The 115,343-nt window shown below is 73.2% G+C and carries 88 protein-coding genes (2 of these 88 running past the window's edge); 38 read left to right on the top strand and 50 right to left on the bottom strand.

Going from position 1 to position 115,343, the window contains the following annotated elements:
* The 3 genes in view from CRV15_RS01330 to CRV15_RS01320 are tightly spaced (at most 3 nt apart) and all read left to right on the top strand, a layout consistent with a single transcriptional unit that may run on beyond the window.
* On the top strand, window positions 1-694 hold the final stretch of the coding sequence (locus CRV15_RS01330; protein ID WP_003962654.1) for an HAL/PAL/TAL family ammonia-lyase. It extends 986 nt beyond the left edge of the window; only the last 694 of its 1,680 coding nucleotides appear in the window; its start codon lies beyond the left edge, outside the window; the stop codon is at window positions 692-694.
* Complete coding sequence (locus CRV15_RS01325) at window positions 691-1,458, top strand: SDR family NAD(P)-dependent oxidoreductase (RefSeq protein WP_003956310.1); 768 nt, start codon at window positions 691-693, stop codon at window positions 1,456-1,458. The genes CRV15_RS01330 and CRV15_RS01325 overlap by 4 nt, the downstream gene beginning before the upstream one ends.
* A 3-nt stretch (window positions 1,459-1,461) precedes the next feature.
* Window positions 1,462-2,598 (top strand): 3-oxoacyl-[acyl-carrier-protein] synthase III C-terminal domain-containing protein, encoded by a 1,137-nt coding sequence (locus CRV15_RS01320; protein WP_003956311.1) that lies wholly within the window; start codon window positions 1,462-1,464, stop codon window positions 2,596-2,598.
* 12 nt (window positions 2,599-2,610) lie between these two features.
* Here the strand turns inward: CRV15_RS01320 and CRV15_RS01315 are convergent, their stop codons facing one another.
* Window positions 2,611-3,780, bottom strand: coding sequence for an FAD-dependent oxidoreductase (locus tag CRV15_RS01315; protein WP_003956312.1), 1,170 nt, complete (start codon window positions 3,778-3,780; stop codon window positions 2,611-2,613).
* Window positions 3,781-3,818: 38 nt separating this feature from the next.
* Complete coding sequence (locus CRV15_RS01310; RefSeq protein WP_003962655.1) at window positions 3,819-5,039, bottom strand: cytochrome P450; 1,221 nt, start codon at window positions 5,037-5,039, stop codon at window positions 3,819-3,821.
* Between the two features lie 187 nt (window positions 5,040-5,226).
* Here CRV15_RS01310 and CRV15_RS01305 point away from each other — a divergent pair, with 187 nt between their 5' ends.
* The gene (locus CRV15_RS01305; protein ID WP_003956314.1) at window positions 5,227-6,792 is read left to right on the top strand and encodes an acyl-CoA synthetase; all 1,566 of its coding nucleotides are present in this window, start codon (window positions 5,227-5,229) and stop codon (window positions 6,790-6,792) included.
* Between the two features lie 86 nt (window positions 6,793-6,878).
* Here the strand turns inward: CRV15_RS01305 and CRV15_RS01300 are convergent, their stop codons facing one another.
* From CRV15_RS01300 to CRV15_RS01245, 12 genes are all read right to left on the bottom strand, one after another.
* Window positions 6,879-7,832: an acyltransferase domain-containing protein gene (locus CRV15_RS01300; protein WP_009998105.1), complete on the bottom strand. Its 954-nt coding sequence runs from the start codon at window positions 7,830-7,832 to the stop codon at window positions 6,879-6,881.
* A 139-nt stretch (window positions 7,833-7,971) separates the two neighbouring features.
* Window positions 7,972-8,721, bottom strand: a complete 750-nt coding sequence (locus tag CRV15_RS01295) for an ATP-binding cassette domain-containing protein (RefSeq protein ID WP_003956316.1) — start codon at window positions 8,719-8,721, stop codon at window positions 7,972-7,974.
* Window positions 8,718-9,305, bottom strand: coding sequence for a hypothetical protein (locus CRV15_RS01290; RefSeq protein ID WP_003956317.1), 588 nt, complete (start codon window positions 9,303-9,305; stop codon window positions 8,718-8,720). The genes CRV15_RS01295 and CRV15_RS01290 overlap by 4 nt, the downstream gene beginning before the upstream one ends.
* A gap of 1 nt (window position 9,306) precedes the next feature.
* Window positions 9,307-10,590 carry a DUF7224 domain-containing protein gene (locus CRV15_RS01285; protein ID WP_003956318.1) on the bottom strand — a complete coding sequence of 428 codons (1,284 nt, stop codon included), beginning with the start codon at window positions 10,588-10,590 and terminating at the stop codon, window positions 9,307-9,309.
* A 60-nt stretch (window positions 10,591-10,650) separates the two neighbouring features.
* Window positions 10,651-11,079, bottom strand: coding sequence for a hypothetical protein (locus CRV15_RS01280; protein WP_003956319.1), 429 nt, complete (start codon window positions 11,077-11,079; stop codon window positions 10,651-10,653).
* Between the two features lie 351 nt (window positions 11,080-11,430).
* Window positions 11,431-11,607 carry a hypothetical protein gene (locus tag CRV15_RS35790; protein ID WP_157849188.1) on the bottom strand — a complete coding sequence of 59 codons (177 nt, stop codon included), beginning with the start codon at window positions 11,605-11,607 and terminating at the stop codon, window positions 11,431-11,433.
* Between the two features lie 269 nt (window positions 11,608-11,876).
* Window positions 11,877-12,740, bottom strand: a complete 864-nt coding sequence (locus CRV15_RS01275; protein ID WP_003962659.1) for a universal stress protein — start codon at window positions 12,738-12,740, stop codon at window positions 11,877-11,879.
* Window positions 12,741-12,971: 231 nt separating this feature from the next.
* The gene (locus CRV15_RS01270; RefSeq protein ID WP_003962660.1) at window positions 12,972-14,663 is read right to left on the bottom strand and encodes an NHL repeat-containing protein; all 1,692 of its coding nucleotides are present in this window, start codon (window positions 14,661-14,663) and stop codon (window positions 12,972-12,974) included.
* 36 nt (window positions 14,664-14,699) lie between these two features.
* Window positions 14,700-14,951 (bottom strand): hypothetical protein, encoded by a 252-nt coding sequence (locus CRV15_RS01265; protein ID WP_003962661.1) that lies wholly within the window; start codon window positions 14,949-14,951, stop codon window positions 14,700-14,702.
* A complete protein-coding gene (locus CRV15_RS01260; RefSeq protein WP_003962662.1) occupies window positions 14,948-16,144 on the bottom strand; it encodes a glycosyltransferase family 2 protein in 1,197 nt (398 codons plus the stop codon). Before CRV15_RS01260 ends, CRV15_RS01265 begins: the two co-directional genes overlap by 4 nt.
* 150 nt (window positions 16,145-16,294) lie before the next feature.
* Window positions 16,295-17,638, bottom strand: coding sequence for a hypothetical protein (locus CRV15_RS01255; RefSeq protein ID WP_003962663.1), 1,344 nt, complete (start codon window positions 17,636-17,638; stop codon window positions 16,295-16,297).
* A gap of 927 nt (window positions 17,639-18,565) precedes the next feature.
* A complete protein-coding gene (locus CRV15_RS01245) occupies window positions 18,566-18,778 on the bottom strand; it encodes a hypothetical protein (protein WP_009998111.1) in 213 nt (70 codons plus the stop codon).
* Window positions 18,779-19,074: 296 nt separating this feature from the next.
* Between CRV15_RS01245 and CRV15_RS01240 the strand changes: the two genes are divergently transcribed.
* Window positions 19,075-21,786 (top strand): AfsR/SARP family transcriptional regulator, encoded by a 2,712-nt coding sequence (locus CRV15_RS01240; RefSeq protein ID WP_230864191.1) that lies wholly within the window; start codon window positions 19,075-19,077, stop codon window positions 21,784-21,786.
* A 42-nt stretch (window positions 21,787-21,828) separates the two neighbouring features.
* Here the strand turns inward: CRV15_RS01240 and CRV15_RS01235 are convergent, their stop codons facing one another.
* The 4 genes from CRV15_RS01235 to CRV15_RS01220 are packed head-to-tail and all read right to left on the bottom strand — an operon-like array spanning window position 21,829 to window position 31,677.
* On the bottom strand, window positions 21,829-24,903 hold the full coding sequence (locus CRV15_RS01235; RefSeq protein WP_003956326.1) for a pPIWI_RE module domain-containing protein: 3,075 nt from the start codon (window positions 24,901-24,903) through the stop codon (window positions 21,829-21,831).
* 60 nt (window positions 24,904-24,963) lie between these two features.
* Complete coding sequence (locus CRV15_RS01230) at window positions 24,964-28,725, bottom strand: pPIWI_RE_Z domain-containing protein (RefSeq protein WP_003962666.1); 3,762 nt, start codon at window positions 28,723-28,725, stop codon at window positions 24,964-24,966.
* A complete protein-coding gene (locus tag CRV15_RS01225) occupies window positions 28,718-29,890 on the bottom strand; it encodes a pPIWI_RE_Y domain-containing protein (RefSeq protein WP_003956328.1) in 1,173 nt (390 codons plus the stop codon). Before CRV15_RS01225 ends, CRV15_RS01230 begins: the two co-directional genes overlap by 8 nt.
* Window positions 29,887-31,677, bottom strand: coding sequence for a PD-(D/E)XK nuclease family protein (locus tag CRV15_RS01220; protein ID WP_003956329.1), 1,791 nt, complete (start codon window positions 31,675-31,677; stop codon window positions 29,887-29,889). The genes CRV15_RS01225 and CRV15_RS01220 overlap by 4 nt, the downstream gene beginning before the upstream one ends.
* Before the next feature lie 219 nt (window positions 31,678-31,896).
* Between CRV15_RS01220 and CRV15_RS01215 the strand changes: the two genes are divergently transcribed.
* Entirely contained in the window at window positions 31,897-33,414 is a 1,518-nt protein-coding gene (locus tag CRV15_RS01215) for a serine/threonine-protein kinase (RefSeq protein WP_003956330.1), read from the top strand.
* Window positions 33,415-33,436: 22 nt separating this feature from the next.
* Here the strand turns inward: CRV15_RS01215 and CRV15_RS01210 are convergent, their stop codons facing one another.
* On the bottom strand, window positions 33,437-35,437 hold the full coding sequence (locus tag CRV15_RS01210) for an N-6 DNA methylase (RefSeq protein WP_003956331.1): 2,001 nt from the start codon (window positions 35,435-35,437) through the stop codon (window positions 33,437-33,439).
* A gap of 181 nt (window positions 35,438-35,618) precedes the next feature.
* Here CRV15_RS01210 and CRV15_RS01205 point away from each other — a divergent pair, with 181 nt between their 5' ends.
* The 4 genes from CRV15_RS01205 to CRV15_RS01190 all read left to right on the top strand — a co-directional run bounded on the left by CRV15_RS01205 (window position 35,619) and on the right by CRV15_RS01190 (window position 40,591).
* Complete coding sequence (locus CRV15_RS01205) at window positions 35,619-36,581, top strand: D-2-hydroxyacid dehydrogenase family protein (RefSeq protein WP_003956332.1); 963 nt, start codon at window positions 35,619-35,621, stop codon at window positions 36,579-36,581.
* 291 nt (window positions 36,582-36,872) lie between these two features.
* A complete protein-coding gene (locus CRV15_RS01200) occupies window positions 36,873-38,729 on the top strand; it encodes an HAD-IIIC family phosphatase (protein WP_003956333.1) in 1,857 nt (618 codons plus the stop codon).
* Window positions 38,729-40,168, top strand: a complete 1,440-nt coding sequence (locus tag CRV15_RS37330) for an FkbM family methyltransferase (RefSeq protein ID WP_003962668.1) — start codon at window positions 38,729-38,731, stop codon at window positions 40,166-40,168. The genes CRV15_RS01200 and CRV15_RS37330 overlap by 1 nt, the downstream gene beginning before the upstream one ends.
* A 39-nt stretch (window positions 40,169-40,207) precedes the next feature.
* Window positions 40,208-40,591, top strand: a complete 384-nt coding sequence (locus CRV15_RS01190; protein WP_003956335.1) for a cupin domain-containing protein — start codon at window positions 40,208-40,210, stop codon at window positions 40,589-40,591.
* Here the strand turns inward: CRV15_RS01190 and CRV15_RS01185 are convergent.
* Entirely contained in the window at window positions 40,563-41,324 is a 762-nt protein-coding gene (locus CRV15_RS01185; protein ID WP_230864193.1) for a thioesterase II family protein, read from the bottom strand. The genes CRV15_RS01190 and CRV15_RS01185 overlap by 29 nt on opposite strands.
* A gap of 266 nt (window positions 41,325-41,590) precedes the next feature.
* Between CRV15_RS01185 and mmsB the strand changes: the two genes are divergently transcribed.
* Window positions 41,591-42,502, top strand: coding sequence for a 3-hydroxyisobutyrate dehydrogenase (gene mmsB, locus CRV15_RS01180; protein ID WP_003962670.1), 912 nt, complete (start codon window positions 41,591-41,593; stop codon window positions 42,500-42,502).
* A gap of 25 nt (window positions 42,503-42,527) precedes the next feature.
* Here the strand turns inward: mmsB and CRV15_RS01175 are convergent, their stop codons facing one another.
* A complete protein-coding gene (locus CRV15_RS01175; RefSeq protein ID WP_009998115.1) occupies window positions 42,528-42,782 on the bottom strand; it encodes a DUF6086 family protein in 255 nt (84 codons plus the stop codon).
* 555 nt (window positions 42,783-43,337) lie between these two features.
* On the opposite strand from CRV15_RS01175, the gene CRV15_RS01170 reads away from it, so the two are divergent.
* The 3 genes from CRV15_RS01170 (at window position 43,338) to CRV15_RS01160 (ending at window position 47,970) form a co-directional block, all read left to right on the top strand.
* A complete protein-coding gene (locus tag CRV15_RS01170) occupies window positions 43,338-45,182 on the top strand; it encodes a transketolase (protein WP_003962672.1) in 1,845 nt (614 codons plus the stop codon).
* A 245-nt stretch (window positions 45,183-45,427) separates the two neighbouring features.
* Window positions 45,428-46,630, top strand: coding sequence for a cytochrome P450 (locus CRV15_RS01165; protein ID WP_003956341.1), 1,203 nt, complete (start codon window positions 45,428-45,430; stop codon window positions 46,628-46,630).
* A gap of 284 nt (window positions 46,631-46,914) precedes the next feature.
* On the top strand, window positions 46,915-47,970 hold the full coding sequence (locus CRV15_RS01160) for a type III polyketide synthase (protein WP_003962674.1): 1,056 nt from the start codon (window positions 46,915-46,917) through the stop codon (window positions 47,968-47,970).
* Between the two features lie 10 nt (window positions 47,971-47,980).
* On the opposite strand, the gene CRV15_RS01155 is transcribed toward CRV15_RS01160, so the two are convergent.
* Complete coding sequence (locus tag CRV15_RS01155) at window positions 47,981-48,475, bottom strand: transglycosylase SLT domain-containing protein (protein WP_009998116.1); 495 nt, start codon at window positions 48,473-48,475, stop codon at window positions 47,981-47,983.
* A gap of 677 nt (window positions 48,476-49,152) precedes the next feature.
* Between CRV15_RS01155 and stsA the strand changes: the two genes are divergently transcribed.
* The 5 genes from stsA (at window position 49,153) to CRV15_RS01135 (ending at window position 52,988) form a co-directional block, all read left to right on the top strand.
* On the top strand, window positions 49,153-49,266 hold the full coding sequence (gene stsA, locus CRV15_RS37660) for a StsA family sactipeptide RiPP (RefSeq protein WP_009998118.1): 114 nt from the start codon (window positions 49,153-49,155) through the stop codon (window positions 49,264-49,266).
* Between the two features lie 107 nt (window positions 49,267-49,373).
* The gene (stsB, locus tag CRV15_RS01150) at window positions 49,374-50,852 is read left to right on the top strand and encodes a StsB family radical SAM/SPASM domain sactipeptide maturase (protein WP_003962676.1); all 1,479 of its coding nucleotides are present in this window, start codon (window positions 49,374-49,376) and stop codon (window positions 50,850-50,852) included.
* A gap of 27 nt (window positions 50,853-50,879) precedes the next feature.
* On the top strand, window positions 50,880-51,221 hold the full coding sequence (locus CRV15_RS01145; RefSeq protein WP_003956343.1) for an HPr-rel-A system PqqD family peptide chaperone: 342 nt from the start codon (window positions 50,880-50,882) through the stop codon (window positions 51,219-51,221).
* Window positions 51,214-52,182, top strand: a complete 969-nt coding sequence (locus CRV15_RS01140) for an ABC transporter ATP-binding protein (protein ID WP_003956344.1) — start codon at window positions 51,214-51,216, stop codon at window positions 52,180-52,182. The genes CRV15_RS01145 and CRV15_RS01140 overlap by 8 nt, the downstream gene beginning before the upstream one ends.
* Window positions 52,179-52,988, top strand: a complete 810-nt coding sequence (locus CRV15_RS01135) for an ABC transporter permease (protein ID WP_003956345.1) — start codon at window positions 52,179-52,181, stop codon at window positions 52,986-52,988. The genes CRV15_RS01140 and CRV15_RS01135 overlap by 4 nt, the downstream gene beginning before the upstream one ends.
* A 7-nt stretch (window positions 52,989-52,995) precedes the next feature.
* Here the strand turns inward: CRV15_RS01135 and CRV15_RS01130 are convergent, their stop codons facing one another.
* Window positions 52,996-54,261, bottom strand: a complete 1,266-nt coding sequence (locus CRV15_RS01130) for a L,D-transpeptidase (protein WP_003956346.1) — start codon at window positions 54,259-54,261, stop codon at window positions 52,996-52,998.
* 128 nt (window positions 54,262-54,389) lie between these two features.
* A complete protein-coding gene (locus CRV15_RS01125; protein ID WP_003962677.1) occupies window positions 54,390-56,564 on the bottom strand; it encodes a transglycosylase domain-containing protein in 2,175 nt (724 codons plus the stop codon).
* A 629-nt stretch (window positions 56,565-57,193) separates the two neighbouring features.
* Here CRV15_RS01125 and CRV15_RS01115 point away from each other — a divergent pair.
* Window positions 57,194-58,642, top strand: a complete 1,449-nt coding sequence (locus CRV15_RS01115; protein WP_003956349.1) for a WGR domain-containing protein — start codon at window positions 57,194-57,196, stop codon at window positions 58,640-58,642.
* Between the two features lie 93 nt (window positions 58,643-58,735).
* Here CRV15_RS01115 and CRV15_RS01110 read toward each other — a convergent pair whose 3' ends face one another.
* Window positions 58,736-59,458 (bottom strand): DUF2690 domain-containing protein, encoded by a 723-nt coding sequence (locus CRV15_RS01110; protein WP_003956350.1) that lies wholly within the window; start codon window positions 59,456-59,458, stop codon window positions 58,736-58,738.
* Window positions 59,459-59,915: 457 nt separating this feature from the next.
* Between CRV15_RS01110 and CRV15_RS01105 the strand changes: the two genes are divergently transcribed.
* Window positions 59,916-60,245 carry a hypothetical protein gene (locus tag CRV15_RS01105; RefSeq protein ID WP_129555048.1) on the top strand — a complete coding sequence of 110 codons (330 nt, stop codon included), beginning with the start codon at window positions 59,916-59,918 and terminating at the stop codon, window positions 60,243-60,245.
* A gap of 224 nt (window positions 60,246-60,469) precedes the next feature.
* Here CRV15_RS01105 and CRV15_RS01100 read toward each other — a convergent pair whose 3' ends face one another.
* Entirely contained in the window at window positions 60,470-61,654 is a 1,185-nt protein-coding gene (locus CRV15_RS01100; protein ID WP_003962680.1) for a thiolase family protein, read from the bottom strand.
* Between the two features lie 152 nt (window positions 61,655-61,806).
* On the opposite strand from CRV15_RS01100, the gene paaK reads away from it, so the two are divergent.
* Window positions 61,807-63,147 (top strand): phenylacetate--CoA ligase PaaK, encoded by a 1,341-nt coding sequence (paaK, locus tag CRV15_RS01095; protein WP_003962681.1) that lies wholly within the window; start codon window positions 61,807-61,809, stop codon window positions 63,145-63,147.
* Window positions 63,148-63,191: 44 nt separating this feature from the next.
* On the opposite strand, the gene CRV15_RS01090 is transcribed toward paaK, so the two are convergent.
* Together CRV15_RS01090 and CRV15_RS01085 are read right to left on the bottom strand one after the other, a co-directional pair.
* On the bottom strand, window positions 63,192-66,032 hold the full coding sequence (locus CRV15_RS01090; protein ID WP_003962682.1) for a hypothetical protein: 2,841 nt from the start codon (window positions 66,030-66,032) through the stop codon (window positions 63,192-63,194).
* 252 nt (window positions 66,033-66,284) lie between these two features.
* On the bottom strand, window positions 66,285-66,866 hold the full coding sequence (locus CRV15_RS01085; protein ID WP_230864195.1) for a hypothetical protein: 582 nt from the start codon (window positions 66,864-66,866) through the stop codon (window positions 66,285-66,287).
* A 286-nt stretch (window positions 66,867-67,152) separates the two neighbouring features.
* Here CRV15_RS01085 and CRV15_RS01080 point away from each other — a divergent pair, with 286 nt between their 5' ends.
* The 4 genes from CRV15_RS01080 to CRV15_RS01065 all read left to right on the top strand — a co-directional run bounded on the left by CRV15_RS01080 (window position 67,153) and on the right by CRV15_RS01065 (window position 72,383).
* The gene (locus CRV15_RS01080; RefSeq protein WP_003956354.1) at window positions 67,153-67,599 is read left to right on the top strand and encodes a hypothetical protein; all 447 of its coding nucleotides are present in this window, start codon (window positions 67,153-67,155) and stop codon (window positions 67,597-67,599) included.
* Between the two features lie 470 nt (window positions 67,600-68,069).
* Window positions 68,070-69,515, top strand: a complete 1,446-nt coding sequence (locus CRV15_RS01075) for a glyceraldehyde-3-phosphate dehydrogenase (protein WP_003956355.1) — start codon at window positions 68,070-68,072, stop codon at window positions 69,513-69,515.
* Between the two features lie 154 nt (window positions 69,516-69,669).
* Window positions 69,670-71,265, top strand: a complete 1,596-nt coding sequence (locus tag CRV15_RS37655; protein WP_009998125.1) for a sigma-70 family RNA polymerase sigma factor — start codon at window positions 69,670-69,672, stop codon at window positions 71,263-71,265.
* Window positions 71,262-72,383: a CU044_5270 family protein gene (locus CRV15_RS01065; RefSeq protein ID WP_003962685.1), complete on the top strand. Its 1,122-nt coding sequence runs from the start codon at window positions 71,262-71,264 to the stop codon at window positions 72,381-72,383. The genes CRV15_RS37655 and CRV15_RS01065 overlap by 4 nt, the downstream gene beginning before the upstream one ends.
* Here CRV15_RS01065 and CRV15_RS01060 read toward each other — a convergent pair.
* Entirely contained in the window at window positions 72,372-73,973 is a 1,602-nt protein-coding gene (locus CRV15_RS01060; protein WP_003962686.1) for a N,N-dimethylformamidase beta subunit family domain-containing protein, read from the bottom strand. The two genes, CRV15_RS01065 and CRV15_RS01060, sit on opposite strands and share 12 nt — an antisense overlap.
* Before the next feature lie 363 nt (window positions 73,974-74,336).
* On the opposite strand from CRV15_RS01060, the gene CRV15_RS01055 reads away from it, so the two are divergent.
* Complete coding sequence (locus CRV15_RS01055; RefSeq protein ID WP_003962687.1) at window positions 74,337-74,966, top strand: GNAT family N-acetyltransferase; 630 nt, start codon at window positions 74,337-74,339, stop codon at window positions 74,964-74,966.
* 37 nt (window positions 74,967-75,003) lie between these two features.
* Here the strand turns inward: CRV15_RS01055 and kdpC are convergent, their stop codons facing one another.
* The 6 genes from kdpC to CRV15_RS01025 form a co-directional block, all read right to left on the bottom strand.
* Window positions 75,004-75,624 carry a potassium-transporting ATPase subunit KdpC gene (kdpC, locus tag CRV15_RS01050; RefSeq protein WP_003962688.1) on the bottom strand — a complete coding sequence of 207 codons (621 nt, stop codon included), beginning with the start codon at window positions 75,622-75,624 and terminating at the stop codon, window positions 75,004-75,006.
* Window positions 75,625-75,651: 27 nt separating this feature from the next.
* A complete protein-coding gene (gene kdpB, locus CRV15_RS01045) occupies window positions 75,652-77,754 on the bottom strand; it encodes a potassium-transporting ATPase subunit KdpB (protein WP_003962689.1) in 2,103 nt (700 codons plus the stop codon).
* Complete coding sequence (gene kdpA / locus CRV15_RS01040) at window positions 77,754-79,418, bottom strand: potassium-transporting ATPase subunit KdpA (RefSeq protein WP_003962690.1); 1,665 nt, start codon at window positions 79,416-79,418, stop codon at window positions 77,754-77,756. Before kdpA ends, kdpB begins: the two co-directional genes overlap by 1 nt.
* Before the next feature lie 16 nt (window positions 79,419-79,434).
* Complete coding sequence (locus CRV15_RS01035; RefSeq protein ID WP_044972277.1) at window positions 79,435-79,524, bottom strand: potassium-transporting ATPase subunit F; 90 nt, start codon at window positions 79,522-79,524, stop codon at window positions 79,435-79,437.
* The gene (locus CRV15_RS01030) at window positions 79,521-79,703 is read right to left on the bottom strand and encodes a hypothetical protein (RefSeq protein WP_129555047.1); all 183 of its coding nucleotides are present in this window, start codon (window positions 79,701-79,703) and stop codon (window positions 79,521-79,523) included. The genes CRV15_RS01035 and CRV15_RS01030 overlap by 4 nt, the downstream gene beginning before the upstream one ends.
* A gap of 63 nt (window positions 79,704-79,766) precedes the next feature.
* Window positions 79,767-82,304, bottom strand: a complete 2,538-nt coding sequence (locus CRV15_RS01025) for a sensor histidine kinase (protein ID WP_003962691.1) — start codon at window positions 82,302-82,304, stop codon at window positions 79,767-79,769.
* Window positions 82,305-82,909: 605 nt separating this feature from the next.
* Between CRV15_RS01025 and CRV15_RS01020 the strand changes: the two genes are divergently transcribed.
* Both CRV15_RS01020 and CRV15_RS01015 read left to right on the top strand, forming a co-directional pair.
* Window positions 82,910-83,128: a hypothetical protein gene (locus tag CRV15_RS01020; RefSeq protein WP_003962692.1), complete on the top strand. Its 219-nt coding sequence runs from the start codon at window positions 82,910-82,912 to the stop codon at window positions 83,126-83,128.
* Window positions 83,129-83,227: 99 nt separating this feature from the next.
* Window positions 83,228-84,214 carry a sporulation protein gene (locus CRV15_RS01015; protein WP_078564521.1) on the top strand — a complete coding sequence of 329 codons (987 nt, stop codon included), beginning with the start codon at window positions 83,228-83,230 and terminating at the stop codon, window positions 84,212-84,214.
* Window positions 84,215-84,361: 147 nt separating this feature from the next.
* Here the strand turns inward: CRV15_RS01015 and CRV15_RS01010 are convergent, their stop codons facing one another.
* Both CRV15_RS01010 and CRV15_RS01005 read right to left on the bottom strand, forming a co-directional pair.
* On the bottom strand, window positions 84,362-85,294 hold the full coding sequence (locus CRV15_RS01010; RefSeq protein WP_003962694.1) for a M56 family metallopeptidase: 933 nt from the start codon (window positions 85,292-85,294) through the stop codon (window positions 84,362-84,364).
* Between the two features lie 7 nt (window positions 85,295-85,301).
* A complete protein-coding gene (locus CRV15_RS01005; RefSeq protein WP_174391393.1) occupies window positions 85,302-85,733 on the bottom strand; it encodes a BlaI/MecI/CopY family transcriptional regulator in 432 nt (143 codons plus the stop codon).
* 501 nt (window positions 85,734-86,234) lie between these two features.
* Between CRV15_RS01005 and CRV15_RS01000 the strand changes: the two genes are divergently transcribed.
* Entirely contained in the window at window positions 86,235-86,975 is a 741-nt protein-coding gene (locus CRV15_RS01000; RefSeq protein WP_003962696.1) for a hypothetical protein, read from the top strand.
* A 119-nt stretch (window positions 86,976-87,094) separates the two neighbouring features.
* Here CRV15_RS01000 and CRV15_RS00995 read toward each other — a convergent pair whose 3' ends face one another.
* The 3 genes from CRV15_RS00995 to CRV15_RS00985 form a co-directional block, all read right to left on the bottom strand.
* Window positions 87,095-87,349: a hypothetical protein gene (locus CRV15_RS00995; protein ID WP_174391448.1), complete on the bottom strand. Its 255-nt coding sequence runs from the start codon at window positions 87,347-87,349 to the stop codon at window positions 87,095-87,097.
* Window positions 87,350-87,515: 166 nt separating this feature from the next.
* Window positions 87,516-90,281: a cation-translocating P-type ATPase gene (locus CRV15_RS00990; RefSeq protein WP_009998128.1), complete on the bottom strand. Its 2,766-nt coding sequence runs from the start codon at window positions 90,279-90,281 to the stop codon at window positions 87,516-87,518.
* 2 nt (window positions 90,282-90,283) lie between these two features.
* Window positions 90,284-91,252, bottom strand: a complete 969-nt coding sequence (locus tag CRV15_RS00985) for a polyphosphate kinase 2 family protein (RefSeq protein WP_009998130.1) — start codon at window positions 91,250-91,252, stop codon at window positions 90,284-90,286.
* Window positions 91,253-91,599: 347 nt separating this feature from the next.
* Here CRV15_RS00985 and CRV15_RS00980 point away from each other — a divergent pair, with 347 nt between their 5' ends.
* The gene (locus CRV15_RS00980; protein WP_003959136.1) at window positions 91,600-92,016 is read left to right on the top strand and encodes a LysR substrate-binding domain-containing protein; all 417 of its coding nucleotides are present in this window, start codon (window positions 91,600-91,602) and stop codon (window positions 92,014-92,016) included.
* Between the two features lie 6 nt (window positions 92,017-92,022).
* Here the strand turns inward: CRV15_RS00980 and CRV15_RS00975 are convergent, their stop codons facing one another.
* Together CRV15_RS00975 and CRV15_RS00970 are read right to left on the bottom strand one after the other, a co-directional pair.
* Window positions 92,023-92,268 (bottom strand): hypothetical protein, encoded by a 246-nt coding sequence (locus tag CRV15_RS00975; RefSeq protein WP_009998131.1) that lies wholly within the window; start codon window positions 92,266-92,268, stop codon window positions 92,023-92,025.
* A complete protein-coding gene (locus CRV15_RS00970; RefSeq protein ID WP_029183140.1) occupies window positions 92,252-92,503 on the bottom strand; it encodes a DUF6400 family protein in 252 nt (83 codons plus the stop codon). Before CRV15_RS00970 ends, CRV15_RS00975 begins: the two co-directional genes overlap by 17 nt.
* A 429-nt stretch (window positions 92,504-92,932) precedes the next feature.
* On the opposite strand from CRV15_RS00970, the gene CRV15_RS00965 reads away from it, so the two are divergent.
* Entirely contained in the window at window positions 92,933-94,726 is a 1,794-nt protein-coding gene (locus CRV15_RS00965) for a VanW family protein (protein ID WP_003962702.1), read from the top strand.
* Window positions 94,727-94,749: 23 nt separating this feature from the next.
* Here the strand turns inward: CRV15_RS00965 and CRV15_RS00960 are convergent, their stop codons facing one another.
* Window positions 94,750-95,790, bottom strand: a complete 1,041-nt coding sequence (locus CRV15_RS00960; protein ID WP_003962703.1) for a hypothetical protein — start codon at window positions 95,788-95,790, stop codon at window positions 94,750-94,752.
* Between the two features lie 277 nt (window positions 95,791-96,067).
* Between CRV15_RS00960 and CRV15_RS00955 the strand changes: the two genes are divergently transcribed.
* From CRV15_RS00955 to CRV15_RS00940, 4 genes are all read left to right on the top strand, one after another.
* Window positions 96,068-96,865, top strand: a complete 798-nt coding sequence (locus CRV15_RS00955) for a 3-hydroxybutyrate dehydrogenase (protein ID WP_003962704.1) — start codon at window positions 96,068-96,070, stop codon at window positions 96,863-96,865.
* 218 nt (window positions 96,866-97,083) lie between these two features.
* Window positions 97,084-98,523, top strand: coding sequence for an MFS transporter (locus CRV15_RS00950; protein ID WP_003962705.1), 1,440 nt, complete (start codon window positions 97,084-97,086; stop codon window positions 98,521-98,523).
* 117 nt (window positions 98,524-98,640) lie between these two features.
* Window positions 98,641-100,644 carry a helix-turn-helix domain-containing protein gene (locus CRV15_RS00945; protein WP_003962706.1) on the top strand — a complete coding sequence of 668 codons (2,004 nt, stop codon included), beginning with the start codon at window positions 98,641-98,643 and terminating at the stop codon, window positions 100,642-100,644.
* A 64-nt stretch (window positions 100,645-100,708) separates the two neighbouring features.
* On the top strand, window positions 100,709-101,743 hold the full coding sequence (locus tag CRV15_RS00940) for an aminotransferase class V-fold PLP-dependent enzyme (protein WP_009998134.1): 1,035 nt from the start codon (window positions 100,709-100,711) through the stop codon (window positions 101,741-101,743).
* Between the two features lie 202 nt (window positions 101,744-101,945).
* Here CRV15_RS00940 and CRV15_RS37325 read toward each other — a convergent pair whose 3' ends face one another.
* The 3 genes from CRV15_RS37325 to CRV15_RS00925 form a co-directional block, all read right to left on the bottom strand.
* A complete protein-coding gene (locus CRV15_RS37325; RefSeq protein WP_003962709.1) occupies window positions 101,946-103,895 on the bottom strand; it encodes a HEAT repeat domain-containing protein in 1,950 nt (649 codons plus the stop codon).
* Window positions 103,896-104,546, bottom strand: a complete 651-nt coding sequence (locus CRV15_RS00930) for a DUF7019 family protein (RefSeq protein WP_003962710.1) — start codon at window positions 104,544-104,546, stop codon at window positions 103,896-103,898. It abuts the gene before it with no gap.
* A gap of 885 nt (window positions 104,547-105,431) precedes the next feature.
* Window positions 105,432-106,238 carry a LysR family substrate-binding domain-containing protein gene (locus CRV15_RS00925; protein ID WP_003962711.1) on the bottom strand — a complete coding sequence of 269 codons (807 nt, stop codon included), beginning with the start codon at window positions 106,236-106,238 and terminating at the stop codon, window positions 105,432-105,434.
* A 58-nt stretch (window positions 106,239-106,296) separates the two neighbouring features.
* Here CRV15_RS00925 and CRV15_RS00920 point away from each other — a divergent pair, with 58 nt between their 5' ends.
* Entirely contained in the window at window positions 106,297-106,698 is a 402-nt protein-coding gene (locus CRV15_RS00920) for a DUF5997 family protein (RefSeq protein WP_003962712.1), read from the top strand.
* A 141-nt stretch (window positions 106,699-106,839) separates the two neighbouring features.
* Here CRV15_RS00920 and CRV15_RS00915 read toward each other — a convergent pair whose 3' ends face one another.
* Window positions 106,840-108,030, bottom strand: coding sequence for an amidohydrolase (locus CRV15_RS00915; RefSeq protein ID WP_009998137.1), 1,191 nt, complete (start codon window positions 108,028-108,030; stop codon window positions 106,840-106,842).
* A 463-nt stretch (window positions 108,031-108,493) separates the two neighbouring features.
* Between CRV15_RS00915 and CRV15_RS00910 the strand changes: the two genes are divergently transcribed.
* The gene (locus tag CRV15_RS00910; protein WP_003962714.1) at window positions 108,494-111,322 is read left to right on the top strand and encodes an ABC transporter substrate-binding protein; all 2,829 of its coding nucleotides are present in this window, start codon (window positions 108,494-108,496) and stop codon (window positions 111,320-111,322) included.
* Between the two features lie 147 nt (window positions 111,323-111,469).
* Here the strand turns inward: CRV15_RS00910 and CRV15_RS00905 are convergent, their stop codons facing one another.
* From CRV15_RS00905 to CRV15_RS00895, 3 genes are all read right to left on the bottom strand, one after another.
* Entirely contained in the window at window positions 111,470-113,860 is a 2,391-nt protein-coding gene (locus CRV15_RS00905; protein WP_003962715.1) for a galactose oxidase early set domain-containing protein, read from the bottom strand.
* 130 nt (window positions 113,861-113,990) lie between these two features.
* Window positions 113,991-115,226 (bottom strand): glycosyltransferase, encoded by a 1,236-nt coding sequence (locus CRV15_RS00900; protein ID WP_003962716.1) that lies wholly within the window; start codon window positions 115,224-115,226, stop codon window positions 113,991-113,993.
* A protein-coding gene (locus CRV15_RS00895) for an ArnT family glycosyltransferase (RefSeq protein ID WP_003962717.1) crosses the window boundary here: on the bottom strand, window positions 115,223-115,343 show its 3' portion. 1,766 nt of this gene lie beyond the right edge of the window; 121 of the gene's 1,887 nt are visible here — the last part of the coding sequence; its start codon lies beyond the right edge, outside the window; it ends in the stop codon at window positions 115,223-115,225. The genes CRV15_RS00900 and CRV15_RS00895 overlap by 4 nt, the downstream gene beginning before the upstream one ends.

The raw sequence follows: 115,343 nt of genomic DNA, 5'->3' as shown, positions 1-115,343 counted from the left end.
CCTCCTGGACACGGTGGACTGGGTCGAGCGCTGGCTCACGGTGGAGATCAACTCGACCAACGACAACCCCCTGTTCGACCCGGAGTCCGCCGAGGTCCACAGCGGCGGCAACTTCTACGGCGGGCACGTCGGCCACGCCATGGACTCGCTCAAGCTCGCGGTCGCCAGTACCGGCGACATCCTCGACCGCCAGGTGGCACTGCTGGTGGACGACAAGACCAACCACGGCCTGCCGCCGAACCTCGCGGCGCCGACCGCGACCGGACTCAACCACGGCTTCAAGGGGATGCAGATCGCCGCCTCCGCGCTCGCCGCCGAGGCGCTGAAGCTGACGAATCCCGCGACCGCCTTCTCCCGGTCCACCGAGGCGCACAACCAGGACAAGGTCAGCATGGGCACGATCGCCGCGCGGGACGCCCGGACGGTGACCGAACTCGTCGTGGAGATCGCGGCCATCACCCTGCTCGCGGCCTGCCAGGCGGTCGAGTACCGGGGAACGGACCGGCTGAGCGACCGGACGCGCACGGTCCATGAGCTGGTCCGGACCCAGGTGCCGAGGCTGGACGGCGACCGGCGGCTCGACCGTGACCTCGAAGCCGTCGTGGACATGATCACGAGTGGTGCGATCGGTGAGCTGGTGCACGGGATGCACCTGGCCGACCTGCCCGAGGAGTCCAAGGGGAGCGCGCGGTGACCGGTCGCCTCGAAGGCAAGGTCGCGTTCATCAGCGGAACCGGACGCTACGGGATCGGACAGGTCGCCGCGCGGCACTTCGCCGCGGAGGGCGCCCGGGTCTTCGGCTGCGCCCGGCACCGGGAGACCTCCGACAAGACGCTGGAGATGGTGCGCGCCGCCGGAGGCACCATGTCGGCGCTGGCCCCGATCGACCTCTCCCGACCCGAGGGCGCACAGGCGTGGATCGACGCGGGCATCCAGGAGTTCGGGAGGATCGACATCCTCTTCAACAACGCGTCCAGTCTGCGCAACGGCCCGTTCGACGAACAGCCGCTCGAAGACTGGTACTTCACCATCGACCATGAGCTGCATCTGCCCTACCTGTGCACGCGTGCGGCGTGGCCGCACCTCAAGCGCAACGGCGGCGTGGTCATCAACATGGGTTCGGTGGCGGGAATCCGCGGCGTCATGTTCCAGCCGATGGTCCCGCACGGAGTCACGAAGGCCGCCACCATCTCGTTCACCAGGCACCTCACAGCGGCCGGTATCGACCACGGCATCCGGGCCGTCGCCATCAGCCCGGGTCTGGTGCGCAGCGAGGCCACCGGGCACCACCTCGGCTCGCCGGTCTTCGCCGAGCTGATGAGCAGGACGCCGTCCCGGCGTATCGCCGAGCCGGAGGAGATCGCCAACCTCGCGGTGTTCCTGGCGTCGGACGAGGCCACCTACATCAACGGCGCGAACATCGTCATCGACGGCGGTGTCTCCGCCATGGGAGGGTGATCCATGGGAGCCCGGGGCACGGTCGACCCGCGGATCGTCTCGGTCGTCGCCGAGCTCCCGGGCCCGCGGTGGACGACCGGCGAACTGCTCGCGGCCTCCGGTGACCGGCTCTCCGGCCCGCTGCGGGAGATGCTGTCGTCCCTCGGTGTCGACAGCAGGCATTCCGTGCTCGCCAACTTCCCGGAGGTGCTGTTCGCCGGGGCCACCCCCGAACTCGCCACACCGGCCGGTGAACTGGCCGCCGCCGCGGTACGGCGCTGTATGGACAGGGCGGGGGCCGACTTCGGCTCCGTCGGCCTGGTCCTCGGGGTGACCAGCAGCCCCGGCCGGCTGCTGCCGAGCCTGGTGTGCGATCTGTTCGCCCTGATCCCCGAGATCCCCCGGGACGCCTCCAGCCTCAGCATCAGCTATATGGGCTGCTCGGCGATCGCGAAGGTGGTGGAGACCGCTCGGTGGTACCTCACCTGCCATCCGGACAAGCATGTCCTGGTGAGCTTCATGGACGCCATCACCCCGCTCTCCCCACCACTTCCCGGCCGCTATCTGCACTTCAACGAGATAGCGCCGGAGCGCCGCCAGGAGACCGTGGACGCCATGCACGGCTTCCTCTTCGGCGACGCCTCGGTGGGCATGCTGCTCGGCGCGGACGGCCCCGGCCCGGTCCTCGGCCCGGTCGCGGGAGTGACCAACGAGCGGCCCGAGGACGCTGAACTGGGCACCGTGCCCGACGGGGGGTCGGACATCCCGGAGGTGTACGGGCGCAGGCTCTACACCCTGAGCCCGGATGTCTCGGCCCGTGGAAGGGCCTACGCGAGCGCCACCGTGAGATCGTTGATCGCCACGGGGGAGTGCGGCCTGGACCGCCCCGCGGACGCGTCGCTGATGCTGATGCACACGGGAAGCAAGCGCATACTGGACAGCTTGTGCGCGGAATTCGGCGTGCCCACCGACAGTCCGGTGGTCGCGTCCTCCTATCGTGTGCTGCGGCGGTACGGGAACACGATCGGCTGCTCGGTCCCGCTGATGCTGGCCGAACCGGTCCTCCGCACCGCGGGCGAGGGGATCGTCATGGCCTTTGGACTGAGTTTCTCCTGTGGCGCGTTCTCGCTGACGGTGCCGGAAGGGGGCTGGCGGCCGTGAGCCCCCGTCCGGTCACGGGGGAGCGGTGTCCAGCTCCGCGATCGCCTTCTCCAGCAGGGGAAAGGTCCTGGCGCGCATGGCTTCCTCGTACCGGGCCAGCGACTCAGGCAGGGGCGCGTCCGCCGTCAGCGCGGACACCAGGTCGGCGGCGTCGCGCAGCGTGCTGTTGGCGCCGTGCCCGTACTTCGGGGGCATGGCGTGGATCGCGTCACCGAGCAGGGTGACGTTGCCCGTGGGCCACAGGGGGGCCGGGGAGAGCATCCGGATGGTCCGTGGAGTGATGGACGGCGGGGAGACGCAGTCGACAAGGCCACGCAGTCCGGGATGCCAGTCCCGGACCGCCTCGCGCATCAAGGAGTGCAGGAATTCCCTGGGCGCGCGGAAGAAATCCGCTTCACCGAGTCCGGGGCCGGTCAGCTCGAGATTGACCGCGACATAGTCATCGACCGGGTCCAGCCGTACGTCCGGCGCGATCGCCGCCGTCGCCCGCTCCGGTGAACTGCGGGGCTGGAAGAGGCCCGCGGCCAGATGCGTTCCCGCGGCGTCCCGGACCATGACGAAGCTGTCCTCGAACGCGGGGAGCAGCACGGCGGACAGCGCGTCGGTGAGCGGAGCCTGCGTCAACAGGGCGTGCTGGACCAGGGGGACGACGTCCACCGCGGGCAGCAGTCGGCGCCGCACCGTCGAATTGATCCCGTCGGCACCCACCAGCAAGGTGCCCCGCGCGCTGCCGCCGTCGGCGAGTTCCAGGACGATATCGCCGCCGTCCCGCCGGTACCCGGTCGCCTCCGTCCCGAAGTGGACCGTGCCGGTGAGACCGGCGAGCAGGATCTGGCACAGCGTTCTGCGGTGCACGGACGTGTGCGGCGTGACCGGGTCGTTGGCAGGCCCGACATGGGGGAGCGTGCCGATCTCCCTGCCGAGATGATCGACCAGGACGACCAGGTCACGACGGGGTGTGCGACACGATGTGGCCACATACAACTCGTAGAGACGGCTGGGCAGGCAGCGGCGCAGCGCATCGCCGCCCTCCCGGTTCAGGTGCAGGAGATTGCCTTCCCCGGGCAGGCCGGGTGAGCGTTCGTACACCGAGCAGCCGACTCCCGCGCGCCGCAGCCCTTGCGCCAGACAGAGGCCGCCGACCCCCGCTCCGACGATGAGCACATGCTGATCGCGGTTCATCGTTCTCCCCTCGCCGTCGTGCCGTGCGGTGCCGTGCGTCAACCGTTCAACTCGTAGGTGACAGGAAGGTGTCTGAGTCCTCCGACGAACGTGCCGGCCGTCAGAACCGGTGGACCGGCGAGCTCGATACGGCGCAGCCGGGGGAGGAGTTCCGCGAAGAACGCGCCGATCTCCATCCTGGCCAGAGCGGCACCGAGACAGTGGTGCGGGCCGAAGCCGAAGGACAGATGGCGATTCGGACTGCGGGTCACATCGAATCTGAACGGATCGTCCGTGTACACGCTCTCGTCGCGATTGGCGGACGCGTAGCTCAGCAGCACCGCGTCCCCCGCGCGGATGGTGACTTCGCGCAGGTCGTAGTCCTCGGTGGCGGTCCGCATGAACGACTTGGTGGGAGTCACCCAGCGGATCATCTCGTTGACGGCGGACGGCATGACCGATGGATCGTCCCGTAACCGGTCGAGCTGCTCAGGATGGTCGATCAGCGCGTGGAGACCGCCGGACACCACGCTCGCCACGGTGTCGTGTCCGGCGGTCGCGATCGTGACGAGAAAGGAAGCCGCCTCCCCGCTGGACAGCCGTTCGCCGTCGATCCGCGCATGGGCCGTGTACGACGCCAGATCCTCCGTCGGACGCGACACCCGATCCGTGGCCACCGCCTGGAAGTGGCGGAACAAGCCGGCCTGGGCCGCGAGGAACGCGTCGGGGTCGCTGCCCCGCAGACGCCGGGTCAGCTCCAGAATCCTCCGGTAGTCCGAGTCCGGCAGGCCCAGGAGCGACAGGATGGAGTACAGCGAGAACGGATGCGCCACATCGACGGCGATATCGCACGCTCCGCGCAGCTCTGCCATTCTGTCGACCCGCCGTCTCGCGATATCGGCGATGCGGCCGCGTACCTCGTCACCCAGGGCCCGGGTCCTGAACCAGTCGGCGCCGACGGCCCGGAGCGGGCCATGGTCCGGATCATCCAGATGGATGAGGGTGCGGAGCCCCGGCTCCGCTGCGGCTGCTCTCCGCTCCATCGCCGCGGGCATGAGGACCGGCCGCGGCCCGTTGCGGAACCGGCGGTTCGCCCGCCCGATCTCCATGATGTCGGCATGCCGGGTGACGGCCCAGAACGGCCGGTACCCGGGCGCGTCGACCCAGTGCACGGGCGCCTGCCGCCGGAGCAGACCCAGCGCCTGGTGCAACCGTTCCTCGTCCGCGTACACCGAAGGGGTGGCCAGCGCCTGACCGGCGGCGCGAATCCGTGGGTCCACCAGCTGACCTCGTTCCTGCTCGGATGCCGGGAGACGGCCACAACGGTCGGTCGCTTCGGTGGCATTCCTCTGACGGGCCGCTGCGTCTGCTGGATACGCTAGTGGGAAGCGGACGGCCTCCGCCTTCCGCTTGACATCCAAGGACACCGTCTCGACGCTCAAGGGCCCGATGGGGAGGAGAGTCCGCGTGCGTGACCAAGGCATCGGCTCCTGGATTCGACGGCGTGCCCGCAAGACCCCTCACCGCTGTGCCGTCGTCCACCGGGACCTCCGGTACACCTACGCGCAGTGGGACGAGCGGACCACCCGTCTCGCCCACCATCTGCGCGGCCTCGGGGTCCGCCGCGGCGACCGCGTCGGATTCCTCGGCGCGAACCATCCCGCGCTGCTGGAGACCCTGTTCGCGGCGGGGCAACTCGGCGCGGTCCTCGTCCCGTTGAACACCCGGCTCGCCGCCCCCGAGCTGCGGCACTGCCTCACCGACTCCGGTACCTCCCTGCTGGTGCACGCCCCCGCGTTCGACGCGTTCGCCCGCGACTGCCCCGTCGGCCGGACCGTCCCCGTCGACGACACCTACGAGGACGCGCTGGCCCGGGCCGACGGCACTCCTCTCGACGAGAGCGTCTCCCGCGACGACAACGCCGTCATCATGTACACCTCGGGGACGACGGGCCGGGCCAAGGGGGTCGTCCTCAGCCACGGCAACATCACCTGGAACAGCGTCAACGTCCTCGTGGACGCCGACCTCGCCTCCGACGAGGTGACACTGCTGTCGGCACCGCTGTTCCACACCGCGGCGCTCAACATGACGTGCCTGCCGGTGCTGCTCAAGGGCGGCACGCTCGTTCTGGAGGAGTCGTTCTCCCCGACACGTACGCTCGACCTGATCGAGGAGCACGGTGTCACGCTGATGTTCGGCGTCCCGGCGATGTTCCAGCAGATCGCCGCCGCGGAGCGGTTCGACGCGGCCGACCTGTCGTCGGTGCGGACGATGCTCTGCGGCGGAGCGCCGGTGCCGCCCGCGCTCATCCGGCTGTACAAGGATCGAGGGCTGCGCTTTCTCCAGGGCTACGGCCTGACCGAGGCGTCCCCCGGCGTGTGTCTGCTGGACGCGGAGAACGCCCTGACCAAGGCGGGCAGCGCCGGTCTGCCGCACTTCTTCAACGACATCCGGATCGTGGACCGCGCCGGGGACGACGTCGAACGCGGTGAGCGCGGTGAGCTGCTCGTCGAGGGCCCCACCGTCACCTCCGGCTACTGGGGCCCGTCCGAGGAGAACGAGGCCGCCTTCGCCGACGGCTGGCTCCACTCGGGCGACGTGGTGACGCAGGACGAGGACGGGTACGTCACCGTCGTCGACCGTGCCAAGGACATGATCATCTCGGGTGGGGAGAACATCTCCCCCGTGGAGGTGGAGAAGGCGCTGTTCGAGCATCCGGCCGTCGCCGACTGCGCCGTGATCGGCGTACCCGACGCGACCTGGGGCGAGGTGGGTTGTGCCGTGATCGTCCGGACGCCGGGCGCCGGGGCCACCGGCGAGGAGATCCTCGCCTTCCTCGACGGGCGGCTCGCCCGCTACAAGATTCCCCACGCTGTCGTCCTCACGGACGCACTGCCGCGCAACAGCACCGGCAAGGTGGCCAAGCACCGTCTGCGCGAGATCTGTGCGACGACCGCCCCTCCTCGCCCCGGAGCCGCCCCGAACACGGGCCGGGCCGTGGAACCCGACGACCCCGGCGGACCCGCTCGCTGAAGGGCAGGAGCCCGCCCGGGACAGCGAAGGGGACAGATCCACGGCCAGGGCGCGCTTCCGTCCGGGAGGCCCGGGAAGTCCCGGGGTCACGGGGCGAGGGCCGCCGCGACCTCCAAGGGGGTGGCGGGCCCGGGGAGGGGTGCCGCGCAGCGGGCTCCGGGGTCGTCCTGCCCGATCCACCGGGCGAGCGTGTCGCCGGGGCCGCAGGCGACGAAGGACCCGATGCCCGTGTCGCGCAGGGCGCCCGGGACGGAGTACCAGGACAGCGGGGCGATGAGATCCGCGGCGAGCCAGTCGGCGAGGTCGTCCCGCCCCGGCCGCAGGAACCGCAGCTCCACCGCCGAGTACACGGGACAGCGGGAGGGCCGGGCGTCCAGGCCGCGCAGCCGCTCACGCAGCCGTTCGGCCACCGGAGCCAGCGCCGGGTGGTGGAAGGCGTACGGCACCGGAAGCCGGGCACCCGCCACCCCCGCCTCCTCGGCCGCCCGCCGGACCCGGGAGAGGGCGAACAGCGGCCCGGACACCACGAACCGCCGTGCCGTGTCCCGCCCCGCCCGCACCACCTCGGGCTCGCCGACATCGTCCAGCAGCGCCTCGACCCGTTCCCGCGAAGCCTCCAGCGCCAGCATCCCCCCGGGCAGCAGCCGCTGGGACCGCAGCACCGCGATCCGCTCGCAGAGCGCGGCGGCGGCGTCATGGACCGACAGCACCCCGGCGGCGGCCAACGCGGCGAAACCCCCCGAACCATGACCGCACACCGCCCCGGGCGCCACGCGGTGCACCGACCCCAGATAACCCGCCAGCGCCAGCGACGCGGCGAGGACCGCGAGCTGCCGCTGCTCCCACCCGGGCGGTCCGCCGTCGGTCCGCTCCCTGTTCACGAGCAGCGGGATGACGGGCGGACAACCGTGACCGGCCGCGACGGCCTCGACGGTACGGATCGCCTCGTCGGCGGCGGGACTGCCGCCCCGCAGATACCGCCATACCCCGGGCAGGTAGGACTCCTGCCCTGGGAAGAGAAACGCGGGATCTGGACTCATGTGTGTCTCCGCCGCATCTCCCCCGGTGAGTGCGGGATCTGCCCCGGTAGGTACGCGCTGCCATTGTAGAACGCGGCGGGGGATCGTTCCCGGGGAGCCGGCTGCTCGGCGCATCGGGGCCCGGGGCGAGCGGGTCCGATCAGCCGCTGTCCTTGAGCTTCATGAGGACGGCGTACGCGGACTCGGCCTGACGGGCGGGAGCGGCGTCGGGGCGGGCGTGGTCCAGGAAGCTCTGGGTGCCACCGTGGTGGAGGATGCGGCCGCGGTCCATGAGGGAGACTGTGTTCGCCTCGTCGGCCAGGTCGGCGATGTCATGGGTGGACATCAGTACCGGGATGCGGGCGGCGACCGTCCGCAGCACGTCCCGGAAGACCGTGCGCTGGTGCGGGTCGAGACCGGCCGTGGGCTCGTCGAGGAGGATCACCCGCGCGTCGTGGGCGAGGGCGCAGGCGATGCCGACGCGGCGGAGCTGGCCGCCGGAGAGCTTGGCCGTCTTCCGGCCACTCTGCTCGGCGAGCCCCACCTGGTCGAGGACGGCTCCCGCGCGCTCCCACGCGCCGGTGCGGCTCTCGCCCTTCAGCCAGGCCATGTACGCCACATACTCACGGGCGGTCAACTGCCGCGATGTCGGCACCCGCTGGGGCAGCCATGCCACATGGCGGCGGTACTCACGACGGGTGGAGGTGAGGGCCGAACCCTTGAGCAGGACCCGCCCGGCCCGGGGTGCCGCCGTGCCGGCCAGCAGGGACATCGTCGTCGACTTTCCCGCTCCATTGGGGCCGAGCAGGATCGTCAGGCCCTCGTCGGGGACTTCGTAGCTGAAGTCGGAGAGAACGGGGCGCTCCCAGCGACGGTAGCGGAACGTGACGCGGTCGAGCAGCAGAGTCATCGGTCGGTCCTTGATGTGAAGCAGCGGAGGGAGAGAAGCCCGGCCAGGAAGACAGCGGCGGCCCCCACGGCGGCATGGGCGACCTGAGGCGCCTCGGTGACGATCACCCAGGGGTGGGGATCGTCGCGGCTCCGGCCGCCGAGGAACATGGCCTGGATCATCCAGAAGACGGGGACCAGGGGCGCGCGATGGCCGATCAGGGGCCAGGCGCCCAGGGCGAGTCCACAGAAGAGCAGGTTGTTCCGCGCGGCTGCCAAGGTGGCGTCCGGCCCCAGGAGGGACATTCCCGCAGCCGCCGCCGTCGCGAGCAGTGCGAAGCCGGACACCAGCAGGATGTCCCTCGCGTCGACGCGGCGGACCGCGGAGCGTTCCACCGAAGGCATCCGCCGCTCAAGACAGGCGATCACGGCGACGCCGGGGATGAGGGCGACGAAGTTGCTCAGCTCCGTCACCGTGGCGTAGTGCCCCAGGAACGAGGGGAGGACGACCACCACCCCGCTGGTCATGGCGGTGCCCAGGACGAAGGCGAGCAGCGCGGCGGGCAGCAGCCCGAGGGCGCCTCGCTGACGTATCCACCAGATCATGTCAGCGGCCTGTCGGGCAGGCGGATCGGAGCTGCTGGGCGTACCAGGTCTTCTGGTCCGGCAGGGGGAGTCCGCTCACTCTGGCCGTCTCGGCGAGAAGCTGCTCCTTGGTCTGGCCCTGGCTGAACTCCTGGGTCTCCCGGGAGAGCCACTCCAGATAGTCCTCTCCGACCCCTATGGTCTGGGCCGCCCAGAGGGTGTTGTAGTGCAGCACGTTCCAGTCCGGGTTCTCGCACGGCATGCCGACGACGGAGATGGCGATGTCCTCCCGGAGGGCCTGACGCGCGTCGCCTCCCGTGAGGGCCAGTGTCCAGCTCTCCCCTGCGGTGTCGATCCGCCGGTCGTCCGCCACGATGGCATCGGTGACGAGCCGGGGTACCCGGGGGATGACGCCCTTGGCCGCCAGCCGGTCCGTCATGTTCGCGAGGGTGGACCGGACGTCAGCGATGTGGTCGGAGCCGGCCTCGGGCAGACAGACCCGGGGCCGCTCCCCCGCGCAGACGACCGGGGCCAGGCCCTTGGCGGTCGGCGGGATCGAACGCCAGTCCTTGGTGATGCCATAGGCGCCGACCAGGCCGCCGATCGCGAGGACGAGGGAGAGGGAGATATGACGGATGGGGTCGCGGCGCGCCCCGGCCAGGGTGACACAGGCGAGAGCCAGGCACACGGTGGGAAGCAGCGCGGCCACCGTCATGGCGGGCGAGTACGCCTCGCCGAACCCCACCCAGTTGACCGACCCGGTGATGTGGTGCGCCCAGAAGCTGTCCGTGCCCAGCGGAAAGCTGATGCCCATGAAGGCCAGCACCGAGACCAGCGGTGCGGAGTAGAGCGCGTGCAGACGGCGGCCGACGACGAATCCGATGACGGCGTGGGCGGTGAGCAGGACCACCACGATGGCCATGAGGTGCAGTGCGTACAGATCGGGAAGGACCCCGACCACCCACAGTCCGCCCGCCATGACTCCGGCGACCAGCGTCGACAGGGACACCACGGTGATGAGGACCGGCTGTACCGCGATGCGCCATGTGGGCCTGACCGTGCCCGAGTCCCAGGTGCCCAGGGCCCTGAGCCGGGTGGCTTCCACGGCGGTCAGTCCCGCCGCTGCCGCCGCGGCCATCGGGACGGGGGCGTGCAGTGCGTACGACGCCGCCTGCGCCGCCCACGGCAGGGTTATCAGATGTTCGATACGCCGGGTGCTCGTGAGGAAGACATAGCCGAAGAAGAGGCCGATGAAGGGCGCGGCCAGCACGGCAGGGTGCGTGCGAAGGGACGTGGGGAATCGCATGAGGGCTCACATCGGGGCAAAGCCGGGCCTCCGCGCTGGTCACGCGGAGGCCCGGCGGGATCAGTCGGCCTTGGTGGTGTCCACGTTGACCTTGGTGACAGCGACGGCGCAGGAGATGCACCCCGAGCCGATCTTGTCGATCTCGAAGTAGTAGCTGTCGCGGGGCAGCCCCGTCTGGGTGGCGGTGCTCTTCTGGCTCGCGCCCTTGAAGCAGTTGGTGAATGTGGAGGTGTCGTGCTTCTTGTCGCTCCCCCAGTCGATCTGCTGCCAGAGCGCCACATCCACGCTCGTCCGGCCGTACACCTCGTCACAACCGGTGAAGTTGATCTCATTGTACGACTCGTCGACCCACTGCTGGGAGAGCTTCCCCTGGTTCCCGACCCAGTTGTTGGCGGTCCAGTTGGCCCAAGCGGACGTGCTGGTGGCGAAGGTGAGCACCGCGGCGGCTCCGGCGATGAGGCCGGCCTTGCGCAAACGGCTGCCTGTCATGAAAAACCCTCCCTTGGGCTTGTCGACCCTTCGAGGCTCCCCGCCTCGAACTGAAGATCGAAAGCTGGGCGACTGTAACAGTGATCAGCCAGTGGCGGAAAACGCTTAACTACCGCTCCCACCTGCGAAGATTTCTGCTGAGTACGGGGTGTTCGGCTCGGTGCGGGCGCCCGCCCCGGGTCCAACTCCCCTTCCCTGAAGGGGCGGTGCGCACGGTCGCCGGTCTCCCTTCCGCACGAAGACGGGACGCCCTCCACCGCCGTCCGGCGGCAGATGTCCGTCGAACGGCGGTGGAGTCGCCCACCGGGTGACGGGTACGCGGCTGCGGTTTCCGGCCCGTCGGTACCGCCGCTACGGGAAGAGCATGATTCCGAGGGCGACCACCACGATGATCGCGATGATGAGCAGGACCGTCACGGCGAGGGTGGGACGCCGCAGGGGTGCTCCGCCCTGGCCGCCGCGTGGCCGGTCCTCCGGCAGGCTGGCGTTCTCGGGCCGGTCCCGTCGGTAGAAGTCGTCGTCCGTCATGGTCATCACCTGTTCCCGGCGCGGGACGGGCCCCGGACACGTCCGTCTCCCCGCGGACCGGAACAGGTCCGCCTCCACGGGTCGGCGGGGCATGCTCGCCCGCCGTCCGGGGTGCCCCGGCGGCGGGCGACCGGTATCCCGCGCCCATCTCCACTGTAGGTTCCCGGGCACGGGCACCCCAAGGTCACCGCCGCAGTGCGCCGCATTTCTTCGTCTCCGCAGGTCAGTGGGGTGGACATGGCCGACTCACACCGTTGGACACGCCCGATTCAGCGGTGCGGCACCACGGCGACCGGCACGGGGACGTGGTGCAGCACCCCATAGGTCACCGACCCGGCGCGGGCTCCCAGCGGGAAGTGCCGGGACCGGTGTCCCACCACGAGCAGGGACGCTCCCTGTGCCGCGTCCGTCAGCAGATCGACGGGGCGGCCGGGGGCGGAGTCCTCGACCACCTCCACCGTCCGGTACCGCTCGCGCCACGGCCGCAGCGCCTCGGTCAGGGCGGCGGCCTCGCGCTGCGCGTGGTCACCGGTCAGGGAGTCGCCGGCGACCAGACCGAAGCCGAAGTAGCCGGGCGAGCGCCAGACGTGGACGGCCCGCAGCGGGCAGTCGTGGCGGGCCGCGGCCTCGAAGGCGAACTCCAGCGGTTCATCGGCCCCCTTCGCGACGCCCACCACGACGGGACCGTCCGGGGCGGGCGCCCGCTGCCCCTTCCCCGGGGAGCGGACGAAGACCAGGGGAGGCTCCTTCAGCTCCCCCAGGAGCAGATGTCCCGTGGAGCCCACCAGATATCCGGCGGTACCGCTCAGCCCCTGGGACCCCAGCACCAGAAGCGTGGACTCCTTCGCGGCGGCCGACAGCACCGGCTCGGGTTCCCCGTCGATCTGTTCGACGGTGAGCTCCAGCGCGGGGTGGCCGCTCCGGAGACGGGCCTCGGTCTCCCTCGGAACGCGCTGCCCCCAGTGCTCCAAGGCCTGCCGCGCCTCCGGCGCCTCGGGCAGGGGGAAGGGCTTCGGCCAGACGTTGATGACGCGCAGGGGCAGACCGCGCAGCTCCGCCTCCTGGGCGCCCCAGTCGGCGGCGGCGAGACTCTGCGGAGATCCGTCGACACCGACGGTGACAGGGAACGGCACGGCGAACCACCTCCGGGGCGCGGAACCGTACGCGGCCTTGCTTCCAGCATGGGGCGGCGGGCCGAGAACCGCGAGGCACGCCGCCTCCGGTGCCGGGGACCCGGCGCCGGAGGAACCCGGCCGGCGCGGCCTGCCCCGCCGCCGTCCGCGTCCGGCTGTCCGACGCCGCGTCCCCGCCGCCGGGGGAGGCGACGGGGACGCGGGGTACGGGGGCGGGACTCTGCGCGGGTGTCAGCCGGTGACCGTGACGCCGACCTGGCCCCGGACGATCACGGGGCCGCCGATCGCGAACTCCACCGGCAGGACGCCGGGCTCCGCGTCCGGGTCGATCTCCATGGCGGGGTAGATCAGGACCCAGGCGCCGGGTGCGGTGTCGAACGGGACGTCCCACAGGGTCAGGGTGCGCAGATCGGTGCCGCGTTCGCCGGTGGCGAGGTGCTCGGCGGGTTCGTCGGCCTGGCGGGTGAAGGCCACCGAGTCCTCCAGGAAGCGCAGCCCGGGCGGGGCCGTGATCACCAGCGGCTCGGTGCCGAGGGGGTGCCGGTCGACATTGCGGAGCCGGAGCGCGGGATAGATCCACTGCGTGCCGGGCCGGGCGGCGGCCGGGTGGCCCTGACCGACGGTGACATCGGTGGGCAGGGACGCCTCCCGGACGGTGAGCAGGAAGGTCACCGAGCTGCCACCGGCGGTGGCCCGTACCCGGACCATGCCCGGTCGGGTGCCCGCCACCAGCGCCGGACCGGTGGTCGCCTTGCCGTACGCGTCCGAGGTCAGCACGGCGGGGGAGCCACCGGCGAAGTCCGTGCCGGTGCCGTCGGTGTCGACGATCTCGAAGGTCACCCGCCGCCCGGCCGCCGCCTCCCCGCCCCGGGTCACCTGGACGGAGAGCGCGCCGAACTCCCCGCCGGTGTGCTGCCGCTGCCCGTCGCCGCCGACGAGGACGATGGCGTCGGGCTCGGGCAGGGCGAGCCGGTTGAGCCGCAGCACCCGGCCGCCGTTGTCCGTGTCGGTGACATACACGTCGTGTCCCGAGACATGGATGTCGTGCAGGTTGCCGATCCCGGAGACGACCTTCGCCCTGCGTCCGGTGGCGAGGTCGATCCGCCAGATACCGCCCGAGGCGGTCTTCTCCACGACGAACGCCTCGTTCCCCGGTGTGCAGCAGAGCCCGCCGGTGGAGCCGAGGCCGTCGGCGACGGTGGTGACCGCGCCGGAGGACACGCTGACGCGCAACAGACGTCCGCTGTTGTCCTCATCGGTCACATACAGCTCGTCGGTCCCGTAGCTGACGCAGGAGACGTCCTGCGGCCTGCCGAGGCCGCCCGCGATCCGGGTGGCGGCACCCTCCCTGGTGACCTTCCACAGGACGCCCCCGCCGTCCTCCTGGACGACGGCGTAGGTGCTGCGGGCGATGATGATCGAGCCCTGGGCGGCGCCCAGGGACGCGGCGGGGACCCGGTAGGCGCTCCCGGTCTCGGCCGTCACCTCGTACAGGGTTCCACTGGTGTACACGGCCGTGAACAGCGCGTCCTTGCCGCTGTCGAGGAAGACGCCCCGGTCCAGGTACTCCACGCCCCCGAGGTTCTGCGCCAGCCGGGTCCTGCTCCCCGTCGCCTCGTCGACCCGGTAGAGGTTGCCGCCGTTGCCGTACTCGGCGACCCAGAGCGCCTCCTGCCGCCGGTAGACGCCCGTGGGCACGTTGAAGCCGGTGGCGATCACGGTCATGTCGACCGCCCGGGGGGCGGCGGCGAGACTCAGGGTGAGGCTGAAGGAGTCCTGCGGCTGCTCCGGCGCGGCGGCGACGACGCCCCCGCCGGGCGCGCCCTCGCCGGGCAGGTCCCCGCCGGGTACGCCCGCGTTCGGCAGGTCCGCGTTCCGTACGTCCTGGTTCTCCTGGTTCTCCTGGATCACTGCGTCGCTCATGGGAGTGTTCTCCGATCCGTCGTGGTGCGGGGAGGGTTACGGGACCGCCACCCAGGCGGTCCGCTCGGGGACGGCATGGTGGGGACGGGGCTGCCGCCAGGCGACGTCCGGACCGCGCCCGCGGCGCGGCGGGAGGAGTTTGGCGACCGAGGTGCCCGCCATGATCAAGGTGGTGACGGCGACGACCCCCGCGAGGGCCTGGAAGCCGGAGTCCGACCTCCTGGACAGCAGGACCCCGGCGCCGCCCGCGCCGAACGCGCCGATGGCCGGGAGCGCTCCGTACATCATGTGGCGCACCAGCGTTCCTCGCGGCGCCGTGCCATGTCCCACAGGGAACGGACATAGACGGCGTGCTGGAACAGGTCGTAGGCCAGCTCCACGGCGAGGGTGCCCGCGAGGAGCTGCGCCCGCCAGCCCGCGCCCCGGGCGGTGACGACCTTCTCGGCGACGAAGACCAGACCCACGGCCGTCCAGAAGGGCCGGAACTCCGGGCGCCCCCGGGCCAGCATCCAGCCGGTGAAGACGAAGTAGAGGGCGAGGAAGAGAACGGACATGCCCATGAAGCCCTGCCGGATGATGTACGGCGCGGTGACCGGGGTCCAGCCGTAGTCCCGCAGGTTCTCCAGCGCGCCGCGCTGCCAGCGCAGCCGCTGGTGCCAGAGCTTGGGCAGGCTCGTCATCACCTCGGTCACCACCGCGCAGCCCGGCGGCGAGACGGTGCGGTAGCCGAGGGTGCGCACCGCCTTGGTGATCTCGTCGTCCTCGGTGAGGGAGGCGAGCGAGTAGTACGAGGAGCCGCCGCCGATCCGGCCCGCGTTCCGGGCGGCCTTGACCTCCCGCAGGGTGCGGGCCCGGAAGAGGGTCGCGGTGCCGGTGAGGACGTCGGCGCGGTGGCCGCGGCGGGTGATCTCCCGGGCGTAGCGCTGGAACTCCATCCGCTGGAGGACTCCGAGCAGCCCGCCGCCGCGCTCCCCGTAGAAGATGCCGCCGACGGCCCCGACCGTGCGGTCCATCGCGCCGATGGCACTGGCGACGAAGGAGGGCGCGAGGACGGTGTCGGCGTCCTGGACGAGGACGAGGTCGTCGGCCGCCAGTTCGTGCAGCACGGCGTCGAGGGCCTGGTTGAGGGCGCCCGCCTTCTTGTGCCGGTTGGCCCGGGAGGCGAAGACGGCGGCGCCGTTCGCGCGGGCGATCCCGGGGGTGTCGTCGGTGCAGTTGTCGGCGACGACGACCACGCGGTGCGGCGGGCACTGCTGGCGGCGCAGGGCCGCGAGGGAGGCGGCGATGCGTTCGGCCTCGTTGTGGGCGGGGATCAGCGCCACGATCCGGGGCGCGGTCCCGTGGCGGTCGGTGTCGGTGTCGGGGCTGGTGCCGGTCTCGGGGCCGGGGCCGGGGCCGGTGCCGGTCTCGGCGTCGGTGGTGTCCGGCCGTTCGGGGAGCGGGGGCCGGTGGTCCCGGCGGATGATGCGCGGCCATCGCATGAGAGTGCACTCCTGGAACCGTTGTCGCGGTGGTGGATGCGTGTGCTGAGTGCCTGCGGCGGGTGCCCGTGGCGGGGCGGGGGTGTGGCACCGGGGTGTCACCGGGGTGCCACACCCCCTGTCACCCGGAGCGTCCGGGGCCGGGGCCCGTCAGCCCGCGGGCGTCACGACGATCGTGGCGTGGGCCGTGGCGAAGGCGGGCTCACCGATCGCGATACCGACCTGCAAGCTGCCCGTGGCCGTCTGCTCGACCCCCACGGCCGGGTAGACCGACACCCAGGGGTCCTTGCCGGTGGCCAGGTTCAGCGGAACGGCGGGGCAGGTCAGGGTGCGCCTGTCGGCCGAGAGCGAGCCCGCGGCCTTGATCTCGGTGTCCGGGGCCGACCAGCGGGTGAAGGTGACCGACTCCTCCAGGAAGTGCAGCCCCTCGGGGGCGGTGAAGACGATCGGCACCGTGCCGATGGTGGACTGACCGGTGTTGCTGACGACGAACGCCGGGTAGACCCACTTCGTCTGTCCCGCGACCGCGGTCCTGTCCTCGGCCCAGATATAGGCGCTCTGCCCGGTGCCCCCGTCCTGCCCCGCGTGGTAGCGGTAGTAGACACTGCCGATCTGGAAGGCGTCCTCGGGCTTGGCCGGGTCCCAGCCGAGGGCGCTCGCCGTTCCGCCGGGCTCGGTGGTGGACCCGGGCCAGACCAGGAAGCGGTAGTAGCCCGTCCGGTCACCGAGCTGCCGCAGATTGAGCGGGGGCAGGGTCACCTTGCGGCCGGTACCGCTGTCCTGGTGCCCCGGGACGGACAGTTTCTGCGGGGCCGGGGTGGCGCGCGAGGGCGTGCCGTCCTCGCGAACGAGCTGGTAGTACACATGGTCGCTGTGGTTGCTCGCCACCCCCTGCACGCCCTGACGCAGATTGACCAGGTCGACGATGAACTTGTCACCGGGGATGAGTCCGTTGTCGGACACATAGCCGAAGCCCGCCTGGCTGTTGGGCGAGCCGCCCCAGTTGTTGTCCCAGGGCAGCCGGACGAACGGGCGGCCCACCATCTGCGGGTCCGCCTGGGTCCAGGCCCCGGCCAGCACCTCGACCTCCGGGGACGCGGAGCGGACGGTGCCGTCGTCGAGAACGGCCTCGACGAGTATCCGGTACGTACGGCTGTACGCCGGGCGCGGGTCGGCGTCGACGTTGAGATCGCCGCGCAGGGTGAAGGTGATGAGGTCGGAGTCGTCGAGGAAGGCGAGATCGATGACCTCGTACTGCTGGTCGATACCGCTCTGGCCGCGCTTGCACTCGACCGTGTCCATGGTCGCCTGGCCGTTGCCGTAGTAGGAGTAGCGGATCGCCTTGATCTTCACGCCCATCGGCACCCGGATGCGGCCGTCGTAGCGGAACTCACTGTCCCAGGTGGCGAAGCGGTTGGCGTGCCCGAGGGTCCGGATGCCGGTCCACTCGGGGTCCTGCGCCACGGGCACGGAGGACATGTCCGACGCGTTCATGGGGAACTCTCCTCTTGGGTTTCCTGCGGTGCTTTCTTCGTGGGGACAGCGCGTCGGACCGGGCTCTCCGGCCGGGCCGGGCCCCCTGGTCCGCCGCGCTTCACTGCCGCGCTCACTCCTTCGAACGGCCGATGGCTCGCCGTTCTCTTGCGCAAAGGCACCCCTGGTCTGCCGACCCTCCAGAGCTTCAGCCGTCTCGTCCGGCACAGCGGTCATCACCTTCCTCGGGGGAATCTCCGATGACCGCGATGTTCCGGCGGGACGGCCGACGCGGAGCAGGTCGTCGACCGGGCAGCAGAAGTATTGACCGGCCTCGGAGCCCGGCTGATTTCTTTGAGTCAGTACGGGGAGGAGGGCCCGGTATGGCTGTTTCATGCGACTCCTCCACCGGCGGGGCCAATCGCCCTCTTGACGCCCGGACGGCCCCTCTGGCCGGAGGGAAGAACCGCTGGTGGCAACGGAACTTCCGGCATGCGGACAGCGGGGCCCGGCGAGGCGGGACGTGTCACCGGGGCAGGGGAAGCGTTTATCGATGCCCGTACCCGGGGACGCGCCAGGGCCGGGTGACCTCGGCCACCCCGTGAGAACGGCCACACGGCGCACCCTCGAACCCCGGGGATTGTCCCGGTATCCCCCTCGGCCGACTTCCCCGGTGACCGGCCTCGTCCTCCGTGGCCGGCCACGGACGCCGACCGAATTTTTCTGACACGGCGAGTGTTTTTCAAACGTTTATTGTTCGCGATTGTGATGTCTTCTGTGAAACATGGGGCGAACGGGAGAGTGTGTGCCTGAGGTGCCGGGGGAGGAGCAGGGCGCGGGGGAGGGACGTCTGGTCATCCGAAACGCCACGGGCGGGCCGGGATCTCTCCCGGCCCGCCCGTGCTCGGCTTCCCTTGGTGCGGTGCCCTGTCGCCGCCCCCTGCCCTGCTACTCGAACTCGGCCAGCAGCGCGGCCTCGTGGATTCGCTGGGCCGTCGGCCGGACCGGCTTCCAGGTGCGGTTGTGGGGCTGGTCCGTTGCCGGCCGCGGCGTCGGCCGGAGCGTGCGCCGCCGACGGGGCGGCATGGTCGCCTCGGGCCGGGGCCCCGTCGCCGACCGGCGGGGGGCCTGCTGGGTGCGCTGATGCTGTGTGGTCGCCATGGACCGCTCCTTATGAGTGGGTGAATCCTTGATGCCCGCCCCGATGTCCGGCCGTGCGATCCGCTGTCGCCGGGATCGCTTCCCGCCGGTCCGGGAGGATGCCTCGGCGGGTCCGGCGGCCGGCTGGATCAGTGGGGGAGGTGTTGGAAGATTGGCAGATCGCCCGTGAATTGCCAAACAGGAAACGTTAGTTGAACGTTATTGGCTCTCCGCCACTCTCTGGCATGGTCTGTCGTTGTCATCGACATCGAGGGCCGCGGCGTACCGCCGCAATGAACGGCAAGGAGCTGATCGGCATGGAATTTCGTGTGCTGGGTCCGGTGGCGGTACTTCAATCGGGCCTTCCGGTTCCGGTGGCCTCCAAGCCCCTTCACCTGCTGGCCGTGCTGCTCCTGGCGCCCGGTCATCGTGCTCCGCATTCCATCGTCGCGCACTGCCTGTGGCCCGGCGAGGAATCGAACTCCAATCGAATTCGTCAATGCTTCCACCAATTAAGGCAGTCTGTGCCCGGGATCTTCCAGCGCAACGAACGCGGCTACTGCCAGATCCAGGTGGTTCCGCAGAGCGTGGACTGCATCCGCTTCCAGGAATCCCTGCGCGCGGCGGACGCTGCGAAGAGTGCGGCGGAACGGCTCAAGGCCCTCCGGTCCGCCCTCGGAGAAGTACGGGGAACACCCCTGGAGGGTCTGCCCGGCGAGGGCTTTCAACGGAAAAGGGAAGAAATCAGCGAGACGCTGCGGGAAGCCACGGCCGCCTGTGTGCTCGCCGAACTCGACTGCGGGGAGACAGAGCGAGCGTACGAGCGCGCTGCCCAGGCACTGGAGCAGTGGCCGGAGAGCGAGCCGCTGCTCGCGCTCAACGTACGTGCCCTGCGCGGACTCGGCCGGGACGACCGGATCGGTCCGCTGCTCACCCGCTGGGAACGCGGGACCGGCCGGTCCGCCACTCATCTGCTCCTCTCCCGGACGACGGCCGAGGGCCCGGACCGGGTCACGGTCAGCTCCGCACCTGCTCCGTTTCCTGCGAAGCACCGTCAACTCCCCGCACAGCCAGGGGTGCTGATCGGCCGCCGGGCCGAACTCGAACAGCTCAGGGAGATCGTCCTGGGGCTGACCCGTGAGACCAGGGTGGCCGCGGTCGGAGGAATGCCGGGGGTGGGCAAGACCTTTCTCGCCGTGCGGACGGCCGAACTGGTCATGCGGCACTTCCCGGACGGCGTCCTCTATGTCGATCTCCATGGGTACTCCCCGGGGGAACCGGAGCCCCATGCGCGCATTCTGGTCAGAATCCTGAACGACCTGGGCGTCTCCCCGGCGACACCCACGGATGACGGCATGGCCTCCGCGTACCGGAACGCGCTCGCGAACCGCGCGGTGCTGCTGGTCCTGGACAACGCCCGGGACGAGGACCATGTACGTCCCCTGCTCCCCGCGCCCGGGGCCAGTGCGGCGATCATCACCAGCCGTCGGAAACTGCACGGGCTGGGTGTCCGGGAATCGGCAGGTCTGGTCGACCTTCTTCCGCTGGACGACGGGGAGTCCGCCGAACTGCTGCGGATCAGACTCGGCGAGGACCGTACCCGTACGGCTCTGCCGTTCCTCCCCGACCTGGTCGACCACTGCGGCGGTCTGCCCCTCGCCCTGTGCGTCGTGGCCGCGCGGATCGCGCACCACCCGGCCCGGGACGTCGCGGGCATCGTGCGCGAGCTGCGGCAGGAGAACACCCGGCTGCGCTCCCTGGATCTCGCCTCGCAGAGCGAGAGCGTCAGACTCTCCCTCGAACTCTCCCACCGGCAGTTGCCGGCGCCCGCCGCACGGCTTCTCTGGCAGCTCGCGGTCCACCCGGGGCCGACATTCAGCTGGCAGGCCGTGCGATCACTCGAACCGGACAACAGGAGCGGGCTCAGTGAGGCACTCGACAGCCTGACCGGGATGAACCTGGTGGCCGAGATGGAGGAGGACCGCTACTTCCTGCACGACGTGATCCGTCTCTACGCGGGCGGGCTGGCGAACCGGCGGAGCGAGGCCGAGCGCGCCGCGGTCGTGGAACGGGTGCTGTACTTCCTGCTGCACAACGCCCGGGCCTGCGACCGCGTCCTCGACCCGGACCGGAGGCTCCCCATCGGCGAACCGCAGGGGGTCGAGGTGGTCACGCCGGGCAGCGCGCCGAACGCGATGCGCTGGTTCGAGACCGAGTACCCCACACTCGTGGCCGCGGTGGGACTGGCGCGGGAGCACGGACTCGACCGCTACACCTGGCTGCTCCCGATGACACTGGTGACCTTCCAGTGGCGCACCCACCGTTATCTGGACGCACTCGACCTGCTGACACCCGCCTTGACGGCCGCGGAGCGGGTGGCCGACACCGCGGACGTGGGCATGATCTACCGGATGCTCGCCGGAACCCATCAGGGACTGCAGAATCCGGCACTGGCCGTCCGCGCGCTGCGGAGCGCGGTGCGGGTGAGCGAGGAGGACGGCGACACCTCCGGCGCGGCGCTGGGCCGGCACGCCCTCGGCGTCGTGCTGCGGGGGAGCGGTGCGACCGTCGAGGCCCACCAGAACTTCGCCGGAGCGCTGGCCGCCTTCGAGCAGTTGGGCGACCCGTTGGGGCGGGGAGCCGCCCTGAACGGGGTCGGTAACGTCCACTACGACCTCGGGCGTTATGACGAGGCTCTTGAGTACTGCCTCCGTTCGCTCGCGGTGCTGGACCGCACGGATGATCTCAACGGCCGGGCGTACGCGCTGTTCAGCCTGGGGCGGATCAGGGTGGCCCGGGAGGAGTACGAGGCCGCAGTCGAGGACTTCCGGCACTCCCACGGCCTCTACCGGACACTGGCTTACCGGAGCCGGGAGGTGCGGGCGCTGGTCTGGCTCGGTGAGGCGCTGAACGGGGCGAACCGGCCCCACGAAGCATCGGCGGCGGTGGAGAAGGCCCGTTTCCTGTTGAGGGGGCTGGGCGAGCACGACCCCGATGCGGCGGTGGAACGGGAGCGGCACAGGCCGTGACGGATCCGGGGCCGGAGCTGCCCGGCCCCGGCCCCGGCCATGTCAAGCGCTCCCGGTGCTGTCGGCGGTGTCCGGCCCGGACCGGGGCGGCAGAGGCAGAACGTACTCCTCGGCCCTCTCCGCGAGATGGAGGGGGAGCGGCTTGGCGAGCGCGTCCTGGTAGTCCGCCGCCTGCCGCAGCTGGTGCGCGAGCAGAGCGTAGGCGGCGGGCTCGTCGCCGTCCTCACGATGGCACCCGAGCACAGTGATCTCGGACAGATGAGGATTCCAGGCGGGCACCCCGGTGTCGAGGGTCAGCTCGCCCTTCCGCGGCCCCTGGGAGAGGGGGCGCGGAGCGAGCTTGTCCGCCTGGACGGCGCTCCCCGTGAACTGCGAAGCCTTCTCCGTGGTGCTGTAGAAGACCCGTGCGTCACCGTCCTCGGGGACCGCCACCGGGTCGGGACCCCACAGACCGGCCCCGAGCCCGTTGACCCCGTTGGGGTTCTCGATCCCCCACCACGAAGGGGTCTCCCGCGCGTCGCCGCCCTCGTCACGGATGCGTACCAGCCGCAGATCGGGGTCGAGCCCCGAGGCCGGGGCCTGACCGGACCTGAGCAGATCACGGCGGACCCGGCCGTCCTGGAGCCAGGTCCACAGCGAACGCAGATTCTGGGCATGGGCGAACAGCACCGTCGGAGCGGAGCACAGCGTCGGGAGCACGTGCTGGAGAAAGCCCTCCACCGCTCTGCGCTGCTCCTCGCGGAGCCAGGCCCCGCGGGGTCCGCCGCCGTTCTCCCTCGGCCCTGGGGCGTCCGTACCGCTGTCCGGGGCGTGGACGTCGGCCTCCGCCGCGGCGGCTTCCTCCCCGGGCCCCGTCCCCCCGGGCCCCGTCTCCCGCCCGGCCCCGGGGACGGACCGGGCGAGCTCCCGCAGACAGTCCAGCGCCGCGCTGCGGGTGAGCCGGGCCAGCATGGCCGGATAGGGCACCCAGTCGGCCTTCTCCAGGTCCCAGCCGTGCACCCGCGCCCGTCCGCTGCCGTCTCCCTCGGGAGTCATGAGCAGCGCCACCGGCAGCGGATGGGTCAGACCGGTACGGGTCGGTCCGTCACGGCGGCGCTTCACCGCCCAGACGGCGGCGTACCGCAGTCCCGGCGGCAGCCGCTCGCCGAGCGAATGCTCGGGCAACACCCGCACTCCGAGCTGCCGGAACCCGTCGAGCCAGCCCATGCGGGCACGGTGCGCCGCGTCCTTCTCGGTGTTGTACGCCGCGCCGCTCTTCTCACGGCCCTTGCGGGGGACCCGCACGAACTGGGTCACCACCCCGGCGTCCGCGCCGCCGAGTCGCAGGGCGTACTTGGGGTCGGCGTGCTCCGGAGTGAAGACGCCCTGGTCGACCTCGACGAGGGCGAGAGACGGACGGTCCGGCAGGGCCCCGTCGTCCGCGAGCCACCGTGCGACGGCGCGCCTGCGGTCGAGGACGCCGTTGACGAAGGATTCCGCCGCGGTACGGCCGCTGTCCAGGGTGAGACCGTCCCCCAGCCCTCCCGACGGGAGACAGCGCAGCCGGACCGTCAGTTCCGGTGTCTGCCACTCCAGGACGGTGGCGTTGCCCGGGACGGCGGTGTCGTATCCGGCCTCGGCGTCGCGGTCGGCGGTGACGGCCGGCGGTTCGGAGCCGGAGCGGTCGGCGGCGCCCGGGGCCCCACCGCCCCCCTTGAGGCCGAGCAGGACGGTCAGCGCGTCGACGGCCTCCTGCCGCATCCGGGCAGTCGTCCACACCAGCCGCGCCGTGAACACCGGAGGCCCCGCGCTGTCCGCCGGGTCGTCCCCGTAGCCCTCATCGGCCAGGAAGCGCAGTGCGGAGGCGAGCGCGAGCCGCCGCTCCTCCACCACGCGTGCCTCACCGGGGCTCTTCGGCTTGGGCCGGGGGTTGAGCGGAAGGTGATCGCCGATGGTGCTCCGGTCCAGCGCGGGCAGGGGGCGGAGCTGCGGCGGGAGCGCCTGGCACGCCCAGGCGAAGAGCTGGGAGCGCTGATGGGACATGAAGCCGCGTTCCACCCCGTGGGTCCCCATGGCGGCACGGTGCACGACAGCGGCGCGCACCCCCGCTCCCTCACCCAGATACGCGAGCGGGTCGGTGAGCAGCTCCTCCGGCGTGGGCAGCGGCGACTGCTGGTTCAGCGCGAGCGGCCGGAGCAGTCCGGCGGGGTCGTTCTCGTGCCAGACGTGGGTGCCCCTGCTCCTGGACCACTCCAGCCGGGCGACCGTGTGGCGGCCGGTGTGCGGGGCACCCGGGAGCCAGGGCACGGGGCAGCGGAGATAGACGGAGGTGCGCTGCCCGGGCGGAAGGTACAGCCTGCCCGTCTTCCGCGACGGATGGGTCACCCAGCGCCGTACCCCGAAGGAGAGATGGACCCGGGGCAGCGGGTCGAAGGGAACGGTGTGCAGCGCCAGCCGGATCACCACCGACCACCACCACACCTTTCCCTTGTCCTCGTGCCGCAGGGGCTGTGACATCAGTTCCGCCCCCCGGTCGGCACGGCCCCGGGGCACGGCGTGGAAGTGCAGCGGCCCCGTGCCCGATTCGTACGGCGGCAGTTGCTCGATCTGCCGCGCGAGCCAGTCCGTGGTCAGCCGGTACTGGTACGGCCGGGGGAGGGCGGTGCCCCCCTCGCCGACGGGACAGCCGAGCAGGTCGACCTCTGTCCGGTGCCAGACGGGCGGGTCCTTCCGCAGCTCCCGCAAGGTGTCGGCGACCCGTTGCGGGGCGGGTGCCCTCGGGAGGGTCGCCGTCCACAGATGGAGCATGCCCGCCAGGGCCGCGGGCGGCAGGGGGTCGGGAATGTCCTGGGGGACGAGGAACCAGTAGTCGTGCTCCAGTCCGGTGGGCTCCTTGCCGGTGGGCCGGGGCAGCGTGCAGAGCTCCGGGCAGAGAGCGTCGAGGGAGCCCTCCAGCCGCCAGGTGGGGACGGTACGCCACGGGGTCGCCCCGTCGGCGAGTCCGGCGTTCACCAGGTCGAGCAGGGCCCCGTGCCAGCGCTCGGGCCGTTCCATGGCACGGTAACGGACCGTCAGCGGGCCCGCCTCCGGCACGGGACGGACGGCGGAGCGTTCTATGCGGGCGTACTGGAAACCCATGGCGTCTCCTCGGGACGGGTCCGCACGGCCGGTGGTTTCGGCCGTGGGCGGGTACGGGGGTCAGGGGCGGGGCGGCGGATCGGTCCGGATCGAGGCCAGGGCCTCGTACAGGGGCTCGTACAAGGTGCGCACCAGCTCCGCCTCGGTGCCGGTGCGCTCGGTGAAGTACGGCTCCAGCACCAGGCGCAGCCGTGGCAGCAACCCTGGTTCACCCGGTTTGCGCCGGGCTCGCCGGGGCGCGGGCTCGTTCTGCCCGGTGGCGGACCGGTTCTGCCGAGCGGTGCGTTCGGCCTGCTCGTCGGCGAGGGCGGGAGCGAAGGCCGCGTCGACGAAGACCACGCGTGCGGGCACCCCGCCCCGGACCAGACGACCGATCACCTGCCACAGGGTCACCAACTGGTCCCAGGCGAAGGAGACCTTCTCGTGCTCCTCCAGCCGGGAGTAGACATAGCGGCGGGAGACCAGGCGGCGCCACTCGGCCCGGGCCCTGCGCCGGAACTCCTGCCCGGCCTCGTCCAGCCCTGCGGCTTCCGCCACGAGCCGGGTGAAGGTGCCGCCGTGGACATCGGGGCGGTCCCGGACGAAGCGGCAGGCCCAGTCGTTGATCGCGTACACCGACAGATACAGGTCGTCCGCGCGGGGGTGCGGGCGGGCCAGGAAGAACACGGTTCCGAAGGCGGCCTTGCCCGCCCTGTTCAGGATGTTGTGACCGCGCTCCACCGCCAGCAGGGGGGCCACCAGCAACTGTGCCTCCGGGTCCTGCGCGAAGGAGGCGAGATCACCGCGGCGCACGGAGGTGACCGTGGTGCCGTCCTCGGCAGCCGCCGGGGGTGGCTCGTCCAGCTCGGCGTCGTCGGCGGTCAGCACCCGCACCCGGCCGCGCCACCGCTTCATGGCGTGGAGCTGCTCGGCCACCGCCGCCGCGTCCCGGTAGCTGCCGACCAGCAGCAGCGCCCGGTTCCGCTGCGGGTCGGTGATCTGCTTCAGTTCTTCCTCCAGCGGGCTGACCAGCCCGGGTCTGCCGCTGTCCGCGAGCCTCCGGACCATCTGGGCCAGTGCCGCGGGCCGGTCCTCCAGCCGCTTGCCGGAGAGGCTGAGCGCCTTCCCGGAGCTTTCCGGTTCGTAGAGGAAGCCGGTCCGGAAGACCGTCCGCCGGATGGCGGCCTGGGCCTCCTTGTTCGGTTTGAGGATCGCGCCGACCGGGGCGAGCACATGGGCCCGGGTGGAGGTTCCGGCCCAGCTGGTGCCGGACATCAGCAGAACGCGCGGTCCGTCCGGGCGCGGCGGTCCACCGCCGTTGCCGAGCCGGGGGAGCCCCAGCAGGAGTTCGCGTCCGATGCCCGCGCAGCGGAAGAACCGCAGCGTCCCGCTGAGCGGTTCGTCCTTGTCGGGGGCATGGTCGAACGTGTCCACGAGGTACTGGAAGCCCAGCACATTGCCCATGGGCGACTCGGGGATGAGGGGCGCGTAGTCCAGCGGGGGCTTGCGGGAGAGCTCGTTTCCCGTGGCGTCCAGGTGCAGTGCCGCCTCGACCTGGGGCCACAGCCGGGTCAGCCGGTCCAGCCGGCGCTCCAGCGCGTAGAGGAGCAGCGTGAACGACAGCCTGCGCGCCGCACGCCGGTGCCACTCCGCCGAGCCCGGGAGGTCGGCGGGCTTCGGCGGGTCGGCGGGGGCACGGGGCCGCGGGGGCGGGACCCGCCCGTCGAGACAGGGCGACCCCTGGAGCAGCCGGTCCAGCAGCTCCAGGACCCGCTCGTGCACCTGCTTGTCGTTCAGACCGTGCAGCAGGTCGTTCACACACTCCAGCAGCAGCCGGGCATCGCCCCCGTAGCTGCCGTCGTTCCCCAGCGGGTCGTCCCGTACCCGGTCGAGGAGGGACCGCACCTCGTCGCGCCGCTCCGCCCAGGGCTCCTCGCCGGGCAGGAAACGCGGGAACGCCTCGTCGTCCTCCCCGTCGTCCGCCGGAGCGTCGTCCTCGTACAGCAGCCGCTCGTCGGGGGTGCCGTCCGGATCGTCGGCGGCCCGCGCGGTCGGAAACCACTCGGACAGCAGTTTCTCCTGGAGGGTCCAGGTGTTGAAGTAGTCGATGTCCACCCAGGCGCGCAGGCCGGGGTCCGCGATCAGAAGGGCGTAGATCCGGTTGGTGGTGTCGACGACGGTGCTCAGGGCGGCGTCCCAGCCCGCGATGTCGCGATCGGTGAGCTGAAGCCTCCCCTGCTGGGCCAGTTCGTCGATCTTCTTCGTCTGGACCTGGTCCAGCCAGGAGTCCGACAGGCCCTGGGTGACCAGGGTCGCCGACGGGGCGAAGATCCGGTCGAAGGTCATCTGGACCTGGTCCGCCTCGTCCACGACGACGATGTCGGAGCGCAGACAGGCGAGTTCGAGCTGCCGCAGCCGCTCCGTGTTGAGATGGGCGGACACGGAGGTCGAGACCAGACTCCAGGGGTTGGCGATCCAGATCTCGGCCTCCACCTGCTCCCGGGCGGCGCCGTGCCGGGGACAGGCGCTCCACAGCGGGCAGCCGTGTGCCTCCCTCCGGAGCGCGCTTTCGGGCCGCTGTCCCTCCGCGGCAGTGGCACGGCGCTCGTTCCGGGCCTTCCTGCGGTACGAGGGAGGGGCGTCCTCCTGCGGTCCGGTCCTCCCGTCGGCCCCGCCTGCACCGTGCCCGTCGCCCTGCTCGGCCTCCGGGCCCAGGGGATGGAGCCCGGAGCACGGTCCCTCCGCGTAGCGCAGGGGTTCCGCCGACCCGTCGCGGAGGGCGTCCACGACACACACGGTGCTCAGGTCGTCGAAGCCGGTGGCGTCGTGCCGCAGGAGGTGGTGTTCCCCCTGGGAGGCGAGCCTGCGGTGCAGCCGCTGCACATGCGTCTCCCGGGTGGTCGGACCGAGCACCGGTACGGCCCGCAGCCCGAGGGACCGGAAGGTGTCGAGCAGCCGGAGCTGTTCCGCGACATCACCGACCACCAGAGTGGTCCTGAGGGCCTGTGAACCCTCCGGCTCCCCCCGGGTGGCGGCCCAGACCGCGATGAGGATCATCAGGGTGGACTTGCCCGCGCCCACCATGCCGACCAGATGGAGCAGACTGTCCAGCCGCAGATCGGCCCCCTCGCGGAAACCGTCCTTGTCGCGGACGGCCAGCTCCAGGTTGTCCCACCGTTCCAGCCAGTTCCCGTCGATGCGTTCGTCCATCCAGCGGGCGGTGGCGGCGAGCTGCTCCCGGGGAATGGTCAGGGGGCCCCGATACCGTCCCGTGGCGTCGGTCAGGGCATGACCGGGGGCCCGCTCTCCGATCAGCTCGGCGGGGATGGTCACCGTTGTCGCGCTGCCGCGGTCGACGAGAACGCTGCGCCCGGCCGGGGCGAGTGTCAGCCTGTGCACCGAGAAGCCGGGAATCTCCTCCAGCGCGGCGTCGTATTTCTCGAAGCGCCACGGCGCGACGGCCGGTACGACCTGTCGGAAGGCACCGGTCCCCTCCTCGATCCGGTAGCCCCGCAGCCGCTTCGGCAGCTGTCGGTAGATCTCCAGATACTGCTCCCACACCCGGTGGCGGCGCAGCCTCCACAGCCGGTGCCGGGCCGCCGCGAGCATGGTCTCCTCCCGCGGCCCGATCGTGATCCCGCCCGCACGGGCGAAGGGATAGCCGCCGAGCAGCACCCAGGCGTCACGGGCCGGGCGCCGGGGGTCGAGCCGTTGCAGCAGCCGCAGGGCGAGCTCGATCTGGGCCAGTTGGACGGGTTTGACATGGGGCTGGTCGATCAGCACCTCGTCCCAGCCGATGAGGTTGCGGGTGATGTCCTTGTGCCAGGTGTCGTGGTCACGCATCGGCGGTGCCCTCTCCGCTGTCGTCCGCCCCCTCCGGGAGCCCGTTCGCCGCCCGCAGACGCAGTTCGGCGCGGCGCAGCACCTCGTCCTCCGGCAGCAGGGTCAGTCCGCCGGCCCCGGGGGGCCGGTGGCGATGGAAGACCGCGAGATAGTCCGGCCGGGCCGTGACGCGGTATCCGGGCACCACCCAGAACGCCTCGTCGTACGGTGGGTCCGCGCGGACCGTGGCGGCGGTGCGGCCCAGGAGACCGGGGTGTGCCCAGTCCTTGATGTCGAGGGCCCAGACATGGCCGTCGGGGAAACCGACCCACATCGGGTACGCGTCGGTGAGGGGCCACATCCTCACGGTGGCCCCCAGCCGGGTGAGTCCCGCCTCCAGATCCAGCGCGGTCCGGCCGGGCCGGCTGACGAACTGCCGCAGCGGACGGTCGAGCTGGACGAGACCGTTGCACTGCTCCGGCCCGATGATCCGGCCGATCTCCGGCTCCGGGCCCAGGCTGCGGCAGGAGTCGCGTTCGCACCACCAGTCGGCCTCGCCCACCGGCGTCAGCAGCATGCCGCAGTGCAGGCACTCGGCGCAGCCCCGGCCCGGTCGCACAAGACCGGGGGGCACCTCCTGATAGATGCTGCCGAGCAGTTCCCGCACATCCGTCAGGAGCGGATCGGTGATCACGGAGAACCACTCGGTGTGGGTGAGCACCGGTTGCCTGACCAGGAGCCTGCGGAAGGCGGCGTAGGGCTCGGGCCCGTGCTGCCGACAGGTGCGCAGCGCCCAGCGCACGACATCCCGGTGGTGCAGCCGGGCCGGGGTGTCGCCGGGCTGCACCCACCACTCGCGGGTCAGCTCCGTGGGCAGCCCGGACTCCTCGTCCAGGAACCGGTCCTCGGGGGCGACCGCATCGGCTGGCAGGTCCACCGGCCAGTCCGTCAGCGGGCGGTTGCGGCACCATTCGAGCAGCTCGGGAATGGAGCGCGGAGGTTCGGCGCGCCGCCGCAGACAGGCGAGCGCCGTGTGGTCCAAAGCCCGCTGGGCGTCGGAGGGGTAGGGGAGCCGGAAGGAGTCGAGACCGGTGACATCCTCCAGGGCGACGACGGCACCGGCCAGCATCCGGAGCAGGGCCACGCCCTGACAGGTCTCCCAGTCGTCGGGGTCCTCCATGGTCATGGGCGCGCCTCCTGGGAAGCCTGCGGGGTCGCGGCGGTCTCCGCCGCCAGGTGGGCGCGTCCCTCACGGCACCAGTCGAGGGCCTCGCAGCCGTGGCAGTGTCGTGTCGGGGCCGTCCGGTACACCGTGTCCCGCGACCACGGTTCGGCCATCGCGCGGACGACCGCCAGAGCTTCGGTGTACACCTCGGGCTGCCAGGGGTCGATTTCCAGCCGATTACTTGTCTCCGTGCGGAGAAGCTCCAGCTCGATGCGGGAGCGGCGCCGATCGCCGTCGGCCAGTTCTCCGGTGCGCATGAGCAGAACGGCCAGCGCGAGCTGGGGTTCGGCCTTCAGCACCGAGCCGCCCTCGTACAGCCGTCCTCCCCGGGTCTTCGTCTCCCGCCAGACCCATCCACCGCGACGGGTGTGGAGCAGATCCGGCCGCGCGATGAGGACGATGTCGAGCAGGGGATCGTAGGCGGTGACCTGCGGCTGCACCCGGACCCTCTCCTCGGGGCCGAGCCGGTCCAGCGGGCAGAGGGTCGCGTGCTGCTCCACCATGGCCCCGGCCGCGCGGGCGGCGTCCTCCGGGAGCCCTGCCCAGACCGCGGCGTCGGGTGCGGGAAGACCGCGGCAGCCGCGCGGCCGCCGGAGTTCGTGCCGGATGTTGAGGAGTGAGTCCACCGCCCGTCCGCGGCGGATGGCCTCGTTCTCCGGCCGGAGGGAACGCAGCTTGAGTTCCCTGGTCAGATGGTATTTGGCCGGGCAGTCGGCGTAGGCCCGCAGATCGCTGGCGGACAGGCTGCGCCGTTTGCGGACGGGACCGGAGCGCGGCAGACCGATCAGACCCGCGGGTACCGGTGCCGCCTTTTGCTGGTCGTTCCCTCCGTGCGCCGTCCCGCTTGCGGGGCCGGGCAGCGCGGAGCAGCGGCCCGCTCCCGGGCACTCGGCGCAGCTACGGCCCGGCCGGCGCTCGGCCCCGTCGACCACCCGCCCCAGCACGGGGGCCGTGTCCCGGTCGAACGCGCGCCGGGCTTCCGCGGGGGTGCAGTCCATCGTTATTTCGGCCCCACCGTCACCACAGCCGAAGTCGACGACGCGTATCCGCTCCGGCTCGGGCATCGCCTCGAACGGAACGACCGGGGTGTAGGGCTCGGTGCGACCACGTGCCCGGTCATAGCCGGAACGGCAGGGCTCCCCGAACGCCGTGACGAGGGCGGCGGCCCCCACCTCGGAAACGGGTCGATCTTTTTTCGCCGTTCCGAAGGAGAGCAGCCATAACTCACGTACCGAGCCGTCGGCGGAGGCGTACCGTCGCCCCCAGGCAGTGCGCTCGTAGATCCATGCCCCGCGTGCGTCGCATCCGGCGTGCCGGGGCAGCGGATTGCGCACCACCCACTCCTCTGCCACCGGTCGCATGGGGGGCTGGTGCGCGCCACGTGTGCGCTGCCGTGCCTCCCAGCGGTCCAGATAACGGGTGAGGGCCTGCGCCGTCCACTCGATCAGGCCGTCGTGCGCGGGGCGGCCCTTCCCGAAGGCCCCCCGGGTGCGGCGCAGTTGGGCCACGGCCTCCTGGGCAGTGCACCCGTCGAACTCGATGCGGTCGAGCGCGGTCATCAGGGGCTTGAGCGCGAAGGTGAGGAAGGGCTCGTAGGACGGCATCGAGTACGCCGCGGTCAACCAGGGCCGGGCCCTGACCGCCAGATGGGCCGGACAGTCGTCGGGGTCCTCCCGGGTGAGGGGAAGGCCGGTGCGGATCAGGCTCAGCTCATCCGAAGTGGCCAGAGTGCGAGGCCAATTGGACATGGGTGGGCAGACCCCCTCGGACCGGGACGGACGGCGGTGTCCTGTGCCGAGCCAGAAAATCATGCGCCTGTGTACAGAGTCAACGAAGGAAGTGTTTCTGAGACAGCGCTGTCTGTAGAGTGGTGAAGCCGCACGGGTGGAACCGGTGTTCGCGGATCGCCGGTCCCGTGTGCGGAAGGGACGTGTCGGAGGAGCGGGAAAGGCGCGGAACGCAAAGTCATGACAGAACAGTTGGTGCTGGACGGGCGTTACCGCCTGGAGCATTTCTTCAAGGGCGGGTTCGGCCTGCTGTGGAAGGCATACGACACGGACGAAGGCCGGTGGGTCGCCGTCAAAGTCCTCCGTGAGTCGGCGGAGTTGGTCGAGAGGCACGACACGGCGGACGAGAAGAGCCTCGAAGCCGAGTTGATCGCTCGCTTCCGGCGTGAGTGCGACATTTTGCGAGGCATCAAGCATCCCGCCATCCCCGCCTGGGTGAACCAGGGCTTCCACGAGGGGCGGCCCTATCTGGTCATGGAGTGGGTCGAGGGGGTGACGCTCCGCGACCTTCTGGAGAGGTACGGCGCGCTCAAGCCGTCCGTGGTGGCCTCTGTCGTGGTGCAGGTGGCGGACGCGCTCGCCTGCGCACACCGCCATGGCTTCATCCACCGTGATCTCAACCCGAAGAATGTGATGATCACCAAGGAGGGTGTCGTCCATCTGATCGATTTCGGCATCGCCCTCCCGATGGACCCGCGAGCGACCCGCTACACCGGGTACGGCATGCTGAGCCCCAACACCCCCGGTTACACCTCACCCGAGCAGCACCGGGGCGGCTTCGTCCGCCCCGCGTCCGACATCTATTCCCTCGGCTGTGTCGCGTTCGAACTGCACACGGGGCTCTGGCCGTTCCACGCCGACGCGGAAGGGGATCTGGCGTACCACCACATGTCCGACAGGCCGGCCCCTCCCGTCGCCCTGCATGCCCCTGCGCTCCCGGCGGAGCTGGCGCTCGCCGTGGACCGGATGCTGATCAAGCCCATCGAGGGCAGGCTCAGCGGGGCTGAGGACGTCCTGGCGGCGTACCGCCCCTTCCTGCCCGCCGAGGGCGACCCCGAGCCGAGCCCCCGGATGACCCACGATCCGACTCTTCCCTTCCGGGTGCCCGGTCGTGCGGCCGCCGTGCGCCCCGTGCGGCAGCGCGAGCCGATGCGGTCCCGTGCGGTCCGCCGCAACGGCCCCCGGCTCCAGACGGCCGATGCCGAGGCCGCGCTCCGGGCCGCCCGGAGGGAGCTGACGGAGGGTCAGGGCCCTGGTCCGCATTGCAGGGCGCTGGAGCGGATGCGGCAGGACGCGGTGCGGGCGTGGGGCGTCCGGAAGGAACTCACCGCGCAGATCCTGCTGACCTGCGCGGACGCAAGGCTCTGCGGGGCGGAGTCCTCGGCCGACACGGACCGCGCGTTCGCGCTCTACCAGGAGCTGGTCACCGACCTCGACGAGCATGCAGCGCCCGGTATCCGGGAGGTTTTCCTCAGTGCCCGGGTCGGGGCGGCCCACTGCAGATGGGGCCTGGGCGCCGGGCCGGACGCCGCGTTCGACGGCTGGGCGGCGGTCGCCGCGGAGACGGCGGGCCTCGCGGAACCCCCGGCGGACACCGTACGCCGCTGCCATGAGCTGGGGGAGGTGTTCATCGAGGCCCGTGTCCGCGTCGCGCGGGCACGGGCCCTTCTCGCCCGGCTCCCCGGCGCCGACGGCTGAGATCGGCGGGGAAGGCTGCCGGCTAGAGCAGCCTTCCCCCCGCGAGGACGTCGCTCAGGGCGGAGGACAGCTCCTTGCCCAGCTCCCCCGCCCGTCCGAGCATCCGCTCAAGCTCGATGATCCGGCGGAACGCCTCCCCGTACCGCCGCTGCTCGTCCAGGGGCAGCCGGGGCACCTTGAGCCGGCGCACATCCACCCGTGACGCGTGGGTGGAGTGGGAACCCGCCTGCCGGGTGTTGCCCGGGGAGCGCAGACAGCCGGCGAGGAACCAGGGATCGAGCAGGTCCCGATCCGGCCGCAGGGCCAGAATCTGCGGGACGAGCACCATGGGCGCGGCCTCCTCCACCCAGGCGTCGAACAGCTGCGAGGTCCCGGCCACCACGACATCATGGGGAGCCGTGAGCGTGAGGTGTTCCCCGAACGCCGTGACCTGGTGCGGGCCGAGCCAGCCCGTGGGCTCCGTGCCGTGCAGCAGATCGGCGACCGTGAGCACGGGAACGGCCCCCCGGGGCCGCGGGCCGTGGTGCACCGCCTCCCGGGGGAGTGTCTGTCCCCCGTGCAGATGCAGCGCCTCCGCCCGCAGCAGTTCGTCGACGCTGGTCATGGAGGGCTGAGGCCCGTCGTCCGTCAACTGCCGCAGTGGAGCCAGCGCCGTCGAGATCTCCTCCAGCCGGCCGAGGACCGAGGTGAACTCCCCCCAGGAGCGCCGGGCCCGCCGGGCCGCCGACCCGCTGTCGGCGGGCACATGCCGGGCCGGAGTGAGGTCCACCTGCTCGTCGAGGAGGCCGACGACCGGTACGACGGTGCTCCGGACCGCCGTGCGGGCGGGGGTCGCGCCCGCCTCATATGCCTGGACCAGCCCGGGGACGGAGCGGAGCAGGGCGTCCCAGTCCACCGGCGGGCGGGGGTCGCGTCCCGTGCGTTCGCCGTCCTCCGCGTCGACGAGCAGCAGAGTCGTCGGCGGCGGGGCGTCCTCCGCCGGTTTCCGCAGGAGCCACAGATGCAGTCCGACGCTGTGCGGAGGGGCCGATCCCACCGGCAGCGCGATCAGGGCGCGCAGGGCGCCCGTGCGCAGGAGCCCCGCCCTGATCCTGCGTCCGGCACGTCTCTTGGCGACCCCCGGCGGAAGCAGCAGCACGGCGGTTCCGCCGTCGGCCAGCCGGGACAGCGCGTGCTGCACCCAGGCCAGCTCCGGTTCCGTACGCGGTGGATGGGCGAAGACCCAGCGGGGGTCGGTGGCGAGTTCCTCGTGTCCCCAGTCCCGGGTGTTGTACGGCGGGTTGCACAGCACCACGTCGGCACGTTCCTCCGGCCAGACGTCCGACCGGAGGGTGTCGCCCGTACGGATCTGGGTGCGGACCGATCGCGGCAGGCCCGCCGTCGCGACCCGCCCGCGCGCGAGCCGGGTCAGCACCGGGCTGATATCCGCGCCCAGCAGATCCAGCCTCCGCCGGGAGGACCAGTGGTGCCCGGCGGTCAGCAGCAGTCCGCCCGTCCCGCAGGCGGGGTCCAGCACGGTACGGGGTCGGTCGCCGGACGGAGCCGCCAGGGCGACCATCAGCTCGGCGAGCTGCCCGGGGGTCGTGGTGACCTGCCGTACATGCGCCCCCAACCAGCGCTCCAGCAGAAACTCATACGTGGGACCCACCCCGCGGGTCCGGGCGACGGCCAGCGCCTCCCGCACGGCGGCCCGCTGGGCGTCCCCGAGGCCGTCAGGTGCTCCGTCCGCCGAAGCGGCCCCGGCCACGGCGGCGATGGCCTCGCCGGCCGCGGTCCGGCCGTCGAGCGCGTCGAACTGGGGCCAGAGCCATCGGAGAAGATCTTCCTCGCGCCGCAGTTTGCCTTCGGCGCGCAGCCACGACTCCACCTCGGCCAGGTCGAATTGGGGGCTGGTGTCCGTTCCCCCGGCCGGTTCCGGGAACGTGTGGTAACGCCGCCGCCAGTTGCTCACGGCCGCTCGCCCCACACCTGCCAGACGGGCGATCTCTGCCAGGGTCACGGTGACGGGCGGGGGGGAGGGCATGACGTGCTCCGATTACTGGCAGGTGGGACCGCGATAACGTACAACCTGCTGAAGTCGAACACCATGATCTTATGCCGTTCTTGCTTGACTCAGTACACACCATGAGCCGCTGCCCGTGGAAGCGTTACGAAGCCCCGCGACGGAGCCGCCCCGGGCGGGGGAGACGAGGGAGAGCCGTGTCATGACCGTCCACCGCTGTGCCGTACTCGACGACTTCCAGTCCGTGGCGACCACCGCCGCCGACTGGTCACCGCTGGCCGGGCGGGTCGAGGTGGTGTCCTTCCCGGAGCACTTCGGGAGCGAGGACGAACTGGCCGCCGCGCTCGCCGATGCCGACATCGTGGTCACCCTGCGCGAGCGGGTGGCCTTTCCGGCCTCGCTGTTCGCGCGGCTGCCCCGGCTGCGGCTGCTGGTCGCCTCCGGGATGCGAAACTCGGTGATCGACTTCGCGGCGGCCCGGCGCCATGGGGTCGTCGTGTGCGGCACCGCCAGTTCGTCCACGCCGCCCGTGGAGCTGACCTGGGCGCTGCTGCTGGGGCTGGCCCGCGGGATCGTGACCGAGGCGAACGCGCTGCGGGAGGGCGGGCCGTGGCAGTCCACGGTCGGTGCCGATCTGCACGGGAGCAGGCTCGGGCTGCTCGGTCTGGGGAAGGTCGGGAGCCGGGTCGCCCGGGTCGGTCTGGCCTTCGGGATGGAGGTGGTGGCCTGGAGCGGCAACCTCACCCGGGAGCGTGCCGAGGAGGTCGGGGCGGTGCGCGCGGACTCGCTGGAGGAGCTGCTCGGCTCCAGTGACTTCGTCTCGGTCCACCTGGTGCTCGGCGAGCGGACCCGGGGGCTGATCGGCGCCCGGGAGCTGGCGCTGATGCGGCCGACCGCCCATCTGGTCAACACCTCGCGGTCGGCGATCGTCGACCAGGACGCCCTGCTGGCCGCCGTGCGGGACGGCACGATCGCGGGGGCGGCAGTCGACGTGTTCGACAGCGAACCGCTTCCCGCCGGCCATCCGATGCGGACCGCTCCGGGCCTGCTGGCGACCCCGCACCTCGGCTATGTCTCACGTGCCAACTACGCGACCTACTACGGGCAGGCGGTCGAGAACATCCGGGCGTTCCTGGCGGGGGACCCGGTGCGGCGGCTGGACTGAGCGCGGCGGACGTCGCAGGGAACGCCCCGGGTGCGCGCCCTGCCGAGGACCGGCGCAGGGGCGCCGCCGCCGTGCGGGGCGCGGCGGCCCGGGCCCCTGCCACGGCAGCGGCGCCGGGGCACCCCCGGATTCCGCCCCGGGCCGTCCAGCGGGCCGCCGGCCGCCCGGTTCGTCCAGCGGGCCGCCGGTGGCGGGGGCGGGTCCACGGGCCTGCCGACGGCACGACCCCGGCTCACCAATTCGGCGAAGGTTCCGCTGAACGGGGCCCCCTGATCACTCGTACTTCGGGGTATGACCCGTGACCTCATCACTGTGGCCGCGACCTTCACCGCTGACCCCCTGCTCCCGTTGCTGCGGGACGCACTGGAACACATCGAGGCGCCCCATCACGTCGAGTCCGCGCCCTACGGCCAACTCGTCGAGCAACTGCTCTCCCCGTCCAGCCGTTTCGCACGCAACACCCGAGGAGTCAACGCCGGGCTGATCCGCGTCGCGGACTGGGCAGGAGCCCCGGACCGGGTGGACGCCTTCGTCGGGGCGGCGCGGGAGTTCGCCGCCGCGCGCGGCACACCGACGCTGTTCGTCGTCTGCCCCGACCCCCCGGCGGCCGGGGCGGTACGGCCCACCGCCGTGTCCGTGTCCGGCGGGGAGCGGCCACCTCCCCCCGCGCCGGAGGAGGGACCGGGCACCGGGACCGGCTCCGCCGTCGCCCGGCTGTCCGCCGGGCTGCGGGACGTCCCCGGGGTGGCCCTGGTCGACGCAGCGGAGTGGTTCGCCGCCTACGGGTGCCGTGACATCCACGACCCCGAAGCCGCCGACATCGCCCATATCCCTTACACCGAGGAGGCGTTCGCCGTCCTGGCGGTGGGTGTCGCCCGCGTGGCGCGGACCACCTGTGAACGCCCGCGCAAGGTGATCGCCGTCGACTGCGACGAGACCCTGTGGGGCGGGGCGTGCGGCGACCGCGCACCGGCCGACCTGGACCTGGGCGGCCACTTCCGGGAGGTGCGGCGGTTTCTCGCACGCAAGCACGAGGAGGGCTTCGTCCTCGTGCTGACGAGCCGGAACGACCCCGAGAGCGTCGAGCGGGTGTTCGCGGAGCGCGCCGCCGATCTCGTCCTGACCCGTGAGCACTTCGCCGCCGCCCGGGTCAACTGGAAGCCCAAGTCGCGGAACATCCTCTCCCTGGCCGAGGAGTTGCGCCTCGGCGTGGACTCCTTCGTCCTCGTCGACGACGACCCGTATGTGTGCGCCGAGGTCGGCGAGGCCCTGCCCGAGGTGGCCGTGGTCCATGTCGGCACCGACAGCGACCCGCCGCAGGTCCTGCGGCACTGCTGGGAACTGGACCGCTTCTTCGCCACGGCCGAGGACCGCACCCGCAACGACGGCTACCGGGCCGACGCCCTGCGCCGGGAGGCGGCGGCCGGGGCCGGTGACACCGCCTCCCTCAACGAACGGCTGGGCACCGCGGTCACGGTCGGGCGCGCCACCCCCGCGGACCTGCCGCGCATCACCCAGCTCCTCGCCCGGACCAACCAGTTCACCTCGGCGACGGCGACCGCCGCCGACCTGCCCGGACTGCTCGAACGACCGGACACCACCGCCTGGACGGCCCGGCTGCGGGACCGGTTCGGCGACTACGGCGTCATCGCGGCGGCCGTCGCCACCCCCGGACCGGGGGACGACGATCCCGGGTCCGGCACGGGGACCACCCCCGGCGCCGTGGACCTCCTCTGCTTCGCGATGAGCTGCCGCGCCCTGGACCGGGGCGTCACCGAGGCCCTGTTCCGGGCCGTCGCCGAGGACGGCCGGGCCCCCGGCCTCCAGGTGCGCTTCCGCCGTACGGGGCGCAACGGCCCCGCCCTGGACTTCCTCCGCCGGCACGGCGCGCGGCTGCCCGCCCCCGGGGCGGGATCGGCCCCCGGCACCGCAGCCCCGGGCGGCGACCTGCCGGCGGACCTGGTCTTCGCCGTACCCGTGCCCGTACCCGCGTCCGACCCCGTACCCGTAGCTGTACCTGTGTCCGATCCCGAGCCCGAGCCCGTACCCGTGGCTGTACCTGCGTCCGAGCCCGTACCCGCGCCTGCGGCGGTGCCCGTCCCCGAGCCCCGTCCGGCCCCGTCCCCCGTCGAAGGAACCCCGTCCTGATGGCCGACCGTCCCCTCTCCCTCACCCCCGAGTCCCTGGTCCGGCGCACCCGCACCAGGAGCCTCGCCACCGCCCGCGCCGCCGAACGGATACGTGACTTCCTGCGCCTCCAGAACGGGGTCACCGCCGCCCAGGCGGCCCCCGCGCCCGGCGGCGACCGCGTCAGGGCCACCGTGTGGGTCGAGGACACCCCGTACGGCCTGCCGCGCCGCGCCCTCCCGGACGGCACCCCGTTCCATGAGCTGAACGGCTACGAGACCGACTATCTGTACCAGGAGATCTTCGAGGACCGCGTCTACGCCCCGGCCGGGCTGCGGCTGCCGCCCCGGCCGCTGATCCTCGACATCGGTGCCAACACCGGACTCTGCTCGCTCTATCTGACCCGGGCCCACCCGGGAGCGACGGTCTACGCCTTCGAGCCGTCCCCGGACGCCTTCACCGCGCTCGCCGCCAATGTCTCCGCGCTCGGCCTGCCGGTGGTGACCCTGCCCTGGGCGGTGGGCGGCGGCAGCGGTTCCGCCACGATGACCGTGTACCCGGGCGCTACCGTCTACTCCGGTCTGTATGCCGACGGCGCGGATGATCACGCCGCGATGGCCGCGGCCATCGACACCGCCGTGGACGCGGGGACCGGGGCCGGTGCCCAGGTCGCCGGTGAGCTGGCCCGTGACCGGATGCGGGGCGCCCGGACCGCCCGGGTCACGGTGATCGGGCTGCGCGATGTGCTGGCCCGGCTCGGCGGCGCCGATGTGGACCTGCTCAAGCTGGACGCCGAGGGAGCCGAGGCGGACATCCTCGGCCCGCTGGAGGCGCGGGACTGGCGGCGCGTGCGGCGGATCATCATGGAGGTGCACCGCGAGGCCGATGTGCCGGACCTCGTCGCCCTGCTGACGGGGGCCGGTTACGACTGCACCGTGGAGACGGTGTCCGCGCTGCGCGACACCGGCTACCACAATGTCCTCGCCGTCCGGCGGGAACCCGAGGGGCCCGAGGAATCCGGGGCGGCGGAGCCGGCGGGGTCCGGAACGGCGGGGGAGGGTTCCGGGGCCCCGCCCCTGGTGTCCCTGCCGCCCACCGGCCCCCACGACCGGCTGGTCCAGGCGCTGGACGGATTCCTGGGCGCCGGGGACCCGCCGGTGGACCTGGAGGTACGGCGCGGAACCCCGGCCGGTGCCGCCCGCGCCCCCGGCACACCCCCGCCCGGCGCCGACCCCGATGTCCTCGCCGCCGTCCTCGCGGTCTGCGCCGAGGTCCTGGGGGTGCCGCTGGCCGCCGGTGACGACTTCTTCGCCGCCGGAGGCACCTCGCTGACCGCCGTACGGGCGCTCGCCCGCATCCGGGAACGGGTCGGCGGCGAGCTGGGCCTCGCGGACCTGATGGAGGACCCGACCCCCGTGGGCCTCGCCGCCCGCATCGGCACCGCGTCCCCCCACCACTGACCGGCGACCGCCGGAAGACAGGAAGGAACCACCCACGCCATGATCGTCAACAATCCCACCGAGTACGGTGCGGCCCTGGAGCCGCTGCCGGAGAAGTACACCAGGGTCTTCTCGGGCGAGGCCCAGCTGACCGACCTGTTCCCCTCCGAGGAGGAGCACACCTCCAGCGTGCTGCTGGTCCGCTTCGAGGCGGGGTCCCGCAACCACTGGCACTGGCACACCGGGGGCCAGCTCCTCTACATCACCGAGGGCGAGGGCTACGTCCAGGTGCGCGGCGAGGAACCCACCGTGGTGCGGGCCGGTGACATCGTCGCCTGCCCGCCCGGCGAACAGCACTGGCACGGCGCCACCGAGAACAGCGCGATGACCCATCTCGCCGTCACCCTCGGCGAGATCATCTGGCTGGAACCGTCCGGCGGATGACGCCGTCCAGCACCGCGGCCAGCTCCGGCAGACACTCCTCCACGAGGAAGTGACCGCCGTGCAGCGTCTCCCGCCGGTACCCGCCCCGGGTCAGCCAGGCCCACCCGGAGACCGTTCGGGGCGGCGCCTCCGGGTCGCGGTCCCCGGCGACCGCGGTGACCGGGCAGTCCAGCGGCGGGCCGGGCTCGGGAGCCCAGCGTTCGGCCGCCCGCAGGTCGGCCCGGAGCACCGGGAGCGCCAGTGCCCTGATGTCGGGGTCGGCGAACGGCTCACGGGCGGCTCCGAGCCGGACCATCCCGGCCACCAGTTCCTCGTCGGACCGGGTGTGCCACGGTCCCGCGGGCCTCGGTGCGCCGGGCGGGCAGCAGCCGGAGACGGCCAGATGCGCGGGCCGCACCGCGCGGGCCACCGCGTACGCCAGCAGGGCGCCCATGCTGTGGCCGTACAGCACGACGGGGCCGGGCTCGGCCGCCACGACCGCCGCCAGGGAGTCCGCGAGAGCGGTGAGGGAGGACTCCAGCGGTTCGCGTACCCGCCGCCCCCGCCCCGGGAGTTGGGCGACGAGCACCCGTACACCCGGCGCGGCGCCCGCGAGGGCCCGTCCCAGCGGCAGGAACGCCGTCGGGGCGGCCCCGGCGTACGGGCAGCACACCAGCGTCACCCGGCCCACGGCGCTCGGGCCGGGACCGCCGTCGGCCAGGGGCATCAGCCAGGAGTCGGGGGAAGCAGCCACACGGCCGACTCTAACCCGCCCCGCTGGGGCAACGGGCCCGGCTCCAGCGGTCCTTGGGGAATTCCGCGCGTTCGGCGCACCCCGTGCCCGCCGCGCACCCCGTGCCCGCCGCGCACCCCGTGCCCGCCGCGCCCGCCGGGCCCGCCGTGCCGCCCCGGTCGGCCGGGGCGGCGGAACCAGCGACACCAATCGAATCAGTGGCACCAGCAGCACTAGCCGCACCAGCAGCACCAGCACTGTGGGCCTCACCGATCGACCCGTACCGCATGGAGGAAAGAAAGATGCCGGACACCACCGTCGCGTTCATCGGCCTGGGAACCATGGGCCGCCCGATGGCCGAGCGGCTGCTCGCCGCGGGCCACCGCCTCACCGTCCACGACCGCCTGACCGGGGCCACCGCCGCGCTCGCCGCCGCCGGGGCGGCGACGGCCCCGTCCGCCCGGGAGGCGGCATCCGGCGCGGCCGTGGTGATCACCATGCTGCCGAACGGTCCGCACGTCCGCGAGGCGCTCACCGGTCCCGACGGAGCGCTCGCGGCCATGCGGCCGGGCGCCGTCCTCGTCGACATGAGCACCATCGACCCGTCGACCAGCAAGGAGATGGCCGCGCTGGCCGAGCGTCACGGTGTGCGGATGCTCGACGCGCCCGTCAGCGGCTCCAGCGCCGGAGCCGTCGAGGGCACCCTCACGGTGATGGTGGGCGGCGACCCCGGCACGCTCGACGAACTCCGGCCGCTCCTCGGGGAACTGGGCCGCACCGTCGTGCACTGCGGGCCGAACGGCGCGGGCGTCTCGGTGAAGCTCGCCAACCAGATCATCGCCGGTGCCTCGATGGCGGCGGTCGCCGAGAGCTATGCCCTGGCCCAGCGCCTCGGCGTGGACCCCCGGCTGCTCTTCGACGTGGTCTCGGCCAGCTCGGGCGACTGCTGGGCCCTGCGGACCCGTCCGCCGGTCCCGGGCGTCCTGCCGACCAGCCCCGCCGACGACGGCTTCCGCCCCGGCTTCAAGGGCGCCCTGATGTGCAAGGACCTGGATCTCGCCCTGGCCACCGCCGCCGACTGGTCGGTGGATCTGCCGGTGACCATGCACGCCCGTGACCTGTACGCCCGGATGAGCGAGGAGGGGCTGGGGGAGCGGGACTTCTCGGCGGTCTTCGCGCTGCTGTCGAAGCAGGGGTGAGCCCCGGACCGCCGCGCCCCGCGGCTCAGCGCGGCAGGGAGCGGCTCAGCTCCCGCGCCCTGAGCCGGAGGGCGGTGGTCCGCTCCCCGCCGCCGGAGGGGCCCGCGGCCTGTCCCGGGCCCGCCGCGGCACCCGCCCGCTCCGCGAGCACCAGGACCGTCGCGGTGAACCCCTCCGAGGGCGCGGCCGGGATCGCGTGGCCCCTGGCGCGGTGCCGCTCCGGCAGCGCGTCGGCGAAGAGACGGAAGGCGTCGGGGACGGAAGGCGTCGGGGTCGGCACGGCACTCGTCCGCCCCATCGGCCCGGCTCACCCGTGCGCCGACGGGCGTCGCCATCGGTCCGCCGGGCTCGCGCGCGGTCCTCGCCCGGCAGGGGCACGCCCTGGCCGCCGCCCTCGCCCTGGTGCTGACCACGCTCTTCGCCCGGGGCCCGCCACCGGTCGACCGGCTGTCCTCCCTGCTGTCGACGGAGTCCGACGCCACCCGGCCGCCGGCCCCGCCGGTGGCATGCTCGCGCTCGCCGCCGCGCTCCCGGCCCTGTCCACCGCCGTCACCCACGCCATCGCCTCCCGGCAGGAGCGGGGCAGTCGCACCCACCGGGCCCGGACCGGGTTTCGACCGTGTGTGCCGGGGCACCCGGAGCGCGCCGGGAGCGGTGGCGCGGACAGCGCGCCCCGCTGCCCGGGACGCGGCTGTCCTCCCCGCTCGGGGACGGCGGCCCACGCGGGTGCGCCGACCGTCCGGGCACAGGGCGTGCCCCGTCGGCGGCGCTCGGTGACCGCCCCCGGGACGGCGCCGCCCCACGGCCCCGAAGGCCCCGACGGAGGAGCGGAACGATGCGCGACGAGGAACTGGCGGAACTGGGACAGCAGTTGCGGGTGGACGCGGTCCGCGCGGCAGCGGCGGCGGGATCGGGACATCCGACGTCCTCGATGTCGGCCGCCGACCTCGCCGCCGTCCTCCTCGCCCGCCATCTGCGCTACGACTTCGACCGGCCCGACCACCCCGGCAACGACCGGCTGATCCTCTCCAAGGGACACGCCTCCCCGCTGCTGTACGCGCTCTACCGGGCGGCGGGCGTCATCGACGACGCGGAACTGCTCACCTTCCGCCGCGACGGCAGCCCGCTGGAGGGCCACCCCACCCCGCGCCTGCCCTGGGTGGACGTGGCCACCGGCTCGCTCGGCCAGGGGCTGCCCGTCGGGGTCGGCATGGCGCTCGCGGGCAAGCGCGTCGAACAGGTCCCCTACCGGATCTGGGTGCTCTGCGGCGACAGCGAGATGGCCGAGGGCTCCGTATGGGAGGCCGCCGAGCACGCCGCGTTCGAACGGCTCGACAACCTCGTCCTGATCGTCGACGTCAACCGGCTCGGCCAGCGCGGCCCCACCCGCGAGGGCTGGGACCTCGACGCGTACGAACGGCGGCTGCGGGCCTTCGGCTGGCTCACCACCGAGGTCGACGGGCATGACATCGCGGCCGTCGACGCCGCCCTCGGGGAGGCCGCCGCCAACGCGGGGAAGCCCACGGCGGTGCTCGCCCGCACCCACAAGGGCCGGGGCGTCGCCGAGGTCGAGGACCAGGAGGGCTTCCACGGGAAACCCCTGCCCCACCCCGAGGAGGCCATCCGTGAGCTGGGCGGTATCCGGAACATCCATGTCGATGTCGCCCCGCCGCCGCCCGTCCCCGCCCGCCCCGCCCCCGGGATCCGGTCCGTCGACCCGCCCCGCTACCGCGTCGGTGACGAGGTGGCCACCCGCGACGCCTTCGGCGCGGCCCTGGCCGCCCTCGGTTCGGTACGGGCCGATGTCGTCGTCCTCGACGGCGAGGTCGGCGACTCCACCCGCGCCCAGGTGTTCGGCCGGGCCCACCCGGACCGCTACTTCGAGTGCTACATCGCCGAACAGCAGCTCGTGGCCGCGGCGGTCGGCATGCGGGCCCGCGGCCATCTGCCGTTCGCCGCGACCTTCGCCGCGTTCCTCACCCGGGCCCACGACTTCATCCGGATGGCCGCCGTCAGCGAGGCCGGGATTCAGCTCTGCGGCTCCCACTCCGGGGTCTCGATCGGCCAGGACGGCCCCTCCCAGATGGGTCTCGAAGACCTGGCGATGATGCGCACGGTCCACGGCTCCACCGTTCTCTGCCCCTGCGACGCCAACCAGACCGCCTGTCTGGTCCGGCACATGGCCCAGCTCCCCGGCATCGGCTATCTGCGCACCACCCGGGGCGCCGGGACGGTGCTCTACGGGCCCGACGAGGACTTCCCCGTCGGCGGCTCGCGGGTCCTGCGCTCCGGGGACGCCGACCGGGTCACCGTCGTCGCCGCCGGGGTCACCGTCCACGAGGCGCTGCGCGCCGCCGACGCCCTGGCCGCGGCGGGCACCGGGGTCCGGGTGATCGACCTCTACTCCGTCAAACCCGTCGACACCGCCACCCTGCAACAGGCCGCCGACGACACCGGCTGCCTGCTGACCGTGGAGGACCACCGGCCCGAGGGCGGCGTCGGGGACGCCGTCGCCGAGGTCTTCGCCGACGGCCGTCCGCAGCCGCGGCTGGTCCGTCTCGCCGTCCGCACCATGCCCGGCTCGGCCACCCCCGAGGAGCAGCTCCGGCACGCCGGGATCGACGCCGCCTCGATCACCGCCGCCGTCGAGCTGCTGGTGGGCGAGGCCGTCGCGCTCTGAACCCCGGCACCGGGCCGGGTGCGGCGACGGGCCCCTTCTCCCGCCGTGCGCCCCGGGGCCGCCCCGTTGCGCAGCACGGATGAATGAGGGGCGGCCATCCGGACCCTTCGGTGTGTGGCGGCGGGACCGTGCGGGTACGGCTGTCGCGTCCCACCCGGCCGCCCGGCGCCGCGTGCCCCGGGCGCCGCACCGCGACCACAGCACCGCGACCACCGCACCGTGAACCCGACCCGGAGAGACCCGTCATGTCCACCGGCTCCAGCGCGCACTACTGCCCCTTCGACTATGCCGAGGCCCTGGAATTCGACCCGACACTGCGGCGGTTCATGCGGGAGGAGCCCGTCGCGCGGATCCGGCTCCCCCACGGAGCGGGTGAGGCGTGGCTGGTCACCGGCTACGACGATGTGCGGACCGTGACCACCGACCGCCGGTTCAGCCGCCATGCCGTGGTCGGCCGCGACTTCCCGCGCATGACACCGGAGCCCATCGTCCAGGACGAGGCCATCAACGTCATGGACCCGCCCGCGAGCAGCAGGCTGCGCAGCCTCGTGTCCAAGGGGTTCGCCCCGGAGCAGATCGAGCGCATGCGGCCGTACATCCAGCGGGCCGTGGACGACCTGCTGGACCGGATGGCGGAGGACTCCTCCGCCGACCTCATGCGGCATCTCGCGGGCCCCCTGCCCCTCATCACCATCTGCGAGGTCCTGGAGATCCCCCCGGCCGACCAGGAGACCCTGCGCGGCCACGCCCGGACGATGATGAACATCAGCGTGGACAACAAGGCCGCCGCCGTACGGGCCAAGGCCGATCTGCGGGCCTACTTCGCGGACCTGACGGCCCGGCGGCGCGCGGACCCCGGCGAGGACCTGATCAGCGTGCTGGCCACGGCCCGCGACGGCGACGAGCTGCTGGACGACCAGGAGCTGACCGTCATGGCGATGGTCCTGCTGATCACCGGTCAGGACACCACCACCTATGAGTTGGGCAATCTCTCCTACACCCTGCTGACCAGGCCGGACGTCCGCGATCTACTGCGGGACCGGCCGGAGCGGCTGGCGCAGACGATCAACGAGCTGCTGCGCTTCATCCCGTTCCGCAAGGGCGTCGGCATCCCCCGGGTGGCCACCGAGGACGTGGAGCTGAGCGGGGTGACGATCCCCGCCGGGGACATCGTCCATGTCTCCTATCTGACCGCCAACCGCGACGGCCGCAAGTTCGACCGCCCCGACGAACTCGACTTCGACCGCACCGCCCCCTCCCATATGACCTTCGGCTGGGGAGCGCACCACTGTCTGGGCGCCCCGCTCGCACAGGCCGAGATGGAGACCGCCTTCAGGACGCTGCTGGAGCGTTTCCCCGGGATCGCGCTGGCGAAGCCCGCCGAGGACGTGGAGTGGAACACCACCTCGATCTGGCGCTATCCGCTGGCGCTGCCCGTCACCTGGTGACGGCCGGGCGGGCCCGGCGGCCCCGCCGTGCCCGCCCGGGACCGACATGCGGGGGTAACCCGCCCGGCGTACAGTGAGTGAGCGGTCCGAAGTCCGCCGCACGACCGGCCCCCCGGTCCCGAGGTGGAACATCCCTTCCGGGCGGCCGGGCCGCGCGCCGTCAGCCGGGTCTCGACCCGGCTTCCGTATGCGCCGCGGCCGCCGCCGGGAGGGCGGACTTCCGACCCGGTCAGGGCCCCTGAGGGCTCGTCAGAGGGGCCATCCTGCGCTAGAAGAAGACTCCCATGGCAGTACTGTGCAAACCGGCCATAGCCGTACCCGACCACATCATCACCAACGAGGAGACCCTCGAACTGGCTCGGAGACTGCACAGCGACCACCCACAACTCGCTCTGGCATGCAGGCTGATCGAGCACACGGGGGTACGCAAGCGGCATCTGATCCAGCCGATCGACGAGGTGCTGAAGCACCCGGGGCTCGACGCGCGGAGCGCCACCTACGAGACCGAGTCCAAGGCACGCGTGCCCTCGGTGGTGCGCCGCGCGCTGGACCAGGCGGAGCTGGAACCCGATCAGATCGACCTGATCATCTACGTCTCCTGCACCGGCTTCATGATGCCGTCCCTGGCCTCCTGGCTCGTCAACACCATGGGCTTCAGGGCGGACACCCGCCAGCTCCCGATCGCCCAGCTCGGCTGCGCGGCGGGCGGCGCGGCCGTCAACCGGGCCCATGACTTCTGCACCGCCTACCCCGGCACCAACGTCCTCATCGTGGCCTGCGAGTTCTGTTCGCTGTGCTACCAGCCCACCGATCTCGGCATCGGATCGCTGCTGTCCAACGGCCTCTTCGGGGACGGGATAGCCGCCGCGGTGGTCCGGGGCGAGGAAGGCACCGGTATGCGGCTGGAGCGCAACGGCACCTACCTCATCCCGCACACCGAGGAGTGGATCTCCTACGCGGTGCGCTCCACCGGCTTCCACTTCCAGCTCGACAAGCGGGTCCCCGGCACCATGGAACCGCTGAGCCCGGCGCTGCGCGCCCTGGCCGAGCAGCACCAGTGGAACGCCGGCAAGCTGGACTTCTACATCATCCACGCGGGCGGACCGCGCATCCTGGACGATCTGAGCCGCTTCCTGGACGTGCCGCCCGGGGCCTTCCGCCACAGCCGGGCCACGCTCACCGAGTACGGCAACATCGCCAGCGCCGTCGTGCTCGACGCCCTGGGACGGCTCTTCGACGAGCAGTCCGCCCTCGACGGCCACCACGGCATGCTGGCGGGCTTCGGCCCCGGCATCATCGCCGAGATGTCCCTGGGCACCTGGGTGTCACCGGAGTCCTGAGCCCGGTCGGTCAGTAGGCGCCGAAGACGTTGTCGATGGAGCCGTAGCGGTCGGCCGCGTAGTTGGCGGCGGCGACGATGTTGGCCACGGGGTCGAACGGGTCGGCGGAGGTTCCGTCGACCCGGTAGGCGGCGAACGTGGGGTCGATGACCTGGAGCAGCCCCTTGGACGGGGTGCCGTTGACCGCGTTGATGTCCCAGTCGTTGATGGCCAGGGGGTTGCCGCTGGACTCCCGCATGATGTTGCGGTGCAGTCCCTCGTAGCTCCCCGGGATGCCGTTGAGCCGCATGATGTCGAGCGCCTCCAGGATCCAGCCGTCCAGGTTGTCCGGGTAGACCGTGGCGACCCCGACGGCGGGAGCGGCGGGGGCCGGGACGGCGGTGGCCGACGCGCCGGTGGGTATCAGGGCGAGGGCGAGGGCCGCGGCACCCGTGACCACGAGACCTCCGGTGACGGATCTGCGGGCGGCGGACCGGCGCCCCGTGCGCATGCTGAGGACGGACATGGCGGAACCCTTCGGGTGGGGAGAGCCGCACACGGAAGGGAGCCTCACTGCGCTCCGGTGGCGGCGGTGCGCAGATTCTTAGCGGTGCGGGGAAGCGGTGACAACGCCCCGAGTGCTAGGCGGAATAGTGGATCTCCGTCCCGGCGGGGCCCGTCCACCGGGGGGCCGTGCCGTTCCCGGGTCCCGCGGGGCACTAAACACCTTCGTATGTGATGTGCGTCCCACAGCGGATATGAGACGGACATATCTACCCATTGATGGGAAATTCGGTCGATGGATTCCTGAGTGGTCTCCAGGGAAACCCCGGTGTTGCGGGAGCGGATTTCCCCGCCCTCTCCCCGCCCCCTCCCTGTCCTCTCCCCGCCCTCTCCGGTTCTCTCCGAGATCCCATGAGTGCCCCGGAACGGTAAGGAGCCTTCCGGAAAGGGTGAATCCGGACTGCTGTCTTCCTGGTTGACTTGCGTCACCACTGCTTCAAAACTGTCTTCCCCCGGGCCACGGAAATCAGCCGGGAACGCAGAAGCCCGCCTGCCGTCCGTCAACGGTCAACGATCGAATACGCGCGTTTCTCTCTTCCGTACCTGTCGGCCCGCCCGAATCCTGACCTTCCTGTCGGGATATTTCTGTGCCCGGAACGGCAAGGGCCACCGTCATCGAGGGAAAGGACACACATCACCGTGAAACCTGTCTGGATCAAGCCCGAGGTGCTGCCCATCGAGTTCGGCGCCGTCCAGTCGTGTTCCTGTTCGTGCGGCGGCAGCTCCGGAGCGGGCGCCGGAGAGGCCGCCTGACCCGGACCGTCAGGGCGGGGGCGGCGGTGCCACCGTCCGCCCCCGCCCGTCCGGGGACCGCTCCCGAACGCCCCGCCCGCCCCGACCGCCCAGGACAAAGGTGACGGATGAAGCTGCTGGAACAGTGGGACGCGCTGGTCGTACCCGAGGACCTCGTCTATTTCCTGGACCGGACGTCCGGCGTGCGGCTGGTCGCCAACCCCGAGCTGGCGGCCTGGTGCACCCTGGACGAGCGGGAGGCCGTGCTGCTGCGGGCCCTCGCCGGGCGCGACCGGCCGGACGGGCCGCCCCCGCCCCCTGCCGATCCGATGTGGACGGAGCGCACCCTCGCGAAACTGGTGCTGAAATGGCTCGTCTATCTGCCCGGCCGCCGACCGGAGGTACGGGTCCCCGACCCCCCGCTCAAGCTCGTCTACTACGCCATCACCGACGGCTGCAATCTGCGCTGCCCCTACTGCTATGCCTCGTCCGAGAAGTGTCTGCCCGGTGAGCTGAGTCCCGCGGAGTCACTCGCCCTCGTGGACCAGATCGCGGACATGGGGGCGCGGACCCTCATTCTCACCGGCGGCGAACCCATGCTCCGCAAGGACCTCTTCGACGTCGCCGAGCACGCCCGCGAACGCGGTCTCTCCGTCAATATGATCACCAATGGCACCATGATCAGAAAGCCGGAGACCGCCCGGCGGATCGCCGACCTCTTCGCCCTGGTGACCGTGAGCATCGACGGCGGTACCGCCGAGCTGCACGAGCGGACCCGGGGCAAGGGCACCTTCGCCCGCACGGCACGGGGTCTCTCCCTGCTCAACGACGCCGGTGTGGTCCCCGTGATCAACCATGTGGTGACCCCCGACAACGTCGACGCCCTCGACGAGGTCTGCCGCTTCGTCTCCGGCCTCAAGGTCCGGCGGGTGCGGCTGATGCACCACTCCGACCTCGGCCGCGCCGCCGACGACGGCTATGACTTCGGCTGGAGCGACTTCCAGAAGGTGCAGCAGTTCCTCTGGACGGACCCCCGCGCCGACAATCTGCTGCCCGACGGCCCCCGCGCCGCCAAGCCCTGCTCCATCACGGGCAACTGCGGCATGGGCGGCAACGAGATCTACCTCGACTCCCTGGGCGACGTCTACCCCTGCAAACTCGTCACCCGGGAGGTCCACCGCGCGGGAAACATCCGGGAGAAACCCCTCACGGAGCTGTTCCACTCCCCGCTCTTCGCCTCGCTGCGCGGCAACAGCGTCTTCCACGGCGAGAACCTGAGCGACTGCCGCCGCTGCTACATCCGCGGGGCCTGCGGCGGCGGATGCCGCGGCTACCACATGGCGGAGACGGGCGACATCCACCGCAACGGCCGCCACCTCTGCCGCATCCTGCGCCGGTCCATGGTCGCCAACTGGTGGCAGGCCGTGGGCACCCCGTCCGGGCGGCTCGCCGAGGACCCCGACGGGCTGATGCTCCCGAGGCTCGTCCGCGACGACACCGTCCACCCCGTCCACGAGGACTGGAGGACCCCGGGCCGCAGACTGCTGCCCGTCCTGTCGGCCTCCGGCACCCCCGGCGCCGGCTGCCGGACGACCACCGCCCCCTGACGCGGGCGCCGAGCGAAGGGAAGCGCGATGCCGCACCGGATCGCCGCCGACGTCGTCTGGATGTCCGACGACGGAGAAGTCCGCCTGTACGACCCCGCGTCGGGCGAGTTCCAGACCCTCAACAGCACCGCGACCGAACTGTGGCTGCTGATCGCCGAAGGCCGGGACACCGAGGACATCGCCGCCGAACTCGGACGGCGCTACGGCGCCGAGGACCCCGGACAGCTCGACGAGATCACCCGGGACGTCACCGAGTTCCTGACCCGGCTCACCCGCCAGGGGCTGCTCACCACCGACGAGCAGGAACCACCGGGCGCCGACGGCGGCGGTCGGCCCCCGCACGGCGCGCAAGCGGTGGCCGATGTCTGAACCCCGTCCGGGCCCGCCCGCCGTCCACGTGCACGACCTCGTCAAACGCTACAAGGGCATGGACCGCGACGCCGTCCACCACCTCTCCTTCGACATCGAACAGGGCGCCGTCATCGGCCTCCTCGGCGCCAACGGCGCGGGCAAGACCACCCTCACCAAACTCCTCTGCGGCGTCACCACCCCCGACCGGGGAAGCGTCCGCATCTTCGGCGCCGACCCCGCCGCCCGCGGCGGCCGGGCCAAACGCGCCATCGGGGTCGTCCACCAGACCGGCCCGTTCGACATGATGCTCAGCGCGCTCGACAATCTGCGGATCGCCGCCCGGTTCAAGGGACTGCGATGGCGCGACACCCAGGAGTCCGCGACCGGCGCCCTGCACGCCTTCGGCCTGGAGAAGAAGGCGGACCAGCTCGTCTTCACCCTCTCCGGCGGCGAACTGCGCCGCCTCCAGATGATCCGGGCGCTCCTCGGCACCCCGCCGCTGCTGATCCTCGACGAACCCTCCGCCGGACTCGACGTCACGGGCCGCCGCCAGGTGTGGAAGCTGCTGGCCGACCTCCGCCGACAGCACGGCACCACCGTCCTGTGGACCAGCCACTACGTGGAGGAACTGGAACGCAACTGCCGACGGGTCCTCATCATCCACGAGGGCCGCCTGGTCGAGTACGCGCCCCCGCGCACCCTCGCCGAACGCTTCGGCGGACAGATCGCGCTCGTCCGCCCGCTCAGCGCCCACGACACCGAACGGCTCGCGGGCGCGCTCGGCACCCGCCCCGACGGACACCCCCTGCGGGTGGCGGTCAGCGACGGACGGGTCGAGATCGCGGGCCGGGACATGCGCACCCGGCTGCCCTCCCTGCTCACTCGGGTGACCGACCTGGGTATCGGCATCGACACCGTCGAGTACCGCACCCCCTCCCTGGAGGACGCTTTCCTCGCCCTCGTGGGGGCCGACCGATGACCACCGACCTCGCCGGACCGCCCACCACCCGGCCCTCCCCGCTCCGCGGCGGACTGGCCGCGACCATGTACCGCGAGTACTGCCTGCTGACCCGCAACCGCACCAATCTGCTGCTCGCCGTCGTCCCCAGCGCGGTCTATCTGCTGCTCTTCGCCACCTCGCTGGCCAACCTCGTCGGCGAGGTCCACCACGAGGGCAGGACCGTCGGCTACGCCGAGTTCACGGTGCCCGCCCTGCTGCTCTCCTCGATGCTCGCGGCGGCCACCACCGCGGGGACCTCGCTCTTCCAGGAACGCATGGGCCGGATGGACGTCGAGCTGTGGTCCCACCCCCTCGGACACGGCGGCTACGTCCTCGGCAAACTGCTCGTCAGCACCCTGCTGATCCTGGCGCAGAGCCTCGCCGCGCTCCTGGTCTCCCTCGCCGTCTTCGACTTCCGCTGGCCGGCCGCGCACTGGGCGGCCGTGCTCTGCGCGACCGCCCTCGCCTCCCTCGCCTTCAACGGGCTCTATCTGCTGCTCGCCACCCGCTTCTCGGACTTCCGCCGCTTCAGCGTCACCATCAACGTGGTCGCCCCGGTGCTGCTCTTCTCCAGCCCGTCGTTCTATCCGCTGGACCGGATGGCCCCCGTCCTCCAGTGGCTGTCCTGGGCCAACCCGGTGACCTACGGGATCAGGGCCGTCCGGGACGGGGCCCTCCTCGGCTTCGGCGGTGCCTGGCCCTGGCTGCTGGTCCTCGCCGGGATCGCCGCCGTCACCGGTCCCCTGCTGGGCCGCTCCCTGGTGGTGCGGGCGCGCGAGCTGTGAGCCCCGTTCAGCTCAGGGCGCTGCGCTTCTTCCACTCCTCGTAGGACACGTTCCAGTTGCTGAAGCCGTTGCCCTGGTCGGGGATGCCCTTGGTGTCCTTTCCGGTGACCGTGACCGGGTCGCCCTGCCGGATCTGCGCGTAGAAGGTGGACGCGTTCTCGGTGCTCATGCCGATGCAACCGGAGCTCGCGTTCTCGTTGCCGAAGTAGCGGGCGTTCCACGGAGCGGCGTGCACGAACAGCCCGGACCAGGTCAGCCGCGCGGAGTACTTGACCATCTTGTCGTAGGCGTCGCCGAGGCCGACGGTCTCGGAGCGCATGTTGACGGTGCCCTCCTTGACCATGACGGGCATGATGCCCTTCCAGGTGCGCGTGTCACCGTTCGGGTCGCCACCGGAGATGGGGATGGTCCGGACCGTCTTGCCGTCCCGCTCCAGGGTGAGCTTGTAGGAGTCGAGGTCGACCTTGATCTCCTGGCGGGCGCCCACGGTGAAGCTGTTGTCGTAGTCCCGGACGAACCAGCGGCCGTTCCCGGAGTCGATGCCGCTGAGCGGGGCCTTCAGGGTGACCTTGGTGCCGGGCTTCCAGTACTCCTTGGGCCGCCAGTCGATCCGGTCCCGGCCGGAGTTCCACTCCTTCACCCAGCCCCAGGAGCCCTCGGTGTCGTTCGAGGTGACGACCTTGAGCTGCTTCTCCACCTCGGCCTTGTTGGTGACGGGGTGGTCGAAGGCGAGCGAGATCGGCTGGGCGACGCCGACCGTGCCGTCGGTGCCCCTGGTGCCGGGCCACCAGTCCACCGTGTTCGTCCGCTCCGCCTTGGCGGTGGAGAAGGATGCCTGCTCCGTGCCCTTCGTGCCGCCCTCGGTCGTGGTCCCGGCCGTCACCCGGTAGGTCGCGCCGGGAGCGGCCCTGCGCTCCGAGGTCCACACCGTGTTCCCCTCCGACAGCGTGCCGCCGACGGACTTCCCCTTGCCGTCCGTCACCGCCACCGAGGTGAGGGTGCCGCCCCGGGCGGTGACCCGTATCGGCTCGCCCGCCCGCGCCGTCTGCCCGGCGGGGGTCACGGTGACGGCGGCGGGCTTGCCGCCCGCCTTCGCCCCGCCCGCCTTGTCGTCCGATGCCGCGCCGGAGCTGTCCGCCGTGCAGGCGGTGAGCGCGAGCGGGGCGAGCACGGCGGCTGCCACCGCGAGACGCGCGGAGGGGTGACGGACAGGGCGCGCGGATATCGGACGCAAGGGAACCTCCGTGGGGAGCCGGTGGTCTGCGGAGCGCACCGGGTGTGGATGTGCGGATGTGCGGGGAGCGGATGCGTGCGGTTGACGCGGGAAGGGCGCGGACGGCGGGTCCGGCGGGCGGGTCGCCGCCGGACCCCGGGCCGTCGGCGCGGGCGGGCCGCCGGGGCTCAGCCGCCGACGAGGGCGGAACCGTCCGTACCGGTGGGCCCGCCGCCACCAGGGGTCCCGGCGGTCCCGGGGCCACCGGCGTCGTCGGTGGCGTCGGGCTTCGGGACATCGGGGATGTCCACCCGGTTGAAGGACTGCGGCGACCCGCCCGCGAGCGTGCCGGTCATGGCCTCGCGCCAGATCGAGCCGGGAACGTCACCGCCGAAGACCTTGGCCTTGAGCTGGCCGCCGATGGAGATGTTGTACATCTTCACCTGCTGGCTGGGGCTGCCGACCCAGACGGCGCCCGAGAGGTCGGGGGTGTAGCCGACGAACCAGGCGTTGCGCCGCTCGTCGGTGGTCCCGGTCTTGCCCGCGCTGTCGCGGCCCTCCAGACCGGCCCGGTCGCCGGTGCCCCGGTCGGACATCACCCCGCGCAGCAGCGAGTTGATGGTGTCCGCGGTGCGCTCGCTCATCGCCCGCTCGCACGTGGCCTTCGGTATCTTCAGCTTCTTGCCCTCCGCCGTCCGTGCCGAGGTGATGGCGACGGGCGTGCAGTAGGTGCCGCGGGCGGCGAACGCCGCGTACGCGCTCGCCATGGTCAGCGGGGACATGCCCTCGGAGCCCAGGGTCATCCCGGAGGGGGTGAAGGAGAGCTTCTGGCCGTTGCCCACGACCAGGCCCAGCTTGTCGGTCAGCTCCTTGACCGGGCAGAGGCCGATGTCCTCGACCATCTGCACGAAGTAGGTGTTGACCGACAGCTCCATGGCCTCCTTGAGGCCGTACGGGCCCTTCTCGCTCAGCAGCTCGTTCTGCACGGTGAAGCCGCCGTCGTTCTTCCACGGCTTGCCGCTGGTGCAGGTGTCGACCCGGTCGGGGTAGCGCATCGAGTATGGCGAGGAGTACGTCCGCGTCAGCGGCACCCCCTGGTCGATGGCCGCTGCGGCGGTGAAGGGCTTGAAGGTGGAGCCGATCGGGAAGCCGAAGTTCGACCCGTCCATCTTCTTGTCGACGGAGTAGTTGATCTGGGTCTCGTGCTTGCCGAAGCCGTACGCCCGCGACTGGCCCATGGCGAGGATCTTGCCGGTGCCCGGCTCGACCAGGGTCACGGCGGAGGCCACCGTGTCGGAGGCGTTGACGTAGGTCTCCATCGAGTCCTGGGCGGACTTCTGCGCCTTCGGGTCGAGGGTGGTCCTGATCGTCAGACCGCCCTGGTTCCACAGCTTCGCCCGGTCCTCGCGGGTCTTGCCGAAGGCCGGGTCCGTCAGGAAGACGTTCCGCACGTAGTCGCAGAAGAAGCCCGCGCCCTGGTCGGCGGTGATGCAGCCGTTCTTGGGCCTGCTGATCCTGAGCCCCAGCGGGCTCGCCTTGGCCCGCTGCGCCTCGGCCCGGGTGATGTCGCCGACGTCGGCCATCCGCTGGAGGACGATGTTCCGGCGCTTCCGGGCCTCCTCCGGGGCGTTGACGGGGTCGTAGCGGCTGGGGGACTGGACGAGGCCGGCGAGCAGGGCCGCCTCCTCCAGGGTGAGGTCCTTGGCGCGCTTGGAGAAGTAGCGCTTGGAGGCGGCCTCGACGCCGTAGGCCTGCTGGCCGAAGAAGGTGATGTTGAGGTAGTTCTCCAGGATCTTCTTCTTGCCCAGCTCCTCCTCGACCTGGATCGCGTACTTCAGCTCGCGGATCTTGCGGCCCGGGGTCTGCTGGGTGGCCTCGGCGAACTTGACGGGGTCGTCGCCCGCCTCCTCGACGAAGACGTTCTTCACATACTGCTGGGTCAGCGTGGACGCGCCCTCGGCGACACCGCCCGAGCGGGCGTTCTTGTTGAGCGCGCGCAGCACACCCTTGAGGTCGATCGCGCCGTGCTGGTAGAAGCGGGCGTCCTCGACCGCGATGATCGCCTGCTGCATGTACGGGGAGATGTCCTTGAGGGGCTTCTCCGTGCGGTCCCGCGAGTAGACCGACGCGATGAGGTCGCCCCGGGCGTCCAGGATGCGGGTGCGCTGGCTGAGCGGCGGAGCCACCAGATTCGCCGGGATGTCGTCGAACTTCTTGACCGCGCCCTTGGCCGCGACCCCCACCAGCCCCGCGCCCGGCAGGGCCATCCCGGCCAGCACCACTCCGGAGAGAGCGCTGACGGCGAGGAACTTCGCGGCCTGCCGGGCCCCCGAAGGACCGTCGCCCGGGCGTGTCTTCTGCATCAACCAACCTCATCCGTTGTCGGGGGTCCGGTGGGCGGGCGCCGTGTGCGCACCGGCCCGGCGCTCTCCGGTGCTTCCCCGGTGTTCTTCGATGTCCGTGTGCGTCCTGCTGCGGGGGACGGGGGGTCCAACGGCCTCGGGGACATGTCCCCCGGCTGGTCAACCCCCTGGCACCCCTGCTCGGTTGCCTCCGTGGCCCGGGCCGTCGCCCGGTCGGCCGCCGGACCCGGCACAAGGCTGCCGGGAGGCGCCGTTCAGGGCACGGGGCCGCCGATGACCGCTCCGATCAACCGAGGAGCGTAATCCGATAATTCATCATATCTCTCATAAAATATGCGCTGGTCATCGCATCCGTGCCGAGTGGGGTGCCGTCCGGCGGCGCCACCGGACGCCGGGGCGGCCGGTGGCCCGACCGGGCGCCGACGGCGGCGCGCGAACGGGTGCGACGACTCCTACGATCAACCAGACGGTCGAGGCCCCCTGTCCGGTTGCCCTGATCCGGCGGAAATCTCAGAAGGTGTTCCCGCCCCTGGTCGGGGGCGGTTGTCAGTGGTGCCTCCTACTCTTCTGGGCAGTGGGAACGAGCGGCCAGAGAGTGCCCGTTCCGCCTATTGGGGAGGGGTATGTCTGTGTCCGGTTCGACGACGTATCTGGAGCTGTCGCAGGAAGGTGGCGGCGCCCACAAGTTCTACGAGGTGACCGTCGAGGGCACGGTGGTGTCCGTGCGCTACGGCCGGATCGGGGCCGCCGGGTCGACCCAGGTGTCGTCCTTCCCCACGGTGGAGAAGGCACGGGCGGCAGCGGCGAGGAAGGTCGGGGAGAAGGTCCGCAAGGGCTACGCCCCGGCGGTGCAGGGGGCGCGGGCGGCCCGTCCGGTCACCCGCAGGCAGGTCAGCTCGGCGCCCTCGACGGCGCGCTCGACGGCGCCGGTGCTGTGGCGCTTCCGCACCGGATCGGCGGCCTTCGGCATCCATGTCTCCGAGGACAGCTGCTGGGTCGGCAACCAGGCGGGCGATGTGTACACGCTCAGCCACGGGGGCGAGGTGCTGGCCCGCTACTCCCTGCCGGACGGCGTGAAGTGCCTCGTCGCGGACGACTTCTGGATCTACGCGGGGTGCGACGACGGCACGGTCTACGACCTCTCGTCCAAGCTGCCGTTCGGCGCCTACACCATCGCCCCGGACGTGGACATCTTCTGGCTGGACATCCACGAGGGCGTGCTCGACGTCTCCGACGCCCAGGGCAAGCTGACGGTCATCGACCACGAGGACGAGCACCAGTGGTCCCGCAAGTCCGGCGGGCCGTACGGCTGGATGGTCCGCGCCGACGGGCGGGCCGTCTACCACGGCCACGCGGCGGGCGTCACCGCCTACAGCCCGGACGGCTCGGGCGAGCTGTGGCACACCAAGACGCGCGGCGGGGTGCTGTTCGGCTGGCAGGAGGCCGACGCGGTGTACGCGGCCACCTCCAACAAGGTGGTCCAGCGGCTGTCGAAGGAGAGCGGGGCGGTGCTCGCCACCTACGGCTGCGACGCCTCCGTGTACTCCTGCGCCACGGCTCCCGGCGGTGCCTATGTCTTCGCGGGTGACTCGTCCTCCTCCGTCTACTGCTTCGACGCCGAGGGGAACCGGCTGTGGAAGCTCGGCACGGGCAGTGGCTCGGCGCTGTCCATGCAGTATCTGGACGAGCGGCTCTACATGGTCACCACGGACGGCTCCCTGGTCTGTGTCGACGCCACGGACGCCGCGATCGCCGCCGCGCAGCAGGGCACGGTCCCCGTCGCCCGGGACGTCAAGTCCGCCGCGGCGCTGCCGACCTACACCCCCGCCGCCTCCCCGATGTCGCTGGCCACGGTGACGGCCGCGCCCGCGGACGGGATCGTCGTGCAGTGCGTCCAGGAGGGCTCCCGGGTCCGGGTCCATGTCGTGGCAGGCGCGGGCCAGGGCTACGACACCGGGTGGAACGTCCAGTTCCCGCGCGGGATACGGGAGCCGGGCGCGCGCTATGTGGTCGACGCGCTGCACCCCGCGGCAGGAGGGTTCTACCGGGTCCGCGGTGAGATACGGCGGCTGATCTGACCGGGCCACCGGCCGGACGCCGGGCCTCCGCCCCGGAGGGCGGGGCCGGTCCGTCCGGCCGGGTACCGGGTTTCCGGGGCGGAGGGGCGGCCGTCAGGGGCGGAGGTCCCCGGGGCCCGCGCTGATCCGCAGTTCGTGCCCCCGGGGGATCTGCTGTTCGGGATATCCGTTCACGGCCACCGCGACGGCCTGGAGCGACAGCTCCTGACCTCCGCTGCGCACATCGACGGCGAGCATCGGTGTGTATTTCGTACGACCCGACTCCACGGCCGCTCTGTGGAGCCGGGTGGGTGAGGAACTGACCGTCACGGTGTCGCCCTGACCGGCGCCGGTGAGTTTGCCCCAGACGGTGGAGCAGCGGGCGCTGTAGCGCAGTTCCAGCCGCATGACGTCCTTCCACTCCTCCTTCACCGTGAGCGCGTCCGCGTCGCAGTGGGTGGTCCTGGGGTCGAGCCCGTGGCAGACCTCTCCGGCACAGGTGGGTTTCGCCACGGCCCGGACGGAGACCGCCGGGGTGGGGCGGTTGTCCTCGGGAGCGGGGTCCGTGCCGCCGTTCACCAGGGCGCCGACACCGACGGACACCACCGTGCCCACCACGGCGACGACGATCGCGCCCACCAGGGTCTCGGGGCCGTACCGGCGCCACCAGGGGAGCCGTCGTGACGGCTCCGCTCCACCCCCACCGGTGCGGCCGTCGGGGGCGGTGCGGCCGGTGCGCCGCGGGTCCTCCGTTTCCGTGGAAGGAGGTGACGGATGGTTTTCCCGGCCCGGCGCACCGCTGTTTCCCTGGTTTTCCCGATGTTGTTCCTGTGTCATGGATCATCCCCCATCCCCATGCCATTCCGAACTCCGGTTCGACATGGAAATCACCAGTAGGGAAAAGGCTACCGGTCCGGTCCCCTTCCACCGCCCACCCGGAATTCCCCTGTGCGAAATCAGCGATACCAGCGGTCCGGAGGTGGCCGTTCCAGGACTGTTTCGGGGGCTCGACCGGCCTTCCGCGGCCGGGGGCGGGTACCGGGGCCACGGATTCCGGAGGGAAAAGCCGCCGGACCCGGGCCATCCCCGGTGCGGGGTACGGCGGTTTATCGGATGACGTCATTTTCATCCTGGAGAGGTGTGGTGCAAAAACAGACGAAGGGCGGGAGCCCCGGCCCCGGTCGCGGTGGCTCCGCTCACCGGACTCACCGGACTCACCGGGTGGGTGGCCGCCGCACCGGCCCGGTACCGGACAGGCCGTCCGGTACCGGGCCGGGGCAGCACGGCGGCGCGGGTGCCGCTTGTCACCGGTGACACGGCGGTCGTGACCGGTACGGGCGGGGTGGCGCGCGTCGAGCCCGGACCGGGCCGGAAGGGCGCCCCCGTGCGGATCACCCGCAGGCGCGACCGGACGTTCGCCGTACCGGTGGACGCACGGCGGCTGATCCGCGAAGGGCGGCTGGGCGAGCGGCTGTTCGACAGCACGGAGCCGAGCAGGCCGGAGTACCGCGAGCGGAACGGGCACGGGCTGATCGTCCGCCACCGGGGGCGGCCACCGCGACCCGCGCGGCGGTCGACCGGGCCGCCGGGGCCGAACGGAAGGGGCGGTTCCTCTCCCGGCTGAACGCCCGCCCCCCCCGCGGGTCGCCGAAGCCGCCTCGGCCTCGGCCGCCCGCGTCCGGCAGGCCCTGACCGGCACCGACGGCGGGCCGGACCGCCCGGGGCGCCGTCACCGGCTTCTGTCCGCGGGCGGCGGGTCGGACGGGCCACGGCGCCGACCCGACCCGGCGCGGTCCGGTCCGACCCGGCGCGACCCGACCCGGCGCGGCGTGGTCCGGTCCGGGTCCGTCAGACCCGTTCCACCAGCAGGGCGACGCCCTGGCCGACACCCACGCAGAGGGTCGCGAGCCCCCGGCGGGCGTCCTCGCGCTCCATCCGGCCGAGCAGGGTCAGCAGGATGCGGGCGCCGGAGCAGCCGAGCGGATGGCCCAGCGCGATGGCCCCGCCGTCGGCGTTGACCCGTTCCTCGTCCAGACCGAGACGGCGGACGACCGCGAGGGCCTGGGCGGCGAACGCCTCGTTCACCTCCACCGCGTCCAGGTCGGCGATGCCCCACCCGGCGCGCTCCAGGGCCTTGTGGGTGGCCGGGACCGGTCCGAGCCCCATCAGATGCGGCTCGACCCCGGCCGACGCGGAGGCGACGATCCGGGCCCGGGGGGTGAGACCGTGCCGGCGGACGGCGTCCTCGCTCGCGACGAGCAGGGCCGCAGCTCCGTCGGAGAGCGGGGAGGAGGAACCCGCGGTGACGATCCCGTCCGGGCGGAAGACCGGCCGCAGCGCCGCCAGTTTCTCCGGGGTGGTCCCCGGGCGCGGCCCCTCGTCCCGGGTGACCTCGCCGTCCCGGACGGCCACCGGAACGATCTCCCGGTCGAAGCGGCCCGCCTCCTGGGCGGCGACGGCCCGCCGGTGGCTGCGCAGGGCGAAGGCGTCGGACGCGGCGCGGGTGATCCGGTCCAGGGCGGCGACCTCCTCGGCGGTCTCGCCCATGGAGAGGGTCGTCCGCTCCCGCGCGGCCAGCGCGGGGTTGGTGAACCGCCAGCCCAGCGAGGTGTCGTGGACCTCGCCCGGCCGGGCCCAGGGGGTGCCGGGCTTCGCCATCACCCAGGGCGCGCGGGTCATCGACTCGACCCCGCCCGCGACGGCCAGCTCCGCCTCGCCGGACCGTATCGCCTGCGCGGCCGAGGCCACGGCGGTCAGCCCCGAGGCGCAGAGCCGGTTGACGGTGTAGCCGGGGACGGTGTGCGGCAGCCCGGCGAGCAGGACCGCCATCCGGGCCACATCGCGGTTGTCCTCGCCCGCCTGGTTGGCGGCGCCGAGGATCACCTCGTCGACCGCGTCCGCGGGGACCCCGCCGCGGCGGACGGCCTCCCCGACGACCAGCGCGGCGAGATCGTCCGGCCGGACGGAGGCCAGGGCGCCCCCGTACCGGCCCTGCGGGGTGCGCGCACCGTCGACCAGAAACACCTCGGACATGGGTCCCACCTCTTGACGTCGCCGTTCGAGGGCTGGATTACTTGCCGTGCCGAAGCTAACCGAATGGTCGGTCGGCACACAAGGCGGTGACGAGGCGATCGCGGGGCGGCGCGGCCCCCTGCCCGGCAGCCGAGACGGACGAAGGAGTCGCCATGGACGACAGCGGCAGCACGGCCGTACCGGGGGGACAGCGGCTCCCGGACGGCCCGCGGGACGCGGCGGAACGGATGAGCCGCGCGGAGCTGAGGGACCTTCAGCTCACCCGGCTGCGCGCGGCACTGCGGCACGCGTACGACCATGTGGAGACGTACCGGCGGAAGTTCGACGCGGCGGGGGTCGCGCCCGGGGACTGCCGCACCCTGGCGGACCTGGCGCGCTTCCCGTTCACCACCAAGGCCGATCTGCGGGACGGCTACCCCTTCGGCATGTTCGCGGTGCCCCGGTCCGAGGTCCGCAGGATTCACGCGTCCAGCGGCACCACCGGCCGTCCCACGGTCGTCGGCTACACCGCGAACGACCTGTCGGTGTGGGCCGATGTCGTCGCCCGCTCGATCCGCGCCGCCGGGGGCAGGCCCGGTGACAGGGTGCACATCGCCTACGGCTACGGGCTCTTCACCGGCGGCCTCGGCGCCCACTACGGGGCCGAGCGCGCCGGGTGCACCGTCATCCCCGCGTCCGGCGGGATGACCGCTCGTCAGGTACAGCTCATCAGGGACCTCGCGCCCGAGATCATCATGGTCACCCCGTCCTACATGCTCACCCTCCTCGACGAGTTCGAGAAGCAGGGCGTCGACCCGCGCTCCACCTCCCTGCGGGTGGGCATCTTCGGCGCCGAGCCCTGGACCGAGGGGATGCGCCGGGAGATCGAGGAGCGGGCGGGCATCGACGCCGTGGACATCTACGGGCTCTCGGAGGTCATGGGGCCCGGTGTGGCACAGGAGTGCGTGGAGACCAAGGACGGCCCGCACATCTGGGAGGACCACTTCCTGCCGGAGGTCGTGGACCCGGCCGACGGCGCGGTCCTGCCCGACGGGGACCACGGTGAGCTGGTGTTCACCTCCCTCACCAAGGAGGCGCTGCCCGTCATCCGCTACCGCACCCGCGATCTGACCCGGCTGCTGCCGGGGACCGCCCGGCCCGCCTTCCGGCGGATGGAGAAGGTGACCGGCCGCTGCGACGACATGATCATCCTGCGCGGGGTGAACGTCTTCCCCACCCAGATCGAGGAGATCCTGCTCCGTACCCCCGCCGTCGCCCCGCACTTCGAGCTGCGGCTGACCCGCGAGGGCCGGATGGACCGGATGGCCGTACGGGTCGAGGCCCGGCCCGGTACGTCCGACGAGCGCCGCCGGGCGGCCGCCGAGGAGATCGTCCGCGCGGTCAAGGACGGGGTCGGGGTGACCGTCGCCGTCGAGGTCGTGGACCCGTACACGCTGGAGCGGTCCGTGGGCAAGATCCGCCGGGTCGTCGATCTGCGGGAGCCCGGGGCCTGATCCGCCACGGGTCCGCTCCGCCGGGGCCGGGGCCGCCCCGCCGGTCAGGGCCGCTCCGGGTCCGGTTGCTCCCCGGCGTCCCGGCGGATCGCCTCCCGGGTCCGCGCCGCCTGCTGCTGGATATGGAGCTGGACATGGCGGGGGACGCCCTGGGCGTGGAAGTGGCTGACGAGCCTGTCGAGCACGGTGTCGGCCCGCTCCAGGTCCCCCGCCCTGCCGTGGACGAGGGCGAGTCGGCGCATGGCGGCGTTGAGGGTGAGATGGTCCAGACCGGCACCCCCGGCGCTGCCGGAGTCGTCACGGGAGACGGCGACGGCATGAGTGAGCTGGGCGACGGCGTCCTTGACGTCCGGCGGGCGGATCCACAGCCGCCCGTCGGTGACGGTCTGGAAGTGGCGTCCGGCGTTGGCGCCCCGGACGAGCCGCGCGTAGACGGCGAGCGGATGCCTGCCGTGGCGTTCGACGACCTCCCGCAGGGCCGTGTTGCCGCCGTCGAGCCGGGGGGCGTCCGAGCCGAGGAGCGCGAGCAGGGCGCCCTGCTCGTCGCCGGTCATCAGCTCGCCCACCTCCTGGTCGGTGCGGTCCAGCGGGGCGCGCACCCGCAGGGTCCTGGTCGGGGCGGCCACCCGTGAGCCGTCGAGGCTGTGGTGGACGGCGGTGACGCGGTACAGACCCGGCTCGGCGAAGTAGAGCCCGTCGCTGCCGTAGCCGAGATAGACCGACTCGTAGACCGCGGGCCGCCGCTCGGTGAGGAGGGCGCCCCGCTCCTCCGCGCCCGGCCCCGCGCACACCCGGGCGAGCGGGCGGAAGATCCGCGTCCGGCCGGAGGGGCCGGTGACCGCGACCACCGTACGGTCGTTCCTCGGGCCGATCGTCCCGGCCACCGGTACGTCCCCCCGGCGGCCGGTACGGGACAGCCGCAGCTCGGCCATCACCGGCTCGCCGTAGGCGAAGGCCCGTTTCCCGCCGACCGTCAGCGCGAGACCGGACTCGTCGGCGGGCGGGTGGGCGAAGGTCTCCCCGGCGGCGAGGGCGTCGAGGGACTCCAGCGCGGCTCCCGTCAGGAAGCCGTCGCCGCCGGGGACGACCCGGCGGTGGAAGGCGTGCCGCAGATGGCGCAGCTCGTCGTCGGTGAAACGGTGGGCGAAGTCGGCGAAGAAGTCCCGGGCGCCCCGGTGGCCCCCGCCGTTGTCGTAGCCGTGCGGGCAGTTCATCCAGGACAGGTCGGCGTGGCCGCCGCCCGGGTCCATGGGGGTGTGCGGCCGGGAGAACCGCTTCAGCCAGGAGTGCGGCAGACCGAGGGCGTGCCCCAGCTGGTGGACGTAGGAGAACAGCTCATGGGCGGTGCTGTCGCCGCCGCCGGGCCGCAGCTCGTCCGCGAGGAGGGCCACCCCCTGGCCATGGCTGCCGACCCGGTCGAACATGACGCCGCCCGCGGAGAGTTCGGCGTGCCGGGTGGCGACGAACATCCACAGCCGCCACCCGGGCAGATCCCGCTGCCGGCCCGCGTGGTCGCAGACCGCCGCGTGGAGTTCGGCGTCCGACCAGGCCAGGGGGGAGCCGGGCGGGGCGGGGTCCCCGGTGGGCCGCGCGATGATCCCGACGCGGCCCGTGGCGCGGATCTCCACCCCCGCCTCGGCGTAGGCGGAGGCGAGGGTGAGCGTACGGCCGCGGCGGAAGGACGGCGCCGGGCCGGAGGAGGTCTTGTACTCCTCGAAGACCGCCGCGCCCTCCAGCGCCTGTGTCGTCAGCTCCACCGTCCGCAGCGCGGTGCCGGTCCGCAGCAGCGGCTGGGAGAGGAAACGGCCGCTGCCCGACAGACCGAGGAAGCCCGTGCCGTCGGGGACAGCGGCTTCGGAGACGGTCCCGGGGCCGTCCGCGGCGGGGTCTGTCGCGGCGACCCGGGGGAGCCTCAGGGTCAGCTCCGTCAGCGGGCAGCCGTTCGCCCAATGGACCCCGGACTGGGTGATGGTGTCGAGACCGGCGGTCCGCTCCACCGTCAGGGCCTCGGCGCGGAAGGAGTCCACGTACGCCGTCCCGGTGGGGGTGCGCTCGTACAGATCGCCGCTGACCGTCAGCAGCGGACGCTCGCCGTCGATGTCGACGCGGACCTCGACCGTCCTGCCCCCGGACTCCTCCGGGACGGTGGTCCACCGGCCGGTGGTGGTGCGGTACGGGGTGCGGCAGAAATCCGGCAGCGCGGTGAGGACGCCGTCCTGGAGCCGGTCGGGCGCGCCCTCGGCCAGGACGCCCCGCTCCCAGTCGAGGAGGACGGCGTGGCCGCCCTTGACCAGCAGGCTGCGCCGGGTGCCGTCGGCGGCGGGCCGGTGGTCGGCGACATGGTCGAGGTCGCCGCGGAACGCGGGGGGCAGCCCGGCCCACCCGGCGCACCCGGACGGGTCCGGGCCCTCGGTGACGAGCCGTTCGGCCACGACACCCGTCCGCCAGTCCAGGGTCAGGACCCGCGGCCCCTTGAAGAGATGGGTCCGCCAGGTGCCGTCCTCCCCGTCCGCCCCCTGGAGCAGGGCGTCGATCTGCGAACGGTATCCGGCGGGGAGCGCCGTGCCCCAGGTGCCCAGCTCGGTCCAGGGGCACTCGCGGACGACACCGCGGTCCCAGTCGTACCACTCGCAGCGCTCGCCCCGGAAGAAGAGGCTCTGCCAGGAGCCGTCCCGGTCGGGGAGCGTCAACGCCCCCTCGCTGTACTCCCGGTAGCGCTCGCTCCGGGCGGCCAGCCGGGGGTCGAGCCGGTCCAGGGGGCCCGTGTCCGTGCCGCCCGGCCGGGCCAGGGCGCCGTCCTCGCCCCGTCCGAACAGGAACCAGTCCCCGTCCGGACGCCCCAGCACCCAGCTGTACCCCGTCGCTTTGTACCGCATGAACGCCATGGGCGCGTCCCCCTTCCCCGGGCCGTGAGGCTCCTTGTGCTCCGTCGGTCCGGAGTCTTGCAGTGGCGAACCGATAAATACCAGATTCTGTGGGGAGATTGACTGATAACGGTGGATCAGGGCGTGGATCGGCGTGCCGGGGTGAATGTCCCGTCCCTGCCCCGCCCTCCCGGCCCTCCCGGCCCGTCCTCCTGTCCTCCCGTTCTCCTGTCCTCCCGGCCCGTCCTCCTGTGCCGTCCTCCCGGCCCGGCGTCAGCAGGCCCTCCGGGCCGCTTCCTCGAACGCGGACCGGCTCATCACCCCGCGCCGGGTCAGCACCTCGCCGTCCGCGAGCCGGTCGAGTCCGGCGGCGTCGAAGGTGACCAGCGCCCGGTAGGCGTAGGAGTCGTCGGGGTCCGCGAAACCCAGCTCGTACGAGTGGTCCGGGAGCGCGGAGCGCGGGCCGCGGATCTCGGCCCGCCACGGGGCGGGCGGGGTGAAGAGCGGGAAGTCCGCGGCCGGATGGGTGCCGCGGGTCTCCCAGCCGCTCCACTCACGTCCGCCCGCGGCCCCTGTCTCCTGTCCTGTCTCCTCCTCTGTCCCCTCCCGCGTCTCCTGACGCTCCGGCGCGTCCGCTTCGGGGGTGCCGTGCAGCCAGGGGGCGCGTACCCGGTCCCCGCCGTCGCACGGGCGCAGCAGTGCATGAGGTGTTCCGCTCCCGTCCACGAGGACCGCGACGAGGGTGCGCTCCGCGGGCGAACACCCCGTCGTACCGGACAGCGCCACGCCGCACAGGGCCGCGGCCACTCCGGCCCGCGCCCGTGGCCATCTCGCCGTCCTCGTCGACCCGTTCATGCCCCAGCCCCTCCCACCTGCGTTTCCCGGGGACCCTACCCGGAGCCCGCCAGGCGGTCCCGGGCGGGCGGAAGACACCGTTCCGAGCGTTCACCGTGTGCGGGCCGTTACACAGGAGCGGGGTCGCTGTGATGTCACCCTCCTACAGTTCCGGTGGTCGGGGGGAGAACCCGCCGACTGAACCGCCGGTATCACGTGACCGACAGGACCGGACCGACCGACCGGACCGGAACGGTGAACGACCGGCAGCACCGCGGAAATCCGCGGAGAAAACGGGGAGACTCCTATGCGTATGCGCACCACCGCCGTGGCCATCGTGGTTGCCCTCGGCCTGGGGACGGTGGCGACGACCGCCACGGCCCACGCCGGTACTCCGGCCAAGGCGAAGGCGTCGGCCGCCGCGTCCGTCAAGGCCAAGGCGTCGGGCGCCGCGGCCCTCAAGGCCAAGCCGGTCACCGGGAAGCTGGTCGGCAAGATCGAGTACCTCGCCCCGGGGAAGATCGTGGTGAGCCCCCACGGCGGCAACCGGGACCAGGCGCTGTGGCTCGGGTACGACACCCGGGTCGTCGACTCGCTCGGTGTGATCTGCGACGGCAAGGGCCGGCCGCTGCCGTACCGCTGCACGATCGACGAGCTGGAGAAGACCCTTGAGGCGAACGAGTACCCGGTGTACGCCACGGTCACCTTCACCCGGGGCGTGGCCGACAGCATCGTGGGGCTGATCGAGGACTGACCCGGCTCCGCCGGACCCCGCCGACCGGACCGACCCGCCGGACCGGCCGGACCCTGAGACCCGACCCCGCCGCGCGGCCCGCGCGGCGGGGTCGGGTCTCTCCGGGGTCTCCCTGGACTCCCCGGGCGCTCCCCGGAGGCTCCCCGCGGGGTCCCCGGCCGTCCCCAGGGGGTCATTCCCTCCGTTCCACCGCTCCGACCTGCGGTGTTCCCGGGACGGGCGCCGTTGAGCAGATCACGTCGGAGCGGTTCCGGGGAGGGGAGACCTCGTGGGCATGGCGCATTAAATCCATACAAAAACGGGCGGTCGCGGGATGTGCGGCCGCCCGCTCGCGTGCACGGGGACGTAAACCTGCCCCGATCAGGGCATCGTCCCGGCGGGATCGTTTGAATCATCAAAGTGGCCTGTGGTTAACATATGAGCGCCAGCTAGCTCGAACGATAAAACCGCCTAGCGCGAAAGTTGAACCCGTGACTGTCAATGAGGACTCGTTCACCAACTGGAAGAACCGCGAGGAGATCGCGGAGTCGATGATCCCGGTCATCGGCAAGCTCCACCGGGAGCGGGACGTCACGATCCTGCTCCACAGCCGTTCCCTGGTGAACAAGTCGGTGGTCAGCATCCTCAAGACCCACCGTTTCGCTCGCCAGATCGCCGGCGAGGAGCTGTCCGTCACCGAGACGCTGCCCTTCCTCAAGACCCTCGCCGCCCTGGATCTCGGCCCCTCCCAGATCGACCTGGGCATGCTCGCCGCGACCTACCGGGCGGACGACCGCGGTCTGACGGTGGAGGAGTTCACCGCCGAGGCCGTCGCCGGTGCCACGGGTGCCAACAAGATCGAGCGCCGCGAGGGACGCGATGTCGTCCTCTACGGGTTCGGCCGCATCGGCCGTCTCCTCGCCCGCCTGCTCATCGAGAAGGCCGGCTCCGGCAACGGGCTGCGCCTGCGCGCCATCGTCGTCCGCAAGGGCGCGGGCCAGGACCTCGTCAAGCGCGCCTCGCTGCTCCGCCGTGACTCGATCCACGGCCAGTTCCACGGCACGATCACCGTGGACGAGGAGAACAGCACCATCGTCGCCAACGGCAACGAGATCAAGGTGATCTACTCGGACGACCCGACGGCGGTGGACTACACCGCGTACGGCATCCGGGACGCCATCCTCATCGACAACACCGGCCGCTGGCGCGACCGCGAGGGCCTGTCGAAGCATCTGCGCCCCGGTATCGCCAAGGTGGTCCTGACCGCCCCGGGCAAGGGCGACGTCCCCAACATCGTCCACGGCGTCAACCACGACACGATCAAGCCGGACGAGCAGATCCTGTCCTGCGCCTCCTGCACCACCAACGCGATCGTCCCGCCGCTGAAGGCGATGGCGGACGAGTTCGGTGTCCTCGGCGGCCATGTGGAGACGGTCCACTCGTACACGAACGACCAGAACCTGCTGGACAACTACCACAAGTCCGACCGCCGTGGCCGCTCGGCCGCGCTCAATATGGTGATCACCGAGACCGGTGCCGCCTCCGCCGTGGCCAAGGCGCTGCCCGACCTCAAGGCGAAGATCACCGGAAGCTCCATCCGGGTGCCGGTGCCGGATGTCTCGATCGCGATCCTCAGCCTGCGGCTCGGGCGCGAGACCACCCGTGAGGAAGTCCTCGACCATCTGCGTGAGGTGTCGCTGACCTCGCCGCTCAAGCGCCAGATCGACTTCATCACGGCGCCCGACGCGGTGTCGAACGACTTCGTCGGCTCGCGCCACGCCTCCATCGTGGACGCCGGAGCCACCAAGGTCGAGGGCGACAACGCGATCCTGTACCTGTGGTACGACAACGAGTTCGGCTACTCCTGCCAGGTCGTCCGCGTGGTCCAGCACGTCTCCGGGGTGGAGTACCCGACCTTCCCGGCGCCGGTCGCCTGACCCGCGGCCCCATGGGCCCTGCCGCGACCGCCCCTGACCACCGGGGCGGTCGCGGTGTTCGCGGTGTGAGCGGTGTCTGTCGGGGCGTCCCCCTGTGGCGCACGTCACCGGAACCCGGGCGGCGGCCGGGGCAGTACCCCATGTGGAAACACTCATGAGGAACCGCCTCCGCCGAGGAGACCGCGACGCCCTGGGCGAGCTGTACGACGAGCACGCCCCGGTGCTGTACCGCTACGCCCTGCGGGTGACCGGCGACTGGGCGGAGGCCGAGGACGTCGTCTCGGCGACCTTCCTCGAAGCCTGGCGCGGCCGGGAGAACCTGCGGGCCGACGGGGGCTGTGTCCGGCCGTGGCTGCTGGGCATCGCGACGAACATCATGCGCCGCAACGCCCGTGCCCGCCGCCGCCGGGAGATCGCGCTCGCCCGGGTCCCGGAGCGCGGCACCGTCCCCGACTTCGTCGACGACCTCGTCGCCCATCTCGCCGACACCGAGCGACTGCGGGCCGCGCACGCGGCGCTGCACCGGCTGCGCCGCCGGGACCGGGAGGTCTTCACCCTGGTGGTGTGGGCCGGGCTCGACTACGCGGCGGCGGCCGAGGCCCTCGGGGTACCGGTCGGAACCGTCCGCTCCCGCCTCTCCCGCGCCCGTGACCGACTGCGCACCCTCACCGCCGCCGAGACCCGCGCCCACCGCTCCCGCGCGACCCCCACCCGGACCTCCGCACCGAGGACGCCCGCCGGAGGGAGCGCGGGTACCGGGGCGGCGGTGGCGGTGGCGTCCGGCACGGCGGTGTCCGTGGCGATGCTGCCGGTGATGGCGGTCCTCCTGGCATCGGTGTCCGGTGCGGCGTTGCGTGGGACGGGGCTGTCCGCTGCGGTGACGCCCGTGTCCACGCGGCCCGCAGCGGCGGTTCCCTGGACGGCGGCGTCCGGTGCGGTGATCCCCGCAGCGGCGGCGCCTGCTGCCGCGGCGCCTGTGGCTGTGGCTGTGGTGGACGGTGCGGATGCGTCTCCCACCGGGGTGCCTGCGGTGGAGCCGTCCATGACGGTGTCCGGCAGGGCGGCGTCCCTGACGGGGGTGCCCGTGGTGGTGACGTCCGTGTCCGTGCTGCCCGAAGCGCCGGCCCCCCTGTCGGCGGCGTCCGGTGCGGTGGTCCCCGGGACGGGGCCGCCGATGGCTGTGTTGTCAGCGGCGGTGGTCCCCGAGGGGGCGGCGCCTGCTGCGGCGGCGCCTGTGGCTGCGGCGGTCGGTGCGGATGCCTCCCCGGCCGGGGGTCCGGCGACGGCGGTACCCGTGACAGCGTCCACTGCGGCGGCGGTTCCCCGGACGGCGGTGTCCGGTGCGGCGGTGCCGCCGACAGTGCCTGCCGCGGCTTCGTCCGCGGTGGCGTCCTCCGCGGCGGCGTCCACTGCGGCGGTGCCTCTGACGGCGGCGTCCACTGCGGCGGTGCCTCTGACGGCGGCGTCCGGCCTGACCGCGTCCGTGGCGACACCACCCGTGGCGGCGGTCGGTGCGGATGCCTCCCCGGCCGGAGCGCCGGCGACGGCGCCATCCGTGGCGGCGGTCGGTGCGGCAGCATTCAGCAGGGTGGCATTCAGCAGGGCGGCCTCCGGTACGGCGACGCTGTCCGGGGCGCCCGCCGTGGTGGATGACGACGGGGTACGGCGGCCCGTCGGGGGCGGCGGGGTCGCCGTCGGTCCGTTCGAGCGGTCGGACGGCCGGTCGTTGACGCAGGAGGAGCACGGATGACCACCACTCCGAGATCCCGCCGGTCCCCGGGGGACGGCGCCGAAGAGGCAGTGGACCCCTCCGGTCCGCTGCCTCCGCCGCCCGTTCCCGGGCTGCGCCCCGACCGTTCCCGGCTGCTGAGGGAACGGGTGCTCCGCGAGGCCGGTGCCGCCGAGCCGCCCCGTACGGCGGCGGGCACCCGGATGCCGCACCGCACCCGGTTCCTGGTGCCCGCCCTCGCCTGCGCCCTGGTGATCGGGGGCGCGGTGGCGGCGGACCTCGCCGACACCGCCCCACCCGGCGCCGGGACCGCCGCCCGCACCCCGGCAGGCGGCCCCGCGTCCGTGCCCGATGCCCCCGCCGCCGCGCGCCTCCTCGGCCGCGTGGCCCTCGCCGCTGCGGACCAGGAGCGGCTCGCCCTCCGCCCCGACCAGTTCGTGTACGTGGAGAGCAAGGCCGCCCACGCCGCGGGCTCCGCCGCCGGGGGACCCGTGACCCTCGCGCCCGTCCGCACCCGGCAGGTGTGGCTGTCCGCCGACGGCAGCCGCCCCGGGCTGCTGCGCCGGGCGGGGGAGCGCGACACCGTGCTGCGGAACGAGGGGCCGGTCCAGCTCCTGGAGGGCCCGGGGGCGACCCCCCGGCCGTTCACCCCCCGCCCGGCGGGCCCGTCGGCCGCCGACCCGACCCCGCTGTACGTCGCCTCGCTGCCCACCGACCCCGTCGCGCTGCTGCGGCTGATCCGGGACGAGACCGGTGGTCAGGGCCAGGACCCGGACCAGCGGGCGTTCACCGCCATCGGCGAGCTGCTCGCCGAGAACTGGGCCCCGCCCCGCGTCGGCGCCGCGCTCTACCGCGCCGCCGCGCTGATCCCCGGGGTCACGGTGGTCGACGAAGCCACGGACGCCGTCGGACGCGAAGGGGTCGCCGTGGCCCGTACGGCCCATGGACGCCAGACACAGTGGATCTTCGACCGGACCACCCACGCCTTCCTCGGCGAACGCAGTGTCCTCGCCGGGCCGGGCGCGGAGGGCCCGGCGGGGACCGTCGTCGGGACCTCCGCGATCCTCACCAAGGCGGCGGTCGACCGGCCCGGCGAGATCCCCCGCACGCCGGACGGGACACCTCCGTCACCCCGGTGACCGGCCCCGCCCGGGACCTCGGCCCGCGTACACGGCACGGGTGTTGTCGCGCGGCACCGGGCGGTGCTCCGCCGCCGGTCCCTGGGCGAAGGCCCGGAGCAGGTTCTCCGTGGTGCGGGTGACGAACGCGCCGGTCCGGGCGTCCATGCCGTGGTTGCGGCCGTTGTCGGACGTCCCCGCCATCAGCGCCTCGACCCAGCGCATGGTCCCGCTGGCGAAGACCCCCGCACCGCCGGGCGCGCCGTAGTAGGACGAGTCGGCGTGGTCGGCGCGTCCCTTGCAGACCAGCGGGGAGTGGGCCAGGATCTCCAGCGGCCCCGGCGCGGGGGCGCCGGGCGACCAGCGGTCGTACTCCACCCCCACCAGATGGTCGAAGGCATCACCGGAGCGCACCCCCGTCCCCTCGAACAGCCAGTGGTCGTCCCGCAGGACGCGGTAGGGCGCGTCGGTGGGGAACCCCTCGTAGCCGATTCCGATCAGGGAGGACTCGGGGGCGGCGGCGGGCCGCTGCCGGAAGTCGTGCGTCGGCGGGCCCTCGCCGCGGGCGAAGACGGGGTCGTCGCGGTAGGCGGTCTTGTAGCAGACGACGACCCGGCCCGCCGCCCCCGAAGGGCCGGGCTCCAGCCTGATCCGCCGGAAACAGGCGTTGGCCCCCAGGAAGGCCGTGTTGGTGCCCGCGTCGCGGGCGAGGGTGACATGCCGCCGCTGCTGCGGGGTCCAGTACTCGTCATGGCCGAGCGAGAGCACGGCGGCGGCGCCGCGCAGCGCCCCGGGGTCGGCGTGGACGGCGCAGCCGGTGGTGTAGGCGAGGGGCAGGCCCATGCGCTCCGCGAGCACCACCGCGGCCCGTTCGTGGACGAGGAACTTCTCCGCTCCGCTCCCGTCGTAGGGCCGGTCGAAGGAGACGGCGAGGGAGCGGTCGCCGTAGCCGCCGCCGGGACCCCGGTAGAGGCTGGAGCCGCCCCAGGCGTTGTACGCCTGCCAGGTGGCGGGGGCGTGCATCAGGACCGTTCTGCCCTCGGCCGAGGGGGAGCGGACGACCAGGGGGACGAAGCGCTGGTGCCCGTGGTCGGCGTCCAGCCGCAGCAGATAGGCGCCGGGCGGCCAGCCGTCGGTGCGTACGGTGGTGTCGGCGGGCCAGCCCGCCCGTACGGTCCGGGTGGCGGGGATCAGCTCCGGCGGCGGTCGGCGCACCCCGGGCAGCCGGTCCGAGGTCCAGATCAGCTTCGCCTGGGCGCCGCCGTACCAGCCGACGCGGAAGGCGCGCACCCGGAAGCCGGGCGCGGTGGTGGAGACGGACAGCGCGAACTCCTCGCCCGGCAGCAGGTCCACCCGGTCCGCGTACCCCTCGACGGCCTCGGACGGCCCCCGTGAGACGATCCGCCAGCCGGGGCCGGGGTCCGGCGGGGCGGAGCCGGTGTCCGGGGCGCTCCGGCGGCGGCGCGGCGGCGGGGCCTGACAGCCGCTCAGCGCGGCGGTGACCGCCGCGCCTCCGGTCAGGAATCCCCGGCGGGCCACACCGCCCACCGGCTCCCGTCCGGTGCCGGCGGCCGTCCCGCGCGGGCCCGCTTCCCGGGCGCTGCCGTCCATCGCCGTGGTCCCTCCTCGTCGGCGTCCCCCGGGGCGATCCTGCGACGCCCCCGGCGCGCCCGCGAGCCCGGTGCTCCGAAAGCGGTTCCGGCACGGCCCGTACGGCGATCCGGCGGGGGTGCGCGGACCCGTCCGTGGGGCCGGGCGACGGAAACCCGGTTGCGGGAACCCCGTGCCTTCCTTGATCGTTAACGGGCGGGGCCGTCCGGTACGGGACCCCTCGCCGGGAGCCGGACCACCGGCCCCGTATTCCTGCCCTTCCCGCCATTCCGCGTAATCCGCCATCCGGAGCCGTCGACGCCGATGACCACGGCGATGACGCATGACGATGACGGTGGCGCACGACGACGAGGACGACACTGCATGACGACGCCCCCCTCCCACCCGGCTGCCGCCTCCTCCGGCCCGGTCCGCCCCGCGACCGACGAGGACGTCCCGGCCGCCGTGCGGACCCTGGCGCGGGCCTTCGCCGCGTATCCGTACACCCGGCATGTGATCGCGGCCGACGGCCACGAGGAGCGGGTGCGCAGGCTCCAGGAGCTGTTCCTCACCCGGGTGGGGATGGCGTACGGCCGGGTCTGGGTGGGCGGTGAGGGCCGTGCCGTCGCGGTGTGGACCACGCCCGAGCGCGATCCGTCGCCCGGCTTCGCCGAGGTGGGCCCCCAGATCGCCGAGCTGGCGGGGGACCGGGCCGCCGCCTATGAGGCGGTGGAGCGGGCGGTCGACCCGTATCGGCCGAAGGAGCCGGTGTGGTTCCTCGGCTCCGTCGCCGTGGACCCCGCCGCGCAGGGGCAGGGCCTCGGCAGCGCGGTGATCCGACCCGGTCTGGCCGCCGCCGACGCGGCGGGCTGCCCGGCGTTCCTGGAGACGGCCACCGAGCGCAATGTCCGGCTCTACGAACGGCTCGGCTTCACCGTCACCGCCGATCTGCCGGGCTCCGACGGCGGCCCCCGGATCTGGTGCATGCGCCGCGAGCCGGGCGCCGGAGGCTGACGGCGGGGACGCCGGCCCCCGCCCGCCGCCCGGCCGTTCACCCCAGCCGGTCGAGGGCGAGGTTCAGCTCCACCACATTGACCCCGGGCTCCCCGAGGAAGCCGAGGTCCCGGCCCTCGACCCGGTGGGCCACCAGCGCCCGGACCCGGTCGGCGGCCAGCCCCCGGGCCCGGGCCACCCGGGCGGCCTGCTGCTGGGCGTACGCGGGTGAGATATGCGGATCGAGCCCCGAGCCGGACGCGGTGAGCGCGTCGGCCGGGACCGTCCGCGGGGGTACGCCGTCGAAGGCGGCCACGGCGGCCCGCCGCTCCCGGACCCGCTCCACCAGGACGGGGTTGTCGGGGCCGAGGTTGGACGCCCCCGACGCGGTGCCGTCGTAGGCGGGGGGCCCCGCCGCCGACGGACGCGGCTGGAACCAGCGGGGATCGGGCCGCGCCGGGCCCGCCCCGGGCCGGTCGAAGGACTGCCCGATCAGCCGGGAGGCCACGGCCCTCCCGTCCACCCGCAGCAGGGAGCCCTCCGCCCGGCCGGGCAGGACGAGGAGCGCGACCCCGGTCACGGCCAGCGGATAGGCGACACCGGTGACGACGGTGAACACCAGGAGCAGCCGCAGCGCGGCCAGATGGCGGCGGAGCGCGGGCGGCGGCCGGTAGGACATGGCGGGTGCTCGCCTTCTGGCCGCGCGTCAGCGCAGCCCGGGGATGAACTGGACCACGAGATCGATGAGTTTGATGCCCGCGAAGGGCAGGACGAGGCCGCCGAGACCGTACAGCCGGATGTTCCGGCCCAGCAGGGCGGCGGCGGACGCGGGCCGGTAGCGCACTCCGCGCAGGGCGAGCGGGATCAGCGCCACGATGATCAGCGCGTTGAAGACGATCGCCGAGGTGATGGCCGAGGTCGGGCTGTGCAGCCCCATCACATTGAGGTGCTCCAGGCCGGGGTAGGCGGTGGCGAACATCGCGGGAATGAGCGCGAAGTACTTGGCCACGTCGTTGGCGAGCGAGAAGGTGGTGAGGGCGCCGCGGGTGATGAGGAGTTGTTTGCCGATCTCGACGATCTCGATGAGTTTGGTGGGGTCGGAGTCGAGGTCGACCATGTTCCCGGCCTCCTTGGCGGCGGAGGTGCCGGTGTTCATGGCCACGCCGACGTCGGCCTGGGCCAGGGCGGGGGCGTCGTTGGTGCCGTCGCCGGTCATCGCGACGAGTTTCCCGCCCGCCTGCTCCCGTTTGATCAGCGCCATCTTGTCCTCGGGGGTCGCCTCCGCCAGGAAGTCGTCCACCCCCGCCTCCCGCGCGATGGCCCGCGCCGTCAGCGGATTGTCCCCCGTGATCATCACCGTCCGGATACCCATCCGGCGCAGCTCCTCGAACCGCTCCCGCATCCCCTCCTTGACCACGTCCTTGAGATGCACCACCCCCAGCACCCGGGCGCCTTCGCCGTCCTCGACGGCCACCGCCAGCGGGGTGCCGCCCTCGGCCGCGACGGCGTCCACGCGCGCGCGCACCGCCTCGTCCACCCCGCCGCCCGCGCCGCCCACCCAGCCGATGACGGCCGCCGCCGCGCCCTTGCGGACCCTGCGGCCGTCGATGTCGACGCCGCTCATCCGGGTCTGCGCGGTGAACGGGACGAAGGAGGCCCGGGCCAGCTCGCCCTCGTCCCGGGCGCGCAGGGCGTACTTCTCCTTGGCGAGGACGACGATGGAACGGCCCTCGGGGGTCTCGTCCGCGAGCGAGGAGAGCTGGGCGGCGTCGGCGAGTTCGGCCTCGTCGACCCCCGGGGCCGGGAGGAAGGCCGTGGCCTGCCGATTGCCGAAGGTGATCGTCCCGGTCTTGTCGAGCAGCAGGGTGTTGACGTCGCCCGCTGCCTCCACCGCCCGTCCCGAGAGGGCGAGCACATGATGCTGGACCAGCCGGTCCATGCCCGCGATGCCGATCGCGGAGAGCAGCGCGCCGATGGTGGTGGGGATCAGCGCGACCAGCAGGGCGACCAGGACGACCAGGGGCTGTTCGGCGCCCGCGTGGACGGCGAACGGCTGGAGGGTGGCCACCGCGACCAGGAAGATCACACTCAGCGAGGCCAGCAGGATGGTGAGGGCCAGCTCATTGGGGGTCCGCCGACGGGCCGCGCCCTCCACGAGGGCGATCATCCGGTCGACGAAGGTCTCGCCGGGCCGTGAGGTCACCCGGACGACGATCCGGTCGGACAGCACCTTCGTCCCGCCGGTCACGGCACTGCGGTCGCCGCCGGACTCCCGGATCACCGGGGCCGACTCACCGGTGATCGCGGACTCGTCCACGGAGGCGATGCCCTCGACGACGTCGCCGTCGCCCGGGACGGTCTGCCCGGGGCCCACGGCGACATGGTCGCCCGGGCGCAGCCGGGAAGCGGGGACCTCCTCCTCCACGGCGGCGGCACCGGGCCGCCAGTCCACCAGCAGCCGGGCCGTCGTCAGGGTGCGGCTGCGGCGCAGGGAGGCCGCCTGGGCCTTGCCCCGGCCCTCGGCGACGGCCTCGGCGAGATTGGCGAAGACCACCGTCAGCCAGAGCCAGCCGGTGATGACCCAGGGGAAGACCCCGGGGTGCCGGGCGGCCGAGAAGGTGGTGAGCAGGGCGCCGACCCCGACCACGAACATCACCGGGTTGTGCACGAGGACCCGCGGGTCCAGCTTGCGCAGGGCGTCGGGGAGCGCGCGCAGCAGTTGCCGGGGGGCCGGAAGACCGCCCGCGACCCGGTGCGGCGGGTCCCCGGCGGGCCCGCCGGGGGAGGGGAGAGCCGGGGCGAGGGACATCAGCGCAGTCCTTCCGCGAGCGGCCCCAGAGCCAGCGCGGGGAAGTAGGTGAGACCGACGACGACGAGGACCACCGCCGTCAGCAGGCCCACGAACTGCGGCCGGTGGGTCGGCAGGGTCCCGGCGGTCACCGGCACCCGCCGCTGGGCGGCCAGCGAACCGGCCAGCGCCAGCACGAACACCATGGGCAGCAGCCTGCCGACCAGCATCACCAGACCCAGGGCCGTGTTGTACCAGACGGTGTCCGCCTGGAGTCCGGCGAACGCGGAGCCGTTGTTGTTCGCCGCCGACACGAAGGCGTACAGCACCTCGGAGAAGCCGTGCGGCCCGGGGTTGCCCATCGCCGCCCGCTCGCCCGGCAGCCCCATCGCGATGCCCGCCCCGGCCAGCGCGAGCACCGGGGTCGTCAGGACGTACAGGGAGGCGAACTTGATCTCCCGGCTGCCGAGCTTCTTGCCCAGGTACTCCGGGGTCCTTCCCACCATGAGTCCGGCGACGAAGACCGTGACCACGGCCAGGACCAGCATCCCGTACAGCCCCGAACCGGCGCCGCCGGGCGCGATCTCCCCCAGCATCATGTTGAAGAGGAGGATGCCGCCGCCGCCCGGGGTGAACGAGTCGTGCGCGGAGCTGGTGGCGCCGCAGGAGGTCAGCGTGGTGGCGGCGGCGAACAGCGCCGAGGCCCACACCCCGAGCCGCTGCTCCTTCCCCTCCAGCATGGCGCCCGCCTCCCGCCCCGCCGTACTGCTCACGCCCAGCACCTCGTTGGCGGTGACCACGGCGACGGACACGGCCCAGATCAGGGCCATCACGGCGAGGACGGCCCGGCCCTGGCGGCGGTCGCCGACCAGGGTGCCGAAGGTGCGGGGGAGTGCGACGGGGACCACCAGCAGGAGATAGACCTCGATCAGATGGGTGAGGGCGGTCGGGTTCTCGAAGGGGTGGGCCGAGTTGGCGTTGTAGAAGCCGCCGCCGTTGGTGCCCAGCAGTTTGATGGACTCCTGGGAGGCCACGGGCCCGCCGGGCAGGGTCTGGAGCCCGCCCGCCACGGTGCTGAGGGACTGGTCGCCGTGGAGGTTCTGGACCACCCCGCCCGCCGCGAGCACCAGGGCGAAGAGAAAGGCGATCGGCAGCAGGACCCGGACGACCAGCCGGGTCAGATCGGTCCAGAAGTGGCCGACGCGCTCCGACCGTTCCCGGGTGAAGCCCCGGACCAGGGCGGCGGCCACCGCGATGCCGACGGCGGCGGAGAGGAAGTTCTGCACCGTCAGGCCCGCCATCTGCACCAGATGGCCCAGGGTCCGTTCGCCCGCGTACGCCTGCCAGTCGGTGTTGGTCACGAAGGACACGGCGGTGTTGAAGGACAGGTCCGGCGGGACGCCGGGCCGCCCGAGCGAGAGCGGCAGCAGATGCTGCGCCCGCAGCAGGACGTACAGCAGGGCCAGGGAGACGAGGGAGAAGGCGAGCACGGAGCGCAGATACGCGGGCCAGGTCTGGTCGGCGTCCGGCGGCACACCGGCCGCGCGGTGGACGACCCGCTCGGCGCGCAGATGGCGTCCGTCCGTCAGACAGCGGGCGATGTGGTCGCCCAGCGGCCGGTGGGAGAGGGCGAGCGCGGCGACCAGCGCGAGGATCTGGAGCCAGCCCGCGAGGGTGGCGTTCACTCCGGGGAGCCGTCCGTCACAGCCGCTCCGGGAAGAGCAGACAGAGCAGCAGATAGAGCACCAGGCACACCGCGACCGCCAGCCCGATGGCGTTCTCCGCGCTCACAGCCGTTCGACTCCCCGGACGACGAGGGCGAGCAGGGCGAACACCGCCAGGGTGAGGGCGGTGAGAACGAGGTCCGCCATACGGTCTCCCCCCAGGCCGGGTCCGGTCGCGCCCGCCGTCGGGCACGGGTGCTCCCGGCGATCGTGCCGGACGGAACCGCCGGGGCCGTGCGCGGCCACGCCGGTCCCGCCGTGGATTACACCGGGCGGCGGCATGCGCCGGGTGGGCGGACGGGCGCGGGCTCAGCCCGGCCCCGGGGTGCCGTCGGGGCCGGGCCGTGCGGGGGGCGCCACGGCGGGGAGGGTCAGGGTCACCGTGAATCTGCCGCCCCGGGTGCCGGCGGCGGTCAGCGCGCCGCCCATCGCCTCGGTCAGCTCGCGGGAGAGCCGCTGGGCGATCCCCTCGGCCCGGGCGCCCGGCGGACGGTCACCGGCGGGCGGGGCCGGGGAACCGCCGTCGGTCACCCGTACCGCCAGCTTCCCGGGCAGCGCCCGGGCCACCACCGAGGGAGGCGCCCCCGGCGCGCTGTTGCGCAGCGCGTCCGCGATGAGCGCGGTGAGAGCGCGGGCGAGCTGCGCCGCGTCCGCGATCACCTCGGGCAGCCCGTCCGGCACGGACACCTCGACGGTCCGGCCCCCGGGCCCCAGCTCGTCCAGGGACGCCGTCAGCACCTCGCCGACGTCCACCGGGCGCAGGACCGTCGCGAGGGCACCGCCGTGCAGCCGGTTCAGGGTCTCCAGATCGGCGACGAGCCGTTCGGCACGGCGCACGGACAGCTGCGCGGTGCCCAGCAGCCGCGCCTCGTCGGCCCGGGTCCCGGCCCCGTGGCCCAGCCGCACCAGCGCCTCGTCCGCCGTGCGCAGCACGGCGCGCAGCTCACGCCCCGCGCGCAGCAGCAGCGAGGCCCGGGTCCGTTCGGCGGTGGCCCGGGTGTCCGTCTCGGCCGCCCGGCGGGCGAGGACGCCCCTGCTGTACGCGACGGCGAGCTGCGCCCCGCACGCGGCGAAGACCCGGTAGTCGTCGGTGCCCAGGGCCCGGCCGCGCCCGGCCAGGGTGAGGCCGCTGTCCGCGAGGGCCTCCACATCGGCGTCCTCCGGCCGCTCCGGGGGCCGCTCGCCCGCCGCCGCGACGACGTACCAGCGTGTCCTGACACCCGCCGCCGTCTCCCGCAGCAGCAGGCTGAGCGAGGTCAGCCCGAAGTTCTCCCGGATCTGCTCCACCAGCGCGGGCAGCTCCCGTCCGCGCATCATCTCCGTGGCCAGCCTGCTCAGCGCCGCCGCCTCCGCCGCGGCGCGCCCGGCCCGGCGGGCGCGCCGGGCCGCCGTCCCGGCGGCGAGGCCGACGAGGACGGCCACGGCGAGGAACACCGCGGGTGCCAGCAGCTCATCGGCGCGCGCCCCGGACAGGGACCGCCCGGGGGCGGCGAACCACCGGTCGGCGAGGACGGCGGAGACCACGGCCGCGAGCAGCGCGGGCCACAGACCGCCGACGAGGGCGATCACCACGACCAGCAGCAGACAGAGCAGCAGCGCCCCCGCCGGGCCGACGCCGGTACCCGGCGCGGTCAGGACGAGGGCGAGCGCGGGCGGCAGGACGGCGGCGAGGGCGAGCGCGGCCCACCAGCGGCGGTCCCGGTACGGGGACCACCGGTGACGGCCCGGGCCCGGGGCCCGCCCGCTGCCGCTGCCCGGCCGCGGGACCGGGCCTCCGGCCTCCTCATGGGTGACGATATGGACGTCGATCGGCCCCGAGCCCCGGATGGTCCGCCGCCCGACACCCGTGCGGACCACGGACATGACCCGGCCCCGGCGGCTCGCACCCAGCACGATCTGGGTGACGTTCTCCGTCCGGGCGAAGCCGAGCAGCGCCGCCGCGATGTCGTCCCCCGTGACCTGGTGGTACGTGCCGCCGAGCGATTCCACGAGGGCGCGTTGCTCCGCCAGGGGCACGGGGTCCGCCAGCCCGTCCCCGGGCACCACATGGAGGGCCAGCAGCTCACTGCCGGGTGTCCGCGCGCTGATCCGGGCCGCGCGGCGGATGACCGTCCCGCCCTCCCGGCCGCCGGTCAGCCCGACCAGGATGCGTTCACGGGTCTCCCAGGGGGCGGAGATGCCGTGCTCGGCCCGGTACCGCTGGAGCCCTTCCTCCACCCGGTCCGCCAGCCAGAGCAGGGCCAGCTCGCGCAGGGCGGTGAGGTTCCCGACCCGGAAGTAGTGGGTGAGGGCCGTCTCGATCCGGTCCGGGGGATAGATGTCGCCGTGGGTCATCCGGCGGCGCAGGGCCTCCGGCTCCAGGTCGACCAGTTCGATCTGGTCGGCGCGCCGGGCCACCGGGTCCGGCAGGGTCTCGTGCTGCCGCACCCCGGTGATCTCCTCGACCACGTCGTTGAGGGACTCCAGGTGCTGGATGTTGAGCGTGGTGATCACATCGATCCCGGCGTCGAGCAGTTCCTCCACGTCCTGCCAGCGCCGGGGGTTGCGGGAGCCGGGCACGGTGGTGTGGGCCAACTCGTCCACCAGCGCGATCCCGGGCCGCCGGGCCAGTACCGCGGCCACGTCCATCTCGGTGAGCCGCACCCCCCGGTGGACCACCCGGCGGCGCGGCACCGAGGGCAGCCCCTCGGCCATCGCGGCCGTGAGCCTGCGCCCGTGCGGCTCGACCAGGGCGACGACGACATCGGCGCCCTCGGCGGCGAGCCGTCTGCCCTCGGCGAGCATGGCGTACGTCTTGCCGACCCCGGGAGCGGCCCCGAGGTAGATCCGCAGCCGACCCTGTGCCATGTCGCTCTCCGCCGGTGTCGCGGGACGCCGCCCGCCCGCTGCCGGGGTCGGCAGGACATGCGCCTCCTGCCGGGACGCCGGTCGTCCGTCGCGGGGACGCTGTCCGGGCGGGGCGCCCGTACCGCTTCCATGGTGCGCCCGGTGGCGCGGACACGGCGGCCCCGAGGGGCCCGTACGCGTCGCGGACACGGGGTGGACGGCTCCCCGGCGGCGGCCCGTGTCACCCGCCCGGCGGAGCGGCGCGCGAGAGCGGCGCCGGTGGCCCTTTCCGGCCCCGGGCCGCCGGGGGCGGGCCGGAGCGGGTGCGTCCGGCCCCGCGCGCACCCCTGGTTCCGGCCACCGTGTCCCGTTACTTCTACACGCATGTAGAAATTGGTGGCGCGGCTGGGGTATGTTCCTGAGCGCCGCCGCCGCGCGGGGCGCGGACCGGCCGGTACGGGCGCGGTCACCCCTGTCCTGACAGGGAGTTGACGGACCGTCCGTCCGAGGGGCCGGCACCCCGCCGCCCGGGGCGCGCTCCGGTCGTCCGGGCCGCCTGCCCGGGGCCGGGGCGGCGTCACCCGTCCCCGTCGCTCTCGTACACACAACCGCTCGGAGGAACACGCATGGCCTCGATCGACCTGGACACGGTGTTGGACAAGGCATGGGCGGACAAGACCCTGCCGGAGATCCTGGGCGCGCCGGTCGGCGCGCTCAAGGGCGTCTCCGACCGGGACGGCGAACTGCTCAAGGAGGCGTTCGGCGTCACCACGGTCGCGCAGCTCGCCGAGGTGAAATACGTTCGCTGGGCGCAGGCCCTGGCCGCCCTGGGCGCGGCCGAGTAGGACCCGACAGCGCGGCGGCGCGGGCCCGGCCCACCGGGCCCGCCCGCCGTATCGCACAACGCATCAGAAGGAGTGAACGCCGCCATGGTGTTCAAATGACTGCTCGGATCGCTCGGCGTGGGCGGGCCCACCGTGGACACGGTTCTCGACCCCGGCCCCGCCGCGCCCGGTTCCAGCCTGACCGGGCAGGTCCATCTCAAGGGTGGCAGCACGGACTTCACCGTCGAGCACATCACCCTGGAGCTGGTCGCCCGGGTCGAGACCGAGTCCTTCGACCACGGTGAGGGGGAGGGCGAAGGAGTCGTCGTCTTCGACCGGTTCACGGTGGCCGAGGGCATCCGGCTGGCGGCGGGGGAACAGCGCGCCGTCCCGTTCGGCGTCCCGCTCCCCTGGGAGACCCCCGTGACGGAACTGTACGGGCAGGCGCTCGGCATCGTGCTCGGCGTCCGCACGGAGATGGCCGTCGCCGGGGCGAAGGACAAGGGCGACCTCGACCCGCTGACGGTCCGTCCACTGCCGGTGCAGGAGGCGGTCCTGGAGGCGTTCGGACAGCTCGGCTTCGGCTTCCGCTCCGCCGACCTCGAATACGGGCGCATCGGCGGCACCGGTCAGCAGCTCCCCTTCTACCAGGAGATCGAGCTGATCCCGGCCGAGCGCTACGCGCACCGGATGAACGAGATCGAGGTGACCTTCCTCGCCGCCCCGGGCGGTATGGACGTGGTCCTGGAGGCGGACCGGCGCGGCGGGCCGCTCTCCTCCGGGTACGACGCGATCACCCGTTTCACGGTCCCGTACGCGGGTGTCGCGGGCACGGACTGGAACGCCGTGGTCGACCGCTGGGTCGGCGAGCTGGCCGACCGGTACCCGTCCCACGGCACGCCGCTCCCGCACGGCCACGGCGACCCGTACGGCGGTCACGGGGACCACGGACACGACGGGCACCACCGCTCCGGGCCGGGCATGGGCACCGTGGTCGCCGCGGGTGCCGCCGGTCTCGCGGTGGGTGTCGTCGGGGGCATGGTCGCGGCGGAGGTGGTCGACGAGGTCGGGGAGTACTTCGAAGGGGACGGAGAAGACGAGGGCTGAGAAGGGCTGACGAGGGCTGACGAGGGCTGACGGAGCCTGACGCGGCCTCGGCCCGCCGGGAAGCCGGCCGGGACGATGGGGGCCGACGGCCCCTGCCCGCTCCTCCCCGTGCCCGCGCGCAGGGCGCCACCGGGCCCGGCGCGCGGGCTACAGCGGGGTGGCGGCCTTGAGCACGAAGAACAGGGTCACGGCCGAGTTCGCCGAGGCCAGCGCCGACATCGCGGTGCCCGCAGCGGCTGTCCACGCCGCGAGCCCCACGGCGGTGAAGGCCGGGGGCCAGGTGTGGGCGACGGGCGCCGGGCCGAGCAGGGCCGCCACCCTGCGCGGCACCGGCCCGGGCGCGGCGAGCCCCGCCAGGGTGGCCGCCGGGGCGCCCCGTGAGACCAGGGCGGCCTTCCCGATCGCGAGGGCCGTCACCCGTCTGCTGCCGATGGTCCCGGCGGCCTCCTCGTCCGCCCACCGCTCGACGGTGTACGCCACCGCCGTGCGCAGCGGGCGCAGAAACGGGTTCGCCCGCGCCGCCAGCTCCACCAGCAGCAGGAACCGGTGGTGACGGCGGGCCAGATGGGCCCGCTCGTGCGCGAACAGCGCCCTGCGCTCCGCGCCGCTCAGGCTCGCCAGCATCCCGGTGGACACCACCACCCGGCCCCGGCGCCCGCCGGGCAGCGCGTAGGCGTAGGGCTCCTCGTCCGGGAGGACCGCGACCGGCGAGCGGGCCAGCCCCGCCAGGGCGTCCCACGCCCGGCGCCGCACCTGACGGTGGTGCCGCAGGGCACGTGAGCAGACGACCACCACCACGAGCAGGACGGGGATCGCGACCCTGCCCGCGATCTCGTCGTACGGGACGGCCGCGCGCACCTCCGGGTCCGACCAGCCGTCCGGCAGCGGGTTGCCCGGCAGTTGGGCGGTGCCCACCACCATCAGCAGGGCCAGGCACAGCGTGCTGCACAGCGCCAGCACCCCCGCCGCCGCCGACAGCAGCCAGGTCGCGGCCCGTGGATGCAGATGCTGCTCGGCCAGCCGCGCCACCGGCCACGCCGTCAGCGGCAGCACCAGCGGCAGGAAGACGAACACCCCCATGACGCGGTCAGCCCTCCGGCTCCTGGGCCCGCTCCAGCAGCTCCCGCAGCAGCCGCTCGTCACCGGGCGGCAGGGCGGTGACGAAGCGGGCGAGCACCGCCTCCCGGTCGCTCTCGCCGTCGAGCACCCGCCGCATCCGCAGGGCCGCGAGCCCCGCCTCGTCCGCGACCGGTGTCCACACGAACGAGCGACCCGCCCGCTCCCGGGTCACCGCGCCCTTCGCCAGCAGCCGGGTGAGGATGGTGATCACGGTGGTGTGCGCGAGGGACCCGCCCAACTGCTCCTGCACCCATGCCGTACGGGCCGGTCCCGGCGCCGCCCGCAGCGCCGCCAGCACTTCGGCCTCCAGCTCTCCCTGACCGCGCCGTCGCTCCCGCACCGGGTCTCTCACCTCGTCTCGCTCCGGCCTGCCGCCGCCGGACCCGGCGGGGCGGTCCATCGTAGCCAGCCCGCGCCCGGACGGCGCCCCGGGGAGCCGTCCCTGGCCCGCCCTGACAGGCGCTGCCCGCCGGGCGGGACGGGCGGCAGGGCGTCCGGTCGCCCGGGAGGGCAGGGCGGGCCGTGGCGAAGGGAGTTGTCCGCCGTCTCCCTGGGCAGGTACCGGACGGGTCGCGCGGGAGGAGCAGGGAGAAGCCGGGGGAGGAGCCGGAAGAAGGCCGGGGACGGGAGACCTGTCAGGACGTCCGTTCCCGTGGTCGGCCGGATGAGTGAACGGACGGCGGTGGGGCAGGGGAGGGGCAGTGACCCCGACGGCGGCCGGCTTCCTCCCGACTGCCTCCCGGTCCTCGGCGGTGCGGCCCGGTCCGGGTGGTCCCAAGGGCCCGGTCGGACCGCGTACCGTGGGGGTCCGCCCGGGCGAACACCCCTGATGCACCCGCCGTGATGAGTACGATGCGCGGCGGCACATCGATACTCGAATTCCAACGGAGAGGGAGCGGTGATGACCAGAGAAGCCGACAGCTCCATCAGTCAGGGCCTGAGAGAGCACTACACGGCGCAGTTCGCGGCCGAGTTGCAGAAGAACGCGTCGGAACAGGCCGAGCTGCGCGCCGAGCAGGAACGGCTCACCGGGCGCCTTGTGGAGCTGGAGAAGGACCACGACTGGCTGACGGGCATGCGCGCGGCGGCGCAGGAGGCGGAGGAGGCACCTGACGGTTCCGTGCCGCCGCCCGCGCCGGAGGAGCAGCCCGCGCCCGCCCCGGCGGCCGCGGCGGAGACCCCCGCCGCGGTGGTGCCCGCTCCGCGCCGTCCGCGTGAGGCAAGGAAGCCGAAGAAGGAGACGGGCGGCGGTACGGCCGTCCGCAAGTCCAAGGCCACCGCCTCCCGCAAGCCGAAGGCCGCGGCCCCGGCCGCGGAGGGCGGCGAGAAGAAGCTCACGCTGCGCACGGCCGTGCTGGAGCTGCTGCGCGGGCATGTCGAGCCGCGTACGGCGCGGGAGGTGGCCGACGAGGTCGCGCAGGCGCACCCGGAGCTGAAGACGACCGTCCCTGTCGTCCGCGACGCCCTGAACGCGCATGTCGCCAAGGGGCTGGTGGAGCGGGAGACCCGGCAGAAGTCGGTCTGGTACACGGTGGTGACCGCCGACGCGTCCTGGGCCGCGGAGGAGGCCGCCGCCGAGGGGCAGCCGGAGGCGGAGACGGTTTCCGCCGACGGGGAGCCCGAGGCCGCCGAAGGGTCCTGACCCGTCCTCGCGACGGCGCCCGGCACCGGTCCGGGCGGCGATCGGGTGATCCGCCCCCGGTTCCGGGGGACATCCGATCGCCGGTCCGGACCGCCCGCCGGCGCCCGGGCGCCGGGTGTTCAGTCCCCGGTCGCCCCGCCTTCCCCGTCCGCCGCGCCCGCCCCGCTCTCCGCCGTTTCCCCGGTGGCCGCCCCGGTGATCCTCCACCGGCCCACTTCGCGGTACTCCGAGTCGTACACGGGGGACCCGTCCCCCGGCTCCAGCGGGTAGTGGTGCAGGTTCCCGCCCCAGTACCGCAGGATCCGGCCCAGCTCGGCCGGGGTGTCCTCGGCCAACCGCCCCTCGTCCAGCGTGACTTCGAGGACGAATCGCACTGCCATCGCCGCCCCTCCCCTGTCCTGTGTCTCTCGTGCCGCTCGCTCTCCCCGGCCGCCCGTCGGCGCACCGGGCCGGACCTCGACCGTCCGCGCCCCGCAGTCTGCCACTTCCGCTCCGGTGGTCAGGGCGCGAGGGGATCGCGCGGCGACGGGCCCGCGGCCGCTACGGCGCGGGGACCGGCAGGGGCTCGGGTCCGGGTTCCGCGGGCCGCCGCCCCCGGGCCCGGTGCCGCGCGAGCGCCTTGCCCAGCTCCCAGGCGCACAGCAGGACGAGCGCCGCGAGCAGCGCCCAGCCGAACTGCCGCAGATCCAGCCGGGTGGTGCCGAGGACCACGCGGAAGCCGTCCATCTGGGTCACCATCACCGCGAGCGCGAACTCCCCGAGGGCCGCCCAGTTCATCTGCTTGCTGTCGAAGGTGGCGGCCCGCAGCACCGACTCCGTCTCGCTGCGGCACTCGAAGGCCGCCACGATCAGGCAGAGCGCGAAGGCGGTGAACGCCATCGAACGGCCCGTCTCCACACTGCCGAAGTGCCGCTCGCCCAGCTCGATCAGACCGAGCAGCAGCAGGGTCAGGGCCACCCCGGCCAGGACGACGGTGACCAGTAGCGGCCGGGTCAGCACCGAGTCCCCGCGGGGCCGGGGCCGCCGCCGCATCAGCCCCGGGCTCTCCCGGTCGAAACCCAGCGCGAAGCCGAACGGCGCGTTCACCACGAAGTGAATCCACAGGACCTGCGCCGGGGTGAAGGGCTCACCCGCCGCGATATTGAGGATCGTCGCCCCGAGGAAGGTCAGGACGAACGCCACCAGGAGCAGCAGGACGAATCGGATGTACTTGGTGAGGTTGTCGTAGAGCTTTCTGCCCTCCTCCACCGCGTGCACGATGGTGGCGAAGTTGTCGTCGGACAGGATCATCCGGCTCGCGTTCTTCGCCACGTCCGTACCGCTGCCCATGGCGATACCGATGTCGGCGGCCTTGATCGCGGGGGCGTCGTTGACGCCGTCGCCGGTCATCGCGACCACGTCGCCCTTCTTCTTCAGGGTCTCCGCGAGCAGCACCTTGTGCTCCGGCGCGACCCGTCCCACCACCCCGATCGACTCGATGCGCGAGAGCCGTTCCGCTTCCGGCAGCGCCGCGAAGTCCGCGCCGAGGACGGCCTCCCCGGGAATCCCGAGCTGCCGTGCGATCGCGGCTCCCGTGGTGACGTCGTCACCCGTCACCATGCGGACCCGGACATGGGCGGCCTGCGCGTCCGCCACGGCCTCCCGGGACTCCGCCCGGGGCGGGTCGACCATGCCGACGAGGGCGGTCAGCCGCACCCCGGTGACATGGCGCAGGAGATCCCCGCCGGGGTCGAACTCCGCCGGGTCGAGATCCCGGGTCGCCGCCGCCATCACCCGGCGGCCCGCGCCGCCCATGCGTTCCGTCTCCTGCTGGGCCCGGCGGCTCTGCTCCGGACCCCAGGGGACCGTCTCCCCGGCGGCGAGCGCGCTCCCCGCCCGTGCCAGCACCGCCGGAGCGGCGCCCTTGACGAAGCAGCGCACCACCGGGCGGCCCGTCCCGTCGGTGGCCGTGGTGAACACCGCCATCAGTTTGTAGTCCGGGTCGAACGGCAGGGTCGCCAGCCGGGGCAGCCGCTCCCGGGTGGCGTCGACGTCCAGCCCCGCCTTGTGGCCGAGGACGAGCAGCGCCCCCTCGGTGGGGTCGCCCACGAGGGCGCCGTCCACCAGCCGGGCGTCGTTGGCGACGAGGAACGGCAGGATCGCGTCCTCCACGCTCGCCGACGACCCGGCCGCGCGGTGGACCGTCCCTTCGAGGCCGTACCCCGTGCCGGACACGGTGTAGCGGTCGGTGGGGCTCACCACCTCGACCACCGTCATCTGGTTCATCGTCAGGGTGCCGGTCTTGTCCGAGTTGATCGCGGAGGTGAAGCCCAGGGTCTCCACCGACGGCAGTTCCTTCACGATCGCGTTGCGCCGCGCCAGCGCGAGGCTGCCGACGGACAGGATCACCTGGGTCACCGTCGGCAGGGCCTCGGGGATGGCCGCGATGGCCAGGGAGACCGCGCTGACGAAGAGGGTGTCCCACGCCTGTCCCCGGGCCCGCCCCAGGACGAACATCACCACCATGGTCAGCCCGGCGGCGCCCGCGATCCACAGCGTCAGACTGTTGAGCTGCCGGGTCAGCGGGGAGTCCTCCCGCCGGGTGGTGGAGAGCATCCCGGAGATCCGGCCCAGTTCGGTGTCCGAGCCCGTGGCGGTGGTGACGAGGACACCGCTGCCATGGGTGACGGGGGTGTTCATGAACGCCATGTTCGACTGCTCCCCGGGGCCCAGCGGGCCGTCGGGCAGGGTCGCGGTGCCCTTGGTCGCGGGCACACTCTCACCGGTCAGCGCGGACTCGTCGATCTGGAGGGAGCTGGCCGTGACGATCCGTCCGTCGGCCGGGACCTGGTCGCCCGCCGCGATGAGCACCACATCGCCCGGGACCAGCCCCTCCGCCGGGATCTCGGACTCGGCCCCCTCCCGCCGGACCCGCGCGGTCGCCTTCATCATCGACTTCAGCGCGTTCATCGCGCTTTCGGCCTTGCCCTCCTGACGCAGCCCGACGACCGCGTTCAGCAGGGTCAGGAGGGCCAGCAGGACCGCCGTGGCCCACTGCTGGATCAGCAGCGAGACCACCGCCGCGGCGACCAGGATGAGCTGCATATAGCTGCGGTACTGGCCGAGGAACCGGCGCCAGCCCGGGGGCGGCTTCTCCTCGGGGAGCGCGTTCGGCCCGGTGGCGGCGAGCAGCGCGGCCACCCGGTCCGCGGGGAGCCCGGCCGCCGGGTCGACACCGAGGGCGGTGGCGACCTCCTGTGGTGAACGGGTGTACCAGGGGGCGGCGCCGGGCTCCCGCGCCCCGGGGGACGCCGGTGGTACGGCCATGGTCATCCCTTCGGTCGGGCCCGTCGGCGCGGTGTCCGGTGCCGGGCCGCGTACGGGTCGGCAGGGGCTCCCCCGGGCGCCTCCGCCTCCAGCTCCCGCCGGGCGGCCCGCAGCTCCTTCCGGGCCCCGGCACCCACCTCGGGGTACTGGGGGTCGATCTCCATCAGGGTGTGCACCAGCACCGCCGAGGCGCAGATGCGCGCGAACCACTTGCGGTCCGCCGGGACGACGTACCACGGCGCCCAGGCGGTGCTGGTGGCCGACAGCATCTCGGAGAACGCCCGCTGGTAGTCGTCCCAGTAACGGCGCTCCCGCACATCGGCGGCGGAGAACTTCCAGTTCTTCTCCGGCAGGTCGATCCGTTTGAGGAAGCGGACCCGCTGCTCCTCCCGGGAGAGATTCAGAAAGATCTTCACCACCTTGAAGCCGTTGTCGGAGAGGTGGCGCTCCCAGTTGTTGATCTCCCGGTAGCGGCGCTTCCAGATCCCCGGGCGGCGGGCGCTCGCGGGCAGCTTCTGCCGGTCGAGCACATCCTGGTGCACCCGGACGACCAGTACCTCCTCGTAGTGCGAGCGGTTGAAGACGGCGATGTCCCCGCGGGCGGGCAGCCGCTTGGCGTACCGCCACAGATAGTCGTGGTCCAGCTCCTCGGCGGAGGGCACCTTGAAGCTGCTGACCTGCACGCCCTGGGGATTCATCCCGCTCATCACATGGCGGATGGTGCCGTCCTTCCCGCCGGCGTCCAGCGCCTGGAGACAGAGCAGCACACCGTAGGTGTCCTGGGCCGCGAGCCGCGCCTGGTACTCGGTCAGCAGCTCGGTGCCGGTCCGCAGCAGCTCCACGCCCTCGCTCTTCCTCAGCGCGTCGCGGTAGCGGGGGTCGAAGTCCCGGGCCAGGTCGACCCGGGAACCCGGCTCCACCCGCAGGGGCGCGATGAACTCCATGAGACGTCTGGCCCGTGTGTCCGCCATGGCCGACCAGCCCTTCCCCCCGGCGGCCGATCCCCGGGCCGGGGACACTCGCCACCCTTCCGCCGCGGGGCCGTGCCCGCCAGGGGCGGGCGTCCGTCCGGGTGACGGCCCCGCCGCCGGTGCCGGGCGACCGGACAGTCCCGACGCCGTGGAGCCCTGGCGCCCTGGCGCCCTGGCGCCCTGACGCACCCGCTGCCCGCGCCACCGAGCAGGACGGGGCAGGACGGCGGGGACGGGGCGTCAGACGGGGTGCAGCGGGCCCGTCGCCGTGCGCGGGGGCGCGCGGAGCGGCCCGTGCGCGCCGTGCTGATCTCCGCGCGGATGGCGACGGCCGTCTCCTCGGCCCGGTGGTCTTCCGTGACCCGGCGGTGCTCGCCGTGCCCGCCGGACACCCTCTGGCGGAACGGGACACCGTCCGCCAGGAGGACCTCGCCGGGCAGACCGTGCCGGCCGTGGGCGGAGTGCCCGACCACTGGCTGGATCAGCTCGTTCCGGACCGCACTCCGCACGGGGCACCCGTGCACCGGGTCACCGACATCGGGTCCTGGCAGGAACCGCCGGCGTCCGTCGGGGCCCGGCGGGGCTTCACCCTCGCCGCCGAGCAGGGCATCCGCTTCTCCCCCCGGCCCGATGTCGTCCATGTTCCCTTCGCCGACCGGCCGCCGATCAGTCACGGACTGATCTGGCGCACCACCGGGGCCACCGCCACGGTACGGGCCTTCGCGGCGGCGATGGCCCGATGGCGGGCGTCCGCCGCCCGCTGAGCGGGGTCAGCCGGGATGGGCGCCGCCGGGCGGGCGGGCGGCTCCCGGCCGAGTGTCGAGCGACCACAGATGCGTACAGCCGGGGCACTGGAGATGCAGCACCGGCCCCTTGTTGGAGATCAGATAGCGCCAGTGGACGCGGCAGTTGCGCCGGTCCCCGCAACTCCCGCAGGAGCGGGCGTCGTCACAGGAGGGGCAGGCCACCCAGGCGCGGCGGGCGTCGTCCGCCTGCGGGTCAATGGGCAGCCGCACGGCCCGGACCCTCTCCCGGCAGCACACCGGCGGCGACCAGCAGGTCGTAGGTGCGGCGCTGCTCGGCGTCCAGACCCGAGTAGAGCCGTGCGTACGCCTCGTCCTCGCCGCGCAGTACGGCGACCGGGTCCCAGTCGGGCCCCAGCGCGGCCATCACCTCGGCCCGCCGCCGGGCCTCCTCGACGGTCAGATCGATGGTGAAAGGCTGAAGATCGCTGGTCTTGTCCTGGTCCATGGTGAAACTTCCGGAGTGTTGGTGCTGGTCCTCCACCTTTACCAGAGCTCCCCCGGAGGAAGGAAGGGTGACCTAAGTCTCCGGCCCTCCCGGGTCCCGGCGCCCGGGGCGGTCCGTGGTCGGATGTGTGGTCTGCGTCACGGAGTCCGGGGTGCGTGGATGCCCCGCACACCGGGCCGACATGGACGTTCCGTGATGAAATCGATGCGTTCCGTGAGTAGTTGAGTGGGGGTGACCCCCGGTCCGGAGCCACCGGGTCAGTACCATGCTGGTGCAGGCGATCGGCCGATACGGCACCCGCGCCTGAGAAGTCCGGCGGCTTACCGGGGTTTGACGGGTGCCTCTCTAGGATCGGCGGGTCGCCGGACGTGCGACGGGGGACGAGCACAGCGGGCACAGACCGGGGAAGTCATCGACAAGGAGATATCCGTGCTTCGTTCTTCCGGGCCCCAGGCATCCGGATTCCCGCCTCCCGGGCCGCAGGCCCCCGGAGCGCCGGGCGGTGCCGGGGGCGGTCGGCGCCGAATACACCCCGCGCTGGTCGCGGCGGGTGTGGTGGGGCTCGGCTTCGGCGGACTGTATCTGGCCGGGACGGTCGCCTTCGACGGCGACGTGCCCTCGGGGACCCGGGTACAGGGAGTGGACATCGGGGGACTGAGCGTCGCCGCCGCCGAGTCGAAGCTGGAACGTGAGCTGGGACGGCGCCCCGTCGACCCCGTCCAGGTGCGCGTCGGCGACCGCACCGGCACCGTCGACCCCCGTGCGGCGGGCCTCACCCTCGACAGCGAGGAGACCGTCGCCCGGGCGGCCCGCACCGGCTCGGACCCCTTCACCGTGATCGGACGCCTCTTCTCCTCCGGCGACCGCGTGATCGAGCCGGTCCAGCGCGTCGACGGGACGAAGACCCGCGCGGCGCTGACGGACCTCGCGAAGAAGTACGACCGCACGGCCCGCGAGGGCTCGATCGGCTTCGACGGCGGCCGGGCCGTGCCGATCCAGGCGCGCGTGGGCGAGAAGATCGACATCGACGCCGCCACCGGGGTGCTCCGGGACGCGGTCCTGGCCCCGGAGGCCGCCCCGGTCGCCCTGCCGGTCGAGCGCACCGAACCGAAGGTCGGCGCCGACGAGGTCAACCGCGCGATGGAGCGGTTCGCCGGGCCCGCGATGGCCGCTCCCGTCACCGTCATGGTCGACGGCCGCACCGCCGCGATCCAGCCCGAGGTCATCGGCCGCCATCTGACGATGAAGCCGGACAAGACCGACCGGCTCACGCTCCGCCTCGACGGCGCCGCGCTGCGCAAGGACCCGCAGGTGGACAGCGCCCTCGACGAGATCACCGACGAACCGGTGGAGGGCACCCTCGGGGTGCGGAACGGCCGGGTCGTGCTCGCCAGTGACGGCAGGACCGGCCAGGAGGTCTCCGCCGACGCCCTGGAACGGACCGTCCTGCCCCTGCTGTCGCGCGAGGGCGCGACCTCGCGCACCGCCGTGCTGCCCGTCACCGAGCAGCGGCCCGAGCTGAGCCGGGAGACCTTCGACTCCCTCGGGATCACGGAGGAGATGTCCAGCTTCACGGTCAACTTCGACCAGGCCCCCTACCGCACCAAGAACATCGGCCGCGCCGCGGAGCTGATCAACGGCTCGCTGGTCAAGCCCGGTGAGGAGTGGAGCTTCAACAGGACGGTGGGGGAGCGGACCCCGGAGAACGGGTTCGTCGACGGCATCATCATCCAGGACGACCAGTTCACGAAGGCGGCGGGCGGCGGTGTCTCCGCGGTCGCGACCACCATGTTCAACGCCATCTTCTTCGCCGGGGTCAAGCCCGTCGAGTACGGCGCGCACTCGTTCTACATAGAGCGCTACCCGGAGGGCCGTGAGGCCACCGTCGCCTGGGGCAGCCTCGACCTGCGCTTCCTCAATGACTCCGGCAACTCCCTCTACATCGCCGCGGACGCCACCGACACCTCCGTCACCATCACGTTCTACGGGACGAAGAAGTACGACACGGTGGAGGCGGTCAAGGGGCCCCGTACCGAGGTGAAGAAGCCGGGGACCCGCAAGGGACCGGCCGAGAACTGTCTGCCGCAGACCCCGCTGGACGGGTTCAACGTCACCGTGGAACGCGTCCTGAGCAACGGTGGCCAGGAGGTCAAGCGGGAGAGCTTCACCACCCGTTACACCCCCCGCGACGAGGTCACCTGCGAGTCACCGATCACTCTCTGAGCCCCGCCGGCCGGCGCGCCCGGTCAGGGCCCCGCCCGTCCGTCCCCTCTCCGGAGGGGCCGGGTGCGCGGGGCCTTTCCGTGCCCGTGCCCGTCTCCGGCGCCGGGTGCGGACGGCCGTTCCCACCGCCCCGCACGGGAGTCGTAACGGCCCAGGAGGCGGTTGGCCGCCACGGTGAGCCGCAGCACCGGCCGCACCGGGTCGAGCAGGGTGAGCACCCCGCTGTCCGGCGCGGGCGCCGGGCGGTGCAGCAGGACGACCGGCAGCCGGGCGAGCGCGGAGTCCGGGTACGGGGCGAAGAACTCGACGGCGGCCAGCCGCAGCGGTACGTACACCGGCAGCAGATCGCCCCGGGCGAGCGGCGGCTGGCACTGCATGCGCAGCAGGCAGTCCAGCGCCAGCAGCGGCAGCGCGCACCCCGCCGTCGCACCGGCCGGGTCACCGGGGCCGGGGACGAACTCCCCCGAGCCGCCCCAGGGGTGGCGCTGGATACGGGTGAGGGCCGTGAAGGGCCCGCTGAGCAGCAGGGGGCCGCCGGGCTGCTGACAGGGGTCGGTGCTCGGCCGCGCGGGCCACCTCGGCAGCCGGAGCGGGGCCGGTGCGCGGGCGAGCGGCCCGATATGGACGGTGGCCTCGGCGACCGGCGGACCCGGCGGGTCCGGGGGCTCCCGCTCCGGGGCGTCGGCGCGGATGACCACCCGTACCGCCGCCGGGCCCCGGGCGGGCGGGTGCACCGGGGGCTGGGCGCCGATCCACAGCGGCGGCGGCCCGCCGCTCGCGCCCGGTTCCGGCGGGCGCTCGAACCGCACCCCGGTCATGGCCCTGACCGGCCCCGGGAGCAGCCGGGTGGCCGCCTCGGCCGCGCACTCCAGCCAGAGGACGTCCGGGACCACGGGCCGTGAACCGATGAGGTGACAGGCCGCCAGCGACTCGCCCGCGGCGCTCAGCCGCAGGCTCCACCAGTGCCGCAGATGGTGCTCCTCGGCGGGCTCGCCCAGCCGGAACAGCCGCTCGGCCACCGCCCCGGCCGGCTCCCGCGCCGGTGCGCCGCCGCTGGTGCTCATCCTTCGTCCTTCGTCCGTCACCCTTCGGCCCCGGGCCCCGGCAGGGCGTGCCGCTCACACGAAGCAGCACTCATCATTTTACCAAATTGGGCGCTTATGTCCTGGTCAGGGCCGTACGGCCGCCGATGGGCCGCCGCCGGACCCGGGGGAGCGGGGGCGGCGGCGCGCCGCCGCGCCGGAACGGGGCGCTCATGGCGGGAAGCCCTATGCCGCGCACCGTCATTGTGGTGTCCCTCCCCCTAGGTGTGCGCGGTCGCCGACCCTACTGTTTCCGGCCATGACCAGCGTCTCTCCCCTCCTGTCCGCGCAGGCGCCGCCCGTGGCCCCCGGCCCCGGTCCGCGCTCCCGCACCGCCCTGGTGACCGGCGGCGGCAGCGGCATCGGCCGGGCCTGCGCCGTCGCCCTCGCGGCGGCGGGCGCCACCGTGCACGTGGCCGACCTCGACGCCGCGTCCGCGGCGGCCGTCGCCGAGGAGACCGGCGGCCGGGCGCACACCGTCGACCTCGCCGATCCCGCCGCGATCGACACACTCCCCACCGCCGTCGACATCCTCGTCAACAACGCCGGGTTCCAGCATGTGGCGCCCCTCGTCGACTTCCCGCCGGAGCTGTTCGCCCGGATGCAGCAGGTGATGGTCACCGCCCCGTTCCTGCTGCTGCGCCGCACCCTGCCGCACATGTACGCGCGCGGCTGGGGCCGGGTCGTGAACATCTCCAGCGTCCACGGGCTGCGGGCGAGCGCCTTCAAGAGCGCCTATGTCACGGCCAAGCACGCGCTGGAGGGGCTGAGCAAGGCCGCCGCCGTCGAGGGCGCGCCCCACGGCGTCACCAGCAACTGCGTCAACCCCGGGTATGTCCGTACCCCGCTGGTCGAACGGCAGATCGCGGATCAGGCCGCCGTCCACGGGATCGGCGCCGACGCGGTGGTCTCCCGGGTCCTGCTGGCCCGTTCGCCCGTCAAACGGCTGCTCGCGGCCGAGGAGGTGGCCGCGCTCGTGGTCTGGCTGTGCGGCGAGCACGCCGGGGCCGTCACCGGTGCCTCACTGCCGGTCGACGGCGGCTGGACCGCCACCTGAGCCGCCACGCCCTCTTGCCATTCCGCTCTTTTGGCGCTTCCGTGCTTCAGCGTCCGCGCGTTCTCCCGCCTGTCCGCCCGCCCGTGCTCCCGCCCGCTCCGCGCTCCCCCGTTCCCCGCCCGTGCCCGGCCCCTGTGTTCCGCGCCCGCGCCCGTGCCCGGCCCCTGCTCCGTGCTCCCGTGTCCCTTCCGCCCCGCACCCGGAACCGGTGATGACCCATGACTGACGACGCCCGTACCACCGCCGCGCCGGACGGCCGCCAGACCTCCGGCGGTATCACCCGCATCGTCGGCGCCAGCCTGATCGGCGCCACCATCGAGTGGTACGACTTCTTCCTCTACGGCACCGCCGCCGCGCTGGTCTTCAACACCGTCTTCTTCCCCACCGACGACCCCCTGGTGGGCACCCTCATCGCCTTTGTCACCTACGCCATCGGATTCGCCGCCCGTCCGCTGGGCGGTCTGGTCTTCGGCCACTACGGCGACCGGATCGGCCGCAAGAAACTCCTGGTGCTCAGCCTGCTGCTGATGGGCGGGTCGACCTTCGCGATGGGCCTGCTGCCCACCTACGACTCCATCGGGGTCGCCGCGCCGATCCTGCTCACCGTGTTGCGGCTGGTACAGGGCTTCGCACTCGGCGGCGAGTGGGGCGGCGCCGTGCTGATCGTCTCCGAACACGGCGGCGACCGGCACCGCGGCTTCTGGGCCTCCTGGCCCCAGGCCGGAGTCCCCTGCGGCAACCTCCTCGCCACCGGAGTGCTGGCGCTGCTCGCCTCCGTCCAGTCCGACGCGGCCTTCCAGTCCTGGGGCTGGCGCGTCCCCTTCCTGCTCTCCGGGGTGCTCGTGGCGATCGGGCTCTGGATTCGCGTCTCGGTCTCCGAGTCCCCCGTCTTCCTGGAGGCCCGGGCGAAGGCGGAGGCCGCGGCGGCGCGCGGCGTCAAGCGCCAGGCGCCGGTCGTCGAGGTGTTCCGCCGCAACCGGCGCGAGGTGCTGGGCGCGATGGGCGTCCGGTTCGGCGAGAACGTCTCCTACTACATCCTCACCTCCTTCCTCCTGGTGTACGTCACCAACCATCTCGACCTGCCCAAGAGCACCGCCCTCAACGCCGTACTGATCGCTTCCGCCCTCCACTTCCTCACCATTCCGCTGTGGGGGGCGCTCTCCGACCGGTGGGGCCGCAGACCGGTGACCCTGATCGGATCGGTCGGCATGGCCGGATGGGCGTTCGCCTTCTTCACCCTCGTGGACACCGGGTCCTTCCTGGTGATCACGCTGGCGGTGACGGTGGGGCTGCTGTTCCACGGCGCCATGCTCGGGCCGCAGGCGGCCTTCATCTCCGAGATGTTCGACACCGAGATCCGCTACTCCGGCGCCTCGATGGGCTCCCAGCTCGCCACCATCGTCGCCGGGGCACTGGCGCCCATCATCGCCGTCGAACTGCTGAAGGACTACGACTCGGCGGGCCCCGTCGCCCTCTATCTGAGCGCCGCCGCGATCGTCACGACCCTCACCACCGTCGTGGTGCGGGAGACACGGGGACGCGATCTGAGCCGCCCCGCCGCACCGGAGCCCGCGCCCGTGCCCGCGCGGGCCGGGGCCGGGGACGCCTCCGCCGGGCCCGTACGCGAGGCCCGTGGCGCCGGAACCGACCCGAAGTGAGCCCGCGCCGTCCCGCCCCGTCCCGGTACGGCGGCACCGGTACGGGCCCGGCTCCCCGCTCCCGGTCCGCCGTACCCGGGGGGGGTGGCTGCCGCCGGGGTGACGACGGCTGCCACCATGGCCACCGTGAAGGAACGCACCGACCCCGCACCGCCCGCCCCCCGCGCGCCCGGTGACGACCCGTCCGGGAACGGGCGCCCCGGCGCCGGTCCACCGACCGTCGCCGCCGCCCTGCGCGAACTGCTGGACCTGCTGGCCTCCGGCGCCCCCGGCGAACGGCTCGGCCGTCCGGCCGCCGGGGCGCGCGCGGCCGGAGCGGGCCCCCGGGAACAGGCCGCCGTGGACGAGGCCACCCGCGTCGCCCACGACATCCACCGGACCCTCACCCAGCACCGGCGGCGGGAGGCCGAACTCGCCGCCCTGTTCGACACCGCGGGCGACCTCGCGGCCCTGCGCGACCTCGACGCCGTGCTCCGCGCCATCGTCCACCGGGCCCGCACCCTCCTCGGCACCGACCTCGCCTACCTCACCCTCCACGACCCCGCCGCCGGTGACACCTATATGCGCGTCACCGACGGCTCCGTCTCGGCCACCTTCCAGCAACTGCGCCTCGGCATGGGCGAAGGGCTCGGCGGGCTCGTCGCCCAGACCGCCCGCCCCTACGCCAGCACCGACTACCGCGACGACCACCGCTTCCTGCACACCGGGGCCATCGACGAAGGAGTGCGCGAGGAAGGGCTGCGCGGCATCCTCGGGGTGCCCCTGCGGGTCGGCACCCGGGTCATCGGCGTACTGTTCGCCGCCGACCGCACCCTGCGCGACTTCACCCCCGACGCCATCGCCCTGCTCTCCTCCCTCGCCGACCACGCCGCCGTCGCCATCGACGGCGCCCGCCTCCTGGAGGAGACCCGTTCCGCGCTCGTCGAACTGAACGCCGCCAACGAACGCGCCCGCGCCCACAGCGAAGCCCTCCGCCGCGCCGCCGACGCCCACGACCGGCTCACCGACCTGGTCCTGCGCGGCGGCGGCATCGACGACGTCGCCCAGGAGATCGCCGTGCTGCTCGGCGGCGGGCTCGCCGTCCACGACGCCGACGGCGCCGAACTCGCCCGGGTCGGCTGCGACCCCGTCACTCCCTCGCCCGAGGGCATCGACGCCTCCCGCGCGGGCGGCCGGGCCGTCCCCGCCGACTCCACCTGGATCTGCGCCGTCCTCGCCGGTTCCACCCTGCTGGGCAGCCTCGTCCTCGTCGGCAGACCCGCGCTCACCGACGCCGACCGCCGTCTCTTCGAACGCGCGGGACTCGTCACCGCCCTGCTGATGCTGCTGCGCCGCTCCGTGGCCGAGGCCGAGGACCGGGTCCGCGGCGAACTCCTCGACGATCTGCTCACCACCCCGGCCGGACGCCCCGACGGCCACCGGGACGCCGGAAGCCTCGCCCTGCGCGCCCGCCGGCTCGGCGTCGACCTGTTCGGCCGCCCCCACGCGGTCCTCGTCCTCGACTGCGAGACGGCGCTGCGCGCCCGGCTCACCGGCGAGACCACCCGCCGGGCCCGGCGCCTCGGCGGACTCGCGGGCACCCACGACGGCCGCCCGGTGCTGCTCGTCCCCGAGCCCGAACCGGGCCCGCTCGCCCGGGAACTGGCCGGGGAACTCACCGCCGCCGTCGGCGCGCCCGTCACCGTCGGCGCCGGACGGTCCGCCACCGGCCCCGACCGGCTCCCCGACAGCCACGCCGAGGCCCGGCGCTGCCTCGACGCCCTGCACGCCCTCGGCCGCACCGGGGACGGCGCGGGCCCCGGCGAACTCGGCTTCCTCGGTGTGCTGCTCGGCGACCGCACCGACGTCGGCGGCTATGTCGACAGCGTCCTCGGACCCGTCCTCGCCTACGACCGCCGCCGCGGCACCGAACTCGTCCGCACCCTCGACGCCTACTACGGCGAGGGCGCCAGTCTCGCCCGCGCCAAGGAGGCGCTGCACGTCCATGTGAACACCGTCGTCCAGCGTCTCGACCGGGTCGCCCACCTCCTCGGCCGGGACTGGAACACCCCGGCCCGCTCCCTGGAGATCCAGCTCGCGCTGCGGCTGCACCGCATCGGACGCGGTGCGCCGCGCCCCTGAGTGCGGGACGAACCGTGCCGATCATGGATTGCCCGCCGCTCCGCCCGTCCTGCACGATGCCCCCATGGAGTCGTTCACGCACTGCTTCGCGCACACGAACCACTACCTCGACACCGCCACCTACGGACTGCCGCCGACCACCGCCCACCGGGCGGCGCTGGCGGCCGAACACGACCGCGCGGCCGGACGGCTGGACCTCGCCGCCACGGACCGGGCCGTCGACCGCTCCCGGGCCGCCTTCGCCCGCCTCCTCGGCGTCCCCGTGCACCGGGTCGCCATCGGCTCCCAGGTCGCCCCCGCGGTCGGCATGATCGCCGCCGGGCTGCGCCCCGGGACCCGGGTCCTGCTGGCGGAGGGCGACTTCACCTCGCTGCTCTTCCCCTTCCTCGTGGCGGCCGAACGCGGGGTGAGCGCCCGCGCGGTGCCCCTGGACCGGCTCGCCGACGCCGTGGAGGACGGCACCGACCTGGTCGCCGTCTCCGCCGTCCAGTCCGCCGACGGCTCCCTCGCCCCGCTCGGCCGCATCCTCGACGCGGCGGCGGCCCACGGGGCCCGGGTCCTGGTGGACGCCACCCAGGCCGCGGGCTGGCTGCCGCTGCCCGTCGACCGGATCGACCTGCTGGTCTGCGGCGGCTACAAATGGCTCCTCGGCCCCCGGGGCACGGCCTTCCTCACCGGGACGGAGGAGGCACTGGCGGAGGTGCCCGCCGTCGGCGCCAACTGGTACGCGGGCAAGGACGTCTGGGGCTCCATCTACGGCACCCCGCTGCGCCTCGCCACGGATGCCCGGCGGCTCGACACCCCGCCCGCGTGGGCCTCCTGGGCGGGACAGGCCCCCGCGCTGGAATTCCTCGACGACATCGGCGTCCCCCGCGTCCACGCCCATGACCTCGCCCTCGCCAACCGCTTCCGCGCCGGCCTCGGCCTGCCGCCCGGCGACTCCGCGATCGTCTCCCTCGACGTCCCCGACGGCACCGCCGCACGCCTCGCCGCACACGGGGTCGTCGCCTCCGTCCGCGGCGGCCGGCTCCGCTGCTCCTTCCACCTCTCCACCACGCGGGACGATGTGGACCGGACCCTTGACCTGTTGACGTCCTGACCGCTGACCTGTTGACGTCCTGACCGCCCGGGATCCCGGCCGCCGGGGAGCTCCCGGCGCGGAGGCGGTGCCGGACGGTGCTCGCCACGGCCCGCGCCGTGCTGCGCCGCCGCCGGAAAGCGCCGGTCAGGAACCGTCCCCCGGCCTGACGGGCCCGGCCGCACCGGGCCAGGACCGAGATACGGAACGGGAGCTGCGCGGGTCAGGACGCCGGGGCGCGCCGGGCGAGGAGACCGAGGGCCCCGCGGGCCGTCTCCAGGCGTTCGGGGAACCTCCGGCAGTATGCCAGGACATGCCCGGTGGCCGGCTCCCCGCCGATCGCGGCCAGCCCCCGCAGGGCGTCCGCGTGACCGGCGTACTCCCGGTCGTCGAGCAGGAGCGCCGCCAGCGCGGGCACGGCCTCCGGCACACGCCGTCCGCTCAGCGCACCGGTGGCGCGGACCCGGGCCGGGCCGGGCGGCAGGTCGGTGACCAGCCGGTTCAGCACGGCGTCCGCCGCGCCGCCGGGGCATTCGGCGAGCGCGTCGACCACGTCGTCCATGAGGGGGCCGCCGTCCGGCCGGGGCCGTGCCGCCAGCCCGCCCAGCACGGGCAGGGCGGGGGCGCCGATCCGGCCCAGGGCGCGGGCGGCGGCGCGGGCGACATCGGGATCGGCGTCCCCGGCGGCGAGCGCGCCCAGGGCCTCGGCCGCTTCGGGCACCGCGAAGGCGCCCAGCGCCTGTGCCGCCCGGGCGCGCACCACGCCCCTGGGGTCCCGCGCCGCCGCCAGGACCACCGGCAGCGCCCCGGCGGCACCGATCAGCCCCAGGGCGCGCACGGCCCGGGCCCGGACCGTGCCCGGCTCCCCGGTGTCCGCCGCCAGGACGGCCAGATACGGGACGGCGGGACGGTACCGCAGCGCCCCGAGCGCGTCGACGGCGGCCCGCACCCCGGCCGGGTCCACCCCGTCCACCGCCGCGAGCAGCGCCGGGGCCGCCTCGGCGCACCCCAGCCGCCCCAGTGCCACGGCGGCGCCCCGGCGGGCGGCGGCCCCGTCCCCGGTGAGCAGAGCGAGCAGCCGGTCCACGGGCGGGTCCGGCAGCCGGGCGACGATCTCCGCCACGGCCTCGGTGATCCGTTCGTCGCCGAGGGCGGCCGTCAGCGCGTCCACCGCCCGCGCACCGCCGACGGCGGCCAGCGCGGCGGCGGCGTGCCGGCGCACGAGCGGTGCCGGGGCGTCCCGGAGCAGCCGGGCCAGGAGATCCGCGTCCCCGCCGCCCCTGCCCCCGTCCCCGTCGCACGGCTCCGGCCGTCCGCCCCGCGCGGTCAGACAGCGCGTCACCACCGTGACGGGAAGCCCCGCCCCCGGGCCCCCGCGCACCGCCTCCTCCAGCGCCCCGCGCAGCTCGGCGCGGCCTGCCGGGCTCCTGGCCAGCAGCCCGGCCGCGAGCGGGCCCGTACGGGGGGACGGGTCCCGCAGATCGGGCCGGAGCAGGGCCGCGGCCCGGGGGTCCAGCAGACCGGAGAGGCACGCCGCCGGGAGCCCGTCCAGCGCCTTCAGGATCTCCCGGCGCACCACCGGCGCCGGAAGCTCCGTCCCGAGCAGCCCCAGCAGTGCGGCCCCGGCCCGCGGATCACCCTGCCGGCCCAGCGCCCGGACCAGGCGTACCCACGCCGGAGGGTCTCCCGGCGGCAGCCGGTCCAGCGCGGAGAGCAGCGCGGGGACCGCCTCCGGGGCCCGCAGCCGCGTCAGCGCGTGCGGCAGGACCCAGGGGGAGTCGATGCCCGCGGCCGCCCGGCGTATCAGCTCGGTGACCACCGTCGGCGTCCCGATCCTGGCCAGCGCGCCGACGACGGCCCTCCGGCGGCGGACGTCCTCGGCGGTGCCCCGTTCCGGCGGTGACAGCATCGCCAGGAGCGCGGGGACCGCGCGGGGCTCCCGCAGCTCCCCGAGCGCGGACGCGGCCCGCAGCCGCAGCCCGATCCGGAAGACATCCGGCCGCCGGACGATCTCCAGCAGGAGACCGACGGCCGCCGCGTCACCGGCCGCGAGATCGCCGAGCAGCGCCACGGCGCCGTACGCGGTCGCGGAGTCGTCGCTGTCCACCGCCCGGTACAGCCCCGCCGCGTCACCGTCCACCCGCAGCCGGGCGATGTCGGCGCCGGGGGCCACTCAGCGCCCCCGGTCCTCGTCCTCGCCCTGCGCCACATACAGGGGCGTACCGATGACGATCTCCAGCTCCCGCCCGTCGTCCCCGCGGACGGTGGACCGCAGCAGCCGCCGGGCCAGGAACTCGCAGTAGACGGGGGGCTCCTTGAGCCCGCGGCCGAAGGCGACGACCTGCGCCAGACTCTCGGCCTCCCCGGGACCTCCGTACGCCGGGCCCTCCCCGTGCCGGTCGGGCAGCAGCCGGAAGAGCGACGGGAGCGCGGAGTGACTCACCGGGATCGACTCGGGCACGGGCCGCTGCCCCACCAGATGGTGGGCCGAGCCGATCAGCGCCACCACCGTGTCGCCCTCGCGACCCGTCATGAACACCGGGCCCTCGGCGCGGCCGTACCCGGCGATCTGGAGGTCCAGATCGCCCCGGAACCAGGACGAGGGATCGGTGATCCAGCTCACCTCGGACTCGCGTTCCAGATACGACTCGACGAGCCCCAGCCGGTCGTACACGCTCAGCTCCGCGCGCGGCGACTGCACCGCGAGGCTGACGACCTTCAGATCGAGCTTCGCCTCGACCGCGAGCCGCCGCAGCAGCCCCGCCGGGATCTGCCCGTACAGCATGTCCAGTTTGGCGCCGGAAAGATACAGGTAGTAGCGCATACACCCTCAGCCGCTGTCGTACGGCGTGCGGCACATCGCGCTCTCCCACCGCCGCTCGGTCGGTCCGTGCCCGCAGGATCATTCCACGCCCCGCTGCCCACCGGCGGGGCTTCGCCGAACTCGCCCCTGCGGCATCGGCCGCCGGCGCACGGGCCCGCCGACCCGGTGGTGCGCCCCTGGGGGAACGACGGAACGACGGAACGACGGGGAACGACGGGGAACGACGGGGAACGACGGGGAACGACGGGGAACGACGAGGAACGACCCCGGACGCGACGGCCGGGCCCGCCCTGGGACTGTCCGCCGGATCTCGCCGGGCCCGGCCGACGACACAGGGGGGAGGCGCTCCCGTACTGTCGTCGGCCGCCATCCCCCTGCGCACGCGCGGGTGCCCCACCGCGCGGTGCTTCCGCCAGGGGCGGGAGCCAGGCCGTGTCTGCGGTGTCCCGCCGGGCTTGTGTGCCGTGGCACGGTAGGTCGCCCGGGGCCCGACGGCATGGCGGGTGCCCTCGTCGGCAGGTGCCCACCGGGCGGTGATTCTCCCCGGGCGGGGGTGTCCCCGGCTTGGGCCCGCTGGGTTCCCGGGGTGGGGGGCGGGTCCCGCCGGGCTTGTGCGCCGTGCCACGGTAGGTCGCCCGGGTTCGACGGTGTGGGCGGTGCCTTCGCCGGAAGGTGTCCACCGCGCGGTGATTCTCCGCGGGCGGGGGCGTCCCCGGCTTGGGCCCGCTCGGTGATCCGGCCCGGTCGGTTCCCGGGGTGGAGGGCCGGGTCCCGCCGGGCTTGTCCGCCGTGTCACGGCACTCCGTCCCGCCGGAAGGTGTTCACCGCGCGGTGCTTCGCCTCGGGCGGGAGGTGCCCCGACCAGTCCCGTTCCCTGAGCCGGAGCTAGCCCCGGCGGGGCTTGCCGCGGCCACCGCCGCCGCGGCCGGAGGCGCCTCGGGAGCCCTTGGCGCCGCCGCCCGGGCCGGACCGCCGCTGCGCGGTCCTCGCGGTGCCCCCGCCCTTCGGGCTCCGGCCGCCCGCGGCGGGCTTCGCGGGCTTCCGGGCCGCTTTCTCCTGTGCCTCCTCGGGACGGCGCCCCCGGGTGCTGTTGACCGTCCGGCCGCGCACGATCCCGATGAAGTCCTCGACCCGGTCGGTGGTGGCCTCCTGCGGCCAGGACAGGGCCACGGAGGACTGCGGGGCGTCCACGATGGGCCGGTAGGTCAGGTCCTTGCGGTGGTGCAGCCGGGCCAGCGACTGGGGGACCACCAGCAGTCCGATGCCCGCCGCCACCAGCTCCACGGCGTCCGCCGTCGTCGCCGGGCGCTCGATCGCGGGCCGTCCCGGCGGGGTCTCCCAGCCGAGGGAGTCGTCGAGCGGGTGCAGCACGATGTCGTCCGCGAGGTCCGCCAGGGACACCTCGTCCACCGCCGCCATCGCATGGTCCTTCGGCACGATCACCACGGTGGCCTCCGTGTAGAGCGGGATCGCGCTGAACACCGTGCGGTCCACCGGCAGCCGCACCAGACCCGCGTCCGCGCCGCCCTCGCGCAGCAGCGCGGGCGCCGCCGCGACCGTGACCTGGACCAGCTCCAGGGGGACGTCCGGCAGCCGCTCGCGCCAGATCCTCACCCACTTGGCGGGGGTCACACCCGGAACGTAGGCGAGCCGGAACACGGGGGAGGCGGGGGCTGTCTCCGAGGCTGTCACAAGGCCAGATTACCGTGCGTGGTCAGAGCCACCGGCCGCACTCGATATCCTTGACCTCATGACGTCGCACCAGAGCGCCCAGACCATGAAGCCCGCCACGGCGGCGAAGAAGCTGGGTGTGTACCTCGAAGCCACCCCCGCGGAGTTCCAGGAGGGGGTCGTTTCCCGCGACGAGCTGAACGCGCTCCAGGCCGACCCGCCCGCGTGGCTGCGCGATCTGCGCCGTGACGGGCCGCACCCGCGTCCGGTGGTCGCCGCCCGGCTCGGGATCTCCATCTCGGGTCTCGCGCGCGGCGGGATCACCGACCCGCTCACCACCGAGCAGATCGAGGCCCTGCGGCAGGATGCCCCGGAGTGGCTGGTGCGCGAGCGCGCCACCCAGGCCGAGGTGCGCAAGGAGACGGTGCGCATCAAGGAGAAGCGCAAGGAGCAGCAGGAGAAGCAGCAGCCGAAGAAGTGACCAGGGAGATCCCGGGCGCGGCGGCAGCCCGCCGCGCCTGATTCCCGCCGCCCCGCCCGTTCGGGGCACCGTCCCACAGGCCCCCGGCCGCCCACCGGCGTCCGGGGGCCCGCGTGTGCGCGCCCGGAGGCCGCCGTCGTCTCAGACCAGCCGTCCGTCGCGGGCGACGACCCGGCCCGCGCGGACCACCAGCCGGGGCAGCGGCCGGTCGACCACCGCCTCGGGCAGCGACCCGGCGGACAGCAGCACGAAGTCGGCGGGGTCGCCCACCGCGAGCCGCGACGCGGGCAGGCCGAGCAGCGCCGCCCCGCCGTGCGCCACGACGTGGTAGCAGGCGTCGAGTTCGGCGTCGGTCCGGGCGTCCGTGCGGTACGCCAGCAGATGGGCCCGGTGGATCATGTCCGCGTCGCCGAAGGGACTCCAGGCGTCACGGACCCCGTCGGAGCCCGCCGCCACCAGCACCCCCCGCCGGGTGAGCGCCCCGGTCGGCAGGACCGGGTCCGCGCCGAGCGCGCAGGTCGTCAGCGCGATCCCCGCCCCGGCCAGCAGATCCGCCGTACGTTCCAGCTCGGCGCCCGCCAGCTCGGCCAGACAGAAGACATGGCTGAGGGTGACCTGACCCGACAGCCCCGCCGCGACCGTACGGCGGGCGATCTCCGCCACCTGGCGCAGCCCGGCGGGCCCGCCGTCGTGCAGATGGATGTCGAGGGGCACCGCGCGGCGCAGCGCCGTCTCGAAGAGGAAGTCCAACGGGCCGTCGAGGTCCCCGTCGACACCCAGCGGGTCGAGCCCGCCGAGGATGTCGGCGCCCTCGGACAGGGCCCGGTCGAGCAGTTCGGCGGTGCCGGGCCTGCTGACGAGGCCGAGCTGGGGGAAGGCGACGATCTGGACGTCGAGCAGCTCCGCGCGGGCGTCGGCCGCCGCGCGCACCCCGTGGACGCCCGAGAGGCCGTGCACCGGAGCGACGTCCACATGGGCCCGCCAGGCGCGGGTGCCCCGGGCGACCGCCTGGTCCATGAGGGCCCCGGCCCGCTCCGCGACCGGCGCGGGAATCCGGGACCGCGCCCGGACGTCGCCCTCGATGAGATCGCGCAGCGAGTGCGCGGGTTCACGGCTCAGCCAGGGGCCGCCCCAGGTCGTCTTGTCGGGGTGGATGTGCGCGTCGACGGGCGACGGCAGCGCGAGGGCGCCCCGGGCGTCCACGGTGCTCGCTCCGGCGGGCGGCTCCGGCGGGTCGTACGCGGCGATCCGGCCGTCCTCGACCAGGAGATCGCGCAGGCGCCCGTCCTCGGTGCGGACGGCGGTGAACAGTACGGGCGGGTGCTGGGCCATGGACCGGTGGACTCCTCGGATGCGGATATGGATGCCGATGCCGATGCCGATGCCGAAACAGACAACGGGCAACGGGCAACGGGCAACGGATACGGAACGCGGAGCGCGGAACGGACAGGGACGCGGATGCCGCAACGCGCGGGGAGGCCGGCACCGGCAGCGACGGCCATGGCCGGAACCCGGCGCTCCCCTCCCGTTCCGCCCGATCATCGCAGACCCCGTTCCGGAGCCGATCCGGACCCTGCGGCCCAGCTCCCGGCGGCTGTATCGGACAGTTGTACGCCCACCCGTCCGTCATCTGCCGTAGTACAGATGGAGAGTGGACCTTGTCCGAGACCGCGACCCCTGCCGCCACCGCCCGCTAGCGTCGTCATCCGGCTCAAGAGGCGGCGGACACGGAACGGGGGCGGACGTGAGCAACGAGAACCGTGAGCTGAGACAGTGCCCGGAAGGGCGGCACGGCATGTCCACGGGCGCGGGAGTCGACGTCCAGCGCAGGCTGGAGCAGCTCGTCCGGGACTTCCGGGGCAGCAGGCCCCCCATGCCGGTCGTCGTCCTCCACGCCGAGGACGCCGCCGACGACGAGCGGGCCGTCGCCCTGGTGGAGGAGTTGTACACGGGACACGACATGCACGGGTCCCGCTGCGCCATGGCCCCCGATGTCCAGGCGGGCGACGGAGAGGTCCGCAGGGCCGCCGCACTCGTCCGCGACCTCGGCAACCCCAAGCGCTGGGACGGGCGGCGCGCCCTCTACCGGCGCTACTCCTTCCCCCGGCTGCGGCTGGTACAGGCCATCGAGGACGCCGTCGACGACCTCCACGCCGACTGGCCCCGACCGCCCAGGGGGGACGCCGCGGGCGCCCGGACCGACCCCGGGCGCAGCCTGCTCGGCAACCTCGCCCGCCGGCGCTGGCGGCCGAAGGACGCCCCCGGGTGGACCGCCCGGCTGCCCCTGTCGAACATGGCGCACATCCTCCCCGCCGGTCTGGTCGCCGTGGTCGCCGCCGTGGTCGCCGCGCTCCTCGCCCGCGGCGACTGGACCATCGGGCTCGCCTCCGGCATCGGCTTCCTGCTGCTCTTCCTCCTCCTCGACCTGGTGCTCCCCGGCCGGACCCCGCTCTTCCTGTGGCTGCGCCGGGAGAGCCGCTGGTTCATGGGCACGACCTTTCTGCGGGCGGCCTCGCCGGGCCGCCCGACGGAGGTCTCCCTGCTGCGCCCCTTCCGCTCCCGGCAGGCCATCGCGGCCCGCGCCCACGATGTGGCGGAGGCGCTGAAGACGGAGGAGGACTTCCAGCTCCAGCTCTACGTCCTCGCCCTCTGCGAGGATCTGCGCGACAACCACCGCTGGTGGAGCTGGGACCTGAGGGGCTTCAAGCGGCCCCGGCCGCCCGTGCTCGTCCTGCCGCGGGCGAGCGCCGAGAACGGCGGCATAGCGCTGATCAAGGCGGTCAGCGATGTCCGCAGCCGCCGCAGCGAGCTGGACCCGCTGCTGATCATCGCCTCGGTCCGGGTCGAGGACGTCGGGCGGCTCCTGCGCGGCGTGGTCTCCGCGCCCGGTACGGCCCCGTGGACCTGGTACCAGGAGTGGGGCCGCAATCTGCGGGCCGGGCAGTCGCCCAGCCGCGCCCTGTCCGAACTCCCCTGGGTGATCAAGGTGCCCCTGCCGGGGGACCGGCTGGTGCCGCCCGCCGACGGACGGCGGCACTGCGTCAGGGCCGCGAACCGCCCCACCGCCGCCCGGATACTGTGGTCGCTGCACAGTCTCGCCCTGGTGCTCGTCCTGCTGGCCGGCGGTGTCTGGCTGCGCTCCGCCGAACTGGACGAACGGTACTGCTCCTCCTCCCTGCTGACGGCGAACGAGTACACCGAGCGCGCGCGGACGGCCCCGGGCCCCGTCGAGTGCGTCGGCGTCGCCACCGGAGCGGTGCGGTTCGCCGACTGGCTGCCCGAGGGCGTCCCGCGCCGGGACCAGGTGCCCTGGAGCCTGCGCGACCTGGAGGAGAGCGTCCGTACCGAGAACGCGCGGGTGCTCGCCGAGCACCCCGGCAACCATGTCACCGTGGTCTACGTGGGCCCCCTCAGCGCCGCCACCCGTGAGCACTCCACGCACTCTCCCCCGGTGCAGGGCCTGGAGGAGCTGGCCGGGGTCCATCTCGCCCAGCGCGCCATCAATGAGAACACCACCGTGCAGCTCCGGGTACTGATCGCCAACGGCGGTGAGGACATGCGGCACCAGACGAGGACGGCCGCCGCCGTCGCCCGGTACGCGCGGACCGATCCGACCGTCGTGGGCGTCATCGGGGCGGGCCGCGATCTGCGGTCCAGCCGGGAGACGACCCGCAGGCTCCGCGACGCCGAACTGCCCGTCGTCTCCGGCGCCAACTCCGCCACCTACCTCCCGCGCGAGTTCGCCAACTGGTTCAGTCTCGCCGCCACCGACGAGTGGCAGGTCGAACTGCTGGGCCTGGTCGCCGGGCAGCTCCGCACCCCGGGGAAGCGGCAGTACGCGCTCGTCCTCGCCCGCGACACCCAGCGGACGGACGACCTCTACACGGACGAACAGGCCCGGTACGCCCAGCGGATGCTGGAGGAGAACGGGTACACGCTGCTGCCGCAGCGCCGCTATGCCCTCAAGGCGGGCCGCCCCGCGCTGGAGGCGCACGCCGAGCAGTTCTGCCGCGGCCCCCGGGTCCCGTCGGTGATCTACTACGCGGGCCGGGTGGAGGACGTGCCCCCGCTGATGACCCGGCTCAACATGGAGGAGGGGTGCGCCCGCCGGGCGATCTCGGTCCTCACCGGTGACGATCTCTCCAAGGCCACGTTCTCCGTCGACGGGGAGGGCGTGACCTCCGGCGTCACGCTCTACCATGTGGCTCTGGCCGCGCTGGTGCCCGAACGCTCCACGCTCTTCTACCGCAACGCCACACGGTATCTGGGGCCGCTCGGCATGGCGGCGCCCGTCACGCCCGCGAACCCCGCCCTCGCGAGCGGCCACGCCGCCCTCGCGCACGACGCCACCCAGGCGCTGCACCGGGCCGCGAGCCGGGGCGGCGAAGTGCAGAGCCGCGCCGCGACCTGGGTGAACCTGCGCACGGTCCGGCTGTGGAACATGGCCACCGGCACCATCGACTTCACCGGGGCCCGGCCCTACGCCGACCGCCAGGGCCACAGCATCGTGCTGAACGAGGTACGGGGCGCCGCCGACGGGTCGGCCCTGTCGAGGACGCTGTGCGCCAGGGAGGCGGGGGACGCCCGTCCGCTGACCAGGGCCCAGTGCCCCATCCGCCGCTGAGCCCACTGAGACCGCTGGGAGCGCTGCCCCCCGGGGCGGCCGGGACCGCCGTACGGGGAAGCCCCCGGCCGGACCCAGGGAGGGGAGTCCGGCCGGGGGCGTCCGCCGCCACACGGCCCGGGGGCGGGGTGCCCCCGGGCCGGGGGTTCAGCCGCGCCGCAGATCCCCCTTTCCGCAGGCGGTCCCGTCCCGGTCGCGGTCCAGCCGCAGCGGGTCACGGCCGCCGTTGACCTTCAGCCGCCCGTACTTCCGGTCCGCGAGCCAGTCGCAGCGCGCCTCGGCCGTCGGGGCGACCGTCTTCGGGAAGGCGGTCGGCACACAGACCCCCGCCGCGCCGTAGGCCCGCTCGCAGCCCGTGACCGACGGGCTCACCGGGGCCGAGTCCCGCTTCTTCAGCGGCTTCTTGGCGGGCTTGGCCAACGCGTCGGCGAAGTCGTGGACATGCGCCGACGGGGTGTGGGACGCGTGCCGGGAGGCCCCGGGGGTCTGCGGTCCCAGATGCACCCAGCGGGCGACCGACGGGATGCCGTTCGCGTCGACGGCGAAGAGCATGTACCAGCCGGGCGGGGCCAGATGGGGGTTGCTGGTCACATTGAGGTCGATGGTGTTGCCGTCGACGGTCAGCGGCAGATCGACGAACCGCTGGTTCGGGTCCGAGGAGTGCGTGACCGCCGCCGGACGGATCAACTCCGCCTTGGCGATGGGACGGTTGACGGTGATGCGCTGGACATCCCCGTAGTTCCAGCGGTCGTCGGGGACGGAGGTGATCTCCGGCCGCGCCCCCTTGAGCAGGTACGGCGGCGTGTAGACCGACACATTGTGGTTGTACGTGTTGTTGCCGGGGTTGTCGCCGACCGACATCACCCGGCCGTCGGGCAGCAGGAACGACGAGGAGTGGTAGCCGCGCGGGACCGGGTCCTTCGCCAGGTCCGGGGTGTAGGTGTTGGTCACCGGGTCGAAGAACGACGCCTCGAACACCGGGTCGGCCCGGTCGTGCAGGGCGCCCCCGGTCTCGAAGACCTTCCCGTCGGGCAGCAGCACGGCCGAGACGTACATCTTCCCCTCGGCGCCGGTCTGCGGACGCCGGACCCCGCCCTGCTCCACCTCGCCCTGCGGCAGCAGCGGCCCGGGACGGTAGGCCGGGTTGGGTTCCTTGAGGTCGATGATGTCGGTGAGGCGGTTGGCGATCGGGTTGCTCTCGTTGTTGCCGCCGCCGATCGTCAGTACCCGCTGGTCCTGCGCGGGCGGCAGCAGCACACTCGCCGACTCGTCGCGCTGGTCCTTGTTCTGGAGGCCGGGCACATCGGTGATCGTGTTGCGGTCGTAGTCGTAGATCGAGGCGCCCGTGCCGGGGGTGCCGTTGCCGAAGACATGGCTGCCGGAGTAGAAGAGCCGCCCGTCCTGCATCAGGATCATCGACGGGTACAGACCCCAGAACGACCAGGTCTGGTTGACCTGACCGGTGGGCAGCCAGCGGTTCTGCGCGGCGGACCAGCGCTCGGCCGTCACATTGCCGGTCGAGTCCTGCTTCAGACCGCCGAAGGTGATGACATCGCCGTTGCCGAGGATCGTGGCGGACGGGTACCAGTGGCCGTCGCTCATGTCATTGGTCTTGATGTAGCGCTCGGTGTCCGGGTCGAAGAGGTAGGAGTCCTTCAGGCCCTGGTAGCCGAGTCGGCCGTCGGGCGTCGGATAGCCCTTGTTCCCGCTCATCACCAGGACCTTGCCGTCCTGGAGCTGGACATGACCGGCGCAGAACATGTCGACCGGGGTGGGGATCTGCTTCCAGGTGCCCGGCCCCGGGTCGTAGACCGCCGAGGTGAAGGTCCCCGCCGCGAACATCGACTCGTCGTTGCCGGAGCCCGCGATGACCAGCACTTTGCCGTTGTGCAGGACCACCGAGTGCATGGAGCGCACCGGGTTCTTCGTCGGCAGGACGTCCCAGCGGCCCTTCAGGCACTCCGTGGGGGTGCCGGTGCACTCCGGGTCGGGCGCGGGTACGGTCACCTCCTCCATGACGTAGTCGTCCGTGGTGACCGAGCCCTGGCCGTGGACGGAGACACCCCAGCTGATCCGGTCCGTGTTCGGCGGCACGACGGGGGTGCGCACCTCCGCGCGCGTGTAGTCCGCGCTGATCGGCAGGGTCCTGAGGTCGGTCCAGTACTGCCAGGCCCCGGTGACGGAGTCCCGGCGGAAGAGGGTGACCGACACATCGGGCGTGGTGCTCTTGTACCAGAGGGACAGGTCGTACTGCCGGTCCGGCGCCACCGTGGGCGCGCAGGCGGGGGTCTCGGTGATCAGCGCCTTGCGGTCGCCGCTGACCCGCCGGGTGAGGGAGACCTTCATGGCGGCGGAGCCGGAGCGCGCGTCCGGGACGGTCTCGAAGGTGACGTCGTTGTCGCCCCAGCCCGACTTCTTCCAGCAGTCGGGCATGGTGTCGTTCCCCGGGCCGCCGGGGGTCTCGAAGCCCGGGTTGCGGATCAGGTTCGGCCCGGCGGAAGCGGGGGAGGGGGCGGTGACGAGCAGTGCCGCGGTCATGCTCGCGACAGCCAGCAGCGCGGCGGATCGGGACCGGCGTATGGCTGAGGGCAAGGCGTTCTCCTTTCGTTCGTGTGTTCGAGTCGCAGGGTGGGGCAGGGGCGCCGGAGGGCCGGGGGCGCTGTGGCGGTCAGGCCCGGGTACGGCCCCGGGCGGCACCGCGCCCCGGCCGCGGCAGATAGACCAGCGCCTCCGTCGCCGTGAACCGCAGGACGAAGGTGAGCAGCAGCGCCAGCGCCGTCGCGGGCAGCACCGTCATCCCCGCCGTCCCCACCAGCAGCGCGATCAGCGGTATCCGCAGGATCAGATCGGCGTTGGCGAGCAGGGCGAACCGCCCCACCCGGTCCGCCCAGTGGCGGTGCGCCCGGCGGCCGCGGAAGAGCAGCACCTCGATCAGGAGGAAGTTCCACGCCACACCGAACTGGTTGGCGACGATCTCGGCGGGCAGATAGTGCATGCCCGCCGAGGTCAGCGCGTACAGCGCGAGCAGATTCGGCAGAAAGCCGGTGAGGCCGATCAGCCCGAAGCCCACCATCCGGGCCAGGGGCGAGGCGGTCCGCAGCTCGGTGAGGTGCCGCAGGAAGCGCCGCCCCTCCCGCGCCGTCGACTTGGAGTGACCCGCGTACCGCTCCTGGAAGGCGAACGGCACCTCGGTGACCGCCCGGGGGCGGCAGCGCACCGCCAGCTCCAGCAGGATCTTGTAGCCGAGCGGCTGGAGCGCGCCGTTCGACACCGCGCCCGCGACGGCGCTGCGGCGGATCGCGAAGAAGCCGCTCATCGGGTCGCTGACGCCGTGCAGCCGCCGCGGGAAGAGCGCCTTGGCCAGCCAGGTCGCCGCCCGCGAGACCGCGACGCGGTAGCCGCCCGCGAGCCCCGCCCGGCTGCCGCCGCGCACATAGCGGCTGGCGACCACGAGATCGGCGCCGGTCCGCTCGCCCTCGGCGACCAGCTCGGGCACGAGCGCGGGCGGGTGCTGGAGGTCGGCGTCCATGACGACGATCCAGTCCGAGCCCGCGCCGCGCAGCCCCTCGACCACCGCTCCGCCGAGCCCTCCGACGGGCTCCTCCCGGTGCAGCACCGTCACCGGGAAGGGGCAGTCCTGGGCGGCGTCGCGGATCACGTCCGGGGTGGTGTCCGTCGAGTCGTCGACGAACACCACCTCGCAGGGCAGCCGGGCGGGCACGGACTCGGTGAGGCGGCGCAGCAACTCCCCGACGTTCTCGGACTCGTTGAAGGTCGGGACGACGAGGGTGACCGCCCCCGGCTCGACGAGCTGGGCGGCACCGAGCGGGTCGGCGTCCGGCTGGTCACCGCCGCCGAGCTCCGGGTCGCCGAGCGCGCCGGAGTCGGTACGGGGCGTGGTCATCGCTCTCCTCCATCGGGGGAATCCTGGACCTGGCGGATCTCGATCCGGTCCGGTCCCTCGCCGAAGACGGCGACGGGACGGGAGTTCTGGAGCGCCGCCCTGACATTGGGCAGATCG

This window comes from Streptomyces clavuligerus (assembly GCF_005519465.1).
In the GTDB taxonomy this organism is placed as follows: domain Bacteria; phylum Actinomycetota; class Actinomycetes; order Streptomycetales; family Streptomycetaceae; genus Streptomyces; species Streptomyces clavuligerus.
Note: the sequence above shows the minus strand (reverse complement) of the source record. Positions and strands in the feature narration are given on the sequence as shown.

Bases quoted from the DNA above. Each gene is read 5' to 3' on its own strand.
- CRV15_RS00970 (WP_029183140.1), bottom strand. From the start codon at position 92,503: ATGGACCAGGACAAGACCAGCGATCTTCAGCCTTTCACCATCGATCTG.
- CRV15_RS01000 (WP_003962696.1), top strand. From the start codon at position 86,235: ATGACCAGAGAAGCCGACAGCTCCATCAGTCAGGGCCTGAGAGAGCAC.
- CRV15_RS37330 (WP_003962668.1), top strand. From the start codon at position 38,729: ATGGCCGACCGTCCCCTCTCCCTCACCCCCGAGTCCCTGGTCCGGCGC.
- CRV15_RS00930 (WP_003962710.1), bottom strand. From the start codon at position 104,546: ATGCGCTACTACCTGTATCTTTCCGGCGCCAAACTGGACATGCTGTAC.
- CRV15_RS01005 (WP_174391393.1), bottom strand. From the start codon at position 85,733: ATGGACCGCCCCGCCGGGTCCGGCGGCGGCAGGCCGGAGCGAGACGAG.
- CRV15_RS01090 (WP_003962682.1), bottom strand. From the start codon at position 66,032: ATGGCGTTCATGCGGTACAAAGCGACGGGGTACAGCTGGGTGCTGGGG.
- CRV15_RS01200 (WP_003956333.1), top strand. From the start codon at position 36,873: ATGACCCGTGACCTCATCACTGTGGCCGCGACCTTCACCGCTGACCCC.
- CRV15_RS00940 (WP_009998134.1), top strand. From the start codon at position 100,709: ATGGAGTCGTTCACGCACTGCTTCGCGCACACGAACCACTACCTCGAC.
- CRV15_RS01080 (WP_003956354.1), top strand. From the start codon at position 67,153: ATGCGTATGCGCACCACCGCCGTGGCCATCGTGGTTGCCCTCGGCCTG.
- CRV15_RS01255 (WP_003962663.1), bottom strand. From the start codon at position 17,638: ATGAACGCGTCGGACATGTCCTCCGTGCCCGTGGCGCAGGACCCCGAG.
- CRV15_RS00915 (WP_009998137.1), bottom strand. From the start codon at position 108,030: ATGGCCCAGCACCCGCCCGTACTGTTCACCGCCGTCCGCACCGAGGAC.
- CRV15_RS01290 (WP_003956317.1), bottom strand. From the start codon at position 9,305: ATGATCTGGTGGATACGTCAGCGAGGCGCCCTCGGGCTGCTGCCCGCC.
- CRV15_RS01270 (WP_003962660.1), bottom strand. From the start codon at position 14,663: ATGAGCGACGCAGTGATCCAGGAGAACCAGGAGAACCAGGACGTACGG.
- mmsB (WP_003962670.1), top strand. From the start codon at position 41,591: ATGGAGGAAAGAAAGATGCCGGACACCACCGTCGCGTTCATCGGCCTG.
- CRV15_RS01110 (WP_003956350.1), bottom strand. From the start codon at position 59,458: ATGACACAGGAACAACATCGGGAAAACCAGGGAAACAGCGGTGCGCCG.
- CRV15_RS01260 (WP_003962662.1), bottom strand. From the start codon at position 16,144: ATGCGATGGCCGCGCATCATCCGCCGGGACCACCGGCCCCCGCTCCCC.
- CRV15_RS35790 (WP_157849188.1), bottom strand. From the start codon at position 11,607: ATGACGGACGACGACTTCTACCGACGGGACCGGCCCGAGAACGCCAGC.
- CRV15_RS01190 (WP_003956335.1), top strand. From the start codon at position 40,208: ATGATCGTCAACAATCCCACCGAGTACGGTGCGGCCCTGGAGCCGCTG.
- CRV15_RS01085 (WP_230864195.1), bottom strand. From the start codon at position 66,866: ATGAACGGGTCGACGAGGACGGCGAGATGGCCACGGGCGCGGGCCGGA.
- CRV15_RS00945 (WP_003962706.1), top strand. From the start codon at position 98,641: ATGGCCACCGTGAAGGAACGCACCGACCCCGCACCGCCCGCCCCCCGC.
- CRV15_RS01215 (WP_003956330.1), top strand. From the start codon at position 31,897: ATGACAGAACAGTTGGTGCTGGACGGGCGTTACCGCCTGGAGCATTTC.
- stsB (WP_003962676.1), top strand. From the start codon at position 49,374: ATGAAGCTGCTGGAACAGTGGGACGCGCTGGTCGTACCCGAGGACCTC.
- CRV15_RS01165 (WP_003956341.1), top strand. From the start codon at position 45,428: ATGTCCACCGGCTCCAGCGCGCACTACTGCCCCTTCGACTATGCCGAG.
- CRV15_RS01100 (WP_003962680.1), bottom strand. From the start codon at position 61,654: ATGTCCGAGGTGTTTCTGGTCGACGGTGCGCGCACCCCGCAGGGCCGG.
- CRV15_RS01285 (WP_003956318.1), bottom strand. From the start codon at position 10,590: ATGCGATTCCCCACGTCCCTTCGCACGCACCCTGCCGTGCTGGCCGCG.
- CRV15_RS01160 (WP_003962674.1), top strand. From the start codon at position 46,915: ATGGCAGTACTGTGCAAACCGGCCATAGCCGTACCCGACCACATCATC.
- CRV15_RS00910 (WP_003962714.1), top strand. From the start codon at position 108,494: ATGTCCACGGGCGCGGGAGTCGACGTCCAGCGCAGGCTGGAGCAGCTC.
- CRV15_RS01065 (WP_003962685.1), top strand. From the start codon at position 71,262: ATGACCACCACTCCGAGATCCCGCCGGTCCCCGGGGGACGGCGCCGAA.
- CRV15_RS01055 (WP_003962687.1), top strand. From the start codon at position 74,337: ATGACGACGCCCCCCTCCCACCCGGCTGCCGCCTCCTCCGGCCCGGTC.
- CRV15_RS01245 (WP_009998111.1), bottom strand. From the start codon at position 18,778: ATGGCGACCACACAGCATCAGCGCACCCAGCAGGCCCCCCGCCGGTCG.
- CRV15_RS00955 (WP_003962704.1), top strand. From the start codon at position 96,068: ATGACCAGCGTCTCTCCCCTCCTGTCCGCGCAGGCGCCGCCCGTGGCC.
- CRV15_RS01125 (WP_003962677.1), bottom strand. From the start codon at position 56,564: ATGCAGAAGACACGCCCGGGCGACGGTCCTTCGGGGGCCCGGCAGGCC.
- CRV15_RS01320 (WP_003956311.1), top strand. From the start codon at position 1,462: ATGGGAGCCCGGGGCACGGTCGACCCGCGGATCGTCTCGGTCGTCGCC.
- CRV15_RS01225 (WP_003956328.1), bottom strand. From the start codon at position 29,890: ATGACCATGGAGGACCCCGACGACTGGGAGACCTGTCAGGGCGTGGCC.
- CRV15_RS37655 (WP_009998125.1), top strand. From the start codon at position 69,670: ATGAGGAACCGCCTCCGCCGAGGAGACCGCGACGCCCTGGGCGAGCTG.
- CRV15_RS00960 (WP_003962703.1), bottom strand. From the start codon at position 95,790: ATGAGCACCAGCGGCGGCGCACCGGCGCGGGAGCCGGCCGGGGCGGTG.
- CRV15_RS01240 (WP_230864191.1), top strand. From the start codon at position 19,075: ATGGAATTTCGTGTGCTGGGTCCGGTGGCGGTACTTCAATCGGGCCTT.
- kdpB (WP_003962689.1), bottom strand. From the start codon at position 77,754: ATGTCCCTCGCCCCGGCTCTCCCCTCCCCCGGCGGGCCCGCCGGGGAC.
- CRV15_RS01060 (WP_003962686.1), bottom strand. From the start codon at position 73,973: ATGGACGGCAGCGCCCGGGAAGCGGGCCCGCGCGGGACGGCCGCCGGC.
- kdpC (WP_003962688.1), bottom strand. From the start codon at position 75,624: ATGTCCTACCGGCCGCCGCCCGCGCTCCGCCGCCATCTGGCCGCGCTG.
- CRV15_RS01265 (WP_003962661.1), bottom strand. From the start codon at position 14,951: ATGATGTACGGAGCGCTCCCGGCCATCGGCGCGTTCGGCGCGGGCGGC.
- CRV15_RS00950 (WP_003962705.1), top strand. From the start codon at position 97,084: ATGACTGACGACGCCCGTACCACCGCCGCGCCGGACGGCCGCCAGACC.
- CRV15_RS01315 (WP_003956312.1), bottom strand. From the start codon at position 3,780: ATGAACCGCGATCAGCATGTGCTCATCGTCGGAGCGGGGGTCGGCGGC.
- CRV15_RS01220 (WP_003956329.1), bottom strand. From the start codon at position 31,677: ATGTCCAATTGGCCTCGCACTCTGGCCACTTCGGATGAGCTGAGCCTG.
- CRV15_RS01140 (WP_003956344.1), top strand. From the start codon at position 51,214: ATGTCTGAACCCCGTCCGGGCCCGCCCGCCGTCCACGTGCACGACCTC.
- CRV15_RS00920 (WP_003962712.1), top strand. From the start codon at position 106,297: ATGACGTCGCACCAGAGCGCCCAGACCATGAAGCCCGCCACGGCGGCG.
- CRV15_RS00990 (WP_009998128.1), bottom strand. From the start codon at position 90,281: ATGGCCGTACCACCGGCGTCCCCCGGGGCGCGGGAGCCCGGCGCCGCC.
- CRV15_RS01235 (WP_003956326.1), bottom strand. From the start codon at position 24,903: ATGGGTTTCCAGTACGCCCGCATAGAACGCTCCGCCGTCCGTCCCGTG.
- CRV15_RS01020 (WP_003962692.1), top strand. From the start codon at position 82,910: ATGGCCTCGATCGACCTGGACACGGTGTTGGACAAGGCATGGGCGGAC.
- CRV15_RS01280 (WP_003956319.1), bottom strand. From the start codon at position 11,079: ATGACAGGCAGCCGTTTGCGCAAGGCCGGCCTCATCGCCGGAGCCGCC.
- CRV15_RS01230 (WP_003962666.1), bottom strand. From the start codon at position 28,725: ATGCGTGACCACGACACCTGGCACAAGGACATCACCCGCAACCTCATC.
- paaK (WP_003962681.1), top strand. From the start codon at position 61,807: ATGGACGACAGCGGCAGCACGGCCGTACCGGGGGGACAGCGGCTCCCG.
- CRV15_RS01300 (WP_009998105.1), bottom strand. From the start codon at position 7,832: ATGAGTCCAGATCCCGCGTTTCTCTTCCCAGGGCAGGAGTCCTACCTG.
- CRV15_RS00905 (WP_003962715.1), bottom strand. From the start codon at position 113,860: ATGACCGCGGCACTGCTCGTCACCGCCCCCTCCCCCGCTTCCGCCGGG.
- CRV15_RS01295 (WP_003956316.1), bottom strand. From the start codon at position 8,721: ATGACTCTGCTGCTCGACCGCGTCACGTTCCGCTACCGTCGCTGGGAG.
- CRV15_RS00985 (WP_009998130.1), bottom strand. From the start codon at position 91,252: ATGGCGGACACACGGGCCAGACGTCTCATGGAGTTCATCGCGCCCCTG.
- CRV15_RS01025 (WP_003962691.1), bottom strand. From the start codon at position 82,304: ATGGCACAGGGTCGGCTGCGGATCTACCTCGGGGCCGCTCCCGGGGTC.
- CRV15_RS01135 (WP_003956345.1), top strand. From the start codon at position 52,179: ATGACCACCGACCTCGCCGGACCGCCCACCACCCGGCCCTCCCCGCTC.
- CRV15_RS01170 (WP_003962672.1), top strand. From the start codon at position 43,338: ATGCGCGACGAGGAACTGGCGGAACTGGGACAGCAGTTGCGGGTGGAC.
- CRV15_RS01205 (WP_003956332.1), top strand. From the start codon at position 35,619: ATGACCGTCCACCGCTGTGCCGTACTCGACGACTTCCAGTCCGTGGCG.
- CRV15_RS01210 (WP_003956331.1), bottom strand. From the start codon at position 35,437: ATGCCCTCCCCCCCGCCCGTCACCGTGACCCTGGCAGAGATCGCCCGT.
- CRV15_RS01155 (WP_009998116.1), bottom strand. From the start codon at position 48,475: ATGTCCGTCCTCAGCATGCGCACGGGGCGCCGGTCCGCCGCCCGCAGA.
- CRV15_RS00900 (WP_003962716.1), bottom strand. From the start codon at position 115,226: ATGACCACGCCCCGTACCGACTCCGGCGCGCTCGGCGACCCGGAGCTC.
- CRV15_RS01145 (WP_003956343.1), top strand. From the start codon at position 50,880: ATGCCGCACCGGATCGCCGCCGACGTCGTCTGGATGTCCGACGACGGA.
- CRV15_RS01010 (WP_003962694.1), bottom strand. From the start codon at position 85,294: ATGGGGGTGTTCGTCTTCCTGCCGCTGGTGCTGCCGCTGACGGCGTGG.